At 71.6% G+C, this 115343-nt stretch carries 91 protein-coding genes and 1 pseudogene (1 of these 92 running past the window's edge); 31 read left to right on the forward strand and 61 right to left on the reverse strand.

Annotated features, from left to right (window positions below; genetic code table 11):
- Positions 1 to 87 precede the first annotated feature (87 nt).
- Positions 88 to 3120, forward strand: coding sequence for a BTAD domain-containing putative transcriptional regulator (locus ACPXBU_RS30025; protein ID WP_425760764.1), 3033 nt, complete (start codon positions 88 to 90; stop codon positions 3118 to 3120).
- 7 nt (positions 3121 to 3127) lie between these two features.
- Here the strand turns inward: ACPXBU_RS30025 and ACPXBU_RS30030 are convergent, their stop codons facing one another.
- From ACPXBU_RS30030 to ACPXBU_RS30050, 5 genes are all read right to left on the reverse strand, one after another.
- Entirely contained in the window at positions 3128 to 3682 is a 555-nt protein-coding gene (locus ACPXBU_RS30030; RefSeq protein WP_425760765.1) for a dihydrofolate reductase family protein, read from the reverse strand.
- 73 nt (positions 3683 to 3755) lie between these two features.
- Positions 3756 to 4310 (reverse strand): hypothetical protein, encoded by a 555-nt coding sequence (locus tag ACPXBU_RS30035; RefSeq protein ID WP_425760766.1) that lies wholly within the window; start codon positions 4308 to 4310, stop codon positions 3756 to 3758.
- A 61-nt stretch (positions 4311 to 4371) separates the two neighbouring features.
- Positions 4372 to 6213 carry a S9 family peptidase gene (locus ACPXBU_RS30040; RefSeq protein WP_425760767.1) on the reverse strand — a complete coding sequence of 614 codons (1842 nt, stop codon included), beginning with the start codon at positions 6211 to 6213 and terminating at the stop codon, positions 4372 to 4374.
- Positions 6214 to 7992, reverse strand: coding sequence for an N-acetylglutaminylglutamine amidotransferase (locus ACPXBU_RS30045; RefSeq protein ID WP_393371392.1), 1779 nt, complete (start codon positions 7990 to 7992; stop codon positions 6214 to 6216).
- A gap of 99 nt (positions 7993 to 8091) precedes the next feature.
- Positions 8092 to 10767, reverse strand: coding sequence for a glutamate--cysteine ligase (locus tag ACPXBU_RS30050; RefSeq protein WP_425760768.1), 2676 nt, complete (start codon positions 10765 to 10767; stop codon positions 8092 to 8094).
- A gap of 154 nt (positions 10768 to 10921) precedes the next feature.
- On the opposite strand from ACPXBU_RS30050, the gene ACPXBU_RS30055 reads away from it, so the two are divergent.
- The gene (locus tag ACPXBU_RS30055) at positions 10922 to 11761 is read left to right on the forward strand and encodes a DUF4253 domain-containing protein (RefSeq protein WP_425760769.1); all 840 of its coding nucleotides are present in this window, start codon (positions 10922 to 10924) and stop codon (positions 11759 to 11761) included.
- A 127-nt stretch (positions 11762 to 11888) separates the two neighbouring features.
- On the opposite strand, the gene ACPXBU_RS30060 is transcribed toward ACPXBU_RS30055, so the two are convergent.
- The 6 genes from ACPXBU_RS30060 to ACPXBU_RS30085 form a co-directional block, all read right to left on the reverse strand.
- The gene (locus ACPXBU_RS30060) at positions 11889 to 13304 is read right to left on the reverse strand and encodes a cellulase family glycosylhydrolase (protein ID WP_425760770.1); all 1416 of its coding nucleotides are present in this window, start codon (positions 13302 to 13304) and stop codon (positions 11889 to 11891) included.
- Positions 13305 to 13474: 170 nt separating this feature from the next.
- On the reverse strand, positions 13475 to 14707 hold the full coding sequence (locus tag ACPXBU_RS30065; RefSeq protein ID WP_425760771.1) for a DUF2201 family putative metallopeptidase: 1233 nt from the start codon (positions 14705 to 14707) through the stop codon (positions 13475 to 13477).
- On the reverse strand, positions 14704 to 15930 hold the full coding sequence (locus ACPXBU_RS30070; RefSeq protein ID WP_425760772.1) for an AAA family ATPase: 1227 nt from the start codon (positions 15928 to 15930) through the stop codon (positions 14704 to 14706). The genes ACPXBU_RS30065 and ACPXBU_RS30070 overlap by 4 nt, the downstream gene beginning before the upstream one ends.
- A gap of 58 nt (positions 15931 to 15988) precedes the next feature.
- Entirely contained in the window at positions 15989 to 17380 is a 1392-nt protein-coding gene (locus ACPXBU_RS30075) for a hypothetical protein (RefSeq protein ID WP_425760773.1), read from the reverse strand.
- Positions 17381 to 17556: 176 nt separating this feature from the next.
- Positions 17557 to 18159, reverse strand: a complete 603-nt coding sequence (locus tag ACPXBU_RS30080) for a dihydrofolate reductase family protein (protein WP_425760774.1) — start codon at positions 18157 to 18159, stop codon at positions 17557 to 17559.
- A 163-nt stretch (positions 18160 to 18322) separates the two neighbouring features.
- On the reverse strand, positions 18323 to 19588 hold the full coding sequence (locus tag ACPXBU_RS30085; RefSeq protein WP_425760775.1) for a GDSL-type esterase/lipase family protein: 1266 nt from the start codon (positions 19586 to 19588) through the stop codon (positions 18323 to 18325).
- Between the two features lie 172 nt (positions 19589 to 19760).
- On the opposite strand from ACPXBU_RS30085, the gene ACPXBU_RS30090 reads away from it, so the two are divergent.
- Entirely contained in the window at positions 19761 to 20738 is a 978-nt protein-coding gene (locus ACPXBU_RS30090) for an aldo/keto reductase (protein ID WP_425760776.1), read from the forward strand.
- On the opposite strand, the gene ACPXBU_RS30095 is transcribed toward ACPXBU_RS30090, so the two are convergent.
- Both ACPXBU_RS30095 and ACPXBU_RS30100 read right to left on the reverse strand, forming a co-directional pair.
- A complete protein-coding gene (locus tag ACPXBU_RS30095) occupies positions 20732 to 21496 on the reverse strand; it encodes a YqjF family protein (protein WP_425760777.1) in 765 nt (254 codons plus the stop codon). The genes ACPXBU_RS30090 and ACPXBU_RS30095 overlap by 7 nt on opposite strands.
- A gap of 14 nt (positions 21497 to 21510) precedes the next feature.
- Positions 21511 to 22671 (reverse strand): winged helix DNA-binding domain-containing protein, encoded by a 1161-nt coding sequence (locus ACPXBU_RS30100; protein ID WP_425760778.1) that lies wholly within the window; start codon positions 22669 to 22671, stop codon positions 21511 to 21513.
- A 229-nt stretch (positions 22672 to 22900) separates the two neighbouring features.
- Here ACPXBU_RS30100 and ACPXBU_RS30105 point away from each other — a divergent pair, with 229 nt between their 5' ends.
- The 3 genes from ACPXBU_RS30105 to ACPXBU_RS30115 all read left to right on the forward strand — a co-directional run bounded on the left by ACPXBU_RS30105 (position 22901) and on the right by ACPXBU_RS30115 (position 25395).
- Positions 22901 to 23824 (forward strand): RNA polymerase sigma factor, encoded by a 924-nt coding sequence (locus tag ACPXBU_RS30105; protein WP_425760779.1) that lies wholly within the window; start codon positions 22901 to 22903, stop codon positions 23822 to 23824.
- Between the two features lie 113 nt (positions 23825 to 23937).
- Positions 23938 to 24822: an alpha/beta fold hydrolase gene (locus tag ACPXBU_RS30110; RefSeq protein ID WP_425760780.1), complete on the forward strand. Its 885-nt coding sequence runs from the start codon at positions 23938 to 23940 to the stop codon at positions 24820 to 24822.
- A 111-nt stretch (positions 24823 to 24933) separates the two neighbouring features.
- A complete protein-coding gene (locus ACPXBU_RS30115; RefSeq protein ID WP_357253378.1) occupies positions 24934 to 25395 on the forward strand; it encodes a DUF5709 domain-containing protein in 462 nt (153 codons plus the stop codon).
- 59 nt (positions 25396 to 25454) lie between these two features.
- Here ACPXBU_RS30115 and ACPXBU_RS30120 read toward each other — a convergent pair whose 3' ends face one another.
- The 4 genes and pseudogenes from ACPXBU_RS30120 to ACPXBU_RS30135 form a co-directional block, all read right to left on the reverse strand.
- Positions 25455 to 27035, reverse strand: a complete 1581-nt coding sequence (locus ACPXBU_RS30120; RefSeq protein ID WP_425760781.1) for a DHA2 family efflux MFS transporter permease subunit — start codon at positions 27033 to 27035, stop codon at positions 25455 to 25457.
- Positions 27036 to 27285: 250 nt separating this feature from the next.
- Positions 27286 to 27522 (reverse strand): annotated as a pseudogene (locus ACPXBU_RS30125) (IS701 family transposase); the annotation flags it as partial.
- Between the two features lie 12 nt (positions 27523 to 27534).
- Positions 27535 to 30669 (reverse strand): RICIN domain-containing protein, encoded by a 3135-nt coding sequence (locus tag ACPXBU_RS30130; protein WP_425760782.1) that lies wholly within the window; start codon positions 30667 to 30669, stop codon positions 27535 to 27537.
- A 450-nt stretch (positions 30670 to 31119) separates the two neighbouring features.
- Complete coding sequence (locus ACPXBU_RS30135; RefSeq protein WP_425760783.1) at positions 31120 to 31968, reverse strand: LysR family transcriptional regulator; 849 nt, start codon at positions 31966 to 31968, stop codon at positions 31120 to 31122.
- Between the two features lie 143 nt (positions 31969 to 32111).
- Between ACPXBU_RS30135 and ACPXBU_RS30140 the strand changes: the two genes are divergently transcribed.
- A complete protein-coding gene (locus ACPXBU_RS30140; RefSeq protein ID WP_425760784.1) occupies positions 32112 to 32843 on the forward strand; it encodes an SDR family oxidoreductase in 732 nt (243 codons plus the stop codon).
- 206 nt (positions 32844 to 33049) lie between these two features.
- Here the strand turns inward: ACPXBU_RS30140 and ACPXBU_RS30145 are convergent, their stop codons facing one another.
- A complete protein-coding gene (locus ACPXBU_RS30145; RefSeq protein ID WP_425760874.1) occupies positions 33050 to 34114 on the reverse strand; it encodes a DUF222 domain-containing protein in 1065 nt (354 codons plus the stop codon).
- 123 nt (positions 34115 to 34237) lie between these two features.
- Between ACPXBU_RS30145 and ACPXBU_RS30150 the strand changes: the two genes are divergently transcribed.
- Positions 34238 to 35071, forward strand: a complete 834-nt coding sequence (locus tag ACPXBU_RS30150) for a helix-turn-helix transcriptional regulator (protein ID WP_425760785.1) — start codon at positions 34238 to 34240, stop codon at positions 35069 to 35071.
- Between the two features lie 5 nt (positions 35072 to 35076).
- Here ACPXBU_RS30150 and ACPXBU_RS30155 read toward each other — a convergent pair whose 3' ends face one another.
- The gene (locus tag ACPXBU_RS30155; protein WP_393371447.1) at positions 35077 to 35907 is read right to left on the reverse strand and encodes an AraC family transcriptional regulator; all 831 of its coding nucleotides are present in this window, start codon (positions 35905 to 35907) and stop codon (positions 35077 to 35079) included.
- 50 nt (positions 35908 to 35957) lie between these two features.
- On the opposite strand from ACPXBU_RS30155, the gene ACPXBU_RS30160 reads away from it, so the two are divergent.
- Together ACPXBU_RS30160 and ACPXBU_RS30165 are read left to right on the forward strand one after the other, a co-directional pair.
- Complete coding sequence (locus tag ACPXBU_RS30160) at positions 35958 to 36380, forward strand: DUF2000 family protein (RefSeq protein ID WP_425760786.1); 423 nt, start codon at positions 35958 to 35960, stop codon at positions 36378 to 36380.
- Between the two features lie 95 nt (positions 36381 to 36475).
- Positions 36476 to 38089 (forward strand): ricin-type beta-trefoil lectin domain protein, encoded by a 1614-nt coding sequence (locus ACPXBU_RS30165; RefSeq protein ID WP_425760787.1) that lies wholly within the window; start codon positions 36476 to 36478, stop codon positions 38087 to 38089.
- Between the two features lie 51 nt (positions 38090 to 38140).
- On the opposite strand, the gene ACPXBU_RS30170 is transcribed toward ACPXBU_RS30165, so the two are convergent.
- Positions 38141 to 40660: an FtsX-like permease family protein gene (locus tag ACPXBU_RS30170; protein WP_425760788.1), complete on the reverse strand. Its 2520-nt coding sequence runs from the start codon at positions 40658 to 40660 to the stop codon at positions 38141 to 38143.
- Between the two features lie 8 nt (positions 40661 to 40668).
- A complete protein-coding gene (locus ACPXBU_RS30175) occupies positions 40669 to 41427 on the reverse strand; it encodes an ABC transporter ATP-binding protein (RefSeq protein ID WP_425760789.1) in 759 nt (252 codons plus the stop codon).
- A 146-nt stretch (positions 41428 to 41573) separates the two neighbouring features.
- On the opposite strand from ACPXBU_RS30175, the gene ACPXBU_RS30180 reads away from it, so the two are divergent.
- From ACPXBU_RS30180 to sthA, 4 genes are all read left to right on the forward strand, one after another.
- Positions 41574 to 42767 (forward strand): sensor histidine kinase, encoded by a 1194-nt coding sequence (locus ACPXBU_RS30180; RefSeq protein WP_425760790.1) that lies wholly within the window; start codon positions 41574 to 41576, stop codon positions 42765 to 42767.
- Positions 42764 to 43402, forward strand: coding sequence for a response regulator (locus ACPXBU_RS30185; protein ID WP_425760791.1), 639 nt, complete (start codon positions 42764 to 42766; stop codon positions 43400 to 43402). The genes ACPXBU_RS30180 and ACPXBU_RS30185 overlap by 4 nt, the downstream gene beginning before the upstream one ends.
- A gap of 88 nt (positions 43403 to 43490) precedes the next feature.
- Positions 43491 to 44513, forward strand: a complete 1023-nt coding sequence (locus tag ACPXBU_RS30190; RefSeq protein ID WP_425760792.1) for a fibronectin type III domain-containing protein — start codon at positions 43491 to 43493, stop codon at positions 44511 to 44513.
- Positions 44514 to 44566: 53 nt separating this feature from the next.
- Positions 44567 to 45970 (forward strand): Si-specific NAD(P)(+) transhydrogenase, encoded by a 1404-nt coding sequence (gene sthA / locus ACPXBU_RS30195; protein WP_393371468.1) that lies wholly within the window; start codon positions 44567 to 44569, stop codon positions 45968 to 45970.
- 6 nt (positions 45971 to 45976) lie between these two features.
- Here the strand turns inward: sthA and ACPXBU_RS30200 are convergent, their stop codons facing one another.
- Together ACPXBU_RS30200 and ACPXBU_RS30205 are read right to left on the reverse strand one after the other, a co-directional pair.
- Positions 45977 to 47008: a CU044_5270 family protein gene (locus tag ACPXBU_RS30200; protein WP_425760793.1), complete on the reverse strand. Its 1032-nt coding sequence runs from the start codon at positions 47006 to 47008 to the stop codon at positions 45977 to 45979.
- A 1-nt stretch (position 47009) separates the two neighbouring features.
- Entirely contained in the window at positions 47010 to 47555 is a 546-nt protein-coding gene (locus ACPXBU_RS30205) for an RNA polymerase sigma factor (protein WP_393371474.1), read from the reverse strand.
- Between the two features lie 243 nt (positions 47556 to 47798).
- Between ACPXBU_RS30205 and ACPXBU_RS30210 the strand changes: the two genes are divergently transcribed.
- Positions 47799 to 47969 (forward strand): hypothetical protein, encoded by a 171-nt coding sequence (locus ACPXBU_RS30210; RefSeq protein ID WP_425760794.1) that lies wholly within the window; start codon positions 47799 to 47801, stop codon positions 47967 to 47969.
- Here ACPXBU_RS30210 and ACPXBU_RS30215 read toward each other — a convergent pair.
- The gene (locus tag ACPXBU_RS30215; RefSeq protein ID WP_425760795.1) at positions 47966 to 48373 is read right to left on the reverse strand and encodes a MerR family transcriptional regulator; all 408 of its coding nucleotides are present in this window, start codon (positions 48371 to 48373) and stop codon (positions 47966 to 47968) included. The genes ACPXBU_RS30210 and ACPXBU_RS30215 overlap by 4 nt on opposite strands.
- A gap of 28 nt (positions 48374 to 48401) precedes the next feature.
- On the opposite strand from ACPXBU_RS30215, the gene ACPXBU_RS30220 reads away from it, so the two are divergent.
- Positions 48402 to 49097 carry a methyltransferase domain-containing protein gene (locus ACPXBU_RS30220; RefSeq protein ID WP_425760796.1) on the forward strand — a complete coding sequence of 232 codons (696 nt, stop codon included), beginning with the start codon at positions 48402 to 48404 and terminating at the stop codon, positions 49095 to 49097.
- Positions 49098 to 49254: 157 nt separating this feature from the next.
- Here the strand turns inward: ACPXBU_RS30220 and ACPXBU_RS30225 are convergent, their stop codons facing one another.
- On the reverse strand, positions 49255 to 50667 hold the full coding sequence (locus ACPXBU_RS30225; protein WP_425760797.1) for an endo-1,4-beta-xylanase: 1413 nt from the start codon (positions 50665 to 50667) through the stop codon (positions 49255 to 49257).
- Positions 50668 to 50704: 37 nt separating this feature from the next.
- Entirely contained in the window at positions 50705 to 52072 is a 1368-nt protein-coding gene (locus tag ACPXBU_RS30230; RefSeq protein WP_393371485.1) for an extracellular catalytic domain type 1 short-chain-length polyhydroxyalkanoate depolymerase, read from the reverse strand.
- A gap of 316 nt (positions 52073 to 52388) precedes the next feature.
- Between ACPXBU_RS30230 and manD the strand changes: the two genes are divergently transcribed.
- Positions 52389 to 53597, forward strand: coding sequence for a D-mannonate dehydratase ManD (gene manD, locus ACPXBU_RS30235; protein ID WP_425760798.1), 1209 nt, complete (start codon positions 52389 to 52391; stop codon positions 53595 to 53597).
- A 24-nt stretch (positions 53598 to 53621) separates the two neighbouring features.
- On the opposite strand, the gene ACPXBU_RS30240 is transcribed toward manD, so the two are convergent.
- The 6 genes from ACPXBU_RS30240 to ACPXBU_RS30265 form a co-directional block, all read right to left on the reverse strand.
- Positions 53622 to 55736 (reverse strand): alpha-glucuronidase, encoded by a 2115-nt coding sequence (locus ACPXBU_RS30240; protein WP_425760799.1) that lies wholly within the window; start codon positions 55734 to 55736, stop codon positions 53622 to 53624.
- Between the two features lie 93 nt (positions 55737 to 55829).
- On the reverse strand, positions 55830 to 56516 hold the full coding sequence (locus tag ACPXBU_RS30245) for a DUF624 domain-containing protein (RefSeq protein ID WP_425760800.1): 687 nt from the start codon (positions 56514 to 56516) through the stop codon (positions 55830 to 55832).
- Positions 56517 to 56664: 148 nt separating this feature from the next.
- Positions 56665 to 58302, reverse strand: a complete 1638-nt coding sequence (locus ACPXBU_RS30250; protein ID WP_425760801.1) for an extracellular solute-binding protein — start codon at positions 58300 to 58302, stop codon at positions 56665 to 56667.
- Between the two features lie 53 nt (positions 58303 to 58355).
- Positions 58356 to 59267 carry a carbohydrate ABC transporter permease gene (locus ACPXBU_RS30255; protein WP_425760802.1) on the reverse strand — a complete coding sequence of 304 codons (912 nt, stop codon included), beginning with the start codon at positions 59265 to 59267 and terminating at the stop codon, positions 58356 to 58358.
- Positions 59261 to 60250: an ABC transporter permease gene (locus ACPXBU_RS30260; protein ID WP_425760803.1), complete on the reverse strand. Its 990-nt coding sequence runs from the start codon at positions 60248 to 60250 to the stop codon at positions 59261 to 59263. Before ACPXBU_RS30260 ends, ACPXBU_RS30255 begins: the two co-directional genes overlap by 7 nt.
- A gap of 12 nt (positions 60251 to 60262) precedes the next feature.
- Positions 60263 to 62638 (reverse strand): glycoside hydrolase family 3 N-terminal domain-containing protein, encoded by a 2376-nt coding sequence (locus ACPXBU_RS30265; protein ID WP_425760804.1) that lies wholly within the window; start codon positions 62636 to 62638, stop codon positions 60263 to 60265.
- 317 nt (positions 62639 to 62955) lie between these two features.
- Between ACPXBU_RS30265 and ACPXBU_RS30270 the strand changes: the two genes are divergently transcribed.
- From ACPXBU_RS30270 to ACPXBU_RS30280, 3 genes are all read left to right on the forward strand, one after another.
- Positions 62956 to 63993, forward strand: a complete 1038-nt coding sequence (locus ACPXBU_RS30270) for a LacI family DNA-binding transcriptional regulator (protein ID WP_425760805.1) — start codon at positions 62956 to 62958, stop codon at positions 63991 to 63993.
- A gap of 22 nt (positions 63994 to 64015) precedes the next feature.
- A complete protein-coding gene (locus tag ACPXBU_RS30275) occupies positions 64016 to 65023 on the forward strand; it encodes an acetylxylan esterase (protein ID WP_425760806.1) in 1008 nt (335 codons plus the stop codon).
- A 302-nt stretch (positions 65024 to 65325) separates the two neighbouring features.
- The gene (locus ACPXBU_RS30280; protein WP_425760807.1) at positions 65326 to 66495 is read left to right on the forward strand and encodes a cellulose binding domain-containing protein; all 1170 of its coding nucleotides are present in this window, start codon (positions 65326 to 65328) and stop codon (positions 66493 to 66495) included.
- 86 nt (positions 66496 to 66581) lie between these two features.
- Here ACPXBU_RS30280 and ACPXBU_RS30285 read toward each other — a convergent pair whose 3' ends face one another.
- From ACPXBU_RS30285 to ACPXBU_RS30295, 3 genes are all read right to left on the reverse strand, one after another.
- Positions 66582 to 67241, reverse strand: a complete 660-nt coding sequence (locus tag ACPXBU_RS30285) for a DUF2306 domain-containing protein (RefSeq protein ID WP_425760808.1) — start codon at positions 67239 to 67241, stop codon at positions 66582 to 66584.
- 118 nt (positions 67242 to 67359) lie between these two features.
- Positions 67360 to 68016 carry a response regulator gene (locus tag ACPXBU_RS30290; protein WP_425760809.1) on the reverse strand — a complete coding sequence of 219 codons (657 nt, stop codon included), beginning with the start codon at positions 68014 to 68016 and terminating at the stop codon, positions 67360 to 67362.
- Positions 68013 to 69152 (reverse strand): sensor histidine kinase, encoded by a 1140-nt coding sequence (locus ACPXBU_RS30295; protein ID WP_425760810.1) that lies wholly within the window; start codon positions 69150 to 69152, stop codon positions 68013 to 68015. Before ACPXBU_RS30295 ends, ACPXBU_RS30290 begins: the two co-directional genes overlap by 4 nt.
- Positions 69153 to 69416: 264 nt before the next feature.
- On the opposite strand from ACPXBU_RS30295, the gene ACPXBU_RS30300 reads away from it, so the two are divergent.
- Positions 69417 to 69803 carry a YciI family protein gene (locus ACPXBU_RS30300; protein ID WP_425760811.1) on the forward strand — a complete coding sequence of 129 codons (387 nt, stop codon included), beginning with the start codon at positions 69417 to 69419 and terminating at the stop codon, positions 69801 to 69803.
- On the forward strand, positions 69803 to 71011 hold the full coding sequence (locus tag ACPXBU_RS30305) for an RNA polymerase sigma factor (protein ID WP_425760812.1): 1209 nt from the start codon (positions 69803 to 69805) through the stop codon (positions 71009 to 71011). Before ACPXBU_RS30300 ends, ACPXBU_RS30305 begins: the two co-directional genes overlap by 1 nt.
- Before the next feature lie 104 nt (positions 71012 to 71115).
- On the opposite strand, the gene ACPXBU_RS30310 is transcribed toward ACPXBU_RS30305, so the two are convergent.
- The 11 genes from ACPXBU_RS30310 to ACPXBU_RS30360 form a co-directional block, all read right to left on the reverse strand.
- Positions 71116 to 72528: an endo-1,4-beta-xylanase gene (locus ACPXBU_RS30310; RefSeq protein WP_425760813.1), complete on the reverse strand. Its 1413-nt coding sequence runs from the start codon at positions 72526 to 72528 to the stop codon at positions 71116 to 71118.
- Positions 72529 to 72896: 368 nt separating this feature from the next.
- Complete coding sequence (locus tag ACPXBU_RS30315; RefSeq protein WP_425760814.1) at positions 72897 to 73358, reverse strand: MaoC family dehydratase; 462 nt, start codon at positions 73356 to 73358, stop codon at positions 72897 to 72899.
- 16 nt (positions 73359 to 73374) lie between these two features.
- Complete coding sequence (locus ACPXBU_RS30320; protein ID WP_425760815.1) at positions 73375 to 74523, reverse strand: acyl-CoA dehydrogenase family protein; 1149 nt, start codon at positions 74521 to 74523, stop codon at positions 73375 to 73377.
- A gap of 50 nt (positions 74524 to 74573) precedes the next feature.
- A complete protein-coding gene (locus ACPXBU_RS30325; RefSeq protein WP_425760816.1) occupies positions 74574 to 77360 on the reverse strand; it encodes an AAA family ATPase in 2787 nt (928 codons plus the stop codon).
- Between the two features lie 63 nt (positions 77361 to 77423).
- Positions 77424 to 78035: a TetR/AcrR family transcriptional regulator gene (locus ACPXBU_RS30330; RefSeq protein ID WP_425760875.1), complete on the reverse strand. Its 612-nt coding sequence runs from the start codon at positions 78033 to 78035 to the stop codon at positions 77424 to 77426.
- 436 nt (positions 78036 to 78471) lie between these two features.
- Positions 78472 to 79758, reverse strand: coding sequence for an ABC transporter substrate-binding protein (locus tag ACPXBU_RS30335; RefSeq protein WP_425760817.1), 1287 nt, complete (start codon positions 79756 to 79758; stop codon positions 78472 to 78474).
- 82 nt (positions 79759 to 79840) lie between these two features.
- Positions 79841 to 80941, reverse strand: a complete 1101-nt coding sequence (locus ACPXBU_RS30340) for a branched-chain amino acid ABC transporter permease (protein ID WP_393371530.1) — start codon at positions 80939 to 80941, stop codon at positions 79841 to 79843.
- The gene (locus tag ACPXBU_RS30345; RefSeq protein WP_393371533.1) at positions 80938 to 81816 is read right to left on the reverse strand and encodes a branched-chain amino acid ABC transporter permease; all 879 of its coding nucleotides are present in this window, start codon (positions 81814 to 81816) and stop codon (positions 80938 to 80940) included. The genes ACPXBU_RS30340 and ACPXBU_RS30345 overlap by 4 nt, the downstream gene beginning before the upstream one ends.
- A gap of 30 nt (positions 81817 to 81846) precedes the next feature.
- Positions 81847 to 82569 (reverse strand): ABC transporter ATP-binding protein, encoded by a 723-nt coding sequence (locus ACPXBU_RS30350; protein ID WP_393371536.1) that lies wholly within the window; start codon positions 82567 to 82569, stop codon positions 81847 to 81849.
- Positions 82566 to 83351, reverse strand: a complete 786-nt coding sequence (locus ACPXBU_RS30355; RefSeq protein WP_425760818.1) for an ABC transporter ATP-binding protein — start codon at positions 83349 to 83351, stop codon at positions 82566 to 82568. Before ACPXBU_RS30355 ends, ACPXBU_RS30350 begins: the two co-directional genes overlap by 4 nt.
- Before the next feature lie 137 nt (positions 83352 to 83488).
- Complete coding sequence (locus ACPXBU_RS30360; RefSeq protein WP_393371541.1) at positions 83489 to 84379, reverse strand: alpha/beta hydrolase family protein; 891 nt, start codon at positions 84377 to 84379, stop codon at positions 83489 to 83491.
- A gap of 184 nt (positions 84380 to 84563) precedes the next feature.
- Here ACPXBU_RS30360 and ACPXBU_RS30365 point away from each other — a divergent pair, with 184 nt between their 5' ends.
- Positions 84564 to 86825, forward strand: a complete 2262-nt coding sequence (locus tag ACPXBU_RS30365; protein ID WP_425760819.1) for a catalase — start codon at positions 84564 to 84566, stop codon at positions 86823 to 86825.
- A 130-nt stretch (positions 86826 to 86955) separates the two neighbouring features.
- Entirely contained in the window at positions 86956 to 88494 is a 1539-nt protein-coding gene (locus tag ACPXBU_RS30370) for a serine/threonine-protein kinase (protein ID WP_425760820.1), read from the forward strand.
- On the opposite strand, the gene ACPXBU_RS30375 is transcribed toward ACPXBU_RS30370, so the two are convergent.
- From ACPXBU_RS30375 to ACPXBU_RS30385, 3 genes are read right to left on the reverse strand one after another with little or no spacing between them, the layout of a single operon-like run.
- Positions 88478 to 89464: a serine/threonine-protein kinase gene (locus ACPXBU_RS30375; RefSeq protein ID WP_393371549.1), complete on the reverse strand. Its 987-nt coding sequence runs from the start codon at positions 89462 to 89464 to the stop codon at positions 88478 to 88480. The genes ACPXBU_RS30370 and ACPXBU_RS30375 overlap by 17 nt on opposite strands.
- Positions 89461 to 90618 (reverse strand): FHA domain-containing protein, encoded by a 1158-nt coding sequence (locus ACPXBU_RS30380; protein ID WP_425760821.1) that lies wholly within the window; start codon positions 90616 to 90618, stop codon positions 89461 to 89463. The genes ACPXBU_RS30375 and ACPXBU_RS30380 overlap by 4 nt, the downstream gene beginning before the upstream one ends.
- A gap of 46 nt (positions 90619 to 90664) precedes the next feature.
- Positions 90665 to 91537, reverse strand: a complete 873-nt coding sequence (locus ACPXBU_RS30385; RefSeq protein ID WP_425760822.1) for an LLM class F420-dependent oxidoreductase — start codon at positions 91535 to 91537, stop codon at positions 90665 to 90667.
- A 112-nt stretch (positions 91538 to 91649) separates the two neighbouring features.
- On the opposite strand from ACPXBU_RS30385, the gene ACPXBU_RS30390 reads away from it, so the two are divergent.
- The 3 genes from ACPXBU_RS30390 to ACPXBU_RS30400 are packed head-to-tail and all read left to right on the forward strand — an operon-like array spanning position 91650 to position 94983.
- Positions 91650 to 92798, forward strand: a complete 1149-nt coding sequence (locus tag ACPXBU_RS30390; protein ID WP_425760823.1) for an acyltransferase family protein — start codon at positions 91650 to 91652, stop codon at positions 92796 to 92798.
- Entirely contained in the window at positions 92795 to 93937 is a 1143-nt protein-coding gene (gene alr, locus ACPXBU_RS30395) for an alanine racemase (protein ID WP_425760824.1), read from the forward strand. Before ACPXBU_RS30390 ends, alr begins: the two co-directional genes overlap by 4 nt.
- Positions 93934 to 94983 carry a D-alanine--D-alanine ligase family protein gene (locus ACPXBU_RS30400; protein WP_425760825.1) on the forward strand — a complete coding sequence of 350 codons (1050 nt, stop codon included), beginning with the start codon at positions 93934 to 93936 and terminating at the stop codon, positions 94981 to 94983. The genes alr and ACPXBU_RS30400 overlap by 4 nt, the downstream gene beginning before the upstream one ends.
- Here the strand turns inward: ACPXBU_RS30400 and ACPXBU_RS30405 are convergent.
- Genes ACPXBU_RS30405 through ACPXBU_RS30420 form a run of 4 tightly spaced genes read right to left on the reverse strand, consistent with a single transcriptional unit; the run spans position 94976 to position 98601 of the window.
- A complete protein-coding gene (locus ACPXBU_RS30405) occupies positions 94976 to 95470 on the reverse strand; it encodes a hypothetical protein (RefSeq protein WP_425760826.1) in 495 nt (164 codons plus the stop codon). The genes ACPXBU_RS30400 and ACPXBU_RS30405 overlap by 8 nt on opposite strands.
- Positions 95467 to 96921, reverse strand: coding sequence for an ATP-binding protein (locus ACPXBU_RS30410; RefSeq protein WP_425760827.1), 1455 nt, complete (start codon positions 96919 to 96921; stop codon positions 95467 to 95469). Before ACPXBU_RS30410 ends, ACPXBU_RS30405 begins: the two co-directional genes overlap by 4 nt.
- The gene (locus tag ACPXBU_RS30415; RefSeq protein WP_425760828.1) at positions 96918 to 97613 is read right to left on the reverse strand and encodes a response regulator; all 696 of its coding nucleotides are present in this window, start codon (positions 97611 to 97613) and stop codon (positions 96918 to 96920) included. Before ACPXBU_RS30415 ends, ACPXBU_RS30410 begins: the two co-directional genes overlap by 4 nt.
- A 16-nt stretch (positions 97614 to 97629) precedes the next feature.
- On the reverse strand, positions 97630 to 98601 hold the full coding sequence (locus ACPXBU_RS30420; protein ID WP_425760829.1) for a phosphatase PAP2 family protein: 972 nt from the start codon (positions 98599 to 98601) through the stop codon (positions 97630 to 97632).
- A gap of 251 nt (positions 98602 to 98852) precedes the next feature.
- Here ACPXBU_RS30420 and ACPXBU_RS30425 point away from each other — a divergent pair, with 251 nt between their 5' ends.
- Entirely contained in the window at positions 98853 to 99359 is a 507-nt protein-coding gene (locus ACPXBU_RS30425) for a winged helix-turn-helix domain-containing protein (RefSeq protein WP_393371575.1), read from the forward strand.
- A gap of 71 nt (positions 99360 to 99430) precedes the next feature.
- Here ACPXBU_RS30425 and ACPXBU_RS30430 read toward each other — a convergent pair whose 3' ends face one another.
- Positions 99431 to 103834: a S8 family serine peptidase gene (locus tag ACPXBU_RS30430; protein WP_425760830.1), complete on the reverse strand. Its 4404-nt coding sequence runs from the start codon at positions 103832 to 103834 to the stop codon at positions 99431 to 99433.
- Between the two features lie 286 nt (positions 103835 to 104120).
- On the opposite strand from ACPXBU_RS30430, the gene ACPXBU_RS30435 reads away from it, so the two are divergent.
- Positions 104121 to 104657 carry a winged helix-turn-helix domain-containing protein gene (locus tag ACPXBU_RS30435; protein WP_425760831.1) on the forward strand — a complete coding sequence of 179 codons (537 nt, stop codon included), beginning with the start codon at positions 104121 to 104123 and terminating at the stop codon, positions 104655 to 104657.
- A gap of 129 nt (positions 104658 to 104786) precedes the next feature.
- Complete coding sequence (locus ACPXBU_RS30440) at positions 104787 to 105290, forward strand: VOC family protein (protein WP_393371584.1); 504 nt, start codon at positions 104787 to 104789, stop codon at positions 105288 to 105290.
- 60 nt (positions 105291 to 105350) lie between these two features.
- Here the strand turns inward: ACPXBU_RS30440 and ACPXBU_RS30445 are convergent, their stop codons facing one another.
- From ACPXBU_RS30445 to ACPXBU_RS30465, 5 genes are all read right to left on the reverse strand, one after another.
- The gene (locus ACPXBU_RS30445) at positions 105351 to 106634 is read right to left on the reverse strand and encodes an L-lactate MFS transporter (RefSeq protein ID WP_425760832.1); all 1284 of its coding nucleotides are present in this window, start codon (positions 106632 to 106634) and stop codon (positions 105351 to 105353) included.
- Between the two features lie 50 nt (positions 106635 to 106684).
- Entirely contained in the window at positions 106685 to 107761 is a 1077-nt protein-coding gene (gene nrfD / locus ACPXBU_RS30450) for an NrfD/PsrC family molybdoenzyme membrane anchor subunit (protein WP_393371589.1), read from the reverse strand.
- Positions 107758 to 108807 carry a 4Fe-4S dicluster domain-containing protein gene (locus tag ACPXBU_RS30455; protein ID WP_425760833.1) on the reverse strand — a complete coding sequence of 350 codons (1050 nt, stop codon included), beginning with the start codon at positions 108805 to 108807 and terminating at the stop codon, positions 107758 to 107760. Before ACPXBU_RS30455 ends, nrfD begins: the two co-directional genes overlap by 4 nt.
- A gap of 3 nt (positions 108808 to 108810) precedes the next feature.
- Positions 108811 to 112086, reverse strand: coding sequence for a formate dehydrogenase (fdh, locus tag ACPXBU_RS30460; RefSeq protein ID WP_425760834.1), 3276 nt, complete (start codon positions 112084 to 112086; stop codon positions 108811 to 108813).
- Positions 112087 to 112232: 146 nt separating this feature from the next.
- Positions 112233 to 113030, reverse strand: a complete 798-nt coding sequence (locus tag ACPXBU_RS30465; RefSeq protein ID WP_425760835.1) for a PrsW family intramembrane metalloprotease — start codon at positions 113028 to 113030, stop codon at positions 112233 to 112235.
- A gap of 109 nt (positions 113031 to 113139) precedes the next feature.
- On the opposite strand from ACPXBU_RS30465, the gene ACPXBU_RS30470 reads away from it, so the two are divergent.
- Positions 113140 to 113844: a permease-like cell division protein FtsX gene (locus tag ACPXBU_RS30470; protein ID WP_425760836.1), complete on the forward strand. Its 705-nt coding sequence runs from the start codon at positions 113140 to 113142 to the stop codon at positions 113842 to 113844.
- A 23-nt stretch (positions 113845 to 113867) separates the two neighbouring features.
- On the opposite strand, the gene ACPXBU_RS30475 is transcribed toward ACPXBU_RS30470, so the two are convergent.
- A complete protein-coding gene (locus ACPXBU_RS30475; RefSeq protein WP_425760837.1) occupies positions 113868 to 114365 on the reverse strand; it encodes a hypothetical protein in 498 nt (165 codons plus the stop codon).
- Positions 114366 to 114454: 89 nt separating this feature from the next.
- Positions 114455 to 115343, reverse strand: the 3' end of a protein-coding gene (locus tag ACPXBU_RS30480; RefSeq protein ID WP_425760838.1) for a hypothetical protein. 1031 nt of this gene lie beyond the right edge of the window; only the last 889 of its 1920 coding nucleotides appear in the window; its start codon lies beyond the right edge, outside the window; the stop codon is at positions 114455 to 114457.

Consider the following 115343-nt stretch of genomic DNA (forward strand, 5'->3'; position numbering starts at 1 on the left):
CCGGACCACCGGCCAACCCGTGACCAGGTCCCTGATCGCCTACGACCACTGACCAGACTTCGGACTTACTCGTCTAGGCTGACCGCCGTGCAGTTCGGGGTGCTCGGGCCGCTCGCCGTGTCCACCGACGACGGCGAGCCGGTGGTGGTGCCCGGCGCGAAGGTGCGCGCGTTGTTGGCCGACCTGCTGGCCAACCGCAACCAGGTCGTCTCGGCGGACCGCCTCGTCGACGACCTGTGGGGTGAGGACTCCCCGGCCAACCCCCTGGGCGCCCTTCAGGTGCGGGTGTCCCAGTTACGCAAGGCGCTCAACGACGCCGAGCCGGGCGCCCGCGAGTTGGTCGAGTCCCGGCCCCCCGGCTACCTGCTGCGCACCGCCACCGTCGACGCCGACAGGTTCGCCGAGTTGGCCCGCAGCAACGACGCCGACCGGTTGACCGAGGCGCTCGGGCTGTGGCGCGGCGAGGCGTACGCCGATGTGGCCGACGCCGAGTTCGTCCGCGCCGAGGCGACCCGTCTCACCGAGCAGCGCCTCGCCGTGCACGAACGGCTGGCCGAGGCCCGACTGGCCCGTGGTGAACACGACCTGGTCGCGGCCGACCTCGCCGAGTTGGTCGCCCGGCATCCGCTGCGCGAGGGTCTGCGGGCCGTGCAGCTCCGCGCGCTGTACGCGGCCGGCCGCCAGTCCGAGGCGTTGGACAGCTACGCCGACCTGCGCGAGCGGCTCGCCGAGGAGTTGGGCCTCGACCCGGGACCGGAGCTGGTCGCCCTGCACCGCCGGATCCTCGACCAGGACGCCGGCCTGAGCGCACCGCCGAAGGCCGCGCTCATCCGCAACAGCCTGCCGGCCCAACTCGACGAACTGGTCGGCAGGGCCGAGGCGCTGGCCGAGCTGCGGGCGCTGCTGCCCCGGCAACGGCTCGTCACACTTGTCGGGCCGGGTGGGGTCGGCAAGACCCGACTGGCCACCGAGACCGCGCGCACCCAGTCCTTTCCGGACGGCGTCCAACTTGTGGAGCTGGCCCCGCTGTCGGCCGGCGAGCCGCGCGTCGCCGAGCAGGTGCTCGCGGTGCTGGGTGCCCACGAGGTCGCCGGCACGAGCCTGTCGGCCAGCGACCGCCTGGTCACGGCCCTGCGACACCGGCACCTGCTCCTCGTACTTGACAACTGCGAACACGTGATCGAGCCGGCCGCCGACCTGGTCGCCCGACTGCTGCGCGACGTGCCCGGGGTGAGCGTGCTGGCCACCAGCAGGGAGCCGCTCGGGTTGACCGGCGAGCTGCTCTGGGACGTACCCCCGCTGCCCGTGCCGGCCGACGGTGACCTGGACGCGGTCCGGCGCTCGGCGGCGGCCCGGTTGTTCGCCGCCCGCGCCGCCGCGCAACAGCGCGGCTTCCGGCTCGACGAGCAGACCGCGCCGGCGGTGGCGCAGCTCTGCCGCCGCCTCGACGGGTTGCCGCTGGCCCTGGAGTTGGCCGCGACCCGGGTCCGCGCCCTCGGTGTGCGGGGCGTGGTGGACCGGCTCGACGACCGTTTCCGGTTGCTCACCACCGCGCAACGGGACGTGCCGACCCGGCAGCGGACACTCACCGCGGTGATCGGCTGGAGCTGGGACCTCCTCGACCCGGCCGACCGGGAGGTGCTGGCCCGGTTGGCGGTGTTCCCCGACGGCTGCACCCCGGAGGCCGCCGAGCACGTCTGCCGCACCGACCTGGACACCCTCGCCCGGCTGGTGGACCGGTCGCTCGTGGTGCTCGACGACTCCGGCGCCGAGCCGCGCTACCGGCTGCTCGAATCGGTGGCCGCGTTCGGCCTGGGCCGGCTGACCGACGCCGACGAGGTACGCGCGCGACACGCCACCTACTTCACGGAGCTGGCCGAACGCGCCGACCCCGAGCTGCGCGGCGCCGACCAGCAGCGATGGCTGGCGCTGCTGGACGCGGAGACGGCGAACCTGCGGTCGGCGCTCGTCAACGGTGGCGGGCTGCGGTTGGCCGTCGCGTTGAGCTGGTACTGGTATCTGCGCGGCCGGCTCACCGAGGCGCGGCAGGCCCTGGCCGTGCCCGGTGACCCGGGACAGGAGACCCGCGCGGCGCCCTGGCGGGTCGGCTTCGCCCTGTCGCAGGGCGAGGCGGTCGCACCTGACGACGTACGCGCCGCGGTGGCTGTCGACCCGGACGGCCACGCCGCCTGGTTCGCGGCCAACTCCGTGATCGAGCACGGTGACCTGGCCCTGGCCGCGGAGCTGCTGCCCACGAACGTCGTCGACGCCTGGACCGAGGCGGCGGTGCTCACCTCCCGGGCTCACCTCGCGCACGCCAACGGTGACCAGGCCACCCTGGAGCGCACCGCGACCCGCAGCGCGGCGATCTTCGCCGACCTCGGCGACCGGTGGGGACGGCTTCGGGCGACCGAGTGGGTGGGTGGGCTCGCCGACATGCGCGGCGAGCACGAGCGCGCCGTCGCGCTGCACCGGGAGGGGCTGCGCTGGGCCGAGGAGTTGGCGCTCTGGCCGCAGGTCTGCGCGGAACTGTCCTGGTTGGCCTGGCTCGCCGTGCAGACCCGCGACTACTCCCAGGGCCGGGAACTCGCCGAACGCGCGTACGACCTGGCGGTGGAGCAGGGCTCTCCCGGTGCGCTGATCTTCGCGGAGATGAGCCTCGGGTTGGCCGCCCGCCGCGACGGCAAGCTCGACCTGGCCGTCACCCACCTCACCCGTCTCGCCGACCTGGGCCGGGGCGAGAGCCAACCCGCGCTCTATCTGCCGATGGTCCTGGTGGAGCTGGGCTACGCGGTCGAGCAGGGTGGCGACCCGGACGCGGCGTTGCCCCTGCACGTCGAGGCGTTCGAGGCCGCCGAGGCGATGGCGACGATGCGTGACGCGGTCGGCCCGCTGGAGGGAATGGCGTCGGCGGTGCGCTCCCCCGAGGTGGCCGCCCGACTGCTGGGCGCCGCGGCCGCCGCCCGACTCGCCACGCGGTCCCCCGCCGCGCCGGCCGAACGCGACGACACCGACCGGACGACCGCGCGACTGCGGGCCGAACTCGGGGCGGAACGGTTCGACGCGCTGCTCGCCGAGGGCGCGAAGCTGAGCCCGGGCGAGGCCCGGGCTCAGCTCTGACCGACGCTCAGGCGGTCGCTTTCGGCGCGTACGAGGCGACGATCACGCCGCTCTTGTGCACCCGGGTGTCGACCAGGTCGAACGAGGCCTTGAAATCGGTGAGCGCCGCCGTCACGTTGGCGCCACCCTGCAGCACGGGGTGGATCCAGAACCGGACCTCGTCCACCAGGCCCGCCTTGATCAGTTCGGCGGTGACCGAACCGAAGCCGTACTGGATGATGTTCTTGCCCTCCTGGGCCTTGAGCGCGGTGACCGCCTCGACCAGGTCGCCCTGGAGCACCTCGGTGTTCTTCCAGGTGGGGTCGGTCAGGGTGGTCGAGGCGACGTACTTCTTGACGTTGTTGAAGAACGCCGCGCCCGTGGTCGGGTCGCTCTCGTCCATGTTCGGCCAGGCGGCGGAGAAGCCGTCGTAGGTGGCCCGACCCATCAGCATCGCGTCGGCCTCGGCGGTCTGCGCCCCGGCGAGGCTGGCGGCCTCCTCGTCGAAGTACGGCATGGTCCACATCGGGTTCTCGATGACGCCGTCGAGGGTGAGGTAGGTCGAGTTGATGAGCTTGCGCATCGGAATCTCCTGGGTTTTCGTCGTGTTCTCCGGTGACACCCAGAACTCTGCCGGCCCCCACTTACGGTTCGCTTCAGACGCCCTTACCGTCGCCCGTGGCCGGGTCGGTCAGGGGGATGGGCAGCGCCTGCGCGGCCGCCGTGCCACCGCCCGTCGAGTGCGCCGGCGCGGGGAGGTCCCCGGTGCGGCTGTGCAACCGCCCGCGCCCGGCGGGCCCGGCCCGCCGGGTCACCTCGACGGTCACCATCCGCACCGGTGGCGGCGGCGCGGTGAACCGCCCGACACCCCACCGCACCCAGAGTGGGATGCGACCGGCGTCCGCCTCGGCACGCAGCTTCTGCACCGTACGGGCCCGGTCGGTGTGGTCGACCTCCACCACGACCGGCGGGCCGTCCGGGCGGGCACACGCCACGTCGAGGACCGAGTGCCGCTGCTCCATCGGCGGTGGCAACGGCAACACGCTCGGCGCCCGCCGGTAGACCCGCCAGCCCTGCGCCTCGGCCCACCGCACCACCGCGTCGATCACCCGGGCGGTGACCGCGTCGGTGTCCAGGTCGACGAAGGTCAGCTCGGCCAACCAGCGACCCAGGTCCGCGGCCAACGGCTCGCCCTGCGTCGTGACCTCCACCGGCGCAGGATAACGCCTCGGCCGACGGTGGCCACGGTCGCGGCGAGGTGCCAGGGTCAGCTCAGCCGACGGTGGCCGTGGTCGCGGCGAGGTGCCGGGTCAGCCAGGCGGTGGTGGCCGTACGGGCCGCCTCCTGGTTGGCCCGCGCCAGGAAGTCGTGCCCCTCGCCGGTGAGCACCAGGTGCCCGTGCGGCACGTCCCGGGCGGCGAGGGCCCGCGCCACCTGCGCCGACTCGCCGGCCGGCACGTTCGTGTCGTTCGCGCCGTGGATGAGCAGCACCGGTACGTCCAGCCGGTCGATATGGGTCAGCGGCGACAGGTCACGCAGCAGCTCCGCGTCCCGCTGCGGGTCGCCGTACTTGCTGACGGCGGCGGCGGCGATCCACGGCTCGGTGCCGGCGTAGAAGGTGTGGAAGTCGGAGATGCCGCACTCGGCGACCCCGGCGGCGAACAGCCCGGGGAAGTTCACGAGCACCGCGAGGACGAGGTAACCGCCGTAGGAACGGCCCAGACAGCCGAGCTGACCGGGCCGGGCGACACCGGCGTCGACGAGGTACTCGGCGCAGGCCGCGACGTCGGCGATCGCACCGTAGCGGCCGGCGAGGTTGTCGGCGGCGACGAAGGAGCGGCCGAACCCGGAAGACCCGCGGACGTTCGGCGCGAACACCGCGACACCCTGCGCCACGAGGGCCTGGAACAGCGGGTTGTAGCCGGGGCGTTCCTGCGCCTCCGGGCCGCCGTGCAGGCTGATCGCGGTCGGCCAGGGGCCCGGCCCGGCCGGGCGGTAGAGCCAGCCGGAGAGCGGCAACCCGTCCGGGGCGCGCAGGTCGACAAGTTGGGGCGCGACGCCGCCGGTCGTGGCGGTGGCCGTGGTGCCCGGTCGCAGCGGGCGCAGCCCGCCGGTCGGTGGGTCGACGAGCCAGACCTCCCGGGGCTGCACCGGCCCCTGCGCGGTCAGGCAGAGCAGGTCGCCACCGGCGGCGAAGACGGCGTCGTCGCACACCTCCCCGGGGGCGGTGACGGCCCGCTGCACGCCGTCGGTGAGGTCGAGCAGGCTCAGCTCGCTGCGCCCGCCGTAGGTGTTCCACAGCAGCGCGGCGCGACGCCCGTCCGCGCTCGGCGCCACCTGCTCCAATTCGGCGTCCGGTCGCCCGGCGAGCCGCGTCGGCGTCCGCTCCGGTCGGCTCAGGTCGACACGTACCAGCGCGGCCAACTCCGAGAACGCGTCCGTGCGGGCCAGCACCGTCGTGCCGTCCGGGCCGAACCAGCCCTGGTCGGTGCTGCCCCGACCGGTGTCCGGCAACAACCGCCGCCGGACGCCCGTCGCCACGTCGAGCAGCTCCAGCCACCGGGCGTTGCGGGGGCCCCGGCGCAGCAGCGCCGCGCCGGCGTCCGGGGTCACGTCCAGGAGCGTGAGCAGATCACCCTCGGCGAGGACCCGCCGGTGCCCGGTGCCCGCGTCGACCAGGACGGCCCGGCCCTGCTCGTCGGTCTCGGTGACCATCAGGACCGCGCCGTCGGGCAGCCAACCGGCCAGCGCGGCGCTGCGCCTGCCGAACCCGGCGACCTGCCGGCGTCGTGAGCCGTCCGGGCGCAGCACCCACAGCTCGGTGCGGGGCGCGCCACCGGGGGCGACGACGCAGGCCAGCCACCGCCCGTCCGGGGACCAGCTCAGCGCCAGCACCGGCTCGTCGCCGGTGGGCAGCGCGACGGCCTCGGCGGCGTCGACGTCGCGAACCCAGACGCGCGGGCTGCCGCCCTGGTCGGAGAGGTACGCCACCCGGCGGCCGTCCGGCGACGGCGCCGGACGGTAGTCCTCGCCCACGGGCACCGGCAGCGCCGGCCGAGGGCTGGCGGGTCGGGTCCGCAGGACGGTACGCGGCACCTCGGTCCGAACGATCATCTAAACCCCGATCCGCTGCAACCAGAGCTCCAGCAGCCCGAGCTGCCAGAGCGCGTTGGAGCCCAGCGTGGTCCGCCGGGCGTTTGGCGCGTCCAGCAACTCCTCCAGGTAGTCCTTGCGGAACAGGCCCCGCTCGCGCGCCGGCTGGGCGGTCAGCGCGTCCCGGACGTCGTCGAGCAGTGGGCCGGAGAGGTGCCGGATGGCGGGCACCGGGAAGTAGCCCTTCGGCCGGTCGATCACCTCGTCCGGGACGATGCCCCGGCTCGCCGCCTTGAGCACGCCCTTGCCACCCTGGGCCAGCTTCAGCGCGGGTGGGCAGGCGGCGGCCAGCTCGACCACCTCGTGGTCGAGGAACGGCACGCGGGCCTCCAACCCCCAGGCCATCGTCATGTTGTCGACCCGTTTGACCGGGTCGTCGACGAGCATCACCAGGCTGTCCTGGCGCAGCGCCGCGTCCAGCGCGGTGTCCGCGCCGGGCGCGCCGAAGTGGGCGGCGACGAACTCCAGGCTGGCGTCGTGGTCGAGCATCCACTCGGGCGCCAGGTGCCCGGCGAGCGCGTCGTGCCGACGGTCGAAGAACACCCGGGCGTACGCCTCGACGGCGTCCGCGCGGGCCACGTTCGCCATCGGCGGGTACCAGTCGTAGCCGGCCAGGATCTCGTCGGCGCCCTGCCCGGACTGCACCACCGTGATGCGCTGCGAGACCTCCTCGGAGAGCAGGTGGAACGCGACGCAGTCGTGGCTGACCATCGGCTCGCTCATGGCCGCGATGGCGTCGTGCACGGCGGGGACGAACCGGCTGGCGCCGATGCGGATCTGCTGGTGGTCGGTGTCGAAGTGGCGGGCCACCAGGTCGGAGTAGTGGAACTCGTCGCCGCTCTCCCCCGCCGCCGCCTCGAACCCGATGCTGAAGGTGGCCAGCCCGGTCTGGCCCTGCTCGGCCAGCAGCGCGACGATCAGGCTGGAGTCGAGCCCGCCGGAGAGCAGCACCCCGACCGGCACGTCGGCGACCATCCGTCGGCGTACGGCGGTGCGCAACGCCGCCATGAGTCGCTCCTGCCACTCCTCGGCGGACATCGGGTCGGCCGCGGCACGGTTGAACTCCGGCTGCCAGTAGAGCGTGTCGGTGCTCCGGCCGTCCGCGGTGATCACCCGTACGGTGGCCGGTGGGAGCTTGCGGACCCCGGCGAGGATCGTGCGCGGCGGGGGCACCACCGAGTGGAAGGTCATGTAGTGGTGCAGGGCCACCGGGTCGAGGTCGGTGTCCACGTCACCGGCGGCGAGCAGCGCCGGCAGGGTCGAGGCGAAGCGGACCCGGCCCGGCCCCTCGGCCAGGTAGAGCGGCTTGATGCCGAGCCGGTCACGGGCCAGCACGAGGGTGTGCGTGGCCAGCTCGACCAGGGCGAACGCGAACATCCCGAAGAACCGTTCGACGCAGGCCGTCCCCCACCTGTGGTACGCCTTGAGGATCACCTCGGTGTCGGAGGTCGACCGGAAGGAGTAGCCGAGGCCGATCAGCTCGTCGCGCAGCTCCCGGTAGTTGTAGATGCAGCCGTTGAAGACCATCGCCAGGCCCAGCTCGGGGTCGACCATCGGCTGGGCGCCGGCGTCGGAGAGGTCGATGATGCGCAACCGGCGGTGCACCAGGGCCACCGGGCCGTGCTGCCACCGCCCCTCACCGTCCGGGCCTCGGGCGTTCAGGGCGGGGAGCATCCGCTCGACGGCGGCCAGGTCCGATGGCGCCCCGTCGAGGCGTAACTCGCCTCCGATACCGCACATGGCACTCACCTCTCATCGGCTCGGATCCGCTCGGGCCGCTGACCGGTCCAGGTTTGGCGGGCCGGGTTGCGTACCGATGACGGAAAGGTCAACCGTGCGTTACACCGAATTCTGCTCGGTTCCACCGAGCAGCCAGGTGTCCTTCGACCCACCGCCTCGCGACGAGTTGACGATCATGCTGCCGGCGGGCGCCACCCGGGTCAGCGCCACCGGCGCGACCTCGGCCCGCTCGCCGAGGAACACGAAGGCCCGCAGGTCGACGTGGCGGGGGGCGAGAGCCGTGCCGTCGAAGACCGGGTGGGTGGTGAGCGAGACCATCTCCTGGGCGATCCACCGGTGCGGGGCGGCGAGGATCTGCTCCCGGACGGCGTCCAGCTCCTCCGCCTCGGCCCGCGGGCCGATCACCACGCGGTCGCCGCCGTACCCGTCGACGGGCTTGAGCACCAACTCGTCGAGCCGGTCCAGCACCTCGGCCCGCTGCTCGGGCAGCCCGCACAGGTACGTCGGCACATCCCCCAGCAGGGGCTTCTCACCCAGGTAGTACTCGATGAGTCGGGGCACGTACGCGTACAGCGCCTTGTCGTCGCCGACGCCGTTGCCCAGCGCGTTGGCGAGCGTGAGCCGCCCGGCGTGCACCGCGGCGAGCAACGGCCAGCCCAGCGGCACCCCGTCGGCGCCGGGCGCGTGCAACAGCGCCTCCTCGTCCATCCGCAGGTAGATCACGTCGACCCGGCTGCGGGTGCCGGCACGGACCAGCCAGACCCGCCCCTCCTCCACCAGCAGGTCGCTGGTCTCGGTCAGCGGCACCGCCATCTCGTCGGCGAGCAACCGGTGCTCGAACCACGCCGGGTCACCCGGGCCGCTGCTGAGCACCACCACGGCGGGATCGTCGGCGGCGGCGGGCGCGGCGGCGATCAGCGCCCGGTACAGCATCGCCGGCGTCTCGTCGGCGGGCAGCAGGTCGTCGGGCACCGGCAGCTCCGGGAGCACCGCCTGGGTCAGCCGGCGGTTCTGCACCGCGTAGCCGATCCCGGAGGGCACCCGCAGGTTGTCCTCCAGGACGTACCAGCCGCCGTCCGGGTCGCGGACGAGGTCGGTCCCGGACACCTGGGCGCGGGTGCCGCGCCGGCCCATCAGCGCGCCGGTCGGGCGCAGCCCGGGTGAGGACTCCACCACCCACGCCGGCACCACACCGTCGGCCACCACCGCCCGGTCGCCGTAGACGTCCCGCAGGAACGCGTCCAGGGCGTGGGCGCGCTGCACCAGGCCGGTGCGCAGGGTCCGCCAGTCGGCCGCCGGCACCACGCGGGGCACCAGGTCGACAGGGAAGAGCCGGGTGCTCGCCTCACCGGCCACGCTGAACGTCACGCCCCGCGCGCGCTGCTCCTCGTCCCGGTCGTGCTCGCGTTGCCGGAGGGCGCCGGCACCGAGGTGGCGCAGGGTCGCCAGGATCGGGACGTACGCCGGCTCCGGTCCGGCCGGTCCGAAGACCTCGTCGCCGGCATCGGCGTACGTGGGCAACTCCGGCGGTGTGTGCGCACCCGGCAGCGCCTCGCGGACCCGACCCCGGGTCTCGTCGAGGAGCAGGTCCACGACGTCGGCCAGCCGGCCACGACGCTCGTACGCCCGACGCTGCCGCGCGGCGGAGCTGCCGCGCTCCAGGGCGTGCCGGGTCAGCTCCCGGACCTGCTCCCAGTCACCTGTCGCCTCCAACTGGGGGCGCAGGTCGGTCACCAGGCGGCGGACCGCCTCGGCGGCCGGTACCGGCCGGGCCGAGCGGGGCAGGTCGAGCAGGTCGCCCTCCAGCCCGGAGCGGGCCGCCCGCCACACGGCGGCGCGCAGCACCGGGGGCCGCACGGCGGTGCGCTCCACCCCGGCGCGCAGGGCGGCGACCTCCCGCCGGACCAACCCCCGGAACAGCCCGGTGAGCAGGACGATGGTCTCCACGTCGGCGTTGGCGTCGGTGATCCGCAGTTCCACTGTGGGCACGTGCGCCGACGGCCGGACATCGAAGTAGATCATGGCAGGGTCGGTGATCGTGCCGGACGAGATCAGCTCGGCCACCAGCGCCTCATGATCTGCCGCGCTGGTCACCTCGCCCGGGTCGCCGGCCGTGGGCCAGCGCTGCCAGACCAGCGACCGGACGCTCGCGTAGCCGCTGTCCTGACCCATCCAGTACGGCGAGCTCGTCGACAGGGCGAGCAGCACCGGCAGCCACGGCTGCACCCGACGGGTGACCGCGACGGCCAGGTCCCGGTCGGACACCCCGACGTGCACCTGCGCACCGCAGATGAGCTGCTCCCGCGCGAGCAGTTGGTACTCGTCGAGCATCCGTCGGTAACGGGAGGTGGGAGTGACGCTCGGGTCGCCGTCGGCGCGCAACGGCACCGTGCCGGCCGCCACGATGCCCAGCCCGGCCCGGTCGGCGACCTGGACGGCAAGCTGGCGCAGCCGGGTCAGCTCGGCGCGGATCTCGTCAAGGGTGCGGCAGACCGCGGTGTTGGTCTCCACCACGCTGCGGTGCAACTCCGCGGTGAACGAGTCGGCCGGCAGCCGGTCGAGCAACTCCCCCGCCCGGGGCACCAGCTCCCGGGTGTGCAGGTCGACGACGTGGAACTCCTCCTCCACACCGATCGTGGCGAGATCCGCCGGGTCGCCGTCGTCGATTGTCGCGGCCGGGTTGGCGCGCGGCGTGGGCACTGCCCGGCCGTTGCCGTTGCCGGACCGGCTGATCGGCCCGTCGAACGTCGGCGCGTTCGTGGTGTTGTCGGCCATGGTCACCCCGGTTCACGTGTCGGTGGTCGTGGCTGTCCGACGAGCGTTCCCAGGTTTGGTACCGGGCGTGTTTCCGGTGCGTTAAGGTGGCGGACCGTTCTCCCCAGGGCCGCGACTCACCGGGTTGTCGGCCCACGGCGCTACTGTCCCTGCCGTGACCGAGCTGATGACCACCACCCGGCTGATCGCGACGGCGTTACGGGGCACGGCGCTTGCGGGCCATCCGGTCGAGGAGGGCCTGGGAGACACCATTCTCATCGGCGACGTCGACCCGACGCGGTTGCGGGAGGCCTGGCAGGCTGCCCACTCGGTGCTACCGGTCACCGGGCGATGGCCGGTGTTCACCCTGCCCGGCGACCTGGACCACGAGCCCGAAGCCGCCGAGATCGACGAGCTGGACCGGGCGTCGCGCACCGTCGATCCGTGGTCGGTCTATCGGCGGTACGTCGACGACGAGCCGTTGGACCGGAAGCGCGTCGAGTACAGCGTGCGGGCAGCGCCGGGTGACGAATTCGTGGCAACGGCCCTCGATCAGCTCGGGGACGTGATCACCGCGGCGGCGCTGGACCGGTGGACCTACGACGCCCTGCTGGCGGACCCGTCCCTCGCCGCGCGTGCCGCTCGCTACCACGAGAATCTGGCGGGAGTGGGGAGCTGGCACACCTGGGATCGGGTGCAGCTGGTGCTGCTACCCACGGCGTCGCAGTGGCTGGCGCCGGCCTGGGTCGGCTACCACGGGGCGGGCAGCGACGACCGGAACGCGGCCTGGGCGGCGGCGATGCGCGAGTGGGACCAGCGTTGGGGGGCCGGGCTCGTGGCAGCGTGGGGGACGATGCTGCAGTTCGTCGTCGACCGTCCACCGAGGCCCGGCCAACAGGCGTGGGAGCTGGCCGGACAGCTCCTGGCCGTCGGCGGCAGCCTGCAGTACGAGCAGTGGCAGATGGCTCTTGCCGTGGCCGGCAGTGACGCGTGGTTCCTGCACGACCGCCCGTGACGGGTCGTCCGAGTGGCGTCGTCCCTGCGTGCTCGGCACCGGATCGGCGATGTCGGGGTGTCCCGTTGACCCGGACACCCCGACATCACTGATCTTGAGGTGCGCAAGGCCGAGGATCGGCCGGGGATCACCTCATGTTGGCCACCACGAACGGCGCGTGGCCGTGCAGGTAGTTGCTCCACCCGCCGGTCACCGGCGCGCCGGGGCTGAGCAGGTTCGTGGTGTCGGTGCCGACGTCGAGCTTCCACGCCGTCCAGGAGATGCCGTTCGCCCTCATCCAGTCGATCCAGGACTGCGCCTCCGGCAGGCAGGACCGGCCGTCGAGGCCGCCGTCGGCGTTGCTGGCGCCCCACTCGGTGACGAAGAGCGCGAGTCCGGCACGGATCGCGGCGTCAGCCTTGGCCCGCAGCGACGCGCCGTGGGTGCACGAGTAGAAGTGCAGGGTGTACATGAGGTTGGTGCCGGTCACCGGGCTGGCCGCCGCCACGTCCACGTCCTGCGACCAGGTCGGGGCGCCGAGCACGACGATGTTGTCCGGGTCGACGGCACGGATCGCGGAGACCACCGCCTGGTGGTACGGCTTGATGACGCTTGTCCAGCTCACCTGCAACGGCTCGTTGTACGGCTCCCAGATGACGTTGGGCAGGTGGCCGTAGCGGCGGGCCAGGTCACCGAAGAACGCCACCGCCTGGGACCTGTTGTTCTGCGCCTCGTGCGCGTGCCAGTCGACGACCACGTACACCCCGGCGGTGACCGCGTTGTTGATGATGGTCTCCACCTGCGCCCGCGCCCTGTTCGGGTCACTCAGGTACGCCCCGGCCGGCTCCACGCCCATGGCCGCGCGGATCACCTGGAGGTTCCAGTTGTCCCGCATCCAGGTGAGCGCGGAGAGGTTCTCGGCGTACGGGGCGGTCTCCCAGTTGAGCCACATGCTGCTGATGCCGCGCAACTGCACCCGCGCGCCGGACCTGTCGCACATCGTCGTGCCGCAGACCCGGAGTTGCCCGTGCCGCTCGACGGGCGTGCCGGTGGTCGGTGGCGGGGTGGTCGGGGGCGGGGTGGTCGGCGGTGGGGTCGTGGGGGGCGGGGTGGTCGGCGGTGGGGTCGTGGGGGGCGGGGTGGTCGGCGGAGGTGTCGTCGGCGGTGTGCCGCCGGTGCAGGACACGCTGTCGCCGTTGACCGTGCAGTTCACCGGGGTGCCCGACCCGTTGACGAGGAAACCGAACGAGGTCGACGCGCCGGCGCCGAGCGTCCCGTTCCACGACACGTTGCTGAAGGCATGGTGGCTGCCGGAGGTCGTCTGCTGCGCGTTCCACGACTGGCTGATGCTCGTGCCGGCCGGCAGGTCGAACTCGACGCGCCAACCGCTGATCTGGGTGGAGGTGTTGTTGGTGACGGTGACCTGCCCCTGGTAGCCACTGCCCCAGGTGTTGGTCACGGAGAACACGGCGGTCGCCGCGCTGGCCGGTGTGGCGAGCGTCGCCACCGCACCGGCGAGCAGGCCGGCGACGGCCAGAGTCGTGACAAGTCTCAGTGCGCGCATGCTGAACCCGCTTCGGTCGATCGACGGTGATGGCCTGGGGCGGGGCGGCGCCTGCGGCAGACGATATCGATCATCCGCTATGCATTTCAAGGTCGGCCCGCCGATTTTCCCGCTGACCGGGCGTCGGCCGCGCTGACCGGGCGTCGGCCGTGGGCGACCGCTCGTCGGACTCAGTGCGGCCCGATGGTCACCACCCGCGCCCACTCCGGTGGGGTGTCCGGAGCGCGGTCCACGTCCTCGCTCCACGACGCCCGGCTGCGGGAAAAGAGGCCCACCACCGTCCGCGCCACCGGACGGGCGCTCGGCCAGGGCGTCTGCCCGTCGGTGAGCGCCACGATGACGTCCGGCCGCACCCGCTGCGCACGGGCGAAGCCGGCCCGCAGATCCGTGCCTCCACCGCCGATCAGCGGGATCTCCTCCGCACGACACAGCGTATGCACGACTCGTGCTGCCGCATCGCACGGCAACACGCTGACCAGATCACGTCGACCGCCCAGTGCCCGGGATATCGCCGCCACCTCGAGCAGCGCGCTGCCCAGCTCGGCGTCGCTGACCGACCCGGACGTGTCGACGATGACGCAGACCGTCGGAGGTCGACGGCGCAGGCTGGGCAGAATCACCCCTGGCACGCCCTGGGATCGCCGGGACGGCCGGCCGTAGGTGTGGTCCGTGCCGGTCCCGGCCGCCACCGCCGCCGAGCGGACCGCCGCCCCCAGCAGGTCACGCCACGGCTGCGGTGGGTGGAATGCCTGCTCCGCCCACCGTCGCCACCCCTGGGGCACGGATCCCGGGTGGCCGGTGATGCCCTCCGCCACCCGGAACCGGACCGCGTCGCGTTCCTGCTCGCCGAGGCCGTCCGCGCCGTCCGGTCCCAGGTCCCACCCCCGCTCCAACCCGTCCGCGCCACTGCCGCAGTCCAACCAGACCAAACCCTGGGTACGCGGACCCAGCCCGAACTGACGCAGGTAGTCCTCCATCAGCTCCCCGGGGGCGAGCCCCAACGACGCCGGCTCGACGGCGCCCTCGGGCATCGTCAGCCCGTCCCCGAAGACGTCGTCGTTGATCTCGCAGTCCGCGGCGATGTTCATGCGCAGCCGCTCCCCCGGACCGTTCAGCCCCCGATCCCGGGCGACCCGGTCACCGCGGCCATGGTGGTCGCGCAGCAGATGCGACACCTCGTGCACCCACACCCCGGCGAGTTCCTCCAGCGGGGTGCGGTCCACGAACGTCGGCGAGACGTAGCAGCGCCAGTACCGGTCCACCGCCATCGTCGGCACCTGCCTCGACTCCACCGGGTGCAGGGCGAACAACGCGGTCGCCAGGTAGGGGCGCACCTTGGCGGCGTACAGGCGGGCGGCGTACAGCTTGTCGACGTCCCACGTCGTCGAGGCCCCCGCGTTCATCGTCGAGCCCCGGCGGCGGCCGCGATCCGGGTCGCCGCCTCGTCGGCTCGCCGGGACAGCGACACCACCCCGGCGAGGCCTTCGATCATGGCGGGCACGTCCCAGTCCTCGCGGCGCAGGCTGGCGAGAGTGGTCGCGGGGACCACCACCAGATCCGGAGCGCCCGTCTCCACGGCCCGCGCCAACAGCACCCACGCGGCGTCCCACCGGGACTGCTCCGGGCGGTTGCGGACCGCCGCCACCACGGCGTCCAACACGGCCTGCCGCAGGTCACCCCGGTCGGGCAGCGCCGCCGCAGCCGGGTCAGCCAGCAGGTCTTCGGGGTCGGGCAGGTCCATCCGATCCATGCTGGCCAGCAGCTCCAGCCCGGGGCCGTCGCCGACCGTGCCCCGGACCAGCAGCGACAGCACCTCACGGGAGACACCCGCCGCCGTCGCGAAGGCGGTCAGGCGCAGCGCCATCTCCCAGCTCCGGGGCGACGGCCACGGCCCACCACGGGCGGCGTCGGTGGTGGGCAGCCGGTGCACGAGATCCGGACGGACGGACAGCAGACCACACACCGCCCGGCGGGCGAAGGCGACGGCCTCCGGCAGCAGGTCCGGGTCGAGCCGGGGCAGCGCCGCACGCGGCCAGGTGCCGCCAAGTCCGCGTACGACGACCTCGTGGTCGTGTATCCACTGGAGGTGGACGAAGCGGTTGGCCAGGGGCGGAGTCAGCTCCCATCCATCGGCAGCCGACGATCGTGGATTGGCCGCGGCGACGATCCGTACGCCGGGTGGCAGCCGCAGGGCGCCGACGCGGCGCTCCAGGACGAGGCGCAGCAGGGCGGCCTGGACGGCGGGTGGCGCGGTGGACAACTCGTCGAGGAACAGCAGGCCGCGACCCGCCCGGACCAGGCGGACCGCCCAGTCCGGCGGGGCCATCGGGACACCCTGGGTGGCCGGATCGTCGCCGACGATCGGCAGTCCGGAGAAGTCGGACGGTTCGTGGACGCTGGCGACGACAGTCGTCAGTGGCAGGTCCAGGGTTGCGGCCAGGTGGGTCAGGGCCGCCGTCTTGCCGATGCCGGGCGCCCCCCAGAGGAGGACGGGCAGGTCGGCCGCCACGGTCAGGGTCAGGGCCGACAGCTGGGTGTCGGTGCGGGGTTCGGTGGTGGTCGCGCCGAGCAGGGCGAGCAGGTCGTCGGCGACATCGAGCTGAGGACTGGACGTGGGCATGGTCATCACCTTTGGGGTTCGCGTGGGGTGCGGTGGGAGCCGCACCGGGGAGAGGGGTGCTCGGTCAGCCGCTTGTCGCGTGCCGCGTGCGTTGGCGGCGGCCGCCCGAGCGGCGGGGTTTCTCGGCGGTGGGGCCACGCCCCGCCTCGATCAGTCCGGCCCGGAACAGGCCGTGGGTGAGCCGCCGCTCCACGGCGGCCTCGAGTTCGTCGCGCAGGGCACCGTCGCGCAGCAGCGCCTGGGGGCCGAGCAGGGCCTCGACGGTGGCCAGCGCGGCGGCGGTGTCGCCGTGGTCGAGCCGCGCCCGCACGTCGGGTAGGCACTCCGGTTGTCGGTGCGCCTCGTCGATGGCCCGCAGGCAGGGCAGCGGGGTCCCGGTGAGCGCGGCCAGCAGTTCCTCTCGCCGGATCTCGGCCGGGCCGTGGTCCAGCGCGGTGAGCACCCCGTCGACCAGGCCGACGCGATGCAGGCCGCCTCGGCAGGGCACCAGCCGTGGTGCCGAGGCCGGATCCGACGCCGCCGGGCGGGTGGGCGCCTGACCTTCGGGCACCAGCGCCGCCGCGACCAGGGGATGCAGTCCGGCGGGCTCGATCAGGCCTGCGCGCAGCAGCGCCAGATCGGGAAGTACCCAGGTCGCCGCGTCGGGCAGCACCGGCGGACGCGTCCCGCCCGCCGGCGGGCCGACCCGCGCCCCGACCGACCGGCTGCCGTCCCCGCCCGAGGTCACCCCCGCTCGATCGCCGACCCGCAGGACCAGCCGGCGTCCGGTGCCGAGCCGCACCGCGACGGCCCCGCTGGTCCGACCCTCGGCCCCGAGCAGGAGCGCCGCCTCGGCCGGCCACCTGTCGGTCGCGTACCGGTCCCGGTGCGCGCCAACAGTCGTCCCCAGCTCGTCGGGTGGAGCGGGGGCGCCGGCCCGGCCGGCACCTGATCGCGCCCGCAACTCTCCGGTCCGGCGCGCGTCGAACAGGTGGCGGTGCAGGTCGAGGCGGAAGCGCTGGTCGGGGTGGGGATGCGGGCCGGACCCGCGACGGGACTCGTCCCATAGCCCGAGGCTGATCCGTTGCCCGGCGTCGGCCCAGGCCGGTGGAGTGCGGGCCACCAGGTGCACCGCGCCGGCGGTGGGCTGCTCCGGGTCGTACCGGATCAGCGAGATGGTCAGGCCCGGACGTAGCAGACCATCGGGGGCGACCCTTGGCAGGTGCCAGCGCAGCAGGTCAGGGGCCAGGTGACGGAGGTCGGCCCGCAGCCGTGCCGCCAGGTCTCGACCGTGGCGGTGGGCGACCGCGCGCAGGCTGATGTCGGCATCGACGCGCGCGGCGGCACATGCCCCGCCCCAGTCACCGACCTGACGGCGAGCACTCGCTAGCTCGATCATGGACGGCGGCACGGCGAACTCGCGCACGCGCCGCCAGAAGGACAGTCGAGGATCCGCATCCGCGGCCCGGGAATGCATCAGCACTCACCGTTCGCGGAATGGACCCCCAATCTGGAATGAGAGGAAGTGATCATCGCGGCGGAGCATACCGCCCGGTGCCCCGTTCCCGCCAGAGCCGACGGTGGCGCGGAGAGCAGCGGACCCGGCGTCAGGTCGAGCGGGGACCGACCCGACCGGGCCGGTCCCCGAGGCGCTCAGGCCGTGGGGCGTACCCGGTAGGCCAGGTGGGTGACGCCATTGCCCTCGACGACGCGCAGGGGGCCGTCGAGCTGAAGTGGCGCGATCCGCAGGTCGGCGAAGAGGGGGACCCCACCGCCGAGCACCACCGGGACGAGATCGACGTGCACCTCGTCGAGCAGGCCGGCCTCGACGACCTGGGCCGCGATGGTGCCACCGTTGACGCCGACCTCCTTGTCACCGGCGAGCGCCTTCGCCCGGTCGATGGCGCTGGCGATGCCGTCGGTGACGAACACGAAGGACTCGTTCTCCGGCTCCCAGCCCTCCGGCACGCTGTGCGTGACGACCACGACGGGCACGTCCATGGGGTGCCGGCCGCCCCACCCCTTCGTCATGTCGAACAGTCGCCGGCCGACGACCAGCACGCCGGTCCGCTCGTTGAGGTCCCGCAGGTGCTGGGCGCTCGCCGCGGACGTCCGGAGCGTCATCTCGGGGTTGGCCGTCGGCGTCTCGACGTCGCCGTTGCTGTACCACTGGAAGAGGTACTCGAAGCCACCGTGGGACGCGTTCGCGATGTAGCCGTCCAACGACATCGTCGCGCCGGTCGTCACCTTCGTCATCGATCCGCTCCTTGGTCCGGGCCAGGTCGGCCTTCAGGTGGGACCGGGTTCTCCCCGGCCCTCACCCAGTGGTCGAAGCCGGCGCCGCCGCTCTCGACACGTTCCCCTGATTCTTTTTCGACCTCGCTCCGACCGGAACCCGCCGCCCGACCGGCGATCGGGTTCAGCGGATCCGGGCGGCGACGGCGGCAGCGGCGACGCTCGCCCCGGCGTCGTTGAGGTGCAGGTGGTCACCGTGGTCGTACGCGGGCCGCAGGGCGTCGGTGTCGGCCGGGTCGGCGAGGATCCGGTCGAGGTCGACGACGGCGTCGTACGCGCCGCTGGTGCGGATCCACGTGTTCACCTCGTCGCGGACCGCCTCGTTGCCCGGGGTGTCGTAGCCGGCCGCGTTCTTGATCGGCGGCACCGTGGCGCCGATGACGGTGATCCGGTGGGCGTGGGCGGCCCGGATCAGCGCCCGGTGACCGTCGATGAGCTGCGCGGCGGTCACCACGGGCGAGGCGCCGCAGCCGAAGTCGGGAAAGCCGCCGCCACCGATGTCGTTGATGCCGATCAGGACGACGGCCGACCGCACGCCCGGCTGCCCGAGCACGTCGTGGCGGAGCCGGGTGACGCCCCGCTCACCGAAGCACGGCGAGTCGGCGAGCAGCTTGTTGCCGCCGATCCCGGCGTTTGCCACGGCAAGCGGGCGGCCGGCGGCGACCAGGCGCTCGGCCAACTGGTCCGGGTAACGGTTGTCGGTGCCCGGGGTGGAGCCGTAGCCGTCGGTCAGCGAGTCACCGAACGTCACGACCGTGCCCCGGGTACGGGGCGACCCGGCGACGTCCACCCCGGCCAGGTGGTACCACGACTGGCTGGTCTCGCCGGAGAACGCGGCGGCCCGGTGGTCGAAGCGGTGATCACCGGTCGCGCGGTAGGTGCTGGTGAGTCCGTCCTGGTGGTAGGTGGCCGGGCCGGTCGCGCCGGCGAAGTACAGCGTCACGGTCACCGCCTCCAGCGCCCGTACCGGCAGGAGCACCGGGTCGGAGGTGGTCTCGGCGCCGACCGGCACGGTGGTCGTGCGCTGCCTGTCGAACGTGACCGGGAGCAGGGTGCCGGGCCGCACCGCCGCGCCGGCGTCCGGACGTCCCACGGTGGCGCCGGTCAGCCGCAGTGGTTGGCTGCCGTACCTGTTGGACACCCGGATCCGGAGCAGGGAACCGGCCGCGCTGACCCGGACCACCTGCCGAACCGACTCGTTGGCGAAGCCGGGCACGGACCAGTTCGCGCCGAACCAGTCGTTACCCGGCACGGGGTGGTGGTGGGTGACCGACCAGGCCGCCGACCAGGTGGCCGGGTGGTCGCGGCCGGTGTTCGCGGCGTTCGCCGGGGCGGCCGACGCGAGCAGGAGCAGGGCGGTGAGTACGGGGAGGAGGCGACCTGTCGACATCGGAGTGTCCCTTCACGCTGGGTGAACGACCGCTCGCCGCGGCCGATGTGCTTCACCCTGCGCCGGCCGCCTTACCGTCCGCTTACGGTGGCCTACCGAGCCGCCACGGCCTGCCGAGCCGCCCCGGCACGTCGGGTGCGCACCGTCCGCGCCGGGTCGTAGCGTGGGACGCATGCGAACCACCACGCTGGGCAGCGCAGGCCCCGAGGTCGGCGTCATCGGCCTCGGCTGCATGGGCATGACCCACGCCTACGACATCACCGGCCCGCGCGACGACGACACGTCGATCGCGGTCATCCACCAGGCACTCGACCTGGGCGCCACGCTCATCGACACGTCGGACGTGTACGGGCCGTACACGAACGAGGAGCTGGTCGGGCGGGCGCTGGCCGGCGGTCACCGCGAGCGTGCCGTCCTGGCGACGAAGGCCGGCCTGGTGGCCACCTCCCCCACCGGCGGTCCCGGCAACTCCCCCAGGATCGGCAACAACGGCCGCCCCGAGCACATCCGCGCCGCGATCGACGACAGCCTACGTCGGCTCGGCACCGACCACGTCGACCTCTACCAACTGCACCGCGTCGACCCGGAGGTGCCCATCGAGGAGTCCTGGGGCGCGATGGCGGAGATCGTCGCGGCGGGCAAGGCACGGCAGATCGGGCTGTCCGAGGTGACGGTGACCCAGATCGCGCGGGCCCAGGCGGTGCACCAGGTGGCGTCGGTGCAGTCCGAGCTGTCGCTGTGGACCCGCGACCCGCTGACCGAGGTGCTGCCGTACTGCGTCGAGCAGGGCATCGCGTTCCTGCCGTTCTCCCCGCTCGGTCGCGGTTTCCTGGCCGGCCGGTTCACCTCGTTCGACGATCTGCCCGCCGACGACTTCCGCCGTGGCCTGCCCCGTTTCCAGCAGGACGCGCTGCGCGCCAACCTCGCCATCGTCGCCCGGGTCCGGGAGATCGCCGACCGGGCCGGGGTCAGCCCCGCGCAGGTCGCCCTCGCCTGGGTGGTCGCGCAGGGCGACCAGGTCATTCCGATCCCGGGCACCAAGACCCCGAAGTACCTGGTGGACAACTGCGCCGCCGGCGACGTGCGGCTCGACGCCGAGGACCTGGCCGACCTGGACGCGCTGCCGGCGCCAGAAGGCGGTCGCTACTGAGGCTGCGGCGGCCCGGCGCCCCACCGCCGGGCCGCCACCGGCGGGCCGAACCTGACCCCGACGCCGGGCGAGTAGAGCACGCTGACCGGCGGGCCGACCGGTGCCGGCAACCCGGCGGCGGCGACCAGCTCGTCGTCCAGGTGCAGCAGCTCGGCCCGGTGCAGCGGCCAGCGCGGATGCCAGTTCGGCAGGTGCAGCGTGCGCCCGTGCGCCCGGGTGTGCAGGCCCCAGCGCGCGGTGACGAAGTGCTCCAGGGGGGTCGGGTCGGCGATCGGCTCCGCCAACCGCACCACCATCCGGCTCGTCGTACCCGCCGGGCCGGGCCAGCGTCGCCGGCAGCGGTAGGTGCGGCGGTCGCCGTCGCGGTCCAACCGCATCGACGACCAGAGGTACGGCAGGCGCAGTGTCGCCCGCGCCACCAGCACCGGCACCAGGCGGGACGCGTCGAGCGAGCGGAACACCACCGCCCGCCGGCCGGTGTCGTCGACCGAGTAGAGCCGGACGTTTGTCTCGTCGAAGGTGCCGAAATAGGGCACACCCGGGCCACGGCCGAAGCCGAGCCCGACCATCCGGAAGCCGATCAGGCCGACGAAGCTCACCCCGTCCATCGTGTCTGGGCGGGTGCCGGCCGGCAGCAACGGCGCGACGATCTCCGGGGCGACGGCCCAGTGCAGGAAGGTGAGGTCCTCCCAGCGCTGCCGCAGGATCGCCCAGGGAAACGCCCGCCGGGGCGAGTGGTCGACCGGTTCGATGTGCACGCCCTCATCCTGTCTCAGGCGTGCGGGCCGACGTCCACGGTTCCGACTGTCAACGATGGATTGCCTTCCAGAATGTGGCCGACCCGCTCGACCTCCTCGTCCAACGCCCGGCGTCGACCCGCGCCGAGGGCCCGCAACGGCTCGACTGTGATGCGGATCGTGCGCCCGGAGCGCCGCTGGTGCCACACCCCGGCGACCGTCCCGTCGACGAGCAGCACCGGGAAGTTGCCGGCCTGCCCTCCGGCCAGCGCCCGCTCGGCGGCGGCACCGGGAAAGAGCCGGTCACGGGGGTGGCAGCCGACCGCGTACGCGTCGAAGTAGGGCAGTAACCGCAACCCGGACGGCGGATCGTCCGGGAACTCGGTGTCGCCGGCGACCACCCACGCCCGCGTGCCGGCGACGGTGACCTCGGCCAGGTCCAGCGACTGGAACGCCTCGGTCGCCCACCGCTCGGTCGCCGACAGCCACTTGGCGAACTGGGCCGGAGTGGCCGGCCCGTACGCGTGCAGGTAGCGGCGGACGAGGTCGGCAAGCGCCGCCGGGCCGGGCATCGGCGTGAACCCGGGCAGCCAGCGGGCCGGGCTGGTGTAGGTGGTGGCGCGTCCCCGGGTCGGGCCGTGACACATGACCCCGCCCCTGGTGGCGGCCGACATCGCGGCCATCCACCGGGGCCACCGGTCCTGAAAGGCCTCCATGACCCGCTCGCCCGCCCAGGCGCCGGTGCGCGCGACGATCTCCTCGGTCAGCTCGACGGTGGTCAGCTCGGCCTCCGCCAACGCATCGGCGATCGCCGCGAGGACCTGCTCGGTCTGCTCGGGAGTCAACAGCCCTCGGCTCTGTTCCCAGGCGGGGACGGGCATCGCGGTCAGCGCGCCGGTCCACATCGGCAGGTCGGCGGCGGCGAGCAGGTGCACAGTCCCGCGTGGGCCACGGGTCTTGACCAGGGTGCGGTCCCGCCAGAGCGCCTGGCGCACCAGCGCGCGAGTCGCACCCGGGACGCGGAGCCCGACGGACAGCTCGGCGGCGGAGGCGACCTGGGCGTGCGCGCCGCACATCGTCGACACCACGTCGGCGACGCGGGCGGCGTCCGGGGCGGCGTCCGGCGCGGCCGCCGCCGAGAGCCCGTGTCGCGCCAGCCGCCGGGCGGACACCTGCGCCCAGCTCAGCTCGGTCACGGGCGGCCTCCGTGGACGTCGGCCCCGGCCGCGGGCGGGGCTTCGAGAGCGCGTCTGGTCATGCCGCCCACGCTACGACCGACGTATGTCACTTTCCGGCAGCCGCCGCCGACCGTCCGGGTTCCGGCCCGGAGATCGACGTCGTCACCCGTCGTAGGCTGGTAGGGGCGACAGGCACCGAGCAGACCGCCTATACCGCCGTTAATGGGACGGGCAGGAGGACGTACGCGTGACGCAGGGTGACACGGAGTTGGTGGTGCTGGCGCAGGCGGGTGACGCGGCGGCGCTCGGTGCGCTGCTGGCCCGCCACGAGGCCGAGATGCGGGCCGTCGCGCTGAGCATCCTCGGCTACGGGCCGGACGCCGAGGACGCGGTGCAGGACGCGATGCTGGTGGCGCTGCGGCGTATCGGCGACGTCCGCGACCCGGCCGCCGTCGGCCCGTGGTTGCGCGCCATCGTCCGCAACAACAGTCGGACGGCGCTTCGCGGCCCCAGAGCCGTCCCGGTCGCCGAGCCGGAGTGGTTCGCCGGCCCCGCCGACACACCCACCCCGGAGGAGGCACTGGACCGGGGCGCGATGCGCGACTGGGTGTGGCACGCCATCGGGCGGCTGTCCGAGCCGGACCGGCTGGTCACGCTCCTGCGCTACTTCAGCGACGCGTCCTCGTACGAGCAGATCGCGGCCGTGTGCGGGATCCCGGTCGGCACCGTCCGCAGCCGGCTCAGCCACGCCCGCCGTGCGCTCACCGGCGGCCTGCGCACGGCGGCGGACGCCGCGCACACCGACGTCGCCGCGGCGAGCGCGTCCCGGTGGCGGGAGGGTCGCGACATGATCGCCACGGCGATGGGCGGCGACTTCGACCGGGTCGTGCGCGAGAGCTGGTGGCCGCACGCCGAGATGATCGTGCCGGGTGGCCCGCGCGGTGGCCGTGACCTGGCGGTCGCCGGCATGAACCGCGACCTGACCGCCGGGGTACGCCAGCGGCTGCGCAACGTGGTGGCCAGCGGCGACGTGCTGATCTGGGAGACCGACCTGATCAGCCCGCCGGACGACCCGGAGCACTGTCCGCCCTCGGCGCTGTGGTTGCAGGTGCTGCGCGAGGGGCGGGTGCGCCAGCTCACCCTCTTCCACCCCGTGCCCGCGCTGCGCTGAAAGAACATCCCCGACCGAGCGAACTTTTCCGTCGACCCACGCATCTGGTCCGTGTCATGCACCAGTTGCCGTGCCGGCACACGCCGCGCGGATCTCGGATCGGGAGACAACTCATGGGTTCCACAAGCCACGACGTCAGCGCCCTCGCACCGGGTGCCCACGCCTTCACCGTCGACGGTGTCCGGCAGGTCTACCACGTCGCCGGCACCGGCCCGGTGTGCGTGGCGCACTCCGGCGGCCCCGGCATCGAGTGGGCCTACCTGCGGACGCCGAGCCTGGAGGAGCACTTCACGATGGTGTACGTCGAGCCGGTGGGCACGGGCGCCTCGGGGCGGCTCGACGACCCCAGCGACTACCGTCTCGACACGTATGTCCGGTTCCTCGACGCCGTCGTCGCGCACCTCGGCGAGCCCCGGGTGTACCTCCTCGGGCACTCGCACGGCGGTTTCGTCATCCAGCGGTACGCGCTCGCACACCCGGACCGGGTCGCCGGTCTCGCCCTGTACGACACCTCGCCCGTCACCGGGGCCGAGTTCTGGGCCGAGGCGATGGCCGGGCTCTCCGCATACCCGCAGCGGCACCCGGACCGGCCGGAGGCGGCGGCGATCCCGGCCGCCTTCGGGCAGATCGGCGCGGCCACCGACGACGAGTCGTTGGCGACCGCCCTGCGCGCCGCCCTTCCGGTCTACTTCGCGGACTTCTGGGGCCGGCAGGACGAATTCGTACCGTTTCAGGCCGCTGTCCGGATCTCGTTGGCGCCGGCGAGCGCGCAGGACCCGACGCCCTTCGACGTGCGGGAGAACCTGGCGGAGATCACCGCGCCGGCCGTGGTGATCGTCGGTGCGTACGACTTCATCTGCCCCCCGCGTCGCGCCGAGGAACTGCACGCGGGCCTCAAGGACTCGCGGCTGGTCCTGCTGGAACAGAGCGGGCACTTCGCCCACATCGAGCAGCCGGCGCAGTTCACCGATGCCGTGGTGGGGCTGCTCACGCGCTGAACCGGCGCGACCCGAGGTCGGTTCGTCACAGCGGGCAGGCCGCGGCGCCCGCTGGCGTTGCACGGTCATAGGCTGGGCACTTTGGTGCACCGTGACGAAGAGGAGACCGCCGTGAGCCAGACCGAGCGGATGGATTCCGTCGACGAGTGGAACGTGGCCGAGGACGACGGTGTCCTGGACGCCTCCGACACCCTCGACGACGACCGGGTCGGTGACCCCCTCGACACCGGCATCGTCGCCGAGGACCACTGGACCGCCGCCAACCGGTTCGGCACCACGCCTGCCGAGGAGCGGGCGGGCGAGTCCGTGGCGCAGCACCTCGCCCAGGAGGTGCCGGATGTCGACCCCTACGCCGAGGGCGGCGACGACGAGGACGAGCTGACCCGCCGGGGGTACGAGAGCGAGGCCCGCGCGGGCCGCCTCGTCGCCTACGACGAGGGCGTCCGCGAGGACGACGAGGCCGAGTCGGTGGCGTGGGACGCCGGCATCGACGCGGGTGGGGCAAGCGCCGAGGAGGCCGCGATCCACGTGGTCGAGGACCCGGACGGGCCCGGCGACGGCCCGCTGCGCTGACTGCCGCGCCCGCCGCGCTCACCACCCGAGGAGGTGCTGAGCGCGGCGGGCGCGTCGTTTCAGTGGATGACGACGGGCGTCCGGACCTGCTCGCCCTGCGGGTCGTCGAGTTTCGCCGGCTCACGTCGGCGCGGCAGCAGAGCCGCCGGGACGAGCGTGAGCACGACAAGCGCGAACGCGACCCAGAACGTAGTGGCGAACGACTTGGCGGCGAAGTCGAGCCCGCGCTCGATGATCGACGGGTCCACCGGCATCTGCTGGAGCAGCTCCGGCTGTCGCTGGGAGGCGATGGCCAGCCCGGCCTCGGTGACCGGCGTGCCGCTCCGGTCCACCACGCCGGGGATCAGCCGGGAGCCGTTCAGCTCGTTGGTGAGGATCACCGACATGACGGCGGCGCCGACCGAGCCGCCGATCTGCTGGAGGATGTTGACGAGCGTCGAGCCGCGCGCCACGTCGTTTGCCGACAACGTCCGCAGCGCCGAGGTCATGATCGGCATCATCGTGCCGCCCATGCCCAGGCCCATCACGAACAGCGAGCCCTCGAGCAGCCAGTACGAGGTCTGCGGATCGACCTGGGTGAAGCTGAAGAACCCGACGACGATGAGCAGCAGCGCGAACGGGACGGTACGCCCGATCGGCACCCGGTCGGCCAACGTGCCGGCGATCGGCATGGTGATCATCGCGCCGATGCCCTGCGGGGCCATCAGCAGACCGGCGGTCAGCGTCGTCTCACCGCGCACCTGGAGGAAGTAGCTCGGGAACAGCAGGCCGGCGCCCATGAACGCGATGATGAACACGAACAGCGTCAGCGACGAGATGGTCAGGCTGCGGTTGCGGAACAGCCGCAGGTCGAGCAGCGGGTGCCGGGGCTTGAACGAGTAGAGCACGAACGCCACCACCAGCACGCCGCCGACGAGCATCGGGGCCCACACCTTTGTCGCGGCGAAGGTGCCCGCCTCCGGCAGCGACGACACTCCATAGAGGAAGAGCGCCAGGCCCGGCGAGAGCATGAGCATGCCGACGAAGTCGAACGACTCGGACGGCTCGGGGGCGTCCTTCGGGAGCGCCATCTGCGCGTAGATCAGGGCGACGACGCCGATCGGCAGGTTGATCAGGAAGATCCAGTGCCAGCTCGCGGTGTCGATCAGCCAGCCGCCGAGGATCGGGCCACCGATCGGCCCGAGCAGCATCGGAATGCCGAGGACGGCCATCAGTCGGCCGATCCGGTGCGGCCCCGCCGCGCGGGTCATGATGGTCATGCCCAGCGGCATGAGCATGCCGCCGCCGAGGCCCTGGAGCACGCGGTAGCCGATCAGCTCGCCGATCGTGTCGGCCGTGGCGCAGAGCCCCGAGCCGATGGTGAACAAAGCCAACGCCACCATGTAGAGCCGTTTGGTGCCGAACCGGTCGGCTGCCCAACCACTGAGCGGGATCACGGTGGCGAGCGCGAGGGTGTAGGCGGTCATCGTCCACGCGACGCGCGCGTACGTCGCGTCGAACTCGCTCTGGAATGTGGGCAGCGCCACACTGACCACCGTCACGTCGAGGATCGACATGATCGCACCGAGGACGACGACGCCTGCCACCTTGAGCACCGCGGCGTCGAGTTTGTCCGATGTCGCGACGGATTGCTGTGTCACTAACTCTCCTGAAGTCTTCGATTGAGCGCCGGATGATGGGTGGTGGCGAGGTGCCGCGCCTGCACCGGCGCGTGACGCGACGTGCCGAGGCGACGACGCGCTGGCAGACTAACCGTCAGTTGTGACGGTTCGCCTCCAGGTTTCGTGACCGCCGGGAAGTCACAATCCGTTCGGCCGTCCCGTTACGGCCGAACGTCGGGGCGTCGATCAGCGAGAGCACTGCGAGCTGGGTGTGCTGCGCGTAGACGTTGGCGACGGTGACGCTGGTGTGCGGCGGCACCGGGCAGGGTGACCAGCACAGGTAGAAAGCCAGCTCGCCGGTGGTGCGGCTGCGGCGGATGAGCAGCCACCGATGCTCAGCGGAGCTGGTGGCGGTGGTGATCCAGGCCCACAGGTAGTCGTGGGGTCCTTCCGCTCCTGGCCCGCGACTGCGCGGCTGCCACTCGGTGGTGGGGATTCGCAGGGCGAGGTCGTCGATGCGTACGAGGCGCGACCGGCATCACGGCCGGACGGCCCCGACGGCATCCACGACGAGACTGCCGCTGCGCACCGTGATCTCCACGGTGTGCGTGCCGGCGCCGAGGTTGCGCAGGGCGTACGTCTGATAGAACTCGGGAGAGGCGAGCGTGCTCGCCGCGGAGTTGACCACCGTACCGTCCACCCTGACCTGCAGGACGGCCGAGCCGTTGTTCGGCCCCATGATGTCCAGTCCGGTACCGGTGAACGTGTAGGTCAGCGTCGAGCCGCTTCCCTGGCTGGTGGACAGGCTCCGCTGAACGTTGTACATACCCTTGCCGTTTTCGTGCGCCCAGGACCCGCCGTACACCAGCTTCCTGGCGGGCGGGTTGGCCAGGTCGGACATCTCCAGGTTGTCCAGCACCTCGGAGTAGTACGACGGGCTTCCGTCGACCGTCTCCACCCGCAGGTTGTCGAACCGGGTGAAGTAGTAGCCGCTGCCCAGCGTGATCCGGCCGGACAGTTTGGGATTCGGGTCGGTGTAGGTGGCCAGTGTGACGCCGTCGAGGTAGGCGGTCACCGTGCTTCCGACGCCCTTCAGCGCGATGTTGTGCCACGCGTTGTGAGCGGTGTTGAACCCACCGATCCGCACGCCGCCGGCGCCGCTGACCACGTTGCCGCTGGCGACCGCGTTGTTGTTGACCAGCAACTGCCAGCCCCCGTCGAAGGTGAACTTCACCGAGTACGGCGCACCGTTGTCACCGTGCTGCTCACGGATGCCCAGCCGGGCGTGGTTGGCGCCGTTCTGGGTGCTGCTGTTCTCGAAGGAGACGTCGACACTGGCCTTGTAGTTGAGCCACCGGCTGTCACCGATCCTGGTGACCGCGTCGCCCCCGTTCCACGCACCACCCAGGCCCTGGCTCGGGCCGTCCAGCTGCTGGCGCAGCACGTAGTTGGTCGATCCGTCCGGCCGGTACGCCTCGAAGGCGCCGTTGCGGTCGCTGGCGTAGCGCGGGATGACGCTCTTGGCGCCGCCACGCGACGTGATGAAGTCCGCCGTGCCCGTGATGGTGCCGCCACTGCCGATCACCGGGACCGTCTTGCCGGAGTAGTCGAAGCCGTCGGCGTAGAGGATGTTGTCGCTGGTGTTCTGCACGTCGCCGGAGATGTCGGTGTCCAGCACGGTGCGCTGGCCCTCCACCGGCAGGGGTTCCAGGTACTCGGGCTTGGTGTGGTTGGCCAGCGTCGTCACGGTGACGACCGAGTTCGGCCTGACCGTCACGGAGTACACCCCGCCGTCATCGGCCGGGACGCTGCCCACGTGCTTCAGGTAGTTGGCGTTGAACGCCTGGCCGGGGTCGGCCGCGCGGGTTTCCCACAGCTGTAGGGCCGGAGCGCCGGAGTAGGCCATGTTCACCGGCTGGAGGCGGTACGACTGGGTGTACTCGCTGTCGTTCATGAAGACCGTGGAGAAGTTGCGCTTGTCGGGCGCGGCGAGCGTGAGATAGCTGGGCGTGCCGTTGCGTCCGACCACCGGGTTCGTCCCGGTCGCTCCGGTATAGCTGGATTCGGGGACGGCGCGCCAGATACCGGCCGTGTTGCTGGAGTTCTCCCAGCCGGTCTTGGCGAACCAGCTGAAGTGCCGCAGCACGTCGATGGCGGCGTCGTAGTGCAGCCAGCCCGACCAGGGATCACGGGCGCTGACGATCTCCTTGTAGGAGTACTGCCCACCCTCGTAGAAGGACCCGATGGCCGGTTGGTAAATGAAGTTGGTCCGGCGCGAGTTGACGAATCCCTTGATGATGGTGTTTCCCATCTCCAGCGCACTGTTGGTGCCGCCGATGCCGGTTCCGACCACCGACGGGGACCGCATGTTGTTGCTGGGGCGGAAGGCGGAATTGCCGAAGGTCGCCTGTGCCTCGCTGTTCCAGATCTCCTTGTCGTAGTCCATCGCCAGGCGCTTGAAGTTGCCGGCGCCGTCGTCGTCGGGGCTGTAGTGGTAGCCGGCCGCCGCCACCACGTCGCGCAGGCCGGCGTCGCTGATCATGCTGCCGCCGAACGATCCGACACCGACCTCGTCGGAGATGACGACCTTGAGCTGGTTGTACCGGGATCGCTCTGTCGAGTCGGCGAAGTCGGCACTGTCGGTCCTGACCCGGTTGGCATAGGTCTTGGTCCAGTTCAGGTCCGCCCCGCGCTCGTTGAGACCCGGGTTGACGTAGTCGACCATGAACCCGTAGGTCCGGTACGCGCTCAGGATGGTCTTCTTGAACCAGGTGTAGACCTTGTCGTTGCTGTTCGCCCAGCCAGGGGAGTTCCAGCGCAGCAGGGACACCTTGACGTTCGGGTTGACCTTCTTCGCGTCGGCCGCGAGTTGGAAGCCCTGCGCACGCTCGACGTTAGGGGTCTCGGACTCCCACCGCATGGTCGAGGGGTCCGGTCCGGTGGAGTTGTTGCGGTCGTTGCCCATCTCGATCTTCACGTTGGTGAAGACCGGATTCTCCCCACCGAAGAGGACCCGCAGCAGCTGCGCGTACGCGGTCGGGCTCTGGGCCTTGTAATCCATCAGCAACTCGCTGGTGCTGTTGGCGCTGAGCGCACCGAAGCCCTTGAACGTCAGGCCGTTGACGTTGCCGGTGCGGATGTTGTTGCCGTCCACCGTGATCGTGCCCGATCCCGGAGTCGACACGTCAGTGACGATCCACTGCTGGTTGGTGCTGCCGCTGTTCGCGTACTGGACGAGGTTGGCGCCGTCGGACGTGCTGCCCCCGCCATCCAGGTACAGCCCGTTGGCCCGGTTCCTGAACTTGACGTAGCCGCCGGAGTCCTCCCGGGTCCACTGCTGGTTGGTGCTGCCACTCTCACTCCACTGGCCGCAGATGGATCCGCCCGTCGTGCGGCCCATCCCGTCCAGGTACAGGCCGGTGGCCCGATTCCTGAGCCGGACGTAGTCGCCGACGGCATCGATCGTCCACTGCTGGTTGACGCTGGACGACGAGGAATACTGGCCGACCGCGGCGCCGTTGGTGGTCCGGCCCATGCCGTCGATGAACTTGCCGGTGGTCCGGTTGCCCAGTTTGACGTAGGCGGCGGCTGCTTCCATGGTGAGGCCCACTGGCGTGGACGCGACAGGCATGGTCACCACGTACGTCAGGGCAAGCACGACGACCGACAGCATGCTCAGCGCGCTGGGCCTGACGCGGGCACGGCGCGGGCCGGCTACTCCCGAAGTCTGCCGAGGCGGAGCGGATCGAGGGCTGGTCATGAGTTCTCCAGTCAACCGGTCAAGGTGTGGCAGGCGACGCCTCGGGCTCGCCGGCCTGCGATGTCCAGAGGTGGCACGTCATCGTCTGATCACATCGAAGCATATTTATGCCATCCGGATCTATAGGTGCCAGGAAACGAACCGAGACGTTCAAGAACGTTCAGACTTGAGCATCCGGCCGTCAGGCTGGAGGACCGGACGGATCCACCCAGCGGTCGGGGGCCACGCTGGGGACAAGATCTCGCGCTTGAACAGCGGGACGAGTGACTTCCGGTCCCGGGGCTGGAACTCGTGCTCCAGCAGGAGCCGGCGATGGTGACGGTGTGCAGCGGCACCAGCCGCCCTAGGACTTTGACATGCGCCCTAGAGGCGGATCGCGGTCCGGATCAGCCCGGCGAGGGCCAGGGAACGACTGTGCGGCGGCCACGCGATCACCGTCGTCACGGTTGGCGCGTCCAGCACCGGCACGGCGACGAGATCGCGGCGCAGGTCGGCCCGGCACGACTCGGGCAGGACCGCCGACGCTCGGCCGAGCGCGATCAGCTGGTACAGCTGCGTGCTGTCCCGTACCTGCGGACCGGGTCCGTCCGGGTACGTGCCATCGGGGCCGGGCCGGCGGGGCGGCGGCAGGTCGGGCAGCGCGGTGACGTCGGCCATCCGCACCTGGGCCTGGGCGGCGAGGGGGTGCCCGGCCGGCAGGACCACAACCTGCCCCTCCGCGCTCAGCTCCTCGGTGTCCAGTCCGACCGTCGAGTCGAACGGCCGGTGCAGCAGCGCCACGTCCGCCCGCCCGTCGCGCAACAGCCGCTCCTGCTCGCCGATCCCGCACAGCAGAACGTCGATGGAGACCGCGCCAGGCTCGGAGGCGTACGCGTCAAGCAGCTTCGACAGCAACTCGCCGGACGCTCCAGCCTTCGTGACGAGGACCAGGCCGGGATGGCCGGCCCCGACGAGGGCCGCGCGGCGGGTACGGCGCTCGGCGGCCTCGACCGCGTCGAGGGCCGCCCGACCCTCGACCAGTAGCACCGAGCCGGCCTCGGTCAGCGCGACGGCGCGACTGGTGCGTTCCAGCAGCGCCACCCCGAGCCGCCGTTCCAACTGCGCGATCGCCCGCGACAGTGGCGGCTGCGCGATCCCGAGCCGCCGCGCGGCGCGCCCGAAGTGCAACTCCTCGGCGACCGCGACGAAATACCGCAGCTCACGCGTCTCCATGCCCCAACGGTACCGACGGCACGGCACGGCATGACCCGTCCCGCTCGGGCGCCGACGACGCGGCCTCGATGGATACCCGGGAGGTATCGACGCCCACCCAAGCGGTGTTGGCGGCCCGCTGGGGCGTGGACAGGATCGGATGCATGAGCCAAACGACAATCGCGCTGGTCACCGGCGCGAACAAGGGAATCGGATACGAGATCGCGGCCGGCCTGGGCGCCCTCGGGTGGAGCGTCGGGGTCGGCGCTCGGGACGACACGCGCCGAGAAGCCGCGGTGGAGACGTTGCGCGTCGCCGGCGTCGACGCGTTCGGTGTGCCACTGGACGTGACCGACGAGGCGAGCGTGGCCGCCGCCGTCCGGCTGGTCGAGAAACGTGCCGGCGGCCTCGACGTACTCGTCAACAACGCCGGCGTCACCGGCGGTGCGCCGCAGGAGCCGACCACGGTCGACCTCGCGGCCGTACGGACGGCGGTGGAGACCAACGTGATCGGCGTCATCCGCGTCACCAACGCCATGCTGCCCCTGCTGCGCCGCTCGTCGTCACCGCGGATCGTGAACATGTCCAGCGGCGTCGGCTCCCTCACCCGGCAGAGCAACTCCACCGACGAGTTGACGACAGGCCCGCTCGCCGTCGCGTACGCGCCATCGAAGACGTTCCTCAACGCCGTCACCGTCCAGTACGCCAAGGAACTGCGCGACACGAAGATCCGGATCAACGCTGCCTGCCCCGGCTTCGTCGCGACCGACCTCAACGGCTTCCGCGGCATCCGTACCCCGCAACAGGGCGCGGCGATCGCGATCCGACTCGCGACCCTGCCCGACGACGGGCCCACCGGCGGGTTCTTCGAGGACGCCGGTGTGGTGCCCTGGTGATCAACCGGTCCACCGACCGCAGTAGCCGAGCGGGCGCGAGGCGTGCCGGACCCTGGCCGCTCGCCCTCGCACCGCCCTGCTAGCTGGTGGGCCGTGCCGCATCCTGGTCGCGCGCCTCATCGCCTCGCCGGCCGCGTGGAGTGAGGGCGTGCCGTGTTGGCCACTCGGTCCGCCCGCTGACCAGGTGATCGTTGTGCTGGTGGTGCTCACGTTCGTCGGTGGTAGTGGTTGCGCCGAGGGAGTTGCCCGGGGTCGAGCCAGGCGGGTGGGACGAATTCGGGGTGGCCGTCGCCCGCCAACCGCACGGTCCAGTCGCCGTGGTGCAGGTGCCGGTGGTGGTGGCCGCAGAGCAGGACGGCGTTGGCGAGGCTGGTGGTGCCGCCGTCAGCCCAGTGGTGGATGTGGTGGGCGTCGCACCAGCGCGGTGGGCGGTCGCAGCCCGGGAAGGCGCAGCCACGGTCGCGCAGCACCAGGGCTCGTCGGAGAGGGCCGGTGATGAGGCGGCGTTGCCGGCCGAGGTCGAGTGGTTGGCCGGTGCTGTTGAGGACGGCGGGCAGAATGGCGGCGTCGCAGGCGAGCCGGCGCACGGCCTCGGGCGTGAGGTGCAGGCCGGTGTCGAGGGTGCCGCTGCCCAGTTGCCGGGTCAGACCTTCGTAGCTGGTGGTGACGACGATCTGGGCGGAATCCCCGCCGTGCTCGGGCAACCCACCGGTGCGCAGGGCGAGGCGGCACACGTCGCCGAAGGCGTCGTGCCGGCGTTGCCCGGGCGAACGCTGGTCATCGGGGCCCACGGGTGCGCCGAGTGGGTCGATGGCGGCGCGGAGCAGCCCGGCGGTCTCGGTGTCGAGGATGCCGGTGAGCCGCAGGCGACCGTCGGTGAGGGTGGAGAGGGTGAGGTGACGATCGCGGGCGGCGCGGTGGGCCTCGGCGTCCAGGGCGGCTTTGGCGGCGGCGTCGGCGATGTCGGGTGCGACGTGGTCGAGGATGCGGGTGCCGAGTTTGCGCAGGAGGGTGGGGTCGAACTGCCCGGCCCACTCGACGAGCACCCCGCAGGCTTTGGCGGCGGCCTCCGGACCGGCCGCGTTCTGCACCGTGTCGACCGCATCGACGATGATCCGGGCCTGGTCCACGGTGACGTGGCCGTCGGCCAGTGCGTGGCGTACCCCAGGATTGCCGGTGTCCAGGGCGGCGGCGAGGTCGACGAGGCGACGGGCGGCCGGGATCCCTTCGGTCCCCCATGATCCATCTGCGGCGGGCCCGCCCAGCGACAGGCCCGCCTGCGGTCCAGGCCGTCCGCCGGCGGAACATCGCACGCCTGCCCGCCTGTTGCACCTGATGTGCCGGCTACCGCCGGCTTCCACCACATCCGACTCCGGGTGGAAGGATGAGACACCGTGGACCGCGCCCCGCTCGCCAGTTTTCTGCGCACCCGCCGCGAGGCCCTTCAGCCCGAGGACGTCGGATTGCCCCGAGGCCCACGTCGGCGCACCGGTGGGCTACGCCGCGAAGAAGTCGCCTTGTTGAGCGGTATGTCCACCGACTACTACAGCCGGTTGGAGCAGCAGCGGGGGCCGCGCCCGTCGGAGCAGATGCTCGCCGCCCTGGCCCGTGGCCTGCGGCTCTCCCGGGCCGAACGGGACCACCTGTTCCAACTCGCCGGCCACGCCATCCCCCACCGGGCGGTGCGGGCCGACCACGTCAATCCGGGAATGATGCGGATCCTCGACCGGATGCCCGACACACCGGCCCAGGTGGTGAACCACCTCGGCGAGACCCTGGCGCAGACCGCCCCGGCCGTCGCCCTGCTCGGCGACGAGACCCGGCACACAGGGCTGGCCCGCAGCGCGCACCACCGCTGGTTCACCGACCCGACGGCGCGGCGGCTGTACCCGGTGGAGGACCACCACACGCAGAGCCGTCTGCTCGTGGCGAGCCTGCACGCCTCGTACACCCGTGACGGCCGGGGGTCACGGGCCGCGGACCTGGTCGACGACCTGCTGGCCAGGAGCCCGGAGTTCGCCCAGCTCTGGCGTGAGCACCCGGTGCCGGCCGGCTCCTGCCCGCCGAAGCGTTTCCTGCACCCGGAGGTCGGGGCGTTGGAGTTGCACTGTCAGACCCTGGTGGACCCCGACGAGTCCCAGACGTTGCTGGTCTTCACCGCCGCGCCCGGCTCGGCGAGCGACGAGAAACTGCGGCTGCTCACCGTCATCGGCGGCCAGCTCGTCTGATCGCGTCAGCCCTCGCCGGAGCGCTGGGCCGGTCGCCGCGTGCTCGGGTAGCGGGCCGGACTGACGCCCAGGTGACGCCGGAAGTGGCGGGTCAGGTGCGCCTGGTCGAAGAAGCCGGCCGCGACGGCGACCGCGGCGGGCCGCTCCCCGGTGAGGAGCAGGCGGCGCGCCAGCTCGACCCGGCGACCGGTCAGGTACGAGTGGGGTGGCACCCCGTGCACGTGGGTGAACGTACGGACCAGGTGGGTCGGGTGGGCGTGCAGCAGCTCGGCGGCCTCCCCCAGCGTGACGCCCTCGACGGTCCGGGCGTCCAGCAGCTCCCGCAGTCGGGCCGCGAGGCCACCCGCGGGCGGTGCGAGACTGACCGGGGTACGCCGGTGGAGCTGCCCGCGCAGCCGGTCCAGGATGAGCGCGAGCCGACTCTCGGCCTCGAACTCGTCACCGGGTGCGGCGAGCACCCGGTGCAGATGGTCGATCCGGTCGCGCAGCTGCGGGTCGGCCAGGTCCGGCTCGTCGACCGCCCGACCGACCAGCTCGGCCCCGAGCGCCGAGGTGTCGAGGTACAGGACCCGCTTGCGGAAGCCGTTCGCGGTGGCGGAGCGGCCGTCGTGCGGCACGTACGGCGGCAGCAGGGTGACCGAGGTGCGCAGCGCGCCGTGCCGGTGTCGATCGAGGTCGAAGCGGACCGCGCCGTCGTCGACGATCAGCAGCGTCCACACGTCGTGGATGTGCCGGGGGTAGGCGTGGTCCACGAAATGGGCGTGGAAGACCTCGGCGACCCCGGCTACCGCGGGTCGCCACGCGCTGACGTGCGAGCCCGGCGGGCGGGTGGCCACGCTAAGAACGTACAAGACCGGTAGGTGTCGCGGCGGGCAGGCTCGACGCCATGAGCGAACCCATCCGATTCCCCACCAAGATCGCCGTGCTGCTGCGCGACGACCTGGCGAGCTGGCAGCGGCTCAACGTCACGGCCTTTCTGGTCAGTGGCATCGCGAACGCCGTGCCGGAGCTGCTCGGCGAGGAGTACCGCGACGCGGACGGCACCGCCTACCTGCCGATGTTCGGCCAGCCGGTGCTGGTCTTCGCCGGTGACCGGGCGACGCTTGTCGGCGCGCACTCGCGCGCCCTGGCCCGTGGGTTGCGGATGGCGGTCTTCACGTCGGAGTTGTTCGCCACCGGAAACGACCGGGACAACCGGGCCGCCGTGCAGGCCGTCGGCCGGGACAAGCTCGACCTGGTCGGCGTGGCGCTGCACGGCCCGCGCAATCTGGTGGACAAGGTGCTCAAGGGTGCGTCCATGCACCCTTAGGGCATCCGTGGCGACGAAGACATTGATATCGGTGCACACGACTGTAATGATTAACACACTTTACAGTTGACTTCGCCGCCCCGGAAGGACCCCACATGGCGCGACGACTGGCCGGGCTCGCGCCCCGCCGCCCCCGCATCAGACTGACCTCCGCGCTCACCGCGGCCCTGCTCGCCGTACCGATCGGCCTGCTGGTCGCCGTCGCGCCGGCCGCCGCGGCCGCGACGGGCGCCATCACCGGGTACGGCGGCACGTGCGTCGACGTGGCCGCCGCGAACCCGGCCAACGCCACGGCCGTCCAGCTCTACACCTGCAACGGCTCGACGGCGCAACAGTGGACGGTCGGCGACGACGGCACGATCCGGGCGCTGGGCAAGTGCCTGGACATCGCCGCCGCCAGCACCGCCAACGGCGCGCGGGTGCAGATCTACGACTGCAACGGCACCGGGGCACAGCAGTGGTCGTCCACCGCCGGGCAGGTGGTCAACCCCACCTCCGGCAAGTGCCTCGACGCGACCGGCCAGAGCGCCGCCGACGGCACCCCGCTGCAGATCTGGAGTTGCACGGGCGCCGCCAACCAGACCTGGACGCTGCCCACCGGCGGTGGCACCACGCCACCCCCGTCCGGTGGTTTCACGCACCCCGGCGTGCTGGTCAGCCGGGGTCAGCTCGACTTCGTCCGCGGTCGCGTGCAGGCCGGCGCGCAGCCGTGGGCGGCGGCCTACAACCAGATGATGGGCAGCCGGTACGCCTCCCTGTCGCGCACCCCGGCTCCCCGTTCGGTGGTCGAGTGCGGGTCCTACTCCAACCCGAACAACGGCTGCACCGACGAGCGCGAGGACGCGATCGCCGCGTACACCGACGCGCTCGCCTGGTACGTCACCGGAGACGTCAGGTACGCGCAGAAGTCGATCCAGCTCATGGACGCGTGGTCGGCGACGATCACCGCGCACACCGGCAGCAACGGCCCGTTGCAGACCGGCTGGGCCGCCTCGGTCTGGCCCCGGGCCGCCGAGATCCTCAGGTACACGTACCCGAGCTGGCCCAACGCCAACCGGTTCGCCACCATGCTGCGCACCGTCTACCTGCCGGTGGTACGCAACGGCTCGAACAGCAACGGCAACTGGGAGCTGACGATGATGGAGGCGGCCGTCGGCATCGCCGTCTTCCTGGACGACCGCAGCGCCTACGACGCCGCGGTCACCCGCTTCCTCAACCGCACCCGGGCCTTCGTCTACCTGCCCAGCGACGGCGCGCTGCCGTACACGGTGCCGGGCAGCGGCCTGGACACCAGCTCGGAGATCATCGGCTACTGGCAGGGTCAGTCCACATTCGTCGCCGGCCTCGCCCAGGAGACGTGCCGCGACTTCGTGCACACCGGGTACGGGATCTCCGCCATCTCGCACGTCGCGGAGACCTCCCGCATCCAGGGACGGGACCTCTACCCGCAGGTCGGTGAGCGGCTGCGGCAGGCGCTCGGCCTGCACTCGCGCTACCAGCTCGGCGAGGCGGCACCCTCCTGGCTCTGCGGTGGCAGCCTCACCCGGGGCCTCGGCCCGATCACCGAGGTCGGCTTCAACGCGATGAGCAACCGGCTGGGCAACGTCATGACCAACACGCAGACGCTCACGCTGCAACAACGTCCGGCCGGCACCAACAACCTGTTCGTCGCCTGGGAGACGCTCACCCACGCCAACAACCCCAACTGACCGGTTCGCCGTGGGCCGGCACCACGTCGCGGTGCCGGCCCACGGCGGTGCTCAGGTGTCGGCCCCCAGCGCCACCACCGGGCTGACCCGCGACGCCCGACGGGCCGGCAGCACCCCGGCCAGCGCGGTCAGCCCGACCAGCACCACGAACAGCCCGGCCAGCGGCAGCAGCGGCGCGGTCAGGGGCGCCTCGATCCCGAGGGCCTGCACCGCCAACCAGGCGTACGGGATGCCGAGCACCAGGCCGATCGTCGCCCCGATCACCCCGTACAGGCCGGACTCGACGGTCAGCATCGTGCGCAGGCCGGTCCGGGACAGGCCGATCGCGCGGAGCAGCCCGGACTCGCGGATCCGCTCCACCACCGACAGCGCGGTCGTGGAGCCCACGCCGACGACCGCGATCAACACGGTCAGGCCGACCAGGCCCACCGCGATCCAGACCAGGGTGCGCACCAGCGCGTCGTTGCGGTCCCGTTCGTCGGCGAGCACGGCGAGGCCCACCCCGTCGCTGCCACCGATGGCCTGGCGCAGCGCCCGCACGCCGGCCGTGCGGCCGTCCTCGCCGGCGCCGGCCGCGTCGGCCAGCAGACCCGTGTACGCGGCCGGCACGCCGATCCGGTCCAGGTCGGCCGAATCGGCGAGGATGCCAGCGTGCAGCGGGCCGTCGCCGGGCAGGATCGCGGCCACCCGCACCTCGACCCGGCCCGTGGCGACGGCGAGCGTGACGGTGTCGCCGGCCCGCAGACCCGCGTCCCGGGCGACCCAACTGTTGAGCACGATCCGGCCGGGGCCACGATCGGCCAGGGTGCCCTGGGCCACGTCCAGGTCACCGGTGCTCGGCAGCGCCGCCAGGTCCAGGTCGCTTGTCGGGTAACCGGACTCGACGTCGCCGAGCTTGTCGGCCCCGCGCAGCAGCGTGGCGTCGCCGACCATCCGGTACGGCACCACCCGGGCCAGCGCGCCGCGCGCCGCCTCGGCCCGGGTCACCACGTCCGGCGGCAGCGTCTGACCGTTGCCGGTCACCTCGAAGTCGGTCGGCGCCGAGAGCGCCATCTCGCGGTCGGCAAGGATCTGCAACGACGCGCCGCCGATGACCACCCCGGAGATCAGGGTCACGCCCAGCGCGACCACGACGGAGACCGCGGCCGCCCGGCGCGGCGCCCCGCCGATCCCACCGACCGACATCCGTCCGAGCGGCCCGAGCTGGCGCAGCGGCCAACCCACCACGGCCAGCACCGGGCGCACCAGCAGCGGACCGAGGGCCACCAGCGCGAAGAACGCGAACGTGCCGGACGCGACGAGCAGCAGCAGTGGCCTGGACGGGTCGTAGTTCTCCTGGTCCGGTTTCGGCAACTGGCTGATCGTGGCGACCGCCGTCAGGACCGCGCCGACGGCCAGGAGCAGCCCGAAGACCAGGCGCGGCACCTTGATGCCGCGCCGGCCGGCGGTGACGCTCGCCGTCCGCAGCGCCTCCAGCGGGGAGACCCGGGCGGCCGAGAGCGCCGGGGCCAGCACGGCCAGCACGGTGATCACCACAGCGCCGATCACCACCGCGACCGCCGCCGCCACGGGCAGGCCGGGCGAGGACACCTCGTGGCCGGTGGCGCGCAGGATCACCGGCAGCGCGTACCCGAGGGTGAGAGCGCTGGCGACCCCGACGACCCCGGCGACCAGGCCGGTCAGGGCGCCCTCGGCGGTCAACGCGCCGACCAGGGTGCCCCGACTCGCGCCGACGGCCCGCAGCAGCGCGAGCTGCCGCATCCGCTGGGCGAAGACGATGCGGAAGGTCGAGGTGACCACGAGCGCCGCCGCGGCGACGGCGATGGAGACGAACATGCCGACCAGGACGAAGAGTTTCCCGACCTGTTCTGCCGCCGCGTTGGCCTCGGCGTCGCGCACCTCGGCGCCGGAGCGGATCGGCTGGCCGGCGACGGCCGCGGTCACCCGTTGCCGGACGTCCTCCGTCGAGGTGCCGGGGGCCACGCGGACGTCGACACGCTCCACGGCCGTCAGGTGCGCCCAGCCGATCACGGCGCTCTCCGGGGCGTACGCGTCGTAGCCGGCGTCGGCGGCGACGTCCACCACACCGGTCACGGTGAGCGGGGCGGGCGTGGTGAGTTCGCCGCCCGTACCGCTGGTGGTGGTGCCGACCGAGAGCCCGAGCCGCTCGGCGGTACGCGGGGTGATCGCGATCTCGCCCGGTTGGTCCGGGTAGCGTCCCTCGGTCACCCGGACCGTGGTCAGCGGGCCGGTGCCCGGATCGGACTGGAGGTTGAGGTACCCCTCGCCGATCGAGACGCCGGTCGACACCCGGGGCACCGCCTCGGCCACCCCGGGCACGGCCCGGATCTTCCGCAGGTCCGTCACTGTGGGTGGCGGCAGGTCGACGCGGCCGATCACCAGGTCGGTGACGGCCGGGGTGCCGCTGAGGTTGTCCCGCACGGTCCGCTCGGTGATCTGCTGCACCAGCACGGTGCCGAAGACGACGAAGGAGGCGACCAGGATCGCCAGGCCGGTCAGGATCAGCCGGCCGGGCCGTCGGGCGGCGGCGGTCGTCTGTGTACGCAGCACCGTCGCCCTCATGCGCGGGCCGCCAGATCACGCAGCGCGTCGGTGACCGACACCTGGTCCGGCCTGTCGACCTCACCGGCGACCCGGCCGTCGGCGAGCAGCACCACCCGGTCGGCGTACGCGGCGGCGATCGGGTCGTGGGTGACCATGACGACGGTCTGGCCGAGGTCGCGTACCGAGTCGCGCAGGATGGTGAGCACCTCCGCGCCGGAGCGGGAGTCGAGGTTGCCGGTCGGCTCGTCGGCGAAGACCACCTCGGGCCGCGCCACGAGGGCACGGGCCAACGCGACCCGCTGCTGCTGGCCGCCGGAGAGTTCGCTGGGTCGGTGGTTGAGCCGGTCACCGAGGCCCAGCACCCGCACCAGGTGCGCGAGGAGTTCGGCGTCGGGCTGTCGGCCGGCGAGGTCCAGCGGCAGGGTGATGTTCTGTGCGGCGGTGAGCTGCGGCAGCAGGTTGAAGGACTGGAACACGAAGCCGATCCGCTCCCGGCGTACCCGGGTCAGCGTCCGGTCCGACTGGCCGGTCAGCTCCGTGCCGCCGAGCAGGACGCGGCCGGAGGTGGCGGTGTCGAGACCGGCGAGGCAGTGCATGAGGGTCGACTTGCCGGACCCGGACGAGCCCATGATGGCGGTGAACTCGGCCCGGCCGAAGCCGACCGAGACCCCGTCCAGGGCACGGACGGCGGTGTCGCCGCTGCCGTACACCTTCACCAGGTCGACCGCGGCGACCGCGGCGTGGCTGGTCTCCGGCGGGGCGTGGGTTGTCATTGTTCCTCCAGTGGCGTGCGATGTGGCCCGGAAAGCGTCGCCGCCACCGGCGGGTGGGCGCATCGGCCCGTGGCCGGGTATCGCCGGCCTCGGGTCTGTCTTTCGGCCGATCTGCGCGCGCCGCCCGCTGGCTACGCTGGGTCACCATGAGCACGCCGGATCTTCGACGTTTGTGGGTACGCCTGGCCCAGGCCGCCGGCCTGGTGGCCATGGGGCTGCTCGCCCTCTTCGACCTCCGGTTCGGCACGCCCGAGAGCATGGCCGCTCTGCTGCTCCTGCTGGTGCGGATGGGGCTGGCGGTGGCGACGGTGCCGCTCTGGCTGCCGGTGCACCGACTGGGTTCGCGGCTGCTGCCGCTGGCCGCGCTGGGGCTCGCCGGCGCCTCACTGGCCGTGACCGCGGCCGTCGTGTTCCTCTCCGGCAGCAGTTACCTGATCAGCGGCAGTTGGGGGCTCGCCGAGTCGGCCGGGCTGATCGGGGTGATCTTCGTGGTCACCCGCTGGGGCGCGCCCCGGCTCGCCCCGTGGGCGGCGGCGGCCGTCGGGCTGGCCGTCGCCGCGTTGCCACTGCGCGTCGGCACCGAGAACCTGTTGGTGATCTTCGGGCTGCTCCAGGTGCTCGCCGGTGCCGGCGCCGCCGGGGTGGGGCTCTACCTGCGGATCATCGCGGCCGGTCGGGATCGGGCGATCGCGCTGGTGCGGGCCGAGCAGCGCGCGGAGTTCGCCCGTGACCTGCACGACTTCATCGCCCACCACGTGACCGGCATCGTGGTGCAGGCGCAGGGGGCCCGGTTCGTCGCCGAGCAGGACCCGGGGCGGGTGATCGTCGCGCTGGAGCAGATCGAGCGGGCCGGCACGGAGACGATGGCCTCGATGCGCCGGATGGTGGGGATCCTGCGGAACCCGGACACCCCGCCGGACGCGCCGCTGGCCCCGCTGGCGGGCGTGGCCGAGTTGCCGCCGCTGCTGGCGGGCTTCAACGGCACGGCGAACGCCCCGGCCCGCCTGCACGTCGACGGCGACCTGGACGGGTTGCCGGTGGAGGTCTCGACCTCGGCGTACCGGGTGGTCATGGAAGGGCTGACGAACACCCGCCAGCACGCGCCGGACGCCCGATCCGTCGACGTCGCCGTGCGCCGTACCCAGGACTGGTTGCTGGTCCGGGTCGCCGACGACGGTGCGGCCGGGCGCATCGCGCCCGCCCGGGGGCACGGCTTCGGCCTGATCGGCCTGACCGAGCGGGTACGCGCCCTCGGCGGCACGATCACCGCCGGGCCCGGCGTCGCCGGCGGCTGGGTGCTCGACGCGGCGTTCCCGCTGCGGACGGCGGTGGGGCGATGATCCGGGTGTTGATCGCCGACGACCAGGCGATGGTCCGGACCGGCTTCGGCATGATCATCGGGGCTCAGCCGGACATGGAGGTGGTCGGCGAGGCCGCCGACGGGGTGGTCGCCGTGGAGTTGGCCCGGCGGCTGCGCCCGGACGTGGTGCTGCTGGACATCCGGATGCCCCGTCTCGACGGGCTCGAAGCACTGCGGCTGATCGCCGGGCCGGGCGTCGCCGACCCGATCCGGGTGGTCGTGGTGACGACCTTCGACCTCGACGAGTACGTGCACACCGCGCTCTCCAACGGCGCGTGCGGGTTCCTGCTCAAGGACTCCGGCCCGACGCTGCTGGTGGAGGCGGTCCGCGCGGCCGTGTCCGGTGACGCGCTGATCAGCCCCTCCATCACGGTACGGCTGTTGGAGCACCTCAGCTCGCCCGCCCCGGCGCGCGACGACGGCGGCCTGTCACCACGGGAACTCGACGTCGTGAAGCTCGTCGCCCGGGGCCTGACGAACGCCGAGATCGCCGCCGGGCTCTTCATCGCCGTCGGCACCGTCAAGACCCACCTGGCCAGCGTGCAGATGAAGCTCAAGGCCCGCAACCGGGTGGAGATCGCCGCGTGGGCCTGGGAACGCCGCCTCGTCGGCTGAGGGGACAGCGACGCGACCGCCACTGGCATACCATCGTCAGCAGTCGATGACTGGTCCGCTGCGGTCACCCGAAAGCGAGGCGATCATCTTGCGCGATCATGCGTGGCGCGGCGTCCGGTCCAGGGCCGCCGCACTGGCTGCCTGCGCGCTCACGGCGGCCTTGCTCGCCACCGGCGCCACCCCGGCGTACGCCGCCGCCGACACCGAACCCCCCACCACCCCCGGTCCGATCACCGTCACCGCCATCGACACCACCTGGGTCGAGCTGACCTGGGCTGCCTCGACCGACAACGTGGGGGTGGTCAGTTACCCGGTTTCCGCGCAGTTCGAGGACAACGGCAGGACCTGGTCGACCGACACCAACAGCATTCGGCTCACCGACCTGCAGCCGTCACGCACGTACACCTTCTTCGTGAGGGCGCTGGACGCGGCCGGCAACAGCTCACCGTCGACCGGGCCCCTGCGGTTCACCATGTCACCGGGGGACGACCAACCGCCGGGCGCGCCGGGTCAACCGGTGGCGTACGACGTGGCCGCCACGCAGGTCTGGCTCCGCTGGACACACTCGGTGGAGAACGGGGCGGTCGAGCGGTACCAGGTGTTCCGGGTCGGCGCTGGCGGCGCACTCACCTTCGTCCGCGACGTGTCCCAGTACCCGCCGGTCAACAGCACCCAGATCGGCGGGTTGACGCCGAACACCACGTACACCTTCGTGGTGCAGGCCCGCGACGAGGTTGGACTCCTGTCCCCACTGTCGGCACCGGTCACCGTCACCACCCTGCCACCACCGCCGAGCTGCGCGGTCCGGTCCGTCGAGCGGCAGTGGTCGGACGGCTTCGTGGCGCACCTCGCCGTCACGAACACCGGCACCACGGCGATCAAGGGGTGGACGATGACGTGGCGGTTCTGGGCCAGCCAGAAGGTCCACGGCATCTGGGGCGCGAAGGTCGTCGACCGTCCCAGCAACGGCCTCCTGCGGGTGGGTAACACCGGTCGCAACGCGGTGATCCCGCCGGGCGGCACGGTGTCGCTGGGGCTCGTCGCCAGCGGCACCCAACTGCCGCAGGAGATCACGCTCAACGGTGGCCTCTGCGTGGTGGCAGACGAATAACGCTCGGCTCCGGGGTCTGGCGCCAGTCGCGACATCTTGCGACGCTAGCGGTTGTGTATGACTACGACCTGTTGGTGCTGGGCTCCGGACCCAGCGGTCAGAAGGCCGCGATCGCTGCCGCCAAGCTCGGCAGGCGGGTCGGCATCGTCGACCGCCGCGACATGATCGGTGGGGTGTGCATCAACACCGGCACCGTCCCCTCCAAGACGCTGCGCGAGGCCGTCCTCTATCTGACCGGGCTGAGCCAGCGAGACCTCTACGGCAGCAACTACCGGGTCAAGGAGGAGATCACGGTCAGCGACCTGGCCGCCCGGACCCAGCACGTGATCAGCCGGCAGACCGACGTCATCCGCAACCAACTGGCCCGCAATCGGGTCGTGATGATCACCGGCACCGGCCGCTTCGCGGACGCGCACTCGATCTGGGTCGACGGCGGCTCCGGCCGCGAGTCGAAGGTGACCTTCGACAAGATCGTCATCGCGGCGGGCACCCGCCCGGCCCGCCCGGACAGCGTCGACTTCGACGACCGGACGATCGTGGACTCCGACGGCGTCATCAACCTCCAGGCCGTCCCGCGCAGCATGGTCGTGGTCGGCGCCGGTGTGATCGGCATGGAGTACGCGTCGATGTTCGCCGCGCTCGGCACCAAGGTGACAGTCGTGGAGCGCCGCGAGCGGATGCTCGACTTCTGCGACGACGAGGTGATCGAGTCGCTCAAATACCATCTGCGCGACCTGTCGGTGGCGTTCCGCTTCGGCGAGGAGGTCGCCGCCGTGGAGAAACACCAGACCGCCGCGCTGTGCATCCTCAAGAGCGGCAAGAAGATCGTCGCGGACACGGTCATGTACTCGGCCGGCCGGCAGGGTCAGACCGACGACCTGGCCCTGGAGGCCGCCGGGTTGGAGGCGGACCGCCGCGGCCGGATCAAGGTGGACGCCAACTACCGCACGGCGGTGGACCACATCTACGCCGTCGGCGACGTGATCGGCTTTCCCGCGCTCGCGTCCACCTCGATGGAACAGGGTCGACTGGCGGCCCAGCACGCCTGCGGCGAACCGATCCGGGAGATGCACGGCCTACAACCGATCGGCATCTACACCATTCCGGAGATCAGCTTCGTCGGGCAGACCGAGGCGCAGCTCACCGACGCCTCGACTCCGTTCGAGGTCGGCGTCGCGCGTTATCGCGAGCTGGCCCGCGGCCAGATCGTCGGTGACTCGTACGGCATGCTCAAGCTGCTCGTCTCCCCCGACGACGGCCGGCTGCTCGGCGTGCACGTGTTCGGCACCGCCGCCACCGAGATCGTCCACATCGGGCAGGCGGTGATGGGCTGCGGCGGCACGATCGACTACCTCATCGACGCCGTGTTCAACTATCCGACCCTGGCCGAGGCGTACAAGGTGGCCGCCCTGGACGCGTCCAACAAGATCCGCAACATCACCCGCATCGACGGCTGACCCCGTTCAGCCTGGCAACGGGGCATACTCCGCGACCAGATACGTTCGGTAGGTGATCACTGCGGGGACCGTCACGTTCAACCTGCCCGCCGTCGTGGTCAACACCTCCTCGTAGCCGAGCAGCACACCCGAGTCGGGGTCGATGATGACCGTGTACTGGGCGGGCAGCCCATGGGCGGCGGAGCTGATCGAGTACGCCTCACCGGCGCGGCCGGCCCGGTCGGTGACGGTCCCGGTCACGGTGATGCCCGGGAGGTCGGCCAGCAGCCGCAGCGTCGTGGCCCGCTGTGCCGGGTTCAGCAGCCGGACCCCGGCCAGGTGGGCGACGTCCTCCAGATACTGCACCGGCTCGCCGGGTGGGCTGCCCGCGTCCAGCCACTCCCGCAGCGTCGCGACGTCCGTCGGCACCGGGCCCGGCCAGCCCGGGGTGAACTCACCAGCGGCGTAGTCGGTCGTCTCCCGTGACGGGTCGACCCGGCCGCCCCGCCGCCGCCACTCCTCCCGGTCGGCATCGGAGCGGAAGACCGGCGGCAGTTCCCTCTTCACCGTCCGGCCGGCGTCGTCGTCGGTGCGCCACGACCGCCACTGCTGCGGTACGACGGCGGACGTCGTCCGGCCGCCGGAGATCGAGGAGTTGAGGAACCAGTTCGCCGACTCCAGGTGCTCCACCGTGCCCGCCGGCCTCGGTGGCGCCGGCTGTGCGGCCGCCACCTCGGCCAGGCGGCGCAGCCGGACGTCGGCCCGTTCCGTGGTCGACGCCGGGCCGTAGGTCAGCATCGCCGGGGTGACCGCCCACACCGGCTGCGGCTCCCGCACCGTCTCGAGCGTCACGACCCCGGCTGCCAACGCCAGCGCCGCCGCGCCGGCCGCCAGCACGAAGCGGCGTCGCGGGAGGGCACGACGACCGGTGGACGGCCCACGATCCGTGGCGAGGATTCGGGCGAGGTCCGCGGCCCGACGCCGCTCGTCGGCGGGATCAAGGTCGCGTGCCGGGTCGAGGTCGCCCAACAACCGGCGTACGTCATCGAGGGTCTTCATCTCACCCACCCACGTTCATCGTCGGCGTCTCGGCCGATGGTCGGCTCGCCCCGTCCGCGGTCACATCCAAGCGCGCCCGCAGCCGACGGCGGGCACGCATCAGCCGCATCGCGAACGTCGCTCTCGTGCACCCGAGCACCACCGCCGCCTCGGTCGGGGTCAGCCGCTCCCAGGCCACCAACCGCAGGATCTCCTGGTCCGCATCGGACACCTGGGCGAAGGCGGTCACGACGTCCCGCTGGCTGATCACCTCGTCGGCGTGGTCGTCCTCCACCGACCGGCCCGGCTCGGCCGCGACCCGCAGCGTCAACTCCCGCCACCTCTGTCGCCCCCTCGCCTCGTTGGCCAGCACCAGCCGGGCCACGCCGTAGAGCCACGGCAGCACCGCGGCGGGCGGCACGTCGGCCAGGCGACGCCACGCCACCAGGAACACCTCGGCGACCACGTCACCGACGTCGGACCCGATGACCCGACGCGCCACGTACCGCCGCACGTCGTCGTGATGACGCCTGTACAACTCGGTGAACCGCTCCTCCACCACGTCCACAGCACCCCCTATCGGGCTTATGTCCGGGACCAGCCAGGACATCACACCTGATCAGGGCGGCCGTGCGGGTTGGGCGCGACAAACGGCACGCGCACGTCATGGTCGCGATGTCGGTGCTGCCCGCTACCGTGCCGGCACTGTGGGGACCTGGAGGAGAGAGGCAGCGGTGGGCGCATCCGGATGGAGCTACCTCGTGGCGTACCAGCCAGACCTGGACAGCCCGACTTCGGTACGGTCGAGCCGGTGAGCGCCGCCGAGGCGCTGCGCGAGGCCGGCACCGAGCGGCTCACCCGCGAGCACCTGGACGCGATCAGGGGGCTGGCCTCGCAGGCGTGGTTCGGCCGCTGCGCGGTCCTGCACGACGAGCGGGGCAAGCCGGAGGAGATCTACTTCTGGGGATACTCCGGCGACTAGGACCTGTCCCCGACCTCCACCAGTTCCGCCAACTGGCTCCGGTAGTTCGGGCAGGTCGCGACGTCCTCGTGTGAGCAGTTCAGCCCGGCCTCCAACAGGTCGAGCGCCGACCGCAGGGCCGCCATCCTGACTCGCAGCGCGCCGTAGTTGCGGCGCAGCACGTCCTTGCGAACGGCGGGGTTTCCGGCGGCGAGGAACGCCCGGATGTCCGGCAGTGACAGGCCGGCCTGTTTCGCGCGCAGGATCGAGGCCACCCGGAACAGGTCGTCGCGGGTATAGCGGCGACGACCGCCGGTGACCCGGGCGGGGCAGAGCAGGCCCACCGACTCCCAGTGCCGCAGTACGTGCGCCGGCAGGCCAAAGTGGTCCGCCACCTCACCGATCGCCATCATGCTTGACTTCATGTCGACATTAAGTCGGAGCATGGCGGGCATGTCCAGTCTTCTCGCTGTCCTCGATGCCATCGAGAGCAAGCCCGCCGCCGTCGAACTGCGCGCCCGTTCCTACGAGTTGCTCGGCGACCTCACTGGCCGAACCGTCGTCGACGTCGGCTGTGGCAGTGGCCGCGCCGTCGCCGAGATGGCCGAGCGTGGAGCCCACGCGCTCGGTGTCGACCTCGATCCCGAGATGATCGCCGTGGCCCGTAGGCGTTGGCCGGCCGGCGCGTTCCAGGTCGGCGACGCCACCGAGCTGCCGCTGGAGACCGAGTCGGTCACCTACTACCGGGCGGACAAGGTGTTGCACGTGCTCGACGACCCGGCGCGAGCCGTGGCCGAGGCCCGGCGGGTGCTCACGCCGGGCGGCCGAGCCGTGCTGCTCGGCCAGGACTGGGACCTGATCGCCATCGACTCGAACGACTCGGCAACCACCCGTCGGCTGATCCACGAGAAGGCGGACTCGCTGCCGTCGCCACGCGTCGCCCGTCGGTATCGCAACCTGCTGCTCGACGCCGGGTTCACCGACCCGATCGTCGAGGTGCACACCGCTGTGTTCACCGACGACGCCGCGCTCGACGTGGTGAAGCGGATCACCGACGAAGAGGACTGGCTCGCCGAGCAGGGCGAGCGGGCCCACGCGAACCGGATTCTCGTCGTCGTGCCGATCTTCCTCGTCGCCGCCCAGGCTTGAGATCGGTGCTGTCCGCCCCGCCGCAGCACCCGGTGATCATGAGGTTAGCGTCATGACACGCCGCTCTGGGGGGCAATAACCTCATGATCAACGAGGGCTGGGGTGGGGCCGGTGCGGGGGGTGGGTGGGTGGCCCTCCGCACCGGCCGGTGTTTCCTCTAGCTGGCCGCGCAGGTGGGGCTCAGGCTGCCGGCGGTGCCGGTGCCCTGGAAACCGAACTCGGTGGCCTGCCCGGCGCCGACCTGGCCGTTGTAGGACACGTTCGTCCAGGTGGTCGTGCCGGTGTTACCGCTGGGGTTGGCGCTCCAGGAGTTGGTGACCGTCGCGCCGGACGGCAGGGTGGTCGTCACGGTCCAGCCGTTGAGAGCCGACGAGCCGGCTGTCACCCGGACGTTCGCCACGAAGCCGCCGGTCCACTGGTTCACCGTCACCGTCGCGGTGCAACCACCCTCCCCCGGCGGCGAAGTCGTGGGCGGTGCGGTGGTCGGTGGCGCCGTGGTGGGCGGTGCGGTGGTCGGCGGGACGCTCGTGGGCGGGGCCGTGGTGGGCGGCGGGGTGCCGTTGTTCAGCGCGGCGAGGACCGCGTCGTACGCCGCCTTCTTCGAGCCGTTGCTGTTGAACAACAACGGGGTCTGCGACGACCGCCACGAGTCGCTGTCACGGATGCCCCACACGGTGATGCCGTTGCAGCGGGCCACCGCCAGGCAGTCCTCCACCACACTGCGGTACGTGTTCGCCGGAGCGCCCTGGATGTCCAACTCGGTGATCTGCACGTCCACACCCAGCGCCGCGAAGCTCGACAGCGTGGTGCGGTAGTTGCTGGCGTACGGCGAGTCGTTGTTGAAGTGCGACTGGAAACCCACGCAGTCGATCGGCACGCCACGGGCCTTGAAGTCCCGCACCATGTTGTAGACGCCCTGCGTCTTGGCCCAGGTCCAGTTGTCGGTGTTGTAGTCGTTGTAGCAGAGCTTCGCGCCCGGATCCGCCGCGCGGGCCGCGCGGAACGCCGCCTCGATCCAGTCGTTGCCGGTGCGCTGCAGGTTCGAGTCCCGACGACCACCGGAGTTGCCGTCGGCGAACGCCTCGTTCACCACGTCCCAGGAATAGATCTGCCCCTTGAAGTGGGTCGCCACCTGTGTGATGTGGTTGAGCATCGCGTTGCGCAGCGCGGTGCCCTCCATGCTCTGCATCCACCCCGGCTGCTGGCCGTGCCACGCCAGGGTGTGGCCACGTACCTGCATCCCGTGGCTGCGGGCGTGGTTGACGATCTGCTCGGAATTGGCGTAACTGAACCGACCCTGCTGCGGCTCGGTGGCGTCGATCTTCATCTCGTTCTCGGGCGTCACCATGGTGAACTCACGGTTCAAGATCGTGGTGTACGCGTTCTCCGAGAGCTTGTACGCGGCAACCGCCGTCCCGAAGTAGCGGCCCTTCTCGGCGGCGGACGCGCCGAGCGTGGTCCCGGCGGAGGCGGGTGCCGTCACGACCAGCGCCATGCCGACCGCGAGGGCGCCCGCGCCGGTCGCCGCGACCACGGCTCTCGATGCCGCCTTCCATCTCGTGTTTCTCATCGTGCGACTCCTTGGGTGGTGGGGGTGGCAGGAACGGTCAGGACACCGAGCAGGTAGCCCCGTTGAGGGCGAACGACGAGGGTTTGCCGGTGCCGCCCGTGTGCGTGGCCTGGAAGCCGATCTCGACCGACGCGTTCGGGGCGATGGTGGCGTTGTAGGAGACGTTGCGGGCGGTCACCGCGCCGCTCGTCGGTGCGTACTGCGCGTTCCATCCACCTGTGATGACCTGCCCGCTGGGCAGCGTGAAGGCCAGCGCCCACCCGTTCACGGCGGCCGTGCCGGTGTTGGTGATGGCCACGCTCGCGGTGAGTCCGTTGTTCCACGCGTTGACCGTGTAGCCGACCCGGCAGGCGCCCGCGCTGGGCGGTGGCGTGGTCGGTGGCGGAGTCGTCGGGGGCGGGGTGGTCGGGGGTGGAGTCGTCGGCGGCGGGGTGGTCGGTGGTGGAGTCGTGGGCGGTGGCGTGGTCGGGGGCGGCGTGGTCGGCGTGGCGCCGTCCAGGCCGAAGAAGCGAATGACCTGCGCGGCGTCGACCGGCAGGTTGTGCGTGACGCCCTGCATGCTGATCGCCTCGACCGGCGCCGTCGTGCCGCTGCCACCGTACCGGGTGCGGGTGTGGCCGGACTGCGGCGAGTCGGTGTACGTCGGGGTCTGGCTCAACCCGTGCACGTTCGTCCACTGCTTGACCTGCTCGCCGAAGTTCGGGTAGCGCAGCGTCTCGTCGTTGGTGCCGTGCCAGATCTGCATGCGTGGCCGCTGGCCGGTGTAGCCCGGGTACGCCCCTCGAACCAGGTCTCCCCACTGCTGTGGGGTCTTGATGAGCTGTCCGTTCGCGCACTCGCTGTTCCACTCGGAGCTGCCCCCGGTGGCGAAGCAGCCGAACGGCACACCGGCGAAGGAGGCGCCCGCCGCGAACACGTCCGGGTAGTCACCCAGCATGACGTTCGTCATCATCGCTCCGGAGGAGGTGCCGGTGGCGAAGATCCGCGCCGGGTCGGCGGCGTAGCGCTGCCGCACGTAGTCGACCATCGCCATGAGCCCGACCGGGTCGCTGCCTCCGCCACGGCGAAGGGCCTGCGGTGAGGCCACGTCCCAGCACTTGCTGCTGCGGGTCACCGACGGGTAGATCACGATGAATCCGTAGCGGTCCGCGAGGGACGCGTACTGGGTGCCGGAGTGGAATGCCGGACCCGAGCCGGTGCAGTAGTGCAGGGCCAGCAGGATCCCCGGTCGGGTGGCCACCCGGTCCGGGACGTACAGGTGCATCTGGAGGTTTGTGGGGTTGGTGCCGAAGCCGGTCACCTGGGTCAGCGTCGCCGCCGACGCCGGGGCGGCGAAGGTCAGCGCGGCGGCGGCCATCGTCAGGGCCGCCATGGCGGCGCCGAGCAGCCGTGTCTTGAGTGTCATCGATCGCGATCCCTCGGGAGATAGGCGCGTGGAAGGGGACTGAAGTCGAGGACTGCCCTTCGCCCGACCCTTGACCGCGGCTCGCGTGACGAAGTCAGCTTCAATCGAGCACACTCGATTGTCAAGACTTCCGGAAACCTTTCGCTGCAACGGATTCCGGGCCCACCTGCACGACCGGGGACAGCGGTGGGCCCAGCCGCCGATGGCCGCTCGCGGGCTATTATCGGGATGTTCTCGAAACGTGCCGGACGTTCACATCCCTCCCGCCCCTCGGTGCGTGTCAGTTGACGACGCCGCTGGGCACGAAGGAGATCTCGTGAAGATTGTCGATGCCCGGGTCATCGTGACCTGTCCGGGCCGCAATTTCGTCACTCTCAAGATCGTCACCGACGAGGGGGTGACCGGGGTCGGGGACGCCACCCTCAACGGCCGGGAGCTGGCCGTCGCGTCGTACCTGCGTGACCACGTGGCGCCCCTGCTGATCGGCCGGGATCCGGCCCGCATCGAGGACACCTGGCAGTACCTGTACCAGGGGGCGTACTGGCGACGCGGACCGGTCACGATGAGCGCCATCGCCGCCGTGGACACGGCGCTGTGGGATATCAAGGGCAAGGTCGCCGGCCTGCCGGTCTACCAACTGCTCGGCGGTCGCTCCCGCGAGGGCGTCACCGTGTACGGCCACGCCAACGGCGAGACCGTCGAGGAGGTGCTGGTCGAGGTCGCCCGCTACGTCGACCTCGGCTACCGGGCGGTCCGGGTGCAGTGCGGGGTGCCTGGCCTGCCCAAGACGTACGGGGTCAGCACCGACAAGTTCTTCTACGAGCCGGCGGACGCGGCGTTGCCCAGCGAGGCGACCTGGTCGACCCCGCGTTACCTGGCGCACGTGCCGAAGGTGTTCGCCCAGGTACGCGACGAGTTCGGCCCGACCCTGCGGCTCCTGCACGACGTGCACCACCGGCTCACCCCGATCGAGGCGGCCCGGCTCGGCCGCAGCCTGGAGCCCTACGCGCTGACCTGGATGGAGGACCCGGTCCCCGCCGACCTCCAGGAGGGCTTCCGGCTGATCCGGCAGCACACCACCACCCCGATCGCCGTCGGGGAGGTGTTCAACAGCATCTTCGACGCGGCCCAGCTCATCCGGGAACAGCTCATCGACTACATCCGGGCCACAGTGGTGCACGCCGGCGGGATCACCCACCTACGCCGCATCTTCGACCTCGCGGCGTTGCACCACGTCCGCAGCGGATCGCACGGCGCCACCGACCTCTCCCCCGTCTGCATGGCCGCCGCCTTGCAGCTCGACATCTCCATCCCCAACTTCGGCCTCCAGGAATACATGCGGCACACCGAGCAGACCGACGAGGTGTTCCCGCACGGCTACCACTTCGCCGACGGCTACCTGCACCCGGCCGAGACGCCCGGGCTCGGCGTGGACATCGACGAGGAGGCGGCGGCCCGTTACCCGTACTCGCCGGCGTACCTGCCGGTGAACCGGCTGGAGGACGGCACGGTCCACCCCTGGTGACCGCGACACCGCCGCCCGGCCGGTTCAGTAGATGCGCCGCCCCCGCTCGTCCGGCACCCCGGACTTGCGGAAGAAGTACGTGTTGATCTGGTCGCGCCACTCGGTGGCGGACCGCACCTGCTCGTCGAGCAGGTCGGCCACCCGCTCGTACACGGCCGGGTCGATCATCCCGTTCAGCGTCTGCCACCGCCGGCGCATCGCCGCCACCTCCTCGACACCGGCGAAGTGCGTGTCGTAGATGTGCTGGATGACTGTCGCGCCGCTGTGCAGCACGTGCTGGTACGGCACATGGTGGAAGAAGAGCAGCAGCTCGTCGGGGCAACTCTCCGGCGTCTCGTAGACCTCGGCCCAGTACGACGGGTACTGGCCGGCGAAGCCGGTGCCCGACGCGCGGCTGCGGTCCACGCCCACGCCGTCGCGGTCGGCGAAGTGGTAGGTGCCCCACCGCGAGTACTCGTACCCGTCGACGCCGGGGCCGTAGTGGCCGTCGGGGTTGACCATGAAGCCAACGCCCAACGGGGCGGTGTACCGCTCGTAGGTACGCCACGACTCGTCCATGATCTCGTGCAGCGTCCGCCGAACCAGGTCCGGGTCCGCGGTCGCCGACGGTGGGAAGGTGAGCGTCATCCACTCGTCGAGGACCGCCGTCGGGTCCAGCGCCGGGTTCCAGGCGAGCCGCCCGAACGAGTACAGGTTGGCCTGCGCCAACGGGTGCCCGGTCCAGAACCTGTCGTCGCCGGTGTTGGCGACCGCGACGAGGCCACCGCCGGCGCCCGCCGCCCCCGCCACCACGTCGGCCACCGAACGTCCGCCCGGCCCCCAGGGCGTGAACCGCAGCACCTCACTCCACAGCGGACCGAGGTGGCAGACGTGCCGCTGCTGGCCCGTGTATTCCTGCGTGACCTGCAACTCGACGGCCAGCCGGGTGGCGGGCATCGCGGCGATCACCGGGGAGACCGGCTCCCGGGGTTGGAAGTCCACCGGGCCGTACTTCACCTGCAGGACCACGTTGGTGCGGAACCGCCCGTCGAGTGGGGCGAAGTGGTCGTACGCGGCGCGGGCCCGGTCGGTCGAGCGGTCCCGCCAGTCCTGGTGGTGGTTGTAGACGAACGCCCGCCAGTGCACCACTCCCCCGCGCGGGGCGAGCGCGTCGGCCAGCAGGTTCGCCCCGTCGGCGTGGTCGCGCCCGTAGCTGAACGGGCCGGGCTGCCCCTCCGAGTCGGCCTTCACCACATAGCCGCCGAAGTCGGGAATGCGGTCGTAGACGTCGCGGGTGGTCTCCGCCCACCAGGCCCGCACCTCCTCGTCGAGCGGGTCGGCCGTCGGCAGGCCGCCGAGGACCAGCGGCGCGGCGAAGGTGACCGAGAGGTGCACCCGGATGCCGTACGGGCGCAGCACGTCGGCGATCTCGGCCACGTCGCCGAGCCGCTCGGTGAGCAGGAGCGCCTCGGTTCGGGCGACGTTGACGTTGTTCACCGAGATGGCGTTGACGCCGCTCGCGGCCAGCAGTCGTCCGTACTCGCGGATCCGCTCGAGGTCGCCGCGCGTCCGGCCGTCCTGCCAGAAGATGGAACCGCCCGCGTACCCCCGTTCGACCTGGCCCATCACCGGGTGCACGGCCACGTTGTCCCAGTGGTTGAGCATCCGCCGGCGCAGCGCGGGCCGGTGCCGCTCGGGCGGGCGGGTCGGCTCGAAGGCCGCCGCGCAGAGCCGGACCACGTGGAAGAGCCCGTACAGCAGGCCGGCGGGCGCGTCGGCCAGCACCACGGTCACCGGACCGGCGTGGGTCAGCAGGAAGCCCTCCTTGCCGAGCGTCCCGTCGCCGACCTCGTCACCTGCCGCCTCCACCGCCGGGCCGGGCAGCTCGCCCGCGCCACGCACGGCGAGCACCAGGTCAACGTCGACGTCCCAGGAGGGGTTGTGCCACACCCGCCCGCCGTAGCGGGCGCAGGCCCGCGACACCTCGTCGAGCACGGTGTCGACGAGCAACCCGTCACCGTGGACGAGAACGCGGCGCGCGCCGAGGGTCCGAAACGCCTCGGGCGGCAGCCAGGCCGGATGTACGCGCGGCTCGTCCGTGCCCAGCGGCTCCTCGACGAACATCAGTTGCTCCAGATCCACCCACTCTTCGGCGTTCATCAATCCTCCCCTAGCACGAGGACACCGTACGCCTGCTTGCACACGTCCGGTTGTCGTCGCCCCCGAGGGGCGCCGTGTCGGTGCCGGGCGGGCTCATCGGAGGAACTCCTTCTGGATCAGCCGGACCATCGGGTCGCTGACGCGCAGCAGCGCCAGGACCGCGACCGAAGCGAACATCGCCAGCACCGCCTCGGAGAAGACCGCGGTGACCGCGGCCGCCGCGGCCACCAGCAGCGCGTTGCCGACGGTGACACCCGGGGTACGCACGAGGAAGTGCACGGCCAGTCGGAGCACGTCCCGAGTGCGGAAGTCGAACAGCGAGGTGATCACCAGGGCGTTCGCCGCACCGAGCGTCACGCCCACCGCGAGCAGGACCAGCGGCACCGCCCACCAACCCGGCAGCCCCACCGCGCCCCGATAGGCGATGTTCACGGCAAGCACGGTCAGCCACAGCAGAGTCGGCACCCAGACGCGCAGCACGCCGGACAGGTTGGCCCGGTAGCCGCGCCAGAACACGGCGGCGGGCCGCAGGTCGGTCAGGTCGGCGCGCTGGTGGCGCAGGGCGTACAGGGCGGCCGAGAGGGCCGGGCCGACAGGCACCAGCAGGAGTGCGGCCAGCGGCAGGTTGCTCGCGTCGCGGCCCAGCAGCAGCATCGGCAGCAGGCCGGGCAGGGTGGTGAGCAGCAGCAACAGCTCCACCACGAGCAGGATGTAGACCCGGGAGGTGATCCGCGACAGTGGCCCGTCGCCGAACTGTCGCCAGGTGCGCGCGGCGCTCACGGCTGTCCCCTCCGGTCGCAACTGCGCATTGCCGTCCTCTGGTCGTCCGGCCCGCGGGCGAGCGGGTCGACGCACGCCCCGGGCCGGTGGTCGCCGGGGAGTCCGGTCGGTTGGCCCCGCTGGACCGCCCGACCGGACTCCCCGCTGATCAGCCGTTGTTCTTCTGGAACCGCTCGTACGCCTTGTTGACCAGGTCGATGTACTGCTCGGAGTTCTTGGCCTTCAGCTCGGCCACGTAGGCGTCCCACTCGCTGAGGGGCCGCTGGCCGAGGGCGAACTTGAGCGTGTTCTGGGTGACGAAGTCCTTCAGCGGGGTCTCCCAGAGCGACACCTGCTCGCGTTCCTCGTCGGTGAACGGGCGCGGCGGGGGGACCTCCCTCGGCTTGCGCGCGTCCATCACCTTCTGGAACTCCAGCTCCTCCGGAGAGAAGAAGCCACGGACCAGGTCGGGCGCGCCGCCGTAGGCGAAGACGCCGTTCTGGAAGCCGAAGTCCTTCTGCAGGTGCTTGGAAGCCTTCGGGTTGAGCCCCAGGAAACTGACGTCAGGGACGAGCGTGCGCTTGCCGGACCCGTCCTTGGTGAAGGTGGTGCCCTCGACGCCCCAGCGGGCGAACTCCAAACCCGCGTCCGAATACCACAGCCAGTCGATGAACTGCATCATGGCCACGAAGTTCTTGCTCTCCCGCGCCTTCGAGGAGATCATGATGCCGTTCTCCAGCCGGGGGAACGGGTTGACCTCGCCGGCCGGGCCGATCGGCAGCGGGATCTTGGCCATCTTCGCGTTCGGCAGGGTCTTGGCCAGGTCGGGCCGGTGGTTGTTGACGAGCGTCTGCGCGTTGCCGGTGACCACGAAGGACTTGCCGTTGGCGAGCTTCTGGCGGGCCTGGTCGTCGGTCTGGGTGAAGCTCTCCGGGTCGAGCAGCCCCTCGGCGACGAGCTTGTGCAGGTACGTGACGACCTGCTTGTACTGCTCGGACGAGCCGGTGTAGGTGAACTTCTTCGCCGTCGGGTCCCAGGTGGCGTGCTGGAAGTCCCAGCCCGCGTAGGTGCCGTGCGACGAGCCGAGGATCCCCAGCAGGGCGCCGGTCGGGTTGGGCTTGCTGAAGAGGTCGGAGTACGGGTAGACGTTCGGGTACTTGGCCTTCATCGCCTTGAGCACCGTGTAGAGGTCGTCCCAGGTCTTCGGGACGGGGAGGTTGAGCTCCTGCATGATGTCGGTGCGCACCAGCACCGTGTAGTCCTGCGTGGGCTTCTCGTGCAGGCCGGGCAGCAGGTAGAACTTACCGTCGGCCTGTCGCAGGTTGTCGATCTCCGGCTTGAGGTTCCACTTGGCGATCTTGTCCTTGAGGTTGGGCATCAGATCCAGGTAGTCGCTCACCGGGAGGATCGCCCCGGAGGACACGAAAGCGTCCTCCTGCGGGTGGTACGTCTTGGGGATGATCAGCGGGGCGTCCCCGGCGCCGATCAGCAGGCTGCGCTTCTGCTCGTAGTCGCTGAGCGGAACGGCGACCGGGTCGATCTTGACGTTTGTCCGCTTGGTCAGCTCCGACCAGAACGCCCAGTCTTCCTTGAGCGGGTAGAACGTGTGGTTGTTGTAGAGGGTGGAGAAGGAGAGCGCCTCGGTGGCCTTGAACTGGTCGCCGACGCCGTAGGTGGCCATCGCCCCGACCTTGTTCTCCGAGAGGTCCGTCGACTCGCCGGGGTCCTCGGAACAGGCGGTGCTGAGGGTGAGCGCGAGCAGACCCGCGGTGGCTATCGCCACGCGGCGCCACGTCTTGTGGAGCATGGCTCGTCCTTTCGGTGGTGGGGATTCGAATGTGGATCGGTGTGGCGTCGGCGTCACCCCTTGACCGCGCCGAGCATCACGCCGCGGACGAAGTACCGTTGGACGAAGGGGTAGACCGCCAGGATCGGCAGGGTGGTCAGCACGATCGTCACGGCCTCCAGGGTGGCCGCGGCCTGGACCTTGTCGGCGTCGGCTGCGGCGGACTCGGCGCTGGTGGCGCCCGCGATGAGGTTGCGCAGATAGACGGTGACCGGCAGCAGGTCCTGCTGGTCGATGTAGAGGAACGCGGTGAACCACGAGTTCCAGAACGACACCGCGTAGAAGAGCACCATCGTGGCGATGATCGCCTTCGACAGCGGCAACACGATCCGCAGCAGGATGCCGTACGTGTTCAGCCCGTCGACGGCGGCGGCCTCCTCCAGCTCGCTGGGCAGGCTCTCGAAGAACGCCTTCATGACCAGCAGGTTGAACACGCTGATGGCGTTGGGGACCACCACGGCCCAGATGGTGTTCTTCATCCCCAGGCTGGTGACCAGCACGTAGTTGGGGATCAGGCCGCCGGAGAAGAACATGGTGAACAGCGCGATGCCGACCAGGACGCGGCGCCCCTTGAGCTGTGGCTTCGACAGCACGTACGCGTAACAGGTGGTCAGCACGATCGAGATGAGCGTCGCGACCACCGTGTACACCACCGTGTTGCGGTAGTTCGTCCAGAACAGCCCGTCGGACATCAACAGCTTGTACGCGGTCAGGTCGAACCCGCGCGGGACGATGCTCACCTTCCCCGTGATGATGTACGCCTCGTCGCTGAGCGAGCGGGCCACGATGTTGAGGAACGGGAACAGCGTCACCACCACGACGCCGATCAGGACGATCGTGTTGACGATCCGGAAGATCCGGTAGCCCCGACTGTCCACCGGGCCCCGCGTCCTCGGGGCGTCGCTCTTGGCGCCGATGATCACCACAGGCTCGTCCCCACCGTGCGCCGGGAGATGAGGTTCGCCGTCAGGACCAGGATCAACCCGATCACCGCTTCGAAGAGACCGACGGCCGCGGCGTAGCTGAAGTTGCTGGACTGGAAGCCCATCCGGAACAGGTAGGTGGAGATCACGTCCGCGGTCGGGTACGTCAGCGGGTTGTAGAGCAGCAGGATCTTCTCGAATCCGACCGCCAGGAAGTTGCCGATGTTGAGGATCAGCAGCGTCATCATCGTCGGCCGGATCCCCGGCAACGTCACGTGCCAGGTCTGCCGCCACCGGCTCGCGCCGTCGATCCGGGCCGCCTCGTACAGGTCCTCGTCGACCGTGGTGAGCGCGGCGAGGTAGAGGATCGTCCCCCAACCGACGGTCTGCCAGACCTCGGACGAGACGTAGATGGTGCGGAACCACTCCGATTTCTGCAGGAAGGCCACCGGCTCCCCGCCGAACAGGCCGACGAGCTGGTTGGCCGCGCCACCGACCGAGGTCAGTTGCATGACCATCGCCGCCACGATCACGATCGACAGGAAGTGCGGCAGGTAGGACACCGACTGCACGAACCGCTTGAACCGGCGGGCGCGCACCTCGTTGAGCATCAGCGCCAGCACGATCGGCAGCGGGAAGCAGAACAGCAGGGTCAGCGTCCCGAGCACCAGCGTGTTGGTGAAGACATCCCAGAACGTCGGGTCGGAGAGGAACATCCGGAAGTACCGCAGGCCGACCCAGTACTCACCGAAGACGCTGCCGCCCGGCTTGAACCGGCGGAACGCGATCACGTTGCCGAGCATCGGCAGGTAGCGGAAGACCAGGAAGAACAGCAGCGGCAGGACGGCGAGGGAGTAGAGCTGCCAGTCCCGGCGCAGCGCCTGTCGCCAGCTGCGGCGGCGGCGCGGCGCCCGCGGGGCGGGGCTGGCGGCCTCCGCCGGCGACCGGGGTGGCGCCGGCGGCGGTGGCCGTAAGGTCGATGTCATCCTCGGCCCCTCCTAGGCGGGATGCGGGACGGCCACGAGGGGCTCCACCCGCACCGACGTGAGCAGTTCCCGCTGGTGGCCGACCTGGCGCTCGACGCCGGTCAGTCGCAGCGGCAGGGTCGCCACCGGGTCGCCGCTCGACCGGCCGAAGCGCAGCTCCACCTCGCCGGGCTCGACGACCCGCCGGCCGGACAGCCCGCTGAACGAGGCCAGGTCGGCGGGTACGCCGAACGTCACGTGTGCCGCCTCGCCGGGCTCCAGCGGCAGTCGGGTGTAGCCGACCAGCCGGACCACCGGGCGGGTGGTCTGCGCGACCGGGTCGTGCAGGTAGAGCTGCACCACCTCGGTGCCGGCGCGGTCACCGGTGTTGGTGACGGTGATCCGCACCCGCACCTCGCCGTCGGCCGGCCAGGCCGCCGGGGCGTCCGGCGTCTCGTCGACCGGATCGACCACACCGGCGTCGGACCACTCGAAGGTGGTGTAGCTCAGCCCGTGGCCGAACGGGTACGCCGGGGTCGGGTCGACCGAGGAGACCTTGGTGCGACGCCCGAGCGGCGGCGACAGGTAGGTGCCCGGCAGTCCGCCACCATCACGGGGAACGCTTACCGGCAACCGCCCGGACGGGTTCACCGCACCGGTGAGCACCTCGGCGAGCGCCTGCCCGCCGAGCTGCCCGAGGAAGAACGCCTGCACCACGGCCGCGGCGGAGTCGAACTCCGGCCCGAGCGCGTAGGGGCGGCCGGTCATCAGCACCAGGACGACCGGGGTGCCGGTGGCCAGGACGGCCCGGACCAGTTCCGCCTGTACGCCGGGCAGCCGCAGGTCGACGGCGTCGCAGCCCTCGCCGGAGGTGCCCCGGCCGAACATCCCCGCGCGGTCGCCGACGGCGAGCACACACACGTCGGCGGCGGCCGCCGCGGCGACCGCGGCCGGAATGCCTGCGGTGTCCTCGCCGGTGATGGCGCAGCCCGGCTCGTGGCTGAGCAGGGGGACGCGTCGGGCCAGCTCGTCGCGCAGCGAGGGGATCTCCAGGCCGAGCCCGTGCTCGCTGTGGTGGATGCCCACGTGGTTGGGGAACGAGTAGCAGCCCAGCATCGCCATCGGGTCGTCAGCGACCGGGCCGATCAGGGCGACCCGGCTGCCGACGGGCAGCGGGAGGACGCCGCTGTTGCGCAGCAGGACGACGGACTCCCGGGCCAGGCGGACGGCCACGTCCTGGCTGACCTCGTCGTCGAGTCGCAGGTTCGCCACGTCGTCGGGCAGCTCCTGCCAGTCCTCGTCGAGCAGGCCGATCTCGATCTTCTGGATCAGCACCCGTCGCAGCGCCCGGTCGACGAGCGCCTCGTCGACGTCGCCGCTGCGGACCGCCTCGACCAGCGGAGCGCCGAAGGCGTCCACCGTGGGCAGCTCGACGTCGATCCCCGCGCGCAGGGCGAGCCGGGCCGCGTCGGCGGCGTCGGCGGCGACCCCGTGCAGGGTCTGCAGGAAACGGACGGCGAAGTAGTCGGCGACCACGATGCCGGTGAAGCCCCACTCGTCGCGGAGAAGGCCGGTCAGCAGCTCCTCGTCGGCGGCGGCGGGCAGGCCGTCGATCTCGGCGTAGGAGTTCATCACCGAGCGGGCGCCGCCGAGGCGAAGGGCCATCTCGAACGGCGGCAGGATCACGTCGGTCAGCTCCCGACGACCCATCGGCACCGGCGCGTGGTTGCGCCCGCCCCGGGAGGCGGAGTAGCCGGCGAAGTGCTTGAGGGTGGCGACGATCCCGGCGCCCTCCAGGCCCCGCACGTACGCGGCGCCTGTCGTCCCCACCAGGTAGGGGTCTTCGCCGATCGTCTCCTCGGTGCGGCCCCAGCGGTAGTCGCGGGTGACGTCGAGGACCGGCGCGAGCCCCTGGTGCACGCCCGCGGCGCGCATGGAGCGCCCGATCCGGTCGGCCATCGCCTCGACCAGCTCGGGGTCGAAGGACGCGCCCCAGCTCAGCGGGGTCGGGTAGACGGTGGCCCGCCAGGCCGCGAACCCGGTGAGGCACTCCTCGTGCACCTGGGCCGGGATGCCGAACCGGCTGGCGGCGACGATCTGCGCCTGGGAGGCGGCGAGCGACCGGGCGCCGAGCACCGGGTCGACAGGCGCGGTGCCGAAGGGGCGGGTGAGCTGGCCCAACCCGTACTGGATGAGGGTGTTCCACGGTGGAAGCTCGGTGATCATGTCGGACTGGTGGGGGGCGACGCCCTCGCCGGAGGCGCTCGCGCCGACCCAGACCCCGATGAGTTGCGCGACCTTCTCCTCGAGTGTCATCAACGGCAGGAGTGCCTCGGCCCGCTCGGTCGGCGACAGCCGCGGATCACGCCACGGCGCGGCGTCGCTGTGCACGGGCAACTGACTTCTCATGCCTTGACCCCCTAGCTCCGGCCACATCCCCGTGTCCTGGTGGAACCAGTTCCGTGGCGGACGTCCACGCGATCCGAAACTTTCCGGAAGCCTGCGCAACCTTTTCGGCAACCTAAGTGCCCCATCGATGGGTGTCAAGAGTCTCAGTTGGACCCCGGCGGCCACTTCCTGCACACGGTGACTCCGCCATCGGCACTCCGTCGCGAATTCTCCGCGAAACGGCCCGCGAACGGGCCGGGCGACCGCCGCAACGGCTGGCGTGATCGGCCAATCGTGTTAAGGTCTCCCGAAAATTTCGGATGCTGTCTGGGGCTGCGATGACAGAGCACCGTCCGCTCGATCCACCCGCGTCCACCACCATCGCGACAATCGCCCACGACGTCGGCGTCTCGGTCGCCACGGTGTCGAAGGTCCTCAACGGACGCGGCGACGTCGCCCCCGGCACCAGGGCGCGGGTGGAGGCGAGCCTCGACCGCCACCAGTACCAGCGCCGGACCCGGCGACCCTCGACCAGCGGCGGGCGGATCGATCTCGTGTTCCACGAGTTCGACACCGGGTGGGCCATGGAGATCCTGCGCGGCGTCGAGGCGGTGACCGCCGCGGCCGGCATCGGATTGTCGGTGGCCCAGCTCAACGGCGCGCACCGCCCCCCGGCCCGCTGGCTGGACGCGATCCTCGCCGACCGCCCGTTGGGCGTGGTGTTCGTCCTCTCCCACCTGGCCGAGGCGCAACAGCAGCACCTGCGGCGTCAGGGCATCCCGTTCGTCGTCGTCGACACCGACAGCGCGACCTCGGCCTCCGTACCCACTGTTGGTTCGAACAACTGGAACGGTGGCCTGCTGGCCGCCCGGCACCTCCTGGAGTTGGGCCACCGGCGGATCGCCATCATCTCCGGGCCGCCCGACGTGCTCTGCAGCCGGGCCCGCGCCGCCGGCTTCCAGTCGGCCCACGAGGAAGCCGGGCTCGTGGTGGACCGCGAGCTGATCCGCTACGGCAGCTTCTCCGCCGGCGCCGGGCACGCCCACGGGCTCGAACTGCTCCGCCTGCCGTCTCGACCGACGGCCATCTTCGCCGGTTCCGACACCCAGGCCATGGGGGTGCTCCGGGCCGCCCGCCAGTGCGGCCTGCGAGTGCCCGAGGACCTGTCGGTGATCGGGTACGACAACCTGCCGGTCTCCACCTGGACCGACCCGGCCCTCACCACGATCAACCAGCCGTTGCGCGACATGGCGGGCATCGCCACCCAGATGCTGCTCGACCTGACCAGGGGCAACGAGCCGGCGACCAGCCGGATCGACCTGGTGACCGAGTTGGTCGTCCGGGAGAGCACCGCGCCCCCCGCCAGCCCGCACTGACCCCGAGCCCCTGCGAGGACCCGTGCCCCACGCCGCCGCCCTGCTCGACGACCTCCAGCGGTACGCGCCGGAGATCGTCGAACCCGACGACTTCGACACGTTCTGGCACGACACCCTCTTCGAGGCGACCGCCCGGCCGGTCCTCGTCGACGTCCGCCCAGAGCCCACCGACCTGCGGCTGCTCGACACCTGGGACGTCACGTTCGCGGGTTTCGGCGGCGACCCGGTCCGGGCCTGGTACACCCGCCCCGCCGGGGCGTCGGGGCCACTGCCCGCCGTCGTCGAGTACGCCGGCTACGGCCGTGGTCGCGGCCTGCCCCACGAGCGCCTGACCTGGCCCACGGCCGGGTACGCCCACCTGCTGATGGACAACCGGGGCCAAGCCGGCCAGTACGGCGCCGGGGACACCCCCGACTCGCACGGCGCACCGGGCGGGCCCTGGCCGGTCACCTGGGGGATCCTCGACCCGCGCGACTACCACTACCGGCGTCTGATCACCGACGCGGTCCGGGCGGTCGAGGCGGTCCGCGCCCTGCCGGGGGTCGACGGCGCCCGGGTCGCCGTGGTCGGCAACAGCCAGGGCGGCGGACTGGCGCTGGCGGTGGCCGGCCTGGTCGGCGACCTTCACGCGGTGCTGACCACCGCCCCGTTCCTGTGCGACATGCGGCGGGCCGTCCAGCTCAGCGAACCCGCGCCGTACGGCGAGATCGCCCGCTACCTGGCCGTGCACCGGGAGGCCGAGGAGGCGGTGTGGCGCACCCTGTCCTACGTCGACGGGGTGAGCTTCGCCAGGCGTGCGACGGCGCCGGCGCACTTCGGGATCGGGCTGCGGGACACCGTCTGCCCGCCCAGCACCGGCTTCGCCGCCTACAACCAGTATGCCGCGGCGGCCCGGCCGCCGGTGCCGCCCGCGCGGGAGATGCACGTCTACCCGTTCAACGGTCACGAGGGCGGCGAGGCCGTGCACGTCCGACGTCAACTGCGGTGGCTCGGCGCCCGGTTGCAGCCGGCGTGCCCGGCCGGGACGTGAGGCCGCGGTGCGGACCGGTCCGAGCCACAACCCATTGTCGAACGCCGATCTATTGCCGGTGTTAGCGATAACACGCTAGGGTGCGTCAGGCGAGGTGCAGGGCACACTTCCGCCACGGTCCATCGATCTGTCGCCTCCGACCATCGATGACAAGTGTCAGCGGCAGCGCCACGGCCACCAGTGCAGACGTCCGGGTTCTTGGTCGTGCCACGTCGCCCGCTCCCCCGCGTACCGCGTCCTGACGGCGACCGTCCTCCTGGTGGCCGCTGTTGGCGCGCACCCTCACCACCAGAGGAAGTCCCATGAGCAGTGCAACGCTCGGCCGTCCCGTCCCTCCCTCACCCACCAGCACCGCGACGTCACCGAGGCCCCGACGAGCCCGCCTGTGGTGGGCGGCCCTGGCCGCCGTCGCCGCCGTGGCCGCGGCCGTACCGATCGCGACCGCTCCCGCGAACGCGGAATCCAACGGCGGCGTACGCGTGATGCCGCTCGGCGACTCGATCACCGACGGGTTCAACGTCGCGGGTGGCTACCGGATCGAGCTCTGGCAGCGGTTCACGTCCGGTGGCTACCGGATCGACTTCGTCGGCTCCCAGTTCAACGGCCCGTCCAGCCTCGGCGACCACGACCACGAGGGCCACTCCGGCTGGACCATCGCCCAGATCGACGCCAACGTCGTCAACTGGCTGCGGGCCACGAATCCCCGGACCGTGCTGCTGCACATCGGCACCAACGACATGTACGGCGACACCTCCGGCGCCCCGGGCCGGCTGGCCACACTTGTCGACCGGATCACCAACACCGCCCCGAACGCTGACGTGTTCGTCGCGACGATCATCCCGAAGTCGGGCGCGGACAACGTGGTCCGGGGGTACAACGCGGCGATCCCCGGGATCGTGCAGACCAGGGCCGCCGCCGGTAAACGCGTCCACCTGGTCGACATGTACCGCGCCCTGACGCTCGGCGACCTGGCCGACGGGGTGCACCCCAACGCCACCGGCTATCGCAAGATGGCCGCGGCCTGGTACGACGCGCTCCGGTCGGTGCCCGGCAGCATCGGCGGCGACACGCCGCCGACCACCGCACCACCGACCACCGCACCGCCCACCACCCCGCCGCCGACCACGCCGCCACCGACCACGCCGCCGCCGTCGGGTGCGTGCCGTGTCACGTACACGGTCAACGCCTGGGGCAACGGGCTCACCGCGGCCGTCTCGGTGGCCAACACGAGCAGCACCCCGGTCAACGGGTGGGCGCTGGCGTTCACGCTGCCTAGCGGGCAGACCATCACCGGCGGCTGGAACGCCAGCTACTCCCCCTCCAGCGGAGCGGTGACCGCCCGTAACGTCTCCTACAACGCGACTATCGCACCTGGCACCTCCGTCGACATCGGCTTCCAGGCCACCCACACCGGGAACGCCGGCCGCCCGTCCGCGTTCACCCTCAACGGCACCGCCTGCACCGTCGCCTGACGACTCCGGCGCGGTGCCGGGCCCGCCCCGGCCCGGCACCGCGCCCTCGCACCACCCCGACCGGAACTCGCAGGCACCGGACGTGTTCACCGTGCCCCGGCACGCGGCCGACGAGCCGGACCCGCGAGCGGTGTACGGCTCGGACGGCGCAGATACCACTCGGCCACGGCCAGGTTTATCAACCAGCCGGCGGCCACCAGCCCGGCCCGAAGGTTCCCGTCCGGCTGTTCGCCGGTCGCGAGGAGGTACGGCGCGTGCGTGAACGCCTGGGTGCCGGCACCGAGGCCGATCGCGTACCCGCGCGCCATCCAGCCGCGGTGCGCGGCGATGTCGCGCCGCAGCACAGCGGCGAGACCGAGCACGATCGAGGCGGCCATGGCCGAGCCGAAGAGCAGCCGCAGACCGGCGAGCACGTCGTTGTCGTGGGCCGGCAGGTCGTACGCGACGGCCATCCACAGGCCGGAGAACGCGACAGTCAGTCCGCAGGGGACGAGCACCCGCCCGGCCCGGCGGTGCCAACGGTGGCGGCGCAGGCTGGGTACGAACTGGAACGCGCCGAGGATCGTGTAGACCACCGCGCCGACGATGTGCAGCACCACAGGCAGCGGATCGGCGACGAAGCGAGCGTTCGCCGGGGTGACCTCAGGTCCGGTGCCCAACTCGGTGAGCCGTGCCGCACCGGCGATCATCGGTACCAGGCCCAGCAGGATCAATGCGGCAGGTAGCCGCCACTCGCGCATCGTCATGCCATCGATGGTGGACGCCGTACCGTGCCCTGCTCATCGGCACATGGGCCGCGACCGGGTCGGTCCTCAGTCGGGTGCGGTCGTCGTACTTCCGTCGGTCAACGGTCGACGTCACTCGTCACCAACGGGCGCGGTTGGTCTCGTACGCCCACATCGCCACCTCGACCCGGTTACGTACGCCCAGCTTCGTCATCAGGCTCGTGACGTGCGACTTGACAGTGCTCAACGTGATGTACAGCTCGTCGGCGATCTCCTTGTTGGTGCGTCCCCGCGCGACCGCGAGCAACACCTGCTCCTCCCGGTCGGTGAGCGCGTCGATGGGCTGCTGTCGGGGCGCGGCGGGATCCGTGTCGGCGAACGCCTTCAGCAGCCGCGTGGTGACACTCGGCGCGATCAGCGCGTCCCCGTTGGCGGCGGCGTGCACGGCCTGACTGAGCAGGGCGGGGCCGGCCTCCTTGAGCAGGAAGCCGCGGGCGCCGGCGCGCAGGGCCGCGTAGACGTACTCGTCAAGGTCGAAGGTCGTGATGACGACCACCGCGAGCGGGTCCGCGACAGTGGGTCCGGCGAGCGCCCGGGTGGCCTCGATGCCGTCCATGCCGGGCATGCGAATGTCGAAGAGACACACGTCGGGGCGGAGCCGCCGGGCGAGCTGGACAGCCTGGCGGCCGTCACCAGCCCCACCGACGACCTCGATGCCTGGTTGTGTGTTCAGGATGATGGTCAGGCCGGTGCGCACGATTTCCTGGTCGTCCGCGACGAGCACGCGAACCGTCACGCGTCGATCCCCTCACGTGGGAGCACGGCCGTGACGGTCCAGCCACGGTCGGGATCGGGGCCTGCCGCACAGGTGCCGCCAAGCAGGTCGGCGCGCTCCATCATGCCCACCAGGCCGAAGCCGGGCGAGCCGTTGGGGCGTGCGGCGCCGGCCTCGCCGTCGTCGCTGACCCGCAACCGCACCGAGCGGTCGTCGGCCGTGACACTGACCTGGATACGGGTGGCGTGGCGCGCGTGGCGACGGGCGTTGGTGACCGACTCCTGAGCCAGGCGGTAGAGCGCGGATCCGACCGCTGGCGAGAGGTCGGCGAGGTCGCCGCTGACATCCACGCCGACGTCCGGCCCCGTGGGGAAACGGCCGGCGAGGTGCTCGATGTCGGCGACCCGCGGGCTGGGCACCCGGTCGGCGGGCTCGTCGCGGCGCAGGACGCGGACCATCGCCCGCATCTCGGCGAGCGCACGGGACGCCTCGGCCTCGATGACACGGAGTGCCTCCACGGCGGCGGCCGGCTCGGTCACCGAAGCGGCGAGACCGGCCTGGGCGCGGATCGCCATCGCCGACACGTGGTGGGCCACCGTGTCGTGCAGGTCCCGGGCGAGCCGCTCCCGCTCCCGCGACTTCACCTGAGCGAACTCGCGCATGCGGGCGGCGGCGCGGAAGCGGACCGCGGTGCCGAGTGCGGCGGCGGCGAACATCACCGCGAAGCCGGCGATCAGTTCGCCACCGTCGATCGAACCGACCAGGCCGGCGGCGGCCACCTTGCCGACCACGAAGAACGAACCGATCACGGCATCCCGGCCGGAGCCCCAGCGGAACAGCGCGGCGACCAGGAGGACCAGAAAACTCGCAGTGAACAACTGGCAGGGATCACCGGGCAGCACGAGTGGGGCAACCGTCGTGACGCCGAACGCGATCGCCACGGTGGCGAGCGGCTCCGAACGCCGCCACAGCAGCGTGGGCAGCAGCGCGAGCGCCACCACGACGCAGCCCACCCGCCACGGCAGATCGGGACGGACGATCCCCTCCGTGACGATCGCCGGCGCGAGGGCCGCGACCAGCGCCCAGTCCCGCCAGGTACGGGTCGGCACCTGCGGGACCCGGGGCTCGGCCAACACGGCGTGCAGGCGGGGGTGCATGCCCCCATCGTACGAATCGTGGTGCGACCCCAGATCGTCCCAAAGTACGACTGACGGGGTTGCGTGCCGTGTCACGTACAGCCCAGGTCGGCGAGGATCGGCCCACCAGGTGACGGCTGCCGCGTGAATACTCTCGTCCAGATCCGGAGCAGGGGGCCGCGCCGCGGTGAGAGATTGTTCCGGGGCCGTGTCGATCCGCACGCCGCTCGTTCGACGTGGGGGTGCGCGGGCCGGGAGGCGGCCCCGCCGGACGAGGAGAACGCGATGTCGAAGTACATGCTGATCATGCGGGGCACCGACGAGTCCAACGCGGCCATGATGGCCTCCATCGACGAGGCGATGGCCGAGACCGGTCGGTTCATCGAGGAGATGATGGCGGCCGGTGTGCTCGTCGCGGCCGAGGGGCTAGACGATCCGGGCCGGGGCGCCGTTGTCGACTTCGGCGGCGAGGCCCCGGTGGTCACCGACGGGCCGTACGGCGAGACCAGGGAACTGTTCGGCGGCTACTTCCTCCTCGACGTCGCCACCAAACAGGAGGCGGTCGAGTGGGCCAGGCGTTTTCCGGCGGTCCGGGGCTCCAAGATCGAGGTCCGGCGGGTGGCCGAGGCCGACGAGGTCCCGAACGGCAGCGAGAGCAACGGCCGGAGCTGATGGGTACGGCCGACGTCGAGACCGTCTGGCGGGTCGAGTCGGCCCGGATCGTCGCCGCGTTGACCCGGTTCACAGGTGATTTCGGGCTGGCCGAGGACGCCGCCCAGGAGGCGGTGGCCGAGGCGCTTGTGTCGTGGCCCCGAGCCTCTCCGGCCAACCCGGCCGGCTGGCTGATGGCCACGGCCCGGCGGCGGGCGATCGACACGATCCGCCGCCGGGTCGCCCTGCACGACCGATACGCCCTGTTGGCGGCCGAACCGGCGGTCGACAGCGACGTCGACGTCGACCGGATCGACGACGACGTCCTGGCGCTGATGTTCGTCAGCTGCCACCCGGTGCTCGCCCCGGCGGCCCGGGTGGCGCTGACCCTGCGCGTGGTCGGCGGCCTGACCAGCGAGGAGATCGCCCGCGCGTTCCTGGTGCCCGTGCCGACCGTGCAGGCCCGGATCACCAGGGCCAAGAAGACGATCGCGGCGGCCGGCGTGCCGTTCGAGCTGCCGCCGGCCGGTGAGCGTCGACAACGCCTGGGCGGCGTGCTCCGCGTCCTCTACGTGATCTTCACCGAAGGGTCGACAGCCACGTCGGGCGAGCGGCTGTTGCGACCCGACGTCGCGTACGAGGCGGTCCGGCTGACCCGTACGCTCGCGGCGCTGCAACCGGACGAACCGGAGGTGCACGGCCTCCTCGCGTTGTGCGAGCTGACGGCCGCGCGCTTCCCGGCCCGGACCGGCCCGGACGGCGCGCCGGTCCTGCTCGCGGATCAGGACCGCAGGTTGTGGGACACCGCGGCGATCCGCCGCGGGCTGGCCGCGCTGGTCCGGGCATCGACGCGCGGCCCGTACGGCGTGCAGGCCGCGATCGCCGCCACCCACGCGGCGGCACCCTCGGTCGAGGAGACCGACTGGGACCGGATCGTGCTGCTCTACGAGGCACTCGGCCGGGCCGCGCCCTCGCCGGTGGTCGAGCTCAACCGGGCCGTCGCCGTGGCCATGGCATCGGGTCCGGCGCAGGCCCTGACCATCGTGGACGGGCTGGTCGCCGCGCACCGGCTCCCCGGCTCACATCTGCTCCCGACCGTACGCGGTGAGCTACTGACCCGCCTCGGCCGCCGACCGGAGGCGCGTACCGAGTTGGAGCTGGCGGCCCGGCTCTGCGCCAACAGACGCGAACGCTCGGTGCTCCTGGCCAAGGCCGCCGCGCTGAGCTGACGTCTCCCACCTGGCCGGCCGCTGGACCCACCGACCCGGTTCGGCCTGGGCGGAGGAAGGCGGCGACGAGTTCCGTCGCCGCCTTCGTCAGCGTGCGGTGTCGCTCAGGAGGCGGTGCAGGAAAGCACCTGCGGGCGGGTCCAGTTGCCGTTGGCCATCGTGGTGAAGCCGAAGACGTTGCCGCTGCCGTTCGACCGCATCGTCATGACGTTGCCGCTGCCGTCCCAGCTGGGGCTGCCGTTCCAGGTGGCGGACACCTTCTGGGGCGGGGTGACGGCCACCACGACGCTCCAGTTGCTCGCCCCGCTGACGGTCACCTGACTGTTGAACCGGTCGCCCCATCGGGTGCTGTCCTGCAGCGTCGCGCTGCAACCGCCGCCGGGCGGAGGCGTGGTGGGCGGAGCGGTGGTCGGCGGCGCCGTGGTCGGCGGCGCCGTGGTCGGCGGGACGCTTGTCGGTGGGGCCGTCGTCGGCACCGCGGGGCCGTTGTTCAGTGCGGCGAGGACCGCGTCGTAGGCGGCCTTCTTGGAGCCGTTGCTGTTGAACAGCAACGGCGTCTGCGAGGCCAGCCAGGAGTCGCTGTCGCGGATGCCCCACACCGTGATCCCGTTGCAGCGCGGCACGGCCATGCAGTCCTCCACCACGCTGCGGTAGGTGTTAGCCGGAGCGCCCTGGATGTCCAGCTCGGTGATCTGCACGTCCACGCCCAGCGCGGCGAAGCTCGACAACGTGGTGCGGTAGTTGCTCACGTACGGCGAGTTGTTGTTGAAGTGCGACTGGAAACCCACGCAGTCGATCGGTACGCCACGGGCCTTGAAGTCCCGCACCATGTTGTAGACACCCTGGGTCTTCGCGTGCGTCCAGTTGTCGGTGTTGTAGTCGTTGTAACAGAGCTTCGCGTTCGGATCCGCCGCGTCCGCCGCCCGGAACGCCGCCTCGATCCAGTCATTGCCCGTGCGCTGCAGGTTCGAGTCACGGCGACCCCCCGAACTGCCGTCGGCGAACGCCTCGTTCACCACGTCCCACGCGACCACCTGGCCCCGGAAGTGCGTGGCCACCTGCGTCACGTGGTTGAGCATCGCCTGCCGCAACGCGCTGCCACTCATGCTCTCCATCCAGCCCGGCTGCTGGGAGTGCCACGCCAGGGTGTGACCCCGCACGCTCATGCCCCGGCTGCGCGCGTGGTTGACGATCTGCTCCGCCGCGCCGTAGCTGAACCGACCCTGCTGCGGCTCGGTGGCGTTCATCTTCATCTCGTTCTCGGCCGTGACCATGTTGAACTCACGGTTCAAGATCGTGGTGTACGCGTTGTCGCTCAACCGGCTCGCGGCCACCGCGGTGCCGAAGTAGCGACCCTTCTCGGCGGCGGACGCGCCAAGTGTGGTTCCGGCGCTCGCCGTGGTCGGCAGGAACGCGGCACTTGTCGCGGCGAGTAGAGCCGCGGCGGCGAGGACGATAGCCGTACGCGCTCGTGGGCCCGCCGGTGGGCGGGTGTCCCCGTGGCACCTCTCGGTCATGTCTCTTCCTTCCGGTGGGACCCGGGGTGGGGCGTCTGACGCAGCACCCCGGCGGGTGGTGGGGTATCGGGTCGAGACCACGCACGCCGGGGCGCCCGGGAAGAGGCGCGGGCCCTCGATCATCGACTCCAATGGATGTGGAGTATGTCAGCGCCGCTGATCGACGAGCAACAATTTCCGGAAGTTTTGCGAGACCCACGGGGTGCCGTTCATCTGCCGAGAAGACAGCCGCCCAGGTGGACGGTCATTCGGCATGAACGCGATCTGGTGAGCCGACGAGTGAGGCGGAGCGGCGGAGGCGGGAGAGCCGCAAGTTCCGGAACTTCTCCGCAAGGCAGCGCCCGCCACAACGACGAGCTAGGCGATCATCAACTCGTCGCGCGGTAGAGCCGGCTGACGGTCTCCGCCACACAGACGGGCTTGCCGCCGCTGTCGCTCGCCACGGTGACCGTCGCGACCATCTGCACGCCGCCGGCCACCGGGGACACCTCGGCGATGGTGGCCGCGGCCCGGACGGCGGCGCCGACGCGCACCGGAGCGGGGAAACGCACCCGGTTCAGCCCGTAGTTGACACCCATCGCCACCCCCTGGACCCGGTAGAGCCGGCCGGCCAGCGCCGGCAGCAGCGACAGCGTCAGGTACCCGTGGGCAACGGTCCCGCCGAACGGCCCCGACGCGGCCCGGACCGGGTCGAGGTGGATCCACTGGTGGTCGTCCGTGGCGTCGGCGAAGAGGTCGACCCGGCTCTGCTCGATCCGCTCCCACGGACCGGGCCCGATGGTCTCGCCGACCGCGCCGGCCAGTTCCTCGAACGAGCTGAAGACTCTCATGGCAGGTCTCCCGAGACTAGAAGGCGTTGACGCCGGTGAGCGCGCGTCCGATGAGGAGTTGCTGGATCTGGCTGGTGCCCTCGTAGAGGGTGGCGACCCGCGCGTCGCGCAGGTACTTGCCGACCGGATATTCGTCGATGTAGCCGTACCCGCCGAAGACCTGGACCGCGCTGTTGGCCGCGCGGACGGCGGCCTCGCTGGCGAAGAGCTTGGCCATCGACGCCTCGGTGGCGAACGGCTGGTCCCGGTCGATCAGGTCGGCCACCTGCCACACCAGCAGCCGGGCGGCGGCGGTGTCCACGGCGATGGCGGCGAGCAGTTGTTGGACGAGCTGGTGCCCCGCGATGGGCTTGCCGAACTGGGTGCGCTGCCCGGCGTAGCCGACCGCCGCGTCGAGGCAGCCCTGGGCGATGCCGACGCACCCGGCCGCCACCGACATCCGGCCCTTGGCGAGGGTGGCCAGGGCCAGCCGGAACCCGCCGCCCTCGGCGCCGAGGCGGGCGGTGTCGGGCACGCGTACCTCGTCGAAGCCCAGCTCGCCGGTGGCCTGACCGCGCAGGCCCAGCTTGCCGTGGATCTCCCGGCGGACCAGCCCCGGGCTGTCGGTGGGCACCAGAAACGCGGTGATGCCGCGGTGCCCGGGGCCGCCGGTGCGGGCGAAGACAAGCGCGACGTCGGCGGTGGTGCCGTTGGTGATGAACGTCTTCGTGCCGGTGAGCAGCCAGTCGGTGCCGTCGCGGACCGCGCGGGTCCGCAGCGCGGCCGCGTCCGAGCCGCTGTCCGGCTCGGTCAGCGCGAAACAGCCGAGTGCGGTGCCGGCGCAGAGTCGGGGCAGCCACTCGGCCCGCTGCTCGGGCGAGCCGTGGGCGGCGATCGACTTCGCGACCAGGCCGAGCGAGACCGAGACGATGCCGCGCACCGCCGAGTCGCCCCGGCCGAGCTCCTCCAGGACCAGGCAGTACGCGAGGTGGTCGCCGCCGGAACCGCCGTCGTCCTCGGCGATGGTCAGCCCCAAAAAGCCCAGGTCGCCGAGCTTGCCGACGATGGCGGGGTCGACCGACTCGCGCCGGTCCCAGACAGCGGCGTGCGGCACCAGCTCACGGTCGGCGAATTCGGCGGCCACCTGGCGGACCGCGGCCTGCTCGGTGGAGAGGGTGAGGTCCATGGCCATCAAACTAGCGGTGATAGTTTAGGCCGTCCAGAGCGGATCCCAGGTCATCGGTCGGAGGCCAGCCCGGCGTGCCGCTCGCCCGCGAACGCGCGGGCCAACTCGGTCCGCGAGCGGATGCCGAGGCGGTGGAACACGTTGCGCAGGTGATGGTCGACCGTGCGGATCGAGAGAAACATCCGGGCCGCGATCTCCCGGTTGGTCGCGCCCTCCGCGACCAGCTCCGCGATCCGCAGTTGCTGGCCGGTCAGCAGCCGCGCCGCCGGCAGGTCCGGCGGGCCGACCGACTCCCCGGCCGCCCGCAGCTCGGTGGTGGCCCGCTCGGCCCAGCACGCCACCCCGAGCAAACTGAACATCTCCCGGGCCTGGTGCAGATGCGTACGCGCGTCGCGCGGGCGTCGGCTGCGCCGCAACTCCTGGCCGAAGAGCAGCTCGGTACGGGCCAGCTCGAACGTGCCGGCCTCCGCCGGGTGCAGCCGCAGCGCCGCCTGGAAGTGGTGTTCCGCCTCGACACTGCCCCGGGGTGCGAGCAGCGCGTGACACCGGGCGGACAGGGCCCGTCGCAGCGGGCTCGCCGTGCCGCTGGCCCATCTGTCGAACACGGTGAGCGCTGCCGCGGCCGCCGGTCGGTGTGCCAGGTGCGCCGCCGCCTCCACCAGATACGGCGTCGCCATCACCTGCACCAGGACCTGACCGCGCCCGGTGCCGAGCCGAGCCAGCGACGCCAGCCGGTCGGCGGCCTCGGCGTGCCGTCCGTCGATGAGGTCGAGCACCGCAAGCGCCCACCCGGCGAGCGCGTGCGGACGGCTGCCCGGCGTCGGCGACTCACCGATCTCACGGATCTGCCGCAGGCTGGTGTCGCGATCGGCCCTTATCGCGGCGAGCACGGCGAGCATGCCCAGGTGGATGTTGGCGCAGTTGACCTGACCCGTGGCGCGGGCGACCCGCAACCCGTCGCGGGAGGTCTCCGCCGCCGCCTCGTGCCGGCCCTGCCAGTACTCGGCGACCGCCCGCAACTCCAGCGCCCGGGGCAGCGTGGACACCTCGCCCCGATCCCGGGCCAGCGCGACGGCACGCTCGGCGAGCCGGTGCGCCGCGCCGTCCACGGCGACCACCAGGCCGGCCGCCGCCGCACACGTGAGCGCCGTGGGGGTCAGCGCCGGCCCGTTCAACCGGCCCCCCAGGACGACGGCGCGGCGTAGCGTGGGGCCGGCCCGCTCGTGGTCGCCCCGCAGGGTCGCCGCCACCCCGGCGACAAAGCTGCCCATCAGCTCCATCACCGGCGGGTCGGTCGGCCGCCGCAGGGCCAGCGCCCGCCGGCCGACCTCGGCGTAGCGGTACTGGTCGCCGGCGAAGCAGACGGCCTCGCCGGCGCGTACCAGCCCGGACAACGCCAGGGCACGGTCGGTGTCGGCCACCGCCGTGGCCGCGGCCAGCAGTCGGGCCGAGGCATCCGACGCCGCACCGCACCGCAGCTCCAACTCACCGCGCAGCAGGTCGGCGCGGGCCCGCACCTCCGGGTCCGCGGACACCGCGCGAAGGCGGTCGAGCAGCAGCCGGGCCGTCTCGGGTTGCCCGCCGACCCAGGCATAGTGGGCGGCGCTCAGCAGTCGGGCAGCCGTCTGGGTCGGATGATCGCTGAGTTCGGCGGCCCAGCGCAGGGCCGCCGAGGCGACGGCCCAGCCACCGGTCCCGCCCGAGGCCGCCTCCTCCAGCTCCGCGGCCAGGGCCGGATCGGCGCCTGCCGCGGCGGCGGCGAGGTGCATCGCCCGGCGCAGCCGCTGCCCGTCGGCGACCAGCACCGCGGCGAGCAGCCGGTGTGCGGCGCGGCGCGCGGCGAGTGGCGCAGTGGCCGCGATCATCGTGCGGACCAACGGCTGGGGAAAGGTGACGCCCTGCGGCTCGACACGGACCAGGCCGGCGACCTCCGCCGGAGCGAGCGCCTCGATCTCGGTGCCGACGGCCGCGGCGGCCCGGATCAGCGTGCCCGCCGCGCCGTCCTGGTCGAGCGCGGCGAGCAGCAGCATCCGCCTGGTGTCCGGCGGCAACCGGTCCAGCCGGGCCCGGTACGCGCGGCCCAGCGCACCGTCCTCCGGCGGCGCGGCGGGCAGCGGCTCCTCGCCCCGCCACTGGGCCGGGCTGAGCACCTCGGCGAGGTCCACCAGGGCCTGCGGGTTGCCGCCGCCGATCGTGGCCAGGGCGGTCACCACCGACGCGGCCGGCTGCTCGGGTAGCCGGTCGGTGAGGATGGCGACGCTGCTGCGCGAGTCGAGCGGCCGGAGGCGGTGCGCCGGTATCCCGTCGACAGTGACCGCGACGTCCGCGGTGAGCAGGACGACGACCGGTAGTTGCCGCAGCCGGCGGGCCACGAAGGCCAGCACCTGCGCGGTCAGGGGGTCACCCCGGTCGACGTCGTCCATGGTGACGAGCAGCGGGCGGTCCCGTGCCGCCTCGGCGAGCATCCCGAGCACCGCCATCGACAGGGCCAGACGACGGTTGTCCGGGCAACCGTCCCCGCCCAGTACCCGCCGGAGCAGGTCGCGCTGCGGCGTCGGCAGGGCCGTGGCGTGGTGTGGCAGCGGGTCGAGCAGTCGTTGCAGACCCGCGTACGGCAGCGCGGCCTCCTCGGCCAGCCCGCTCGCGGCGAGCACCGTGCAGCCCTCGGCGTGGCGGTGGGCATGGCCGACAAGCGCGGTACGGCCCGAGCCCGGTTCGCCGTGCAGCAGTAGGGCACCGCCACCGTTGGTCACGCCGTCGAGCAGGCGCCGGACAGCGCGGCATTCGTCGTCCCGGCCACGCAGCACGGTTAGTTGCACTCTCGATGCAGCAACCATGCATGAAGTGTCACCTATTGGTAACCGAATGGAAAGAGTTGGCGAAATCGGGCCGAGCCGGAATCAGCCGGCCGCGACCTCGGCCAGCAGGGCGCCCACCGTCCGGGTCATCACGGCGCGCGCCTGGTCCACGCCCAGCCCGAGGCCGTAGCGCAGCATCGACCAGGCCTGCCACGTGCTCGCCGCCACCAGGGCGTTGCGCAACTGCTCCCGCTCCGGCCCGGCCGCGGCCAGCTCGACGGCGAAGAGCTCCTCGACCTCGTCACGGACCCGTTGGATGTGCTTGAGGCGGTTGCGGTGCAACTGCTCGGAGACCGGCTCGCGCATCTGGGCGGCCCGCGCCGACGCCGCGATGAGCTGGAGCAACCGGGCCCGCTGCCGGCAGTACGCGTCGACCCGCTTCGCCAGCGGCAGCCCGGCAGAGATCGGCCGATGGGCGGCGTCCTGCTGCCGGAGCACCTCCGCGCCGCTGGCCTCGAAGAGCGTCTCCATGTCCTTGAAGTTGGTCCAGAGCGTCCGCAGCGAGATGCCGGCCCGCTCGGCGATGCGTTCCCCGGTCGGACGCAGGTCCCCCTCGCCGATGAGCGCGAGGTGAGCCTCGACGATGGCCGCGCGGGTGCGCTCGGCCCGAGCGGTGCGCCCGTCGACCCGGCTCGCGACCTCGACCCCGTCCATCCGCCCCCGCCCTCTCACCGCCACGGCGTCTCCTGACGCAGCGACAATTCTAGACAGGCGGTGATCAGCGGCCCCGGACCGACCGCCGGCGTGCTCATCCGGCTCGACCGGTGCGCGAGACGCCACCGGCACCGACGACGACGCCGGTGACGATGGCGCCGCCGGTGACGATGGCGCTGCGGACCGCAAGCCGAACAAAATATGCATTCACAGTGCAGATATTAGAAGTGCTCATCGGCATCGGTCAACGCCTCGAAGGCACCACGAAGCCGGCCGGGCGTGGTCACGTACGACCACGCCCGGCCGGACACCCCTAACGTCGATCTTGCAGTTTCGGTTGTCGATATGGTTGGAATGCCCCTTGTGTCGGGACAGAAAGTGCAAGATCGCGGGAGTACGGAGGTGCGGTACGGCGGCGCGGTACGGAGGCGTGCGCTCAGGAGACCGTGGGCACCCCGTTCGCCGGTGGCGCGGCCGGGGTGGCGGTGTACTCGTTGACCGGCCCGTCCGCCTCGTCGGTCTCGTACGCCGGCCCGAAGTAGCTCTGCACTCCCCCGCTCACCCGGCTCAGCCGCTGACCGCCGTACCCGGAGTGGTCCTTGGCGGAGAAGCGCAGCGGCACCAGCCCGGGGCCCTGGAAGCCGCCCTTCTGCACGGCGTCCAGCACCTTCTCCCGGGTGAGATCCTTGCCGGCGGCGAGCAACGTCTGCACGAAGAGGTAGCCGACCGACATGCCGTAGACGGTGTTGCCGTCGAACGGCGCGTCCCCGTTGTGCTCCTTGTTGATCTTCGTGAAGAGCTGGATCCACGGGTTCGCGGTGTCGTTCTGCATCGGCAGGTAGTTGGTGCCGACCATGCCCTCCAGGATCGGCGCGGCGGAACCGAGCTGCTTGGCCAGGGTCGGATAGTCGGCGCCGACGTTGGAGACCAGCCACTGCGCCTTGAAGCCCAGCCGCGCGGCGGTGCCGATCGACAGCGCGGTGAAGCCGGGCACGGTGGCGAGCACGACGACCTTGCACCCGGCCGCCTTGAACGCGCCGATCTGCGGCGCCACGTTCGTGTTGCTGGTGACGTACGTCTGCTTGACCGCCACCGTCCCGGCGCCGAGCACCTTCTCCACGCCGACCAGGCTGTCCCGGCCGAAGTCGTCGTCCTGGCCGAGGAAGCAGACCTTCTGGCCGGCCAGGTTCGCCTTCGCGTAGGTGGCCAGGATCTTGCCCTCGACCGTGTAGTCCGGGTTGAACCCGAACGTGCCCGGATACTTGTCCGGCTGGTCCCAACTGCGGCTGCCGGAGGCGACGAAGAGGTCCGGCACCCGGTTGCTCTTGAGGAAGTCGAGCACTCCGCTGTGCGTGGGCGTGCCGAGACCGTTGAGGATGGCGAAGACCTTGTCCTGCAGGACGAGCTGACGAACCACCTGCTGGGTGTTGGCCGGGTTGTAGCCGTCGTCCATGATCTTGTAGGTGATCTTCCGGCCGTGTACGCCACCGTTGGCGTTCACGTAGTCGAAGTACGCCTTCGTCGCCGGGGCGATCTTCGAGTAGCCGGCCGACGCCGGCCCGGTGAGCGGCATGTGGGTGCCGACGACGACCTCGGTGTCGGTGACGCCCGGCACCGACGCCCCGCCGGGACCGGAGCCGTCGTCACCACCGCAACCGGCGGCGGCGGCCAACAGGGCGATGGTGCTGGCGATCGCGAGACCACGTTGTGCCAAACGGTGCATGGAGAACACCGACCTTTCTCGGTCCGGTTCGGGGAACGGTGTGGGTGGTGGTACGCCCGACCGGGGCCGGGCGTGGAGCAGCTCAGGAGGAACGCCGGGCCCGCAGGCGCCGACCAAGACGCGACAGCAGCCCCTGGATGCCACCGGGTGCGGCGATCATGACGACGATCAGGGTGAGGCCGAAGATCGCCAGCGGCAGGTTTCCCTCCAGCCGCTGCGCCACCGCGGGCGAGAGCGTGAGCAACTCGGTCGCGGAGTGGGTGAGGTCGGGAAGGGCGACAAGCAGGATGGCCCCCCAGAGCGCGCCGGTGAGCCGACCCAGGCCGCCGATCACCACGGCCATCAGCAGGAACAGCGACAGGGTCAGCGAGAACGCCCCGGGTGAGACGCTCTGCGCGAGCACCGCCAGCAGCGCCCCGCCGAGTCCGGCGGTGGCGGCGCTGACCACGAATGCGAGGACCTGGGTACGGGCCACGTGGATGCCGGCCAGGCGGGCCGCCACCTCGTCGTCCCGAACCGCCCGGAAGGTACGCCCGTACCGGCTGCGGGTCAGGTTGGCCAGCAGCAGCAACGCGAGCAGGGTGGCCGCGCCGGTGAGCCAGAGCTGCCACCGCTCGTAGGGGAAGTACGGGCCGAGCGACAGCGGCGGCGGCTCCACCGGCACCGACAGCCCCTGCTCGCCGTTGAAGACGCCGTCGAAGGTGACGGCCAGCGCCGGCACGACGACGGCCACCGCGAGGGTCACCCCGGCCAGGTAGGGGCCGCGCAGCCGGGCCGCCGCCACCCCGACCACCGCCCCGACCGCGACGGTGCTGACGATCGCCGCGCCCAACGAGAGCGGCAGCAGCCAGCCGCCGGTCATCCCCCGGTCGGCGAACGCGTTCTGGCACAGCGCCAGGGTGTACGCCCCGGTGGCCATCAACGCACCGTGCCCGAGCGAGAGCTGACCGTTGAGTCCGGTGAGGACGGTCAGCCCGGCGGTCGCGCAGAGGTAGGCGGCCACGGTGGCGAGCTGGAAGTTACGGAACGGCTCGACGGCGTAGCTGACCCCGACCAGCAGGAGCCCGACGACGAGCACGATCGCGAGGTGGCGCAGCAGGGTCGAGCCGCGTCGCCGGTCGACGGGGCGGCCCACGTCGACGAGTTGCTGTTTCGGCGGCACCGCCGCCCTCGTGGCGCTCACACCCGCCTCGCCGCGACCGGGGCGAACAGCCCACCGGGCCGGACCAGCAGCACCGCCAGCAGCAGGACCAGCACCGCGAGCGGCGTGAGGTCGCTGCCGGCGTAACCGCTCACGTAGGAGAGCAGCAGACCCACCACCAGGCCACCGACCACCGCGCCCGGTGGGCTGTCCAGCCCACCGACCACCGCCGCGGTGAACGCCGAGACGAACACCAGGTCCATCGCGTGCGGGTGCAGGCCCAACTCGGTCGGCAGGACCAGCATGGCGGCCAGCGCGCCCACCCCGGAGGCGAGTGCCCAGCCGAGGGTCAACATGCCACCGACGTTGACCCCGAGCAGCCGGGACACCTCCGGGGCGAAGGCCGCCGCCCGCATCCGCAACCCCACCGGGGTACGCGCGAACATCCAGGCCAGGCCGCTGACCACGACCGCGATCGTGGCGAAGACGAACAGGTCGTACGGGGACAGCACGGCCACCCCGCCGACGGTGAGCGCGGACCTACCGAACGGCGCCTCGGCGGGGCGGAACTCGTTGCCGTACACCATGCCCAGCACGGCCTGGATCAACAGCACCAGCCCGAGCGCGACGATCACGGGGTTGAGCGGTGAGGTGTGGTCGACGTGCCGCATCACGACGCGGTCCACGAGCGCGCCGAGCAGCAGGCCGGCGACGATCGCGACCACGAAGCCCAGCCAGTAGGAGCCGGTCGTGGCGCTGACCGTGTAGGCGACGTACGCGGCGGCGACGGCCATCGCCCCCTGGGCGAAGTTGACGACCCGCGCCGCCCGCCAGATGAGCACCAGGGCCAGCGCGAACGCGGCGTACACCGCGCCCCGGGACAGGCCGTCGATGGTGAGGAAGACGAAGCGGTCCAACAGTCCTCCCTCCGGGGGACGAGGTGGTGGTCAGAAACCGAGGTACGCGTGGCGCAGGTCGACGTCGTCACGCAACTGCACGGCCGGTGCGGCGATCACCACCCGGCCGAGGGACATCACGACGCCCTGGTCGGCGACGGCGAGCGCGCTGCGCACGTTCTGTTCGACGAGCAGGACGGTCAGGCCGGTGCGGTCGCGTAGCTGGCGGAGCAGGGCCATGGTCCGGGCGACCACCCGTGGCGCCAGGCCGAGTGACGGCTCGTCGAGCAGCAGCAGGCGGGGTCGGCCGACCAGGGCCCGGCCGAGCGCGAGCATCTGCCGCTCACCGCCGGAGAGTTGGTGGCCGAGGTGCCGGCGGCGTCGGGCCAGCGGCTCGAAGAGGTCGTAGACCTCGTCGAGGGCACGCCGCGCGTCGGCCCGGTCCCGCCGCCACAGCCCGCCGAGGCGCAGGTTCTCGTCGACGGTCAGCTCACTGATCACGCCCCGCCCCTCCGGGACGTGCGCCATGCCGCGCCGGACGAGCTGCTCCACAGGCGTGCCGCGCAGGTCCTCCCCGGCGAGCAGCACCTGGCCGGCGACCGGGCGGATCATGCCGGAGAGCGCTCGCAGCAGGGTGGTCTTGCCGGCGCCGTTCGCGCCGACGACCGCGGCGATGGTGCCGGCCGGGACGGTGAGGTCGATGGCCCGCAGCACGGGCGCGGCACCGTAACCGGCGACCAGCCCCCGCACGACGAGCAGGTCGGTCGCGGTCATGGGGAGACCTCCTCGACGGTGGCGCCGAGGTACGCGTCGGTGACCGCCGGGTCGTCGCGGATCTCGTCCGGGGTGCCGGCGGCGATGACCTTGCCGAAGTCGAGCACCACGAGTTCGTCGCAGACCGCCATCACCAGGTCCATGTGGTGCTCGACGAGCAGCACCGCACAGGGGTCGTCGTCGCGCCGGGGCAGGCGCCGGACCAGCTCGGCCAGCTCGGCGATGTCGTCGGCGCCGAGGCCACCGGCGGGCTCGTCGAGCAGCAGCAGCCGGGGTCGGGCGGCGAGCGCGCGGGCCAGGGCGACCCGCTGGCGTACCGCGAAGGGGAGCGTGGTCGGCGCGGCGTCGGCGTGCCCGGCGATGCCCAGGTCGTCGAGGATGTCCAGGGCGTGCCGACGCAGCCGGCGCTCGTCGCGGTCGCTCGCCGGCAGCCCGAGCAGCGCCGGGACGAAGCCCGCCCGGGCGGTGTGCGACGCGCCGGTCATCACGTTCTCCAGCACGGTCAGTCCGGCGAAGAGGCCGGTGCCCTGGAGGGTCCGGGCGATGCCGAGCCGGGTCAGCCGGTGCGGCCGGGGCCGCAGCGGCCGACCGTCGAGGGTGAGCGAGCCCGTCTCCGGCGCGACGAACCCGCAGATCACGTTGAACAGCGTGGTCTTGCCGGCGCCGTTGGGTCCGATCACGCCCACCACCCGGTTGGGTGGGACGCGCAGCGAGACGTCGTCGAGGGCGGTGAGGCCGCCGAAACGGACGCTGATGTGGTGCAGTTCGAGGCCTCGCTCCATCACCCATCCCTCTGTCGTGGCGGGTGTTTATTTACACTCGCAGTGTACGTTTCTCGGGTATCGCGTCAAGACCTTCAATGGCCCTCGTCCGCACGCCGACGGGGCGGCCGCCACCGGCGACCGCCCCGCGACCACGCTCAGGAGCTGGGACAGGTGTTGCGGTACTCCTCGATCTGCGAACCGCTCGGGCCGGGGCAGAGGAACTGCTCGTAGCGGGTGTCGTCGTCGACGAACCGCTTCAACCAGGCCACCATCTGCCGGGCGGTGGGCGTGTTCGTCGTCTGCGGGAAGAAGTGGCTCGCCCCGTTCAGCTCCAGGTACGCCTTCTCTGCGGAGGCCGGGATGCTGTTGTAGAACGGCACCGAGTGCGTCGCCACCGGCGCGACGGTGTCGCTCTCCCCGCCGATGATCAGCGTGGGCACCCGCAGCTCGGACCAACTCTTGTCGGTGTTCCACGGTGCCAGCGGCACGGCGGCCTGCAACGACGGCCGCGACGAGGCCGCCTCCAGGGTGCCCCCGCCACCCATCGAGTGCCCGGCCACCGCGAGTCGACTGCTGTCGATCCGGGTACGCACCGAGCTGCGCTGGGTGAGGTAGTCGAGCGCGGCGAGGAGCTGCCGGCCCCGGCTGTCCGGCTGGTCCAGCCGGGTGTTGGTCTCGATGCCGATCACCACGAAGCCGTGCGAGGCGATGCGCGGTCCGAGCCAGCTGATGCTGGACCAGGCGGCGGTGTAACCGGGCGAGATCGCGATGGCGCCGAAGGTGCCCTCGCTGGTGCTTGTCGGGTAGTAGATGACGCCGCCGCCGAAGCCGGTGACGCTCAGCGACGACACGCTCTGCGAGGCCGTGGCGAACGGGCCGCGGCTGGCCTCCAGGATCGAGGTGGTCGGGGCCGGACCCCGCTCGTACGGGCCGGCGGCCTGCGCGGCGCCGGTCGGGCCGGAGAGAACGCCGCCGGCGACCAGGACGGCGGTCACCGCGAGCCGAGCTGCGACGGAACGGGGACGGGTGGTGGTTGGTGAGGACACGTCGGGCACTCCCTAGGGTCGAGGGAAATCGACGTACATGAGTTTTGGCCGGTCCACCGGTCCGCGCATCGGCGAAATCACCAGTTCCGGCGCAGGTTGCCGGGATCGATGGTGTTTCGACCCTCTGACCAGGGGTAGCAGGGCTCTCGCCTGCCCGCACACGCTCCCTGGAGGGGTTCGTCAAGTGGAAACAAGCAAGCCCGCCGAGGCGGTCAAGAACGCCGTGAAGACGGCCTCCGGCAAGATCGCCGACGCCCTCACCCCGGATGTCCCCGGCGCGCCGGGAAGCGCGCCACCAAGCGTCGAGGAGCCGACGACGCCACACGACCCGCTACCACCGAAGCCGGAGCAGGGGGCACCGCAGACGCGGACGCCGACCGGTGCCGAGACCGGCGTCCCGGCGACCGCGAAGGGGCAGCAGGGCGCCTACCTCACGACCGCGAACGGAGCGCGGCTGCGCGACACGGACCACTCGCTCAAGGCCGGGCCGCGCGGCCCGGTGCTGCTGCAGGACCACCACCTCCGCGAGAAGATCACGCACTTCGACCACGAGCGCATCCCGGAGCGCGTGGTGCACGCCCGGGGAGCCGGCGCGCACGGCGTGTTCACCGCGTACGGCACCGCCGAGGCGGTCACCAGGGCCGGCTTCCTGAAGAAGGGGCGCGAGACCGACGTCTTCGTGCGGTTCTCCACAGTGCTCGGCTCGCGGGGTTCGGCCGACACGGTCCGCGACACCCGCGGCTTCGCGACCAAGTTCTACACCGACGAGGGCACCTTCGACCTGGTCGGCAACAACATTCCGGTCTTCTTCATCCAGGACGCGATCAAGTTCCCGGACATCATCCACGCCGGCAAGCCGCACCCGGACCGGGAGATCCCCCAGGCGCAGAGCGCCCACGACACCTTCTGGGACTTCGTGTCGCTGCACACCGAGGCGCAGCACCACACCATCTGGAACATGTCCGACCGGGGCATCCCGCGCTCGTACCGGACGATGGAGGGCTTCGGTGTGCACACCTTCCGCCTCGTCAACGAGGCCGGGGAGACGGTGCTGGCGAAGTTCCACTGGAAGCCCAAGCTGGGCGTGCACTCGCTGACCTGGGAGGAGGCACAGCTGATCGGGGGCATCGACCCGGACTTCCACAGGCGCGACCTCTACGACGCGATCGAGGCCGGCGCGTACCCCGAGTGGGAGCTGGGCATCCAGGTCTTCCCCGACACCCCGGAGGAGACCTTCGCCGGCGTCGACCTGCTGGACCCGACGAAGATCGTGCCGGAGGAGCTGGCCGAGGTACAGCCGATCGGGCGGCTGGTGCTCAACCGGACGCCGACGAACTTCTTCGCCGAGACCGAGCAGGTCGCCTTCCACCTGGGCCACCTGCCGCCGGGCATCGACGTGACGAACGACCCGCTGTTGCAGGGCCGGCTCTTCTCCTACGTCGACACGCAGCTCACCCGACTGGGCGGGCCCAACTTCACCCAGATCCCGATCAACCGCCCGCACGCCGCCGTGAACGACATGCTGCGCGACGGCTTCCACCAGCACGCCGTGCACGCCGGCGTGGCGCCGTACCGGCCGAACTCGCTCGACGGCGGCAACCCGTTCCCGGCCGGCGACGCCGAGCACGCCTTCGTCGACGCGCCGGTCACGGTGGCGCAGGCGCCGAAGGTACGCGCCAACCCCGCCTCGTTCGACGACCACTACAGCCAGGTACGCCTGTTCTGGTCGAGCATGTCGCCGGTGGAGAAGGAGCACATCATCCGGGCGTACACCTTCGAGCTGGGCAAGTGCTACCACCAGGCGATCAAGGAGCGTCAGCTCCAGTGCCTGGCCAACATCGACCCGGTGCTCTGCGAGCAGGTCGCCACCGGGCTGGGTCTGCCCGCCCCGCAGCCGACGGAGCCGCTCGCCGACGTCACGCCCAGCCCGGCGCTGTCACAGGTCGGCCGGGAGTGGCCGAGTGACGGTCGGATGGTCGGCATCGTCGTCGACCCCGACGGCGACCTGGACGGCGTCGACGAGGTCCGGCGGGCCGTGTTCGCGGCCGGCATGGTGCCGCTGCTGATCGCCCCGCACGGTGGCGTGGTGGGCGGTATGCCGGTGCAGCGCACCTTCGCCACCGGCCGGTCCGTCGAGTTCGACGCGGTCCTGCTGGCCGGAGCGCCGGCGCCCGCGCCGGATGCCGTCCCGGCCCGCGACGCCAAGGCGGGTACGCCGGCGCCGGCCGCCGTCGATCCCCGCGTGCTGCTCCTCGTCGAGGAGTCCTGGCGGCACGCCAAGGCCGTGGGCGCCTGGGGCGCCGGCGTCGCGGTGCTGGAGCAGGTCGGGGTGGCCGGCACGCCCGGCGTCGTGACGGCGGGTTCCGGCGCCGAGGCGCTGGCTGCCGTGCAGCAGTTGATGGCCGCGCACCGGGTGTGGGAGAGGTTCCCCGCCACTGTCGCCTGACCGTCGTCGAGCAGTGCCGAGGGCTGCCCTACCCGCGAAGCGGGGGGCAGCCCTCGTTGCCGCCGGCGAGCAGCCCACCACCACCACCAGGGCCGCCCGGTGGAGACGGCATTGCCTTACGCTGATGCCCGTGCTGTCCACCTTGAACGATCGCGATCCGCGCGAGATCGGCGGGTACCGCCTGCGCGCCCGACTCGGTGCCGGAGGCATGGGCGAGGTCTACCTCAGCTTCGCACCGGGGGGACGCCCGCTGGCGATCAAGGTGATCCGCCCGGAGTACGCCGATGATCCGGACTTCCGAGCCAGGTTCGCGCGCGAGGTACGAGCGGCCCAGGAGGTGTCGGGCCGGTACACGGCGCCGCTGCTGGAAGCCGACCCGGCCGCGCCCGTGCCCTGGCTGGCGACGGCATACGTCATCGGGCCGACGCTGCTGGACGCGGTACGCGCGCACGGCCCCCTGCCGCTGCCAAGCGCGCAGACGCTCATCGCCACGATCGCCGCCGCGCTGCAGAACATCCACTCCTGCGATGTCATCCACCGGGACCTCTCGCCCGGCAATGTCATCCTCGCCGCCAACGGTCCGACGGTCATCGACTTCGGCGTCGCCCGCGCGACGGACATCACCAAGAGCCTCATCTCACGCACGCCCATCGGCACGCCCGGCTTCATGGCTCCGGAGGTCGCGCTCGGTCAGGAGGCCGTGCCCGCCTCCGACGTCTTCGCCCTCGGCGCGGTCGTGTACTTCGCCTCGACCGGCCGGTCAGCCTTCGGTGAGGGGACGTTTGCCAGCCAGCTCCTGCGGATCACCAACGGCGAGGCGGATCTGACCGGCTGTCCACCGGAGCTGCGAGGCCTGATCGAGCGGTGCCTGTCGGTCGACCCCGCCGATCGGCCGACCACCGCCGAGGTGATCGCCGAGTGCGCCGGCACGCCCAGGCCGGCCGAGGGCTGGCTGCCTCCGGCGTTGACGGCTGACATCGCCGCACGTACGGCGGAGCTGGCGCGCGTCGCGGCCCAACCCGCGCCGCCGGCCACGGTCCCGCCCCGCCGAAACAGCGTCCGGCGGTGGCTGGTCGCCGCCGGAACCGCGGCCGGGGTGCTGACGGCGGCGACAGTGGTCACGGTCAAACTGCTCCCCGATTCGACCGACCCGGGAAGGGACACCGCAGGGCTGGCCAGCTCGTCCGCAACGCCGGCGGCGCAGATCAGCAGCACCGCGCCGGCGGCCAGCCCGCCACCTCCGTCCCCGTCTCCAACTCCGTCTCCATCTCCGACAGCGGACGAGGTCCGGTGGACGGGCAACATCCGGATCAACGGCGACGGCATCGACCTGGACCAGCTCCCTCCCACCGTGGACCCGGACGCCGGCGTGGTCGATCTGAAACTCGGCCTTACCAACAACGTGGAGTCCACCATCGGCGGGATCGGCGGTGGAGACGAGACAAGCGTCGCGCACCTGCCCGCGAACACCCAGCCGTCGCCCCGGGCCTGCCACGACCTGATCGCGACGGTCGGCACCACCCGCGTCACGGTCCAGAAGAACTCGGTGTTCTGTTTCCAGACCGACAAGGGCCTGGTGGGCTACGCCACCGTCAAGACCATCAGTGGCGGCTTCACCGCGGGGGACACCGGCACGGCGACGTTGTGGGCCACTACGGAGTTCGCCTGAGGTCGGCATACGCCCTGATCCGACGCACAAGCGAATGGTCCGAGCCCAGCTCCGCCCCAGCCCGAGCCAGCAGTCGCACCAGCGCGAAGGCCGCCAGGGCCTCGCGTCCCTGACCGAACTGGACCTGAATCTCGGTGAACTGGCCGGCCAGCCGGGAGGCGAGGGCCTCCGCCGCGACCCGCGCCCCGCCGACACCGGCCAGGGCGTCGCGGACCTCCGCCGCGCCGGGTCGCACTGCCGGGTCGGCGGCGAGCATGCGATCGACGAGGTCCGCCAGGCCTGGCGGCAGCGCCGGCCGCAACTGCGCGAGCGACCGGGCGGCCCGTCCGGAGCTCGCGTCCGCCGCGACCGGCATAGACCCGCTGAGTAGCACGTGCAGGGTGACGCCGAGCGCGTAGACATCGGAGGGCGGACCGCCCGGGAGGCCGTCGCGCCGCTCCGGCGCCAGATAGCCGGGCGTGCCGATCACCACACCGATCTGGGTCACCCGGGTCAGGTTCGGGGCGGCGGCGAGCCCGAAGTCGACAAGCTTGACCTGCTGACGGCCGCGCTCACCGTCGAGCATGATGTTCTCCAGCTTGATGTCGCGATGCACGATCGGATCCGGCCGGTCGTGCAGGACCGTCAACGCGCCGGCCAGCGCGACCCCGTAGCTGGCCGCCTCGTCCACCGGGAGCGGCAGCCGCGGCCTCACGAACGTCAGCAGATTCGGACCGGTGAGCCGCTCCATGACGATGTAATCGTCACCGACATCGAGAATGTAGACGATGTTGGGGTGCCGGATCCCGGCGAGCACCCGCGCTTCGCGCAGCAACCGGGCGAGGTGAGCAGGCTCGCCCTCGTCCCGGACCACCTTGATCGCGACATCCCGGTCCATTTTCGTGTCCCGGGCCAGGAACACCTGCCCGAAGCCGCCGGCGCCGATGCGCTCACCAAGGGTGTAGCGATCATCCAACCGCCGGCCGATCACCGGTGATCCCGGTGCTGGCGGGTCTGCGCGTCGAACGCCACAGCGGGCGGCTCGACAGGCGATGACGGCCCGACGTCGAAGACGTAGTGTCGGCCGCTGACCACCAGCTTGACCCGGTCATGCAGGGCGACCGCGTCGCGGAAGTCCCACCGCTCCGGCCGGCCGGGCGGAAGCCGGCGGCCTTTGACGCGCACGCCGTGGCTGCTGCGCAGATCGGCGACCGTCAGCGCCTGACCGTCCCAACGGATCTCGGCGTGCCGCCGGCTGATCCACTCCAGGAGCGCCGCGGGCACGCGCTGGAGCAGCTCCCGGCCGACGACCACCGGCTCGCCCGGCGGCACCTGAAAACGATCGACCACCTTACGGTCCACCGATACCTTGATCTGCAACGGGCGTACGAGCGGGCCGAGGTCGGCCATCGCCTGTCGGTGCGTCGGGCAGCACACCCGACCGTTGCGGTACACCGGAAGCGGTTGACCATCGGCACGCCCGGCGCCGAAGAGTGGGCACTCCGGCTCGGGGCACAACCAGGCACGCGACAGAGGCGCGCGCCGCAACTGGCGTTCCCGGTCGTACAGCCCTGCCTCCCGCAGCAGATCCTGCTCCTCGGCGCTGGACAGCACCCGCTCGGGGTAGATCGGGATCGTCCGCGCGACGACCCGGACGCCGTCGCCGTCGGGCTCCATGCCGAGGAAGCGGTCGGAGCTGCCCGGGATCCAGGGGAAAGCCCGATGCCTGCCCTTGTAGGTGTCGTGGCTGACAATCCTGGCGCCCGTGACGTCGGCGATCTCGACGACGCGATCGTCCGCGCCCTCGCGGGCCTCGACCCAGCCGAGATCGATCCAGCGCTTCAGGTTGCGCCTGTCGGTCGGCGGCAGCAGGTCCGTTCGGCGCCAGAGCGACCAGTCGGTCACGGCGTACACCCGAACGGTCTCGTCCTGCAGGTAGCTCTTGAGACCGTTGATCAACGCCGGCAGGCGGCGCATGTCGGCTTCCCGTGCACTGCACAGCCCACGCTCGCGCACCACGTTCGACAGATCGAGAACGACATCAGTCACGTCCGGGACCGTGGTCAGATGCTCTTCAATCCACACGGTCCACACTGTACGTGGCACGCATCGTCGCTTCCGCGACCCGAATCGATGCGGGGCCACCGACAATTCCGTTCACAATTGGCGTCCCCGCATCGTCGTCGTGGGATCAGCCGATGTCCGCCAGCCGGGGCAGCACCTCGTCGCCAAGGCGCGTGGCGAACTCGACCGGGTGCCGGTCCGGCGTCACCTGCACCTCGCTCACACCGAGCGCGGCGTAGTCGGACACCTCGGCGAGGAACGCGTCGGTGTCGTCCAGCGGCGACCGGGCGGCCACCACCGTCTTCTCGATGGTGTCGTAGTCGCGGCCCTCGGAGGCACAGTGCCCGCGCAGCACGTCCAGCTTGCGCGCCACGTCGTCGACGCCGGCACGGCCGAACAGGTTGCAGGCGTCGGCATAGCGCGCCACCAGCAGCAGCGTCTTCTTCTCGCCCCCGCCACCGATCATGATGGGCGGGTGCGGGCGGCGCAGCGGCTGCGGCGAGTTGATGGTCTCGGCGAGCTGGTAGTGGCGTCCGTCGAACGGCCCGTCGTCGGCACTCCACATCTGCAGGCAGATGCGCAGCGTCTCCTCCAGCCGCTCGAACCGCTCGGCCACCGGGACCACCGGCACGCCCAGCCCGAGCTGCTCCCGCTCGTACCAGGAGGCGCCGATGCCGAGGCGGGCCCGGCCGCCGGAGAGCACGTCGAGGGTCGTCACGGTCTTGGCCAGCAACCCCGGGTACCGGTACATCACACCGGTGACCAGCACGCCCAGCGTCATCCGCTCGGTCTTCGCCGCGACGTAGCCGAGCGTCGTGTACGCCTCCAGCATCGGCTCCTCGGCGGCGAAGACCGCGTCCATCTGGAAGAAGTGGTCCATCACGGTGAACGACGCGACGCCGGCCTGCTCGGCGGTGGTGGCCGCCTGTGCCAGGGTGGGCGCGATCGCGGTCGGGTCGGCCGGGGTCGAGTAGTTCCAGTAGTGCAGCCCGAGCTTCATGTGGCACCTCCGCAACGAGCCTAGGGGACGTGTCGAGGGCTGGCCGCGTCCATTACCAGATCATGACAATTCGTGGATCACGCGCGGATATCCGGCTGGCAGCTTCTGCTGAGTGATCCAACAGTTGTCTCCCACCGAGTCCCGGCCCGTCGACACGCAGCCCGAGGCGACGCGCGTCCGGTTTCGCCACCGGTACTGGACCCGGACGGTCCCCGCCGACCGGCAGTCACACCGGGCGCGGTGGGCCGACGCGGCGAAGGGCGTCTGCATCATCCTCGTCGTCCTGTGGCACGTCGTGGTCAAGGACTACCTGCAGATCGACTGGCACGTCGGCGTACCGGTGCCGGGCCTGTGGGGAACGCTCGGTGAGCAGTTCCTGCCGCTGCGGATGCCGCTGTTCTTCACCATCTCGGGCGTCTTCGCGGCGAACGCCGCCCAGCGGCCGTGGCGGGTCGTCGCCCGCGGCCGCATCGCCGGGTTCCTCTACCTGTACGTCGTCTGGCTGCTGATCCACACCGCGGTCCTCGCCGCCGCCCCGCAACTGCCGACCGACCGCGCCACCTCCGCCCTGGGCCTGCTGGAGCAGCTCACCATCACGCCGTCGAACCTCTGGTACCTGTACGCGCTGGCGCTGTACTTCACAGTCGCCAAGGCGACCCGCCGGCTCCCCCGGGCGCTGGTCCTCGTGCCCGCCGCGGCGTTGTCCGCGATCGCCGCCGCCGGACTGCTCGACACCCCGGGCAATCGGGCCGGCCTCTATCAGAACCTGGTCTTCTTCCTCGCCGGCCTGTCCCTGCGACCGCAGATCGAGCGGTGGGCGGCCACCGCCAGCAGGCGCCGCCTCGTGCTGACCTCGGGCGCCTACGCGCTCGCGCTCGCCGCGATGGCGGCGGCCGGCGCCCAGCAGTGGTTCGGCGTGTGGACGGCGGTGTCCGCGGTGGCAGTGATCTTCGGCATAACCGCCGCTGCCCGGCTGGCCCGGTGGTCGGCACTCAGTGATCCGCTGGCTAGGCTCGGCCGCATCACACTGCCGATCTACGTCATCCACATGCCGGTCCTGGCCCTGCTGCACCGGCTGTTGCTCGTACCGATTTCCGGGCTGGACCGGTCCGCCCAGGGCCTGATCGTGCTCGGTTATCCGATTCTGCTGAGCGGGCTGGTGATCGCTGTGAGCCTGGCCGTCCACCGCGGGCTGGTGGCGGTGCGCGCGCGCTGGCTGTTCGCGCTCCCCGGTCCCCGCCGGGAAGGGGCGACCGGATGAGCGCGCTGGCCGAGGCGGTGGTCGACCTCGGGGCGATCGCCGACAACGTGCGGGCCATCACGTCGCTCACCGGCACCGACCTGATGGCCGTCGTGAAGGCGGACGGGTTCGGTCACGGCGCGGTGCAGGTGGCCCGTGCCGCGCTGCGCGCCGGCGCGCGTTGGCTGGGGGTGACCTCGGCGGCCGAGGCGCTGGCCCTGCGTACGGCGGGGGTGACCGCGCCCACGTTGAGCTGGCTGCACCGGCCGAACGACGACTTCGGGGCGTTGCTCACGGCGGGCATCGACGTCGGGGTGTCCACCACCACGCACCTGCACGCCGTCGTCGACGCGGTCCACCTGCTCGGCGTACCGGCGATGGTGCAGCTCAAGGCGGACACCGGTCTGTCCCGCAACGGGGCAGCCGGGGACGACTGGCCGGAGCTGGTGCGGTGGGCCCGCAAGTACGAGCGGGAGGGCGCGATCCGGGTACGCGGGGTGTGGTCCCACCTCATCGACGCGGACCTGCCGGGCGCACCCGAGCTGGGTCGGCAGGTGGCGGCCTTCGAGGAGGCGTTGCGGGTGACCCGCTCGGCCGGCCTCGACCCGGACCTGGTGCACCTGGCCAACTCGGCGGCCGCGCTGTCCGCACCGCGGACGCGCTACGACCTCTGCCGGATCGGGATCGCGCTGTACGGCGTGGACCCCTTCGGGGCGAGCGGTCCGGGCGAGTTCGGGCTGACCCCGGCGATGACGGTGCGCACGAGTGTGGTCAACGTCAAGCGGGTGCCCGCCGGCACGAGCGTCTCCTACGGGCCCGACCACGTCACCGGCGCGCCGACCACGCTGGCGCTGCTGCCGCTCGGCTACGCCGACGGGCTGCCCCGCGTCACCGGCGGTCGCGCCGAGGTGTGGCTCGGCGGCCGACGGTGCCCCGTCGTCGGGCGCGTCGCCATGGACCAGTGCGTGGTCGACGCCGGAGACCAACCGGTGACGATCGGCGACCCGGTCGTGGTCTTCGGCCCCGGCGAGGGTGACCAGGCCCCACCGACCGTCGTCGAGTGGGCGCGCTGGGCCGACACCAACCCGCACGAGATCTTGACCGGGATCGGGCCCCGGGTGGCCCGCGACCACCTCCACGAAAGGGCACGGAATTCATGACAACCCGACTGGCAGTGCTGTACGGCGGGCAGAGCGGCGAGCACGAGGTGTCCTGCCGCTCGGCGGCGAGCATCCTCGCCAACCTGGACCGGGAGCGGTACGAGGTCACCGAGGTGCTCATCGACCGTGCCGGCGGGTGGCACGTGGGCGGTCGCCCGACGACACTCCCCCAGGCGCTGCGCGTGCTGCGTACCCAGGATGTGGTGTTCCCGGCCCTGCACGGCCCGTACGGCGAGGACGGCACTGTGGCGTCGCTGCTGGAGTGGCTCGGCGTGCCGTACGTCGGCAACGGTGTCTTCGCCAGCGCCGCCGGCATGGACAAGGGCGTCACCAAGCGACTCCTCGCGGCGGAGGGCCTGCGGGTCAGCCCGGGGGTGACCCTGCGTCCCGGCGAGGAGTTGTCGTCCACCGACCGGCAACGGCTGGACCTGCCGGTCTTCGTCAAGCCGGCGCGGGCCGGTTCCAGCCTGGGCGTGGTCAAGGTGGACGAGTGGGCGGGTGTGCCCGCAGCGCTGGAGCAGGCCCGTCAGGTCGACCCGAAGGTGCTCGTCGAGCAGGGGGCGCGCGGGCGGGAGATCGACGTGGCCGTCCTCGAGCACCCGGACGGGCGGGTGCAGGCCGGCCCGCCGCTGGAGATCCGGGTGACCGGGCCCGGTTTCTTCGACTACGACGCCAAGTACGACGGCGGGGCGGCCTTCCAGATCCCCGCCCCGCTCGACGCGGAGACCACCGAGGTGCTCCAGGACCGGGCGATCCGCGCCTTCCGCGCCCTGGACTGCCGGGGCCTGCTCCGGGTCGACTTCTTCCTGCCCGCCGAGGGGTCCCCCGAGCCCATCGTGAACGAGGTCAACACGTTCCCCGGTTTCACCGCCGCGTCGCAGTTCCCGCAGATCTGGGCCCAGGCCGGTCTGGGGTTCGCCGCGCTCATCGACATCCTGATCGCCGGCGCGCTCGTCGACGAGGACCGGGACCGCCACACCGGGCTGCCCCGGCAGGCGCGACCCGTCGACCTGGCGCGCAGCGGTGGTCGGCATCCGGTCAGCTGAGCGGGCACGGCCGGGCCGGTCTTGCGCCGTCGGACCCGACGACGGCGACCGGTGTGGAGTTGCCCGCCAGGCCGACCTGGGCCGCGGCGTCGGCCACGGTGCAGATGATCTGGTCGGCCGCCCTGGGCGACAGGGACCGGGCCGCCCCGGTGGTGCGCACCGTGAGGTCACCGGACCCGTCGGCCCCCGACGTCACCGTGACCGGGTCGAGCCCGGCCGGCACCTCGCTGGTGAGACCCTGGCCGCGTTCGGACCCCAGCGGACCGGCCGCGAGCAGGGCGAGCGCGTTGGCGGGCGAGGCGTCCGCCGACGCCGGGCGCAGGACCAGCACGAGTTCGCCGTCCCCGAGCAGGTAGAGCCCGACGCCCCGGGACGGGCCACTGACCGCGGGCCGACCGGTGATGACCTCGCTGGGCCGTACCCCGCAGCCGCCGGTGGCGAGAAGCGTGAGCAGAACGCCACCGGCGAGCAGCGCGCGCCTGGTCACCTGGCACCTCCGTCGTCCGCCGGGTCGCGGGGCAGTCGGAGGGTGAACACCGCGCCGCCACCGGGGGCGTTGCCCGCGACGAGGCTCCCCCGCCGGTCGCCGTGGTGGTGCAGGCGCGCGTTCTCCCAGGAGATGGCGAGGCCGAGGCCGCTGCCGTCGGAGCGGGTCCGCGCGGTGTCGGCCTTGTAGAAGCGGTCGAACACGTGCGGCAGGACCGCCGGGTCCAGCCCCGGACCCTGGTCGGCGACCTCGACGGTGACCCAGTCCGCGTCCGCGCGCAGGCGTACCGACACCGGCTCGGCGCCGTGCCGGAAGGCGTTGCCGACCAGGTTGGCGACGATGACGTCGAGCCGGCGGGGATCCAGCCGGGCCATGACTCCCGGTGGCAGGTCGGCGCGTACGCGGTCGGCCCAGCCCCGGATCCGCAGGGTCGCGGTCACCGCCGCGGCCACGTCCACGTCGTCCAGGGCGAGCCGCGCGGTGCCGGAGTCGAACCTGCTGACCTCGATGAGGTCGTTGACCAGGTGGGTGAGGTTCTGCGTCTCCCGGCTGACCAGCCGGGCGGCTCGGCCCGCGTCGCCGGGCAGGTGGTCCGCCTCCTCGTCGAGCACGTCGGTCACCGCCGTCATCGCCGCCAGCGGCGTACGGAGTTCGTGCGAGACGTCGGCCACGAAGCGGCGGGCGTCGGACTCCATCCGCCGCAGCTCCCCGACCTGCCGTTCCAGCGTTCCGGCGGTGTCGTTGAAGGTCCGCGCCACGTCGGCCAGCTCGTCGGCGCCCCGGACGGTCAGCCGGGTGCTCAGGTCGCCCTCGCCGAGGCGGCGGGCCGCCCGACCCAGGTCGCGGACGGGCCGCAGGACGCCGCGGGCGGCCAGCAGGGCCAGCAGGACGGCGAGGACCAGGGACAGCCCGCCGGTCTGCCACGCCCGGGTGGCGAGCCGGTTGATGCTCTGCTGCTCGGGCACGAGGTTACGCACCGAGTAGACCTCCAGCCCGGACGACCGGGACGTGCCGTCGGACTCCTCGAGAGTCAACTGGGTGCCGATGAGCAGCCAGGGCTGTCCGTCGTGCGAGACACGCTGCCAGGCGATCCGGCCGTCACCGACCTCCCGGCGCAGCTCGGGGGTGAGCGGGTCGGCGATCTCCACACCGCCCTGTGACCGCATGTCCCGGTAGACGACCACCGCGGAGCCCTGCCGGTCGGAGAGCCGCTGGGCCAGCAGGTCGAGGTCGGCCTGGGTCGGCGGGAGCTGGACGATCGGGTAGACCTTCGCGAGTTGGTCGGTGAGCGACATCACGGCGGCGTCCTGCGCCTGTTGCAGGATGACGGTCCGGGCCTGGAAGTAGCTGCCACTGGCCACGACCGCCGTCGTGGTCACGCCCAGCAGCGCGAAGGTCAGGAGCAGCCGCACCCGCAGGCCCAGGACCCGGGCACTGGCCCAGCGGGTCACAGCGGCCCGAACCGGTATCCGAAACCGCGCACGGTCTGGATGAAGACCGGCGCCGACGAGTCGACTTCGATCTTGGCGCGCAGCCGCTGGACGCACGCGTCCACGAGCCGTGAGTCCCCGAGATATCCGTGCTCCCAGACGGCCTCCAGCAGTTGCTGGCGGCTGAGCACCTGGCCGGGCGTGTGCGAGAGTTCGAGCAGCAGGCGCAGCTCGGTCGGCGCCAGGCCGACGGGTGTCCCGTCCCTGCTGACCACGAGCGCGGCCCGGTCGATGGTCAGCGGGCCGTACTCCTCCACACCGGCGCGCTCACCGGCGGGACGTCGGGACTCACCACCGGTCCGTCGGAGCACCGCGCGGATGCGCGCCTCGAGCACCCGGGCCTGCACGGGTTTGACCACGTAGTCGTCGGCGCCGGCCTCCAGGCCGGCCACCACGTCCATGTCGTCGTTGCGGGCGGTGAGCATGATGATCGGCAGGTCGCCGAGCTGCCGGATGCGGCGGCAGACCTCGAACCCGTCCATCCCGGGCAGCATGAGGTCGAGGACCACGACGTCGGACGAGGTCGTGCGCAGCAGGTCCAACCCCTGCTCACCGGTCCCCACGGCGTGCACGGTGTGGCCCTGCCGGGTGAGCGCCAGCTGCAGTCCGTCGCGCACCGTCTGGTGGTCTTCGATCAGCAGCACCTGGGACATGTCGTCAAGTATCCCATCATGAGATCTTTTGGGATCCGGTCGACGGCCGTGACCGCGGGCGACGCGGGCAGGCGAGATCAGTGGCGCGTACCAGGAACACCACCGAACCCACCAGGACCATCGTCACCGCGCCGACCACGACGATGGCGACGAGCGCCCCGCGCCGCACCGACGTGGCCAGGTCGGGCACGACCACCGCGAGCGCCCCGACCAGCACGACCAGGCCGGCCGCCCCCTCGGTCAGCCCGCGCCACGGGCTGCCGCCAACCGGCCGGTCGTCCGCGCCCTGGTCCCCCCGCCAGACCACCAGGGCGGCCGCGGCCAGGCAGAACACCGCCACCCCCAGCAGTACGCCGCCGAGCGCGTCGCTGAACCGGTGCCAGCCCGCGATCATGGTGGCCGCCGCGATGAGGGCGACACCCGCCGCGCCCGGCACCACCAGCCACCGCCGGGCCCACCCGGGAAGGACCAGCATGAACGCCAGCAGCAGCGCCGTGGCCGCCGTGACGTGGCCGCTGGGGAAACTGTTGTGGGTGGTCGAACTCTCGATCTGAAGGTCCGGGCGGGGCAGCGCCGACTTCACCGCGCCGGCCACCACCACCGCGCACAGGACCATGCCCACGCCGACCACGCCGGCCGCCAACCGCCGGCGGAGCGCACCCACCACCAGCACCGCGCCGAGCAGGGCGGCCAGGAGTGTCGGGCTGCCGAAGGTGGCCAGTACGGTCTTGGCCGGACCCACAAGCACCGTCTGCTGCTCGTAGCCTCCGCCCCGCTCGGCGCGCGGCAGGAGCGCGCCGTCCCACCACTGACCGGGGTACGTGCGCACGAAGACGGCCGCGGTGAGGGCCAGGGCGAGCAGGCCGCACAGCGACGCCGCGAGCAGCCGGAGACCCAGCGGCACGGCCGTGCGGGCGTGCGGCAGGGGTCGCGCCGGCTGCGGGCCGGGCGTCGACCGCCCGACGGGGTACGACGATCCGATGGACATGACGACAATGCTCACCCCGGCAGGTCCGTACACCGTGCGCGGATTGTCTTGGTTCTGTCACAACCGCTTCCGGACCGCCGGCGACCGGCTGCTGACCACCGCGACGTGGTCGAATTCATCTGCTTGCATCGACGATGTTTTACCCGGGCGAGATCAGCCGCCACTAGGGTCAGGGCGCCGATCGATGTGTGGCATCGACGGTGCGACAAATCCATCCGGAGTGAGTTGGGGAACCGGAAGGGGTTGGGGGAATGCAGGGAATCTCTGTCGACAGCCTGGTCATCGGCATCGCGTCGTCACCGGCCGAACGCCGACAGCTGGCCCGACTACTCGGCGGAAGCGACGCCTTCCTGATCGTCTCGACAGTCGACCAGGCACGGGAGTTCCTCGGGGTGGTCGAGACACCTCCCGTTCCGACTCCCCCGGTCACCGGCGTGCTCGCCGACGTCGCGCCGAGCCCACCGCCGCCGCCACCGGACCTGACAGTCGACTCCGACCGGCGGGTGCTGCGGTGGCGCGACCAGGAGATCAACCTGACCCGCCTGGAGCACGACGTCCTGCTCTGCCTGGTGCACGCGCCCGGGCAGATCTGGACCTACGAGCGCCTGCACCTCGAGGTCTGGGGCAACCGGCACCTCGGCCGCGGCTCCGACATGCACTCGGTGGTCCGCCGGGTACGCGGCAAGCTCGCCAGGCTGAACGCCGCGGCGACGATCCACTCGGTACGCGGGGTCGGCTTCCGGCTCGTTCCGGTCTGATCCGCCGGACACGGTCCGGCCCGCCTGGTCGGACACCAGGCGGGCCGGACGTGATCGCTACCGTTCGGGTGTCAGCACCGGATCGGCGCCAACCCGAAGTCCTCCACGGTCGGAGTGGTGCTGTTGATCTTCGTCTGACGGGTCTGCGGCTTCCAGCCGTCCTTGGCGACGATCATCGTGATGGGGTTGTTGCGGCGGTCCACCCAGTAGGCGTACTTGCCCTGGGCGTCGGTCGCGAAGGTCCACGACGACGCCCACGAGTCGACCTGCACGACCGCGCCGGTGAGCGGCGAGGTCGCACCCTGGCAGTTGGTGCCGGTGACCGTACCCATGAGCTTGCCCCAGGTCTTCGGGGGGTTCACGGTCATGGTCACCGCGACCGGCGCGACCGAGTACGGCGTGTTCTCCGAGATCGCGACCGCGCCGGAGTAGGTGCCCGGCTGGTCCACGTTCGCCGTCATCGTGACGGTGACCGTGACCTTCGCACCCGGCGCGAGGGTGGCCGCCGACTTGTCGATGGCGAACCAGCTCACGTCGGCCGCCGACTCGGCGCAGCCCTCGAAGCCGGGCAGCGCCTCGCTGTCCGCCGCCGCGTCGAAGCTGCCGGACGAGCCGCCGATCTTGTAGAAGCCGCACGCCGCCCCACCGCGGTAGCGCGGCGTGTTGGCGTTCGGCAGGTTCGACCACGAACCGGTGCCCGGGTCGAAGGCGAAGCCCGCGTTGCTGATGGCGCCACCCTGCGAACCGCCGACGACGAGGAGCTTGCCGTTGGCGACGGCGTACGAGCTGGCCCAGTTGTCGGTCGGCGCGTCGGCGACCGTGCTCCAGGTGTTGGCGCCCGGGTCGTAGGCGTAGCTGGACTTCAGCGCGGCGGCCCCGTCGTTGCCGCCGGTGCAGTAGACGATGCCGTCGATCCCGCCGCAGGAGGCGAACGCCACCGACTTCGGGTAGTTGGCAAGCGTCGTCCAGGTGTCAGTGGCCGGGTCGTACCGGACCACGCTGTTCGACATCGGCGTGCAGCCTGCGGTGGTGCAGCCGCCGATGGCGTACAGCTTGCCGTCGACGACGGCCTGACCGGCCGCCGATCGCGGCGCCGGGTTGTCGGCCAGCTCGGTCCAGGCGTTGGCCCCCGGGTCGTACGACCAGGTGGCCGAGTCCGGCCCCGACTCACCCCAGCCACCGGTGACGATGATCTTGCCCTCCACGGCGCCGGCCGTCAGGGCGTTACGGGCGCCGGGAAGGTCGGCGATCGCCGTCCAGGTCTGCGCGACCGGGTCGTAGGCGTAGTTCTTCGTGGTGGAGGCGCTCCCGTCGCCACCGCCGAGCGAGTAGACCTTGCCGGCCAGGTTCACCACCCGGTTGTCCATGATCGTGGACGGGTAGTCGGCGATGTCGGTCCACGGCGCGGCCTGCGGGCCGACCCCCGCGGTGGCCGCCTTGGCCGCCTTGCCGGACGCCTTCGCGGCGAAGGACGTCGCGGCGTTGAGCCGCTGCTCCGGCGCGCCGGAGCCGCCGAGCACCTGCTGCCTGGTGACCTTGGACCCGTCCGCCCGCAGGAGTTCGAACCCGTTGTCCCGCTCACCGAACTTGACCTCGACCGGCGCGCCGCCGGTGTTGGTCACCGTGAACGTCTTACTGGCCTTGCCGCTGGGCATCTGGACCGTGGCGCTCACCTGCGTCGGCGTCACCGACAGCCGGCCGGCCGCGAGCTGGAAGTTCGCGACGGTCGCCCAGTCGGCCTCGACGTCGACCTGCTTGGTCTGGCTGACGTAGTTGCCGGCCGTCGCCGTGAACGGGTGCGTGCCGGTGAGCGTCGAGTAGATCCAGTAGAAGCCGTCGGCCAACTCCGGGTCGTCCGGGGTCGCCACGGTGACGGCCTTCTCGGCCGGCCGGTCCTTGCTGGTGACGGTCGCGCCGTTGACGTAGCTGTTGTCGTTCTTGTCGCGGACGTTGCCGACGACCAGCCCGCCGTCGACCGGCACGCAGGTGATCTGGCTGCCGATCAGGACGTTGTCGACCTCCCACCACCACTCGTAGGACGCGTCGTAGTAGTGGAACCGGACCTGCACCTGCGCCTGACCGGCCGCCTGCGGGATCGGGATCTCGGTCAGCTTCGGGCCCCGGACGTCGGTCTCCTGCCGGAGCACGTTCGTCCAGGTGGCACCACCGTCGATGCTGAGGTCCACGTCGGCGGTGTCGTCGTTGAGCTGGTTGAAGTCCTGGTTGAACCGGATGACCGGGGCCGTGACGCCGGTCAGGTCGACCACCGGGCTGACCAGGGAGGTGTCCTGGCTGGTGCCGGCACCGTAGTTGTCGCTGTCGATCATCGCGAAGTTGCCGCTGCCGCCGGTCAGGTTGCCCCGGTCGCCGTCGTCGGTGAACGTCCAGACCTGACCGCTGCCCGCGTTGTCCACGACGGTCCAGCCGGCCGGCGTGGTCGTGGCGTCGAAGGTCTCGTACTCACCGTCGGAGCCGGTCGTGTATCCGGGCGCGGTGGTGCAGACGGTGGTGTCCACCGGCACCGCGACGTTCGCGGTGGCGTTGCCCGAGCCGACCACGACCTGCTTGGTGACGGTCTGGTAGCCCGGGTACTGCGACTCGTACTTCAGGGTGTAGGTCTGCCCGGCCGGCAGCTTGAGGCTGTAGCGGCCGTTCGACGGGGTGGTGTAGTCGTAGACGCCGGCCACCCCGGTGACCGTCACCTTCGCGTACAACGGCCAGCCGTGGCCGGAGCCGTCCGTGACCGCCCCGGTGACGTTGACACTCGCCACCGGCGTCAGCGCGACGTTGAGCGTGGTGGTCGTGGCCTTGGTGACAGTCGCCGGCTTCGTGGTGCTGCCGTAGCCGAAGGCCGCCACGGTGACCTGGTAGTCGCCGGTCGGGAGCTGGGTCGAGTAGGTGCCGGTGGCGCCGGTGGTCACCTCACGGGTGGTCGGGCCGGTGAGCGTCACTGTCGCGCCGGCGATCGGGGCGCCGGTGGCCGCGTCGGTGACGGTGCCGGCCAGGGTGCCGATGTCGCCGGTGGGCGCGGCGGTGAGCAACGCGAGGGCGTCCAGCCGGCCTTCGCCGTAGACGTTGTTGTCGGCCGCGGTGCCGCCGCACTGGGCGTCGGCCTTGTCGATCGCGGTGCCGTTGAGCAGCGCACGGGTCGCGTCGATGTCGCCGATGAGGGACGGGGCCGCCGAGTACAGCAGCGCGATCGCGCCCGCGAGGTGCGGCGCGGCCATCGAGGTGCCGCTGCTGCTGCCGTAGGCGTTGCCCGGGATGCTCGACCGGACGTTCACGCCGGGGGCCGAGATGTTGGGCTTGATCTCACCGTCCTGCCCGGTGCCCCGGGCGGAGAAGCCGGCGATGTTGTTGTTGACGTCGTACGCGCCGGTCGAGTAGTTGTCGGCGAGGCTGCCGGGCGAGCCGCTGGTCTGGCATGCCGGCCCGCTGTTGCCGTTGGACCAGACGCCGAAGATCCCGGACGCGGCCCAGGCGTCCGTCACGTCCGTCATGAAGGGCTCGTTGGACGGGTCCCGGGTGCCCCACGAGTTGTTGATGACGTTGGGTCGCTTGCTCGCGTCCGCGTTCTGGCCGTTGAGGTCGAGCGGTTCGAGCATCCACTGCCCGGACTCGATGAGAGCGGCGTCGCTGGGGCAGCAACCGTTCGCCGCGATCCACTTGACCCCGGGGGCGACACCGATCTGGTTCGCGCCGTCGGAGCCGGCCATGGTGCCCATCGTGTGCGTACCGTGGCCGTCGTCGTCGCAGGGGCCGGTCTCGCAGGTGCCGGCGGCGTCGAACCAGTTGTAGTTGTGGTCGAACGTGCCGTCGCCGTTGTTGCCGCGGTAGGAGTTCACGAGCGCCGGGTGGTCGAACTGGACCCCGCTGTCGATGCTCGCGACGGTGATGCCCTCGCCCTTGACGCCGAACTGGGACCAGACGTCGTCGGCGTTGATGTTGGCGATGCCCCACTCGACGGCGTTCGCGGTCTTCTCGTCGGTGCCCTTGATCGTCTCGGGCACCTTGTAGGTGACCGGGGCGTAGAGGCCCTCGACCTCGGCGTGGTTGGCGAACGTCTGCGCCATCGCCAGGGAGCCGCTGTTCACCTTTATCGCGTTGGTGACCCAGAAGGTCTGGTACTTCGCGCCCGAGCTGTCGAGTTCGGCCCGGATCTTGCCCTGGCTCGCCGCGGCGGTCTTGCGCAGAGCGTCCGCGACCGCCGTGCCGCGCTTCGACCAGTCCTTGATGGCGCTGGCCTTGCTCAGGTCCGCCCGGTCCTTGAACCGGATCCAGAAGTCCCCTTCACTCTTGGCCTGGAGCTGCTGTGCGAGCTCCGGTCGGATCTTGTCTCCCGCCCCCACCGCGCCGCCCGGCGCGGCCTGCGCGCCGGATCCGATGGTGACCAAGCATGTGGCGGTGAGGATCGTCGCCGCCCCGGCGCTGACCAGCGATCTGGCCGCGCGCCCCCATTGTGGACGTCTGAACATCGGTGCTGCCTCCCTCAGAACGACCCAGGGTGTCAATGGGCCATGGTGAGGGTGCGGGAGGATCGTCTCGGCGGGCCGAGAGATCGAACCCCCCATGCCTCCCCATGCACCGCGCGGGTCACGCCGGTTGCCCGACTGGACACTATGATCGAGAAGAACGGACGATCAAGAACTTGCCGTGAGCAACTTGTCGCTAAGAGTTGTCCCGCTGGTGACGCGCTTGCCAATCATTGTCAGGACCATGACGATAGCTGGGCAGGGATGCCCATCGATCCCGGGCGGTGCTGTGGCCGAGGACGACGAGGCGACGTTGGATCGGGGCGATCCGGCCGACGAGCCGTTCCCGCTGTTGATCGCGGTGACCTCGTCGCCGGCCGAACGGATCCGGCTCGCCGAACGCCTCGACGGCATCGCGCCGTTGCTGCTGGTGGCCGACCTCGACGAGCTACGCCGACTGATCGCCGCGCCACAGCAGCCGTCCACCACATCGTCCGGGCCGACGCCCGCCGCCAACACGGCCCTGGTGATCGACTCCGCCCGGTCCGTCGCCCGCTACCGGGATCGCGAGGTCGACCTCACCCGACTGGAGCACGACCTGCTGATCTGCCTGACCACCGAGCCGGTCCGGGTCTGGAGCTACGCCGACCTGCACCGGTCGGTCTGGCGGGACGAGGGGCGCGAGCGCAGGGCGGACGTGCAGTCCCTGGTGAAGCGGCTACGACGCAAGCTGCACGAGCTAGACACCGGGGCCAGCATCGAAGCCGTCCGAGGCGTCGGGCTGCGGCTGACCGACCGTCGCCACCCACGCATCGAAAGAGCCTGACGCCTGCCTGATGTGGGCAGGCGGGGCGCGTGCGGCCGGACACGTCGCCGCATAAACCGGCCCCATCGGGGTACGGGACCAAGATCAGCATCACCGATGCGACGCAGAACGCAGGTAAGGAGAGTCAGCATGGCATTCCCGAACACCTCGACGGTGTCCATCGGCCTCACGTCGGCCGCGCACGTCGGAATCGCGGTGAGTGACCTTGACCGCTCGGTCGCGTTCTACCGGGCCCTGCTCGGCGCGGAGCCGGTCGTCCGGGACGAGAGCATGCACGGCGCCGGGTTCGCGCAGTCGCAGGGGCTGCCGACGACGAAGCTGCGGTACGCCACGTTCAACCTCGACAACCTCGGGATCGACCTGATCCAGTTCCAGGAGCCGGTCGGTGACGCCGCCCAGGTCGCCGCCAACCGGCCCGGCTCGATGCACCTGTGTTTCCAGGTCGACGACGTACGGTCGGTCTTCGACCGGATGAGCGCTGCCGGGATCGAGTTCCTCGGGCAGCCGTACACGTTCGCGCCCGGCGAGGTGAACCCGCCGGCCGCCGTCGGCACCGAGGTCGCGTACTTCAACGACCCCGATGGCACCAACCTGGAGATCATCGCGCCCAAGGGCGGGTTCTCCCGCGAGTGATGTCGACGTGGGGTGCGGGCCGGTTCCCGGCCCGCACCCCCGTCGCTCTTGCCGGCCGGCTCAGCGGCCTGCGCCGCCCGGTGACCCTGGTATTCCTGGCTCGGAGGGCATTCGGGTGATCGGCGGTAGGACCAGGGCGATCAGGGCGACGATCGCGATGACCGTGAACGGCAGCGTGTAGCTCTTGCCGCTCGCCTCGTAGAGCACCGACGTGACAAGCGGGCCGACCACGCCGCCGATGCTCCAGGCCACGATCATCGCGCCGTAGATGGCGCCGCCGTTGGGCGTGCCGAAGTAGTCCGCAGCGGTGGCGGGCATCGTGCCGAATCCACCGCCGTAGGCGAGGTAGACCAGGGCGGCCAGGACGGCGAAGAGCGCCAGGGACGCGGCGTGCGGCAGGATGAAGAAGCAGATCGCCTGGAGCAGCAGCATCCCGAGGAACGCCGGCATCCGCCCGGTGCGGTCGGACAACCACGCCCAGGCCACCCGCCCGGCCCCGTTGAACAGACCGAGCACGCCGACCAGGGTGGCGGCGGCCGCCGCACTGGCGCCGGTGATGACCTGGGCGGCATCGGACGCCTGCGAGATCAGCGCGATGCCACAGGTGACGTTGAGCGCGAGGATGCCGGTGAGCAGGTACCACTGCCGGGTGCGCAGGGCCTCCCGCAGGGTGTAGACCCGGGTGCCGGCGAGGGCGCGACCAGCGGTCTTCGGCGTGAACCCGGGCACCTGGTAGCCCGCCGGCGGGTTGCGGAAGAACGACGCCCCGAGCAGGATCGCGATCAGGTACGCGACGCCCAGCGGGAAGAACACGTGGGTGGGGTCGTCGGTGCCGTTGAGCAGCCTCTTCGCCACCGGCGCGACGATCACCGCGCCGAAGCCGAACCCGGCGACCGCGATGCCGGTGATCAGGCCGCGCCGGTCCGGGAACCACTTGGCGAGCATCGCGATCGGGGTGATGTACGCGGCCCCCAGGCCGATTCCCCCCAGCACGCCGTAGGTGAGCACCAGCAGCCACAGGTCGTCCTCCGACGACGTGAGCGAGGCCAGCATGTTGCCGACCGCGTAGAGCACCCCACCGCCGAGCGCGACCGGTCGCGGGCCACGCCGGTCCTGGATGCGACCGCCGATCAGGCTGCCGATGAAGATCGTGCCGATCGCCACCTCGAACGGCAGCACGGCCTCCCACTTGGCCCAGCCGAATTCGTCCTGCAACGGCTTGTTGAACACGCTCCACGCGTACACCGCGCCGAGCGCGAGTTGGACGAGCACCGCGGCGACGACGAGACCCCATCGGCCCCGCGTCGGCGCGGATCTTCCTTGATCGGTTGCGGTGTGTGCCATGAGCTGAGTCCCCCGTCTGCTGGCTCATTGGCTGGCGCCTGTTGGTCGAGCTATGTCCGCTCCTCGGCCGGCGACCGGCCCTCCCTGCGGTCGCGCCGTTCCCGTTGCGGCACGACCGTGTACCTGGGGTCGCGCGCCGACGCCATCCCCGCCTCGAAGACGCCGAACCGGGTGGCGACCGACGACGCGACAAGCGCGGCGCCGGAGAGCGCGGACAGCATCCGGCTGCGCCGGCTGAACAACGCGGCGACGGTGCCCACGCCCAGCAGCACCCGCCCGGCCCGGATCAGTCGGCCGCTGCGACCCTGCGTGTAGGGCTCCCCGGTCAGGCCCATCCGCTCCAGCCGGCGACCGCCGACCACCTCGGTGGTCGCCGCGGCGAGGGCGAGTCGCCGCAGCGGGGCGGTCTCCGCGGCGGGCGCCGCGATCAGTCCGACACCGGACGCGGCGGCGAGCGCGCTGCCGGCGAAGACGAACGGCAACGACGGGTACGCGTCGTGCCAGGACGGTACGGCGGTGTCGGCGAGCAGCACCCCGGTGTAGGTGGCAAGCGCCGGGGCGGTGGCCGCGGCGGCCAGGCCGGCGACGTTGCCGACCGGGGGCATCAGCCGGCGGGCGAGGCCGAGCACTCCGTGTTGCGGCAGCCGCGGCGCCAGTTCGGTGATCGCGGCGACACCGGCGAGTGGTCCGAACACGGTGAGGATCCAGGTGCCGACCGACATCGGCGAGGTCAGCTTGGCGACCCGGAGCATGTGGTGGAACCGGGCGGGGCGCCCGAGGTCGTGTACCAGCAGGTACGCGCTGGCGGTGACGCCGCCGAGGGCGGTCCACCGCCCCACCTGACGCAGGCCGGGGCGGCCGGTCAGTTGGGCGCCCGCGCCGATCAGCGCGCCGCCTGCGGCGAGGCCTCCGGTGAACAGGTAGCCGGCGATGTCGTGTTTCCACACCGGCGGTTTGAGGATCGGGCGGCCGTAGTAGGAGGTGAAGTCGGCCACCGGCACGGTCAGTTGCTCGCCGTCGTGACCGCGACCCCGGCCGCCCCGGCGCTGCCCGACGGCCTGGTCGACGCGGTCCTGGAACTCGCGGAACCGGGCGCCGGCCGGCTCGTTCGGTGGACTGTCGGTCATCGTCGACCGCCGACGAACGCGAACACGGTGGCGGCCGTCATGACGAGGGCGGCGAGGCCCGCGCGTTTCCACATGGCCGGCAGGTCACGGGTGGTCACGACCGGGTCGGGTGGCAACCCGTACACCTCGGGCTCGTCCAACAGCAGGAAGAACGCCCCGTCACCACCCACACCGTCGTTGGGGTCGTGCCCGTACAGACGGGCCTCCGGCACGCCCCGCCCCCGCAACGTCGCCACCCGCGTGGCCGCCCGCTCCCGCAACTCGTCCAACGGCCCGTACTGGATCGACTCCGTCGGACACGCCTGCGCACACGCCGGCGTCATCCCCGCACCCAACCGGTCGTAACACAACGTGCACTTCCACGCCCGACCGTCGTCCTTACGCTGGTCGATCACACCGTACGGACACGCCGAGATGCAGTAACCGCAACCGTTGCAGATGTCCTCCTGCACCACCACCGTCCCGAACTCCGTCCGGAACAACGAACCCGTCGGACACACATCCAGACACGCCGCATGGGTGCAGTGCTTACAGACGTCCGACATCATCAACCACCGGAAATCCGAACGCTCCTCCACACCCGTGCCCCGGCCCGGGGGCTGCGCCCCCGGCATCCCCAGGAACTCCGGCTGCGGGCCGGCCGACATGCGCGCCGCCGCGGCGGGCGACCCGGTGGGCAGCCCCGGGTTGGTGCCGGTGTCGACGCTCGTCAGCGCGCCGAGCGCCGCCGTCGCCGGGCTGACCGCCGGCCCGTCCGGGTTATGCGCGAACGCCGGGGTCGCCAGGCCGGCGCGGCGGGGTTGCTCGACGAACGCGACGTGTCGCCACGAGTTCGCGGTCAGCGCGCCGGTGTTGTCGTACGACATGCCGAGCAGGTCCAGGCCGCTCTCCGGCACACCGTTCCACTCCTTGCAGGCCACCTCGCACGCCTTACAACCGATGCAGACACTGGTGTCGGTGAAGAACCCCATCCGCGGCGGCGCGTCCTCGTAACCGGCGTCCGGCGCCGGATCCAACGGGCCGTACAGGGCGTTGGCGTGGGGCATGGGTCAGACCTCCTGGTCCGGGCCGCCGTCGGCGGAGTCGGTCGTGACCTGCGGTGGGTAGTGCGGGCTGAGGTCCCCGGACCGCCGTCGGTAGTCGACGACGAGTTCCTGGAGTTGGAGTCCGCGGGGGCGTCGCCCCGGCTGGATGTCGCAGGTGCCGACCTTGCTCTCCTGGATCAGGACGTTCGGGTCCAGGCTGATGCCGAACAGGTCGTTTGCCGAGTCGCCGGTCACCAGACCCTCGAAACCGAAGTGGTACGGCAACCACACCTGGTGGATGATCCGACCGTCCACCCGCAACGGGGTGAGCCGGTCGGTCACCAGCACCTTGGCCTCGATGGCGGCCCGGGCGGTCACCACGTGCGCCCACCCCAGGTGGGTGAGCCCGCGTTCGACCGCCAGTTCCGGTGACACCTCGACGAACATCTCCGGTTGCAGCTCGGCAAGCGTCCGGACGGTCCGGCTCATCCCACCGGCGGTGTGGTGCTCGGTGAGCCGGCTGACCGTGAACACGTACGGGAAGACCTGGCTGTGCGGTTCCGGTGGGCTCGGGTTGAGTGTGTTGATCGGATGCGTGTAGACCTTGCGGGTCGGGTTGGCCTGCTGCCGGTAGAGCGGGTTACGCACCGGCGACTCCACCGGCTCGTAGTGCGTCGGCATAGGTCCGTCGAGCACGCCGGTGGGCGCGTACAGCCAGCCCTTGCCGTCGCCCTGGAGGATGAACGGGTCGTCGCCGGCGATGCCCGCCACACCCGAGGCGTCGCGCTCCGGCCGGTACGACGGCGGTTTGGTCTTCTCGAAGTCCGGCACGTCGTAGCCGGTCCACTCGGACTTCTCCGCGTCCCACCAGACGTAGCGCTTGCGCTCACTCCACGGGTTGCCGTCCGGGTCGGCGGAGGCACGGTTGTAGAGGATGCGCCGGTTCGCCGGCCACGCCCAGCCCCACTCCGGGGCCACCAGGGACTGCTCCGCGCCGGGCTTGCGGCGGGCGGCCTGGTTGACGCCGTCGGCGTACACCCCGGTGTAGATCCAGCAACCGCCCGCGGTCGAGCCGTCGGCCTTCATCTCGGTGAACGACGACAGCGGCCGGCCGGTCGCCACGTCGTACCCGTTGATCTCGTAGAGCACCGACTCGGCGCTCGGCTCGGCGTGCGGACCGTGCGTGGGGTAGTTCCAGGTGAGATCGAGCAGCGCGCGGTCGCGGGGCCGGGTCGACGACGCCAGCCGTTCCCGGACGATCCGCCCGAGGTGGTAGAAGAACCACAGCTCGGAGCGGGCGTCGCCCGGCGGCTCGACGGCCTTCTCCCGCCACTGCAACAGCCGCTGCGTCTGGGTGAACGTGCCCTCCTTCTCCACGTGCGACGCGGCGGGCAGGAAGAACACCTCGGTACGGCACTCCCCCGTCATGATCTCGCCGGTCTCGATCTCCGGAGCGTTCTTCCAGAACGTGGCGCTCTCGATCTCGAACAGGTCCCGAACCACGAGCCAGTCCAGGTTGGCCATGCCGAGACGCTGCGCCCGGCCGTGCGCGGAGCCGACCGCCGGGTTCTGACCGAGCAGGAAGTACCCCTTGATCTTCCCGTCGATCATGTCGAGCACCTGCTGGTAGGTGCCGTGGTCACCGGTCATCCGCGGCATGTAGCCGTAGCAGTAGTCGTTGTCGGCGGTGGCGGCGTCACCCCAGTACGCCTTGAGCAGGTTGACGCCGTAGGTGCGCGCGTTGCCCCAGAAACCCTTCTGCCCGGGGTGCGCGATGCTGTCCACCCACGTGGCCAGGGTCGGGTGGTTGGCATGGTGCGGCATCGGCAGGTAGCCGGGCAGCAGGTTGAACAACGTCGGGATGTCGGTGGAGCCCTGGATGCTGGCGTGCCCGCGCAGGGCCATGACCCCGCCGCCCGGGCGACCCACGTTGCCGAGCAGCAGTTGGATGATCGCGCCGGTACGGATGTACTGCACGCCCACGCTGTGCTGCGTCCAGCCCACCGAGTAGACGAGCATGCCGGTGCGGTCCCGGCCGGAGTTCTCCGTCCACGCCTGGGCCAGTTCGAGGAACTTCTCCTGCGGGATGCCGCAGACCCGTTCCACCATCTCCGGGGTGTAGCGGGCGTAGTGCCGCTTGAGGATCTGGTAGACGCAGCGCGGGTGCCGCAACGTCTCGTCGCGTTCGGTCTGCCCGCCGACGGGCGCGCCGTGCGACTCGTTCTCCAACCCGGCCGCGGTTTCCCGCTGCGTCTCGCTGTCGCGGGTCGTCTGGTTCTGGCTGTGCCCCTCGTAGCGCCAACTTGCCTGGTCGTAGGTGGCGTTGTCGTCGTTGAAGCCGGAGAAGAGCCCGTGCATGTCCTCGGTGTCGACGAACTCGTCGGTCACGAGCGTCGCGGCGTTGGTGTAGGCGACGACGTACTCCCGGAAGTCCAGCTCGTTGTCCAGGATGTAGCGGATCACCCCGCCGAGCAGGGCGATGTCGGTCCCGGCCCGGATCGGCAGGTACGAGTCGGCCAGCGCGCTGGTGCGGGTGAACCGGGGGTCGACGTGGAACACCTTCGCGCCGCGGCGTTTGGCCTCCATGACCCACTGGAAGCCCACCGGGTGCGCCTCAGCCATGTTCGAGCCCTGGATGACGATCACGTCGGAGTTCGACAGGTCCTGCTGGAACTGGGTGGCGCCGCCGCGACCGAAGCTGGTCCCCAGACCGGGGACGGTGGCGGAGTGTCAAATACGGGCCTGGTTCTCGATCTGGAGCGCCCCCATCGCGGTGAACAACTTCTTGATGAGGTAGTTCTCCTCGTTGTCCAGCGTCGCCCCACCGAGGCTGGAGATGCCGAGCGTCCGGTTCAGCGGGCGGCCCTCGGCGTCGACGTCCTCCCAGGTCTCGTCCCGGGCGGCCAGGACCCGGTCGGCGATCATGTTCATCGCCGTGTCGAGGTCGAGATCCTCCCACTCGGTGCCGTACGGCCGGCGGTAGCGGACCGTGGTCTGCCGCAGCGGGCTGGTCACCAGACTCTTACTGGCCGAACCCTTCGGACACAGCCGACCCCGCGAGATCGGGCTGTCCGGATCGCCCTCGATCTGACTGACCTGGCCGTCCTTGACGTACACCCGCTGACCACAACCGACGGCGCAGTACGGGCAGACCGACCGGGCCATCGAGTCGGCGGTTTCGGTGCGGGCGGTGAGCGCCCGGGACCCGTCGGATTCGGCAGCCGTACCCCGTCCGAGCGGGTCGGTGCCGGTGAGCTGGCGGTAGACCGGCCAGCCCTCGATCCAGCTCCGCACCCCCATCGCCACACCTTCCCGACCAATCACACCAAATGTGAACAGCCTGACAGTAGACGAGGCCAGGACCGGGTCGCAGCGAGATCACAAAGAGTCATGCCTTCCCCGGCCTGATCGAGCAGGCCGGGGAAGGCATGGTGTACGGCGGGGGGTCAGTTCGGCTGGAGCTGACCAACCCGGTGCTCACCGAAGGCGCGGTAGCGACGCAGCTCCCAGAACAGCCAGCCGATGCTGACGATCGCCAGCACGACGAAGACGAGTGAACCGGAGAACGTGTCCCACAGGGTGTGCAGGACGACGACACCCAGGAACGTGCCGAGGAAGCCGAAGAGCCGGCCGACGCTCGGGCTGGCCAACAGCGCCCACAGCGCGCCGGCGGTGAGCCCGGTCCACGCGGTGTGACCGGCGGGCGCGGTCAGACCCCTGATGAACAGCGTCTGCTCCACCGCGCCGATGTTGCCCTGCGAACTCAGCAGCGCGGTGAAGGCGTAACCCATCGTCTCCAGCGCGGCGAAGCCCATGCCGGCGGCGACACCGATGACCAACCCGTCGGAGGGCACCCGGCGGCGATGCTGGGCCACCACCGTGAACAGCAGCACCACCGGGACGATCAGCTTCGCCGACTCCTCGATGAGTGCCACGAACAGCATGGGCAGGGCGCCGAGACCGCGCAGCGTGTCGTACTCCAGCGTGCCGGCGACCACCGTGCCGATCACCCCGCCGAAGAACGCCGAGATCACGAGGACCGACGCCGGCACCTGCCACCGACCGGTACGCGCCTGCGCGAACGTCAGGAACGTCAACGGCACGAGCGTCGCCCCGAGCAGGATCAACGCCGGGACGAAGTTCGGATTCTTGGTGCTGACGAGGGTCCGCAGCACCGCCAGGTAAAGGATCAGCCCGACGACGAGCACTCCGACCCACGCCCACCGGCGCCAACGATCAGCCATACCGCGCAGTCTGGCGGATCGAGGTTACGAACACCAGCCATGGCCCCGAGATCCGGGCGACGCCGGCGCGGGCGGCGAAGGCCGTGAACGGCAACTACGATCTCCCCTCATGCGTCGCACGGGACTGTCGCTGGCACTCGCCGCTCTGCTGGCCCTGTCCGCCTGCACGTCGAAGCCCGAGGAGATCGCCGAGGTCGACGTGGCCGTCTTCCTCGCCGCCGACGTCACGGTGTCGCAGAAGAGCGCCGTGGAGCAGCGACTTCGATCGATGCCCAGCGTCACGGAGGTGTCCTTCGAAACCCGCGAGCAGGCGTACGAGCGTCAGAAGGCGGATCTGAAGGACAAGCCCGACCTGCTGGCGGCCCTCAAGCCGGAGTACGTACGCGAGCTTCTGCACGCCACCGTCAGCGACGCGTCGATCGCCGAGGCGGTCGTGGCGGTGATGGCCGAGGTCGACGGCGTGGAGGACGTGACGCTCAGGATCGCAGACGTCGACCCCCAGCCATCGCGGATCGGCGTCGTCGTCCGGCTGAAGCCGTCGGCGACCGACGAGCAACGAGCCGCCGTGGAGAAGACCGTCCGGGCGCTGCCGACCGCGAAGTCGATCGAATTCGAGGACCGCGACGCCGCGTACGAGCGCCTGCGCGAGCGGTGCAAGGGCAAGGGTGACCTGTCCACGCAGCTCCAACCGCAGATGACGCACGAGTCGTGGCGGTTCGAGATGCCCCTGAACAGAGAAGGGTCCGGAGTCGGCGAGCTGATCGGGCTCGACGGCGTCGACGGCGTGACCCTGGCCCCGCTGGCGATGCTGTAGCGCCTACGGAGAAAGCCGGGGAGTCACCTGGCGCGAGATCCGGCGTGGGTGGCGAGCCAGTTTGGCGGCAGGGGGATGGTGTGGAACCACTCGCGCGATATGTGTCCGTAGAAAGGCGCCTTGAGCACCGGCGTTCCCCCACCGAACCGGGCGGCGGCCGCGGAGGCCCGCCTGACGTTGAACCACCAGCCGCCCCTCCCCCGGGACATGACGATTCTGCCACCGTGGACGATGCCCACGTGACGGGTCGTGGGTGGCAGATTCTGCGTCGTCCACACCCGACCCTGGAAGTAGACGATGGCGTCGATGTTCGACCACTTCTCGCGCATCGCCGGCCGGCCAAAGTCGTCCGGGCCCAGGTAGACGCCCTGCTCGTCAATGGCGAAGAGCAGCTCCCGCCGCATCGCGCTGCTGACGCGACGACGTGACGTGGCGAGGAAGATGACCTCGAACAGCACCCCGAGGATGACGAACAGAAAGCGCACGGACAGGTCCTGCAGGCCGATCACGATCGCCGTCACCGGCAACAGGCTGTACAGCGCCAACGTGAGCCCGGTCCGGGTCCGGCTCCGCCGAACCACGTACGCGGAGGCGCCATCCATTCTCATGACTAGAAGATACGTTGGCGATCAAGAGCCGCCGGCCGCGGTCGGCGGTCCCACAGCACCAGGCCGGCGAGCAGCATCGCGACGCCCAGCCCGACCATGGCCAACCCCACCGCCGTGTGCGCGCTCCCGCTCAGGTGACCGGCCACGATCCATCCGCTGTCGATCCCGAACGCCAACGGCAGCACCCCCTGGGGGATCACCGGGATCCACCCCACCGTGAGCAGTCCGAGTGCCCAGGCGGTCGGCTTGTTCTCCCGGTACCACGCGGCGTCCCACGTCAGCGGGAGCACCGTCTCCGGGGGGCGACTCCGCTGGCCGGCTGCGGCGAGCACGTCGGTCGCGCGTCGGGCGAGGCGTTCGTCGGCCAACCAGATGCCGCTCCACCAGGCGGCGGCACCACTGACCAGCCCGACCAGCGGCAGCAGCGGCGCCACCTCCGGCGGACCCCAGACCACGAGCGCGAGCACCGGCGCGGCGGCCACCAGCCCCGACCCGGTGGCGACCAGCACGCTGACGATGTCGGTGGGGTTGTCGGCCGAGGTGGGGTGCCGTGGGTCGGCGACCGGCCGCACCCGCAGCAGCGACACCCACACCGGCACCGCCGCGCCCGCCCCGAGCAGCGCCGGCAGGGTGGACAGCGCGGCCAGCGGGTCGACGTCGGGGGCGAGGAGGACACCGGCGACGGCGAGCAGCACCCCGATCGGGGTGACAAGCACCAGCCAGGCCAGGGCCCGACCTCGGACCTCGGCCCGTTCGCCGCCCGGCGTGGTGAGCGGCAGCCACAACGCGGTGCCGTCCAGCCCGACCAGCCCGGCCGACATCGCCGCCGCGCCGAGCACGGCGAACGACCCGGCCCACGGCAGCAGCAGGTCGACGTCGGACAGCAGCGGC

Source organism: Micromonospora sp. DT231, from assembly GCF_049847025.1.
In the GTDB taxonomy this organism is placed as follows: domain Bacteria; phylum Actinomycetota; class Actinomycetes; order Mycobacteriales; family Micromonosporaceae; genus Micromonospora.

Coding starts and splice junctions, on each gene's coding strand:
- ACPXBU_RS30430 (WP_425760830.1), bottom strand. CDS start 103,834: ATGTTCAGACGTCCACAATGGGGGCGCGCGGCCAGATCGCTGGTCAGC.
- ACPXBU_RS30425 (WP_393371575.1), top strand. CDS start 98,853: ATGCAGGGAATCTCTGTCGACAGCCTGGTCATCGGCATCGCGTCGTCA.
- ACPXBU_RS30140 (WP_425760784.1), top strand. CDS start 32,112: ATGAGCCAAACGACAATCGCGCTGGTCACCGGCGCGAACAAGGGAATC.
- ACPXBU_RS30185 (WP_425760791.1), top strand. CDS start 42,764: ATGATCCGGGTGTTGATCGCCGACGACCAGGCGATGGTCCGGACCGGC.
- ACPXBU_RS30325 (WP_425760816.1), bottom strand. CDS start 77,360: ATGGTTGCTGCATCGAGAGTGCAACTAACCGTGCTGCGTGGCCGGGAC.
- ACPXBU_RS30440 (WP_393371584.1), top strand. CDS start 104,787: ATGGCATTCCCGAACACCTCGACGGTGTCCATCGGCCTCACGTCGGCC.
- alr (WP_425760824.1), top strand. CDS start 92,795: ATGAGCGCGCTGGCCGAGGCGGTGGTCGACCTCGGGGCGATCGCCGAC.
- ACPXBU_RS30300 (WP_425760811.1), top strand. CDS start 69,417: ATGTCGAAGTACATGCTGATCATGCGGGGCACCGACGAGTCCAACGCG.
- ACPXBU_RS30315 (WP_425760814.1), bottom strand. CDS start 73,358: ATGAGAGTCTTCAGCTCGTTCGAGGAACTGGCCGGCGCGGTCGGCGAG.
- ACPXBU_RS30455 (WP_425760833.1), bottom strand. CDS start 108,807: ATGCCCCACGCCAACGCCCTGTACGGCCCGTTGGATCCGGCGCCGGAC.
- ACPXBU_RS30320 (WP_425760815.1), bottom strand. CDS start 74,523: ATGGACCTCACCCTCTCCACCGAGCAGGCCGCGGTCCGCCAGGTGGCC.
- ACPXBU_RS30415 (WP_425760828.1), bottom strand. CDS start 97,613: ATGTCCCAGGTGCTGCTGATCGAAGACCACCAGACGGTGCGCGACGGA.
- ACPXBU_RS30175 (WP_425760789.1), bottom strand. CDS start 41,427: ATGACAACCCACGCCCCGCCGGAGACCAGCCACGCCGCGGTCGCCGCG.
- ACPXBU_RS30295 (WP_425760810.1), bottom strand. CDS start 69,152: ATGCACCCCCGCCTGCACGCCGTGTTGGCCGAGCCCCGGGTCCCGCAG.
- ACPXBU_RS30420 (WP_425760829.1), bottom strand. CDS start 98,601: ATGTCCATCGGATCGTCGTACCCCGTCGGGCGGTCGACGCCCGGCCCG.
- ACPXBU_RS30060 (WP_425760770.1), bottom strand. CDS start 13,304: ATGCGCGCACTGAGACTTGTCACGACTCTGGCCGTCGCCGGCCTGCTC.
- ACPXBU_RS30090 (WP_425760776.1), top strand. CDS start 19,761: ATGCGAACCACCACGCTGGGCAGCGCAGGCCCCGAGGTCGGCGTCATC.
- ACPXBU_RS30280 (WP_425760807.1), top strand. CDS start 65,326: ATGAGCAGTGCAACGCTCGGCCGTCCCGTCCCTCCCTCACCCACCAGC.
- ACPXBU_RS30080 (WP_425760774.1), bottom strand. CDS start 18,159: ATGACGAAGGTGACGACCGGCGCGACGATGTCGTTGGACGGCTACATC.
- ACPXBU_RS30265 (WP_425760804.1), bottom strand. CDS start 62,638: ATGAGAAGTCAGTTGCCCGTGCACAGCGACGCCGCGCCGTGGCGTGAT.
- ACPXBU_RS30160 (WP_425760786.1), top strand. CDS start 35,958: ATGAGCGAACCCATCCGATTCCCCACCAAGATCGCCGTGCTGCTGCGC.
- ACPXBU_RS30385 (WP_425760822.1), bottom strand. CDS start 91,537: ATGAAGCTCGGGCTGCACTACTGGAACTACTCGACCCCGGCCGACCCG.
- ACPXBU_RS30240 (WP_425760799.1), bottom strand. CDS start 55,736: ATGAACGCCGAAGAGTGGGTGGATCTGGAGCAACTGATGTTCGTCGAG.
- ACPXBU_RS30260 (WP_425760803.1), bottom strand. CDS start 60,250: ATGACATCGACCTTACGGCCACCGCCGCCGGCGCCACCCCGGTCGCCG.
- ACPXBU_RS30065 (WP_425760771.1), bottom strand. CDS start 14,707: ATGAACGCGGGGGCCTCGACGACGTGGGACGTCGACAAGCTGTACGCC.
- ACPXBU_RS30270 (WP_425760805.1), top strand. CDS start 62,956: ATGACAGAGCACCGTCCGCTCGATCCACCCGCGTCCACCACCATCGCG.
- ACPXBU_RS30130 (WP_425760782.1), bottom strand. CDS start 30,669: ATGCTGTCGGTCGTCGTGCTTGCCCTGACGTACGTGGTGACCATGCCT.
- ACPXBU_RS30200 (WP_425760793.1), bottom strand. CDS start 47,008: ATGAAGACCCTCGATGACGTACGCCGGTTGTTGGGCGACCTCGACCCG.
- ACPXBU_RS30030 (WP_425760765.1), bottom strand. CDS start 3,682: ATGCGCAAGCTCATCAACTCGACCTACCTCACCCTCGACGGCGTCATC.
- nrfD (WP_393371589.1), bottom strand. CDS start 107,761: ATGACCGACAGTCCACCGAACGAGCCGGCCGGCGCCCGGTTCCGCGAG.
- ACPXBU_RS30350 (WP_393371536.1), bottom strand. CDS start 82,569: ATGACCGCGACCGACCTGCTCGTCGTGCGGGGGCTGGTCGCCGGTTAC.
- ACPXBU_RS30135 (WP_425760783.1), bottom strand. CDS start 31,968: ATGGAGACGCGTGAGCTGCGGTATTTCGTCGCGGTCGCCGAGGAGTTG.
- ACPXBU_RS30465 (WP_425760835.1), bottom strand. CDS start 113,030: ATGGCTGATCGTTGGCGCCGGTGGGCGTGGGTCGGAGTGCTCGTCGTC.
- ACPXBU_RS30070 (WP_425760772.1), bottom strand. CDS start 15,930: ATGACCATGCCCACGTCCAGTCCTCAGCTCGATGTCGCCGACGACCTG.
- ACPXBU_RS30180 (WP_425760790.1), top strand. CDS start 41,574: ATGAGCACGCCGGATCTTCGACGTTTGTGGGTACGCCTGGCCCAGGCC.
- ACPXBU_RS30400 (WP_425760825.1), top strand. CDS start 93,934: ATGACAACCCGACTGGCAGTGCTGTACGGCGGGCAGAGCGGCGAGCAC.
- ACPXBU_RS30075 (WP_425760773.1), bottom strand. CDS start 17,380: ATGCATTCCCGGGCCGCGGATGCGGATCCTCGACTGTCCTTCTGGCGG.
- ACPXBU_RS30230 (WP_393371485.1), bottom strand. CDS start 52,072: ATGACACTCAAGACACGGCTGCTCGGCGCCGCCATGGCGGCCCTGACG.
- ACPXBU_RS30470 (WP_425760836.1), top strand. CDS start 113,140: ATGCGTCGCACGGGACTGTCGCTGGCACTCGCCGCTCTGCTGGCCCTG.
- ACPXBU_RS30220 (WP_425760796.1), top strand. CDS start 48,402: ATGTCCAGTCTTCTCGCTGTCCTCGATGCCATCGAGAGCAAGCCCGCC.
- ACPXBU_RS30110 (WP_425760780.1), top strand. CDS start 23,938: ATGGGTTCCACAAGCCACGACGTCAGCGCCCTCGCACCGGGTGCCCAC.
- ACPXBU_RS30040 (WP_425760767.1), bottom strand. CDS start 6,213: ATGATCGTTCGGACCGAGGTGCCGCGTACCGTCCTGCGGACCCGACCC.
- ACPXBU_RS30050 (WP_425760768.1), bottom strand. CDS start 10,767: ATGGCCGACAACACCACGAACGCGCCGACGTTCGACGGGCCGATCAGC.
- ACPXBU_RS30250 (WP_425760801.1), bottom strand. CDS start 58,302: ATGCTCCACAAGACGTGGCGCCGCGTGGCGATAGCCACCGCGGGTCTG.
- ACPXBU_RS30215 (WP_425760795.1), bottom strand. CDS start 48,373: ATGAAGTCAAGCATGATGGCGATCGGTGAGGTGGCGGACCACTTTGGC.
- ACPXBU_RS30285 (WP_425760808.1), bottom strand. CDS start 67,241: ATGACGATGCGCGAGTGGCGGCTACCTGCCGCATTGATCCTGCTGGGC.
- ACPXBU_RS30165 (WP_425760787.1), top strand. CDS start 36,476: ATGGCGCGACGACTGGCCGGGCTCGCGCCCCGCCGCCCCCGCATCAGA.
- ACPXBU_RS30330 (WP_425760875.1), bottom strand. CDS start 78,035: ATGGACGGGGTCGAGGTCGCGAGCCGGGTCGACGGGCGCACCGCTCGG.
- ACPXBU_RS30305 (WP_425760812.1), top strand. CDS start 69,803: ATGGGTACGGCCGACGTCGAGACCGTCTGGCGGGTCGAGTCGGCCCGG.
- ACPXBU_RS30335 (WP_425760817.1), bottom strand. CDS start 79,758: ATGCACCGTTTGGCACAACGTGGTCTCGCGATCGCCAGCACCATCGCC.
- ACPXBU_RS30445 (WP_425760832.1), bottom strand. CDS start 106,634: ATGGCACACACCGCAACCGATCAAGGAAGATCCGCGCCGACGCGGGGC.
- ACPXBU_RS30355 (WP_425760818.1), bottom strand. CDS start 83,351: ATGGAGCGAGGCCTCGAACTGCACCACATCAGCGTCCGTTTCGGCGGC.
- ACPXBU_RS30225 (WP_425760797.1), bottom strand. CDS start 50,667: ATGAGAAACACGAGATGGAAGGCGGCATCGAGAGCCGTGGTCGCGGCG.
- ACPXBU_RS30085 (WP_425760775.1), bottom strand. CDS start 19,588: ATGTCGACAGGTCGCCTCCTCCCCGTACTCACCGCCCTGCTCCTGCTC.
- ACPXBU_RS30045 (WP_393371392.1), bottom strand. CDS start 7,992: ATGTGCGGTATCGGAGGCGAGTTACGCCTCGACGGGGCGCCATCGGAC.
- ACPXBU_RS30310 (WP_425760813.1), bottom strand. CDS start 72,528: ATGACCGAGAGGTGCCACGGGGACACCCGCCCACCGGCGGGCCCACGA.